General features: G+C 70.8%; 103 protein-coding genes and 1 tRNA gene (2 of these 104 cut by a window edge). 46 read left to right on the plus strand and 58 right to left on the minus strand.

Features of this window, described 5'->3' with window-relative positions; translation table 11 throughout:
* Positions 1-75, plus strand: the end of a protein-coding gene (fabG, locus tag ASF23_RS00980) for a 3-oxoacyl-ACP reductase FabG (RefSeq protein ID WP_055947699.1). It extends 639 nt beyond the left edge of the window; only the last 75 of its 714 coding nucleotides appear in the window; the start codon falls outside the window, past its left edge; its stop codon occupies positions 73-75.
* On the opposite strand, the gene serB is transcribed toward fabG, so the two are convergent.
* Together serB and ASF23_RS00990 are read right to left on the minus strand one after the other, a co-directional pair.
* A complete protein-coding gene (gene serB / locus ASF23_RS00985) occupies positions 72-737 on the minus strand; it encodes a phosphoserine phosphatase SerB (RefSeq protein ID WP_055947702.1) in 666 nt (221 codons plus the stop codon). The genes fabG and serB overlap by 4 nt on opposite strands.
* 184 nt (positions 738-921) lie before the next feature.
* Positions 922-2,163 carry a glucose-1-phosphate adenylyltransferase gene (locus tag ASF23_RS00990; RefSeq protein ID WP_055947705.1) on the minus strand — a complete coding sequence of 414 codons (1,242 nt, stop codon included), beginning with the start codon at positions 2,161-2,163 and terminating at the stop codon, positions 922-924.
* 46 nt (positions 2,164-2,209) lie between these two features.
* Between ASF23_RS00990 and glgA the strand changes: the two genes are divergently transcribed.
* From glgA to ASF23_RS01005, 3 genes are all read left to right on the plus strand, one after another.
* Positions 2,210-3,406 carry a glycogen synthase gene (gene glgA, locus ASF23_RS00995; RefSeq protein ID WP_055947708.1) on the plus strand — a complete coding sequence of 399 codons (1,197 nt, stop codon included), beginning with the start codon at positions 2,210-2,212 and terminating at the stop codon, positions 3,404-3,406.
* Between the two features lie 176 nt (positions 3,407-3,582).
* Positions 3,583-4,365 carry an ABC transporter ATP-binding protein gene (locus ASF23_RS01000; protein WP_055947712.1) on the plus strand — a complete coding sequence of 261 codons (783 nt, stop codon included), beginning with the start codon at positions 3,583-3,585 and terminating at the stop codon, positions 4,363-4,365.
* 134 nt (positions 4,366-4,499) lie between these two features.
* Entirely contained in the window at positions 4,500-4,748 is a 249-nt protein-coding gene (locus ASF23_RS01005) for a type B 50S ribosomal protein L31 (RefSeq protein WP_055947715.1), read from the plus strand.
* Between the two features lie 168 nt (positions 4,749-4,916).
* Here the strand turns inward: ASF23_RS01005 and ASF23_RS01010 are convergent, their stop codons facing one another.
* Together ASF23_RS01010 and treS are read right to left on the minus strand one after the other, a co-directional pair.
* Positions 4,917-5,615: a 3'-5' exonuclease gene (locus ASF23_RS01010; protein WP_055949006.1), complete on the minus strand. Its 699-nt coding sequence runs from the start codon at positions 5,613-5,615 to the stop codon at positions 4,917-4,919.
* A 293-nt stretch (positions 5,616-5,908) separates the two neighbouring features.
* Positions 5,909-7,660 (minus strand): maltose alpha-D-glucosyltransferase, encoded by a 1,752-nt coding sequence (treS, locus tag ASF23_RS01015; protein ID WP_055947719.1) that lies wholly within the window; start codon positions 7,658-7,660, stop codon positions 5,909-5,911.
* 207 nt (positions 7,661-7,867) lie between these two features.
* Between treS and ASF23_RS01020 the strand changes: the two genes are divergently transcribed.
* Both ASF23_RS01020 and ASF23_RS01025 read left to right on the plus strand, forming a co-directional pair.
* A complete protein-coding gene (locus ASF23_RS01020; protein ID WP_055949008.1) occupies positions 7,868-8,794 on the plus strand; it encodes an alpha/beta fold hydrolase in 927 nt (308 codons plus the stop codon).
* A complete protein-coding gene (locus ASF23_RS01025; RefSeq protein ID WP_055947720.1) occupies positions 8,791-9,891 on the plus strand; it encodes a glycosyltransferase family 4 protein in 1,101 nt (366 codons plus the stop codon). Before ASF23_RS01020 ends, ASF23_RS01025 begins: the two co-directional genes overlap by 4 nt.
* A gap of 88 nt (positions 9,892-9,979) precedes the next feature.
* On the opposite strand, the gene ASF23_RS01030 is transcribed toward ASF23_RS01025, so the two are convergent.
* From ASF23_RS01030 to ASF23_RS01040, 3 genes are all read right to left on the minus strand, one after another.
* A complete protein-coding gene (locus tag ASF23_RS01030) occupies positions 9,980-10,816 on the minus strand; it encodes a hypothetical protein (RefSeq protein WP_055947723.1) in 837 nt (278 codons plus the stop codon).
* Between the two features lie 143 nt (positions 10,817-10,959).
* The gene (locus ASF23_RS01035; protein ID WP_055949011.1) at positions 10,960-11,616 is read right to left on the minus strand and encodes a histidine phosphatase family protein; all 657 of its coding nucleotides are present in this window, start codon (positions 11,614-11,616) and stop codon (positions 10,960-10,962) included.
* Positions 11,617-11,744: 128 nt separating this feature from the next.
* Positions 11,745-12,662, minus strand: coding sequence for a Sir2 family NAD-dependent protein deacetylase (locus tag ASF23_RS01040; RefSeq protein ID WP_082473674.1), 918 nt, complete (start codon positions 12,660-12,662; stop codon positions 11,745-11,747).
* Between the two features lie 73 nt (positions 12,663-12,735).
* Here ASF23_RS01040 and ASF23_RS01045 point away from each other — a divergent pair, with 73 nt between their 5' ends.
* The 3 genes from ASF23_RS01045 to ASF23_RS01055 all read left to right on the plus strand — a co-directional run bounded on the left by ASF23_RS01045 (position 12,736) and on the right by ASF23_RS01055 (position 15,910).
* Positions 12,736-13,548 (plus strand): TrmH family RNA methyltransferase, encoded by an 813-nt coding sequence (locus tag ASF23_RS01045; protein WP_055947726.1) that lies wholly within the window; start codon positions 12,736-12,738, stop codon positions 13,546-13,548.
* A 179-nt stretch (positions 13,549-13,727) separates the two neighbouring features.
* Complete coding sequence (locus tag ASF23_RS01050) at positions 13,728-14,603, plus strand: Abi family protein (RefSeq protein ID WP_235510761.1); 876 nt, start codon at positions 13,728-13,730, stop codon at positions 14,601-14,603.
* A 74-nt stretch (positions 14,604-14,677) separates the two neighbouring features.
* A complete protein-coding gene (locus ASF23_RS01055; RefSeq protein WP_055947731.1) occupies positions 14,678-15,910 on the plus strand; it encodes a D-alanyl-D-alanine carboxypeptidase family protein in 1,233 nt (410 codons plus the stop codon).
* Positions 15,911-16,050: 140 nt separating this feature from the next.
* On the opposite strand, the gene ASF23_RS01060 is transcribed toward ASF23_RS01055, so the two are convergent.
* Positions 16,051-16,845 carry an SGNH/GDSL hydrolase family protein gene (locus ASF23_RS01060; RefSeq protein ID WP_055947734.1) on the minus strand — a complete coding sequence of 265 codons (795 nt, stop codon included), beginning with the start codon at positions 16,843-16,845 and terminating at the stop codon, positions 16,051-16,053.
* A gap of 23 nt (positions 16,846-16,868) precedes the next feature.
* On the opposite strand from ASF23_RS01060, the gene ASF23_RS01065 reads away from it, so the two are divergent.
* From ASF23_RS01065 to ASF23_RS01095, 7 genes are all read left to right on the plus strand, one after another.
* Complete coding sequence (locus tag ASF23_RS01065) at positions 16,869-18,047, plus strand: acyl-CoA dehydrogenase family protein (protein ID WP_055947737.1); 1,179 nt, start codon at positions 16,869-16,871, stop codon at positions 18,045-18,047.
* A 47-nt stretch (positions 18,048-18,094) separates the two neighbouring features.
* A complete protein-coding gene (locus tag ASF23_RS01070) occupies positions 18,095-20,545 on the plus strand; it encodes an FUSC family protein (protein WP_055947740.1) in 2,451 nt (816 codons plus the stop codon).
* A gap of 120 nt (positions 20,546-20,665) precedes the next feature.
* On the plus strand, positions 20,666-21,952 hold the full coding sequence (dinB, locus tag ASF23_RS01075; protein ID WP_055947742.1) for a DNA polymerase IV: 1,287 nt from the start codon (positions 20,666-20,668) through the stop codon (positions 21,950-21,952).
* Positions 21,953-21,978: 26 nt separating this feature from the next.
* Positions 21,979-23,937, plus strand: coding sequence for a DEAD/DEAH box helicase (locus tag ASF23_RS01080; protein WP_082473676.1), 1,959 nt, complete (start codon positions 21,979-21,981; stop codon positions 23,935-23,937).
* 64 nt (positions 23,938-24,001) lie between these two features.
* Positions 24,002-24,205, plus strand: a complete 204-nt coding sequence (locus ASF23_RS01085; protein ID WP_055947745.1) for a hypothetical protein — start codon at positions 24,002-24,004, stop codon at positions 24,203-24,205.
* A gap of 111 nt (positions 24,206-24,316) precedes the next feature.
* Entirely contained in the window at positions 24,317-25,645 is a 1,329-nt protein-coding gene (locus ASF23_RS01090; protein ID WP_055947748.1) for an NAD(P)/FAD-dependent oxidoreductase, read from the plus strand.
* Positions 25,646-25,856: 211 nt separating this feature from the next.
* Complete coding sequence (locus ASF23_RS01095) at positions 25,857-27,227, plus strand: carbohydrate-binding protein (protein WP_162236667.1); 1,371 nt, start codon at positions 25,857-25,859, stop codon at positions 27,225-27,227.
* A 166-nt stretch (positions 27,228-27,393) separates the two neighbouring features.
* Here ASF23_RS01095 and ASF23_RS01100 read toward each other — a convergent pair.
* Positions 27,394-27,479: transfer RNA gene (locus ASF23_RS01100), tRNA-Leu, on the minus strand.
* A 173-nt stretch (positions 27,480-27,652) separates the two neighbouring features.
* Between ASF23_RS01100 and ASF23_RS01105 the strand changes: the two genes are divergently transcribed.
* The 3 genes from ASF23_RS01105 (at position 27,653) to mshC (ending at position 31,120) form a co-directional block, all read left to right on the plus strand.
* Positions 27,653-28,954, plus strand: a complete 1,302-nt coding sequence (locus tag ASF23_RS01105) for a M20/M25/M40 family metallo-hydrolase (RefSeq protein ID WP_055949019.1) — start codon at positions 27,653-27,655, stop codon at positions 28,952-28,954.
* Positions 28,955-29,021: 67 nt separating this feature from the next.
* Positions 29,022-29,861 (plus strand): undecaprenyl-diphosphate phosphatase, encoded by an 840-nt coding sequence (locus tag ASF23_RS01110; RefSeq protein ID WP_055947751.1) that lies wholly within the window; start codon positions 29,022-29,024, stop codon positions 29,859-29,861.
* Positions 29,858-31,120: a cysteine--1-D-myo-inosityl 2-amino-2-deoxy-alpha-D-glucopyranoside ligase gene (mshC, locus tag ASF23_RS01115; protein ID WP_055947754.1), complete on the plus strand. Its 1,263-nt coding sequence runs from the start codon at positions 29,858-29,860 to the stop codon at positions 31,118-31,120. The genes ASF23_RS01110 and mshC overlap by 4 nt, the downstream gene beginning before the upstream one ends.
* A gap of 190 nt (positions 31,121-31,310) precedes the next feature.
* On the opposite strand, the gene ASF23_RS01120 is transcribed toward mshC, so the two are convergent.
* Positions 31,311-32,243 (minus strand): proteasome assembly chaperone family protein, encoded by a 933-nt coding sequence (locus ASF23_RS01120; RefSeq protein ID WP_055947756.1) that lies wholly within the window; start codon positions 32,241-32,243, stop codon positions 31,311-31,313.
* Positions 32,244-32,397: 154 nt separating this feature from the next.
* Here ASF23_RS01120 and ASF23_RS01125 point away from each other — a divergent pair, with 154 nt between their 5' ends.
* The 8 genes from ASF23_RS01125 to lnt all read left to right on the plus strand — a co-directional run bounded on the left by ASF23_RS01125 (position 32,398) and on the right by lnt (position 42,488).
* Entirely contained in the window at positions 32,398-33,153 is a 756-nt protein-coding gene (locus ASF23_RS01125; RefSeq protein ID WP_235510732.1) for an HAD family hydrolase, read from the plus strand.
* A complete protein-coding gene (locus tag ASF23_RS01130) occupies positions 33,150-34,184 on the plus strand; it encodes a tRNA (adenine-N1)-methyltransferase (RefSeq protein ID WP_055947758.1) in 1,035 nt (344 codons plus the stop codon). Before ASF23_RS01125 ends, ASF23_RS01130 begins: the two co-directional genes overlap by 4 nt.
* 46 nt (positions 34,185-34,230) lie before the next feature.
* Entirely contained in the window at positions 34,231-35,139 is a 909-nt protein-coding gene (locus ASF23_RS01135; RefSeq protein ID WP_055947760.1) for a hypothetical protein, read from the plus strand.
* 96 nt (positions 35,140-35,235) lie between these two features.
* Positions 35,236-36,399, plus strand: coding sequence for a helix-turn-helix transcriptional regulator (locus ASF23_RS01140; RefSeq protein WP_082473679.1), 1,164 nt, complete (start codon positions 35,236-35,238; stop codon positions 36,397-36,399).
* On the plus strand, positions 36,392-37,369 hold the full coding sequence (locus ASF23_RS01145; RefSeq protein ID WP_055947762.1) for a helix-turn-helix transcriptional regulator: 978 nt from the start codon (positions 36,392-36,394) through the stop codon (positions 37,367-37,369). The genes ASF23_RS01140 and ASF23_RS01145 overlap by 8 nt, the downstream gene beginning before the upstream one ends.
* Before the next feature lie 100 nt (positions 37,370-37,469).
* Complete coding sequence (tatC, locus tag ASF23_RS01150) at positions 37,470-38,225, plus strand: twin-arginine translocase subunit TatC (RefSeq protein WP_055947763.1); 756 nt, start codon at positions 37,470-37,472, stop codon at positions 38,223-38,225.
* Positions 38,222-40,741 (plus strand): DEAD/DEAH box helicase, encoded by a 2,520-nt coding sequence (locus ASF23_RS01155; protein WP_055947766.1) that lies wholly within the window; start codon positions 38,222-38,224, stop codon positions 40,739-40,741. Before tatC ends, ASF23_RS01155 begins: the two co-directional genes overlap by 4 nt.
* Positions 40,742-40,748: 7 nt before the next feature.
* Positions 40,749-42,488: an apolipoprotein N-acyltransferase gene (lnt, locus tag ASF23_RS01160; RefSeq protein WP_082473680.1), complete on the plus strand. Its 1,740-nt coding sequence runs from the start codon at positions 40,749-40,751 to the stop codon at positions 42,486-42,488.
* A gap of 61 nt (positions 42,489-42,549) precedes the next feature.
* Here lnt and ASF23_RS01165 read toward each other — a convergent pair whose 3' ends face one another.
* From ASF23_RS01165 to ASF23_RS01175, 3 genes are all read right to left on the minus strand, one after another.
* Entirely contained in the window at positions 42,550-42,915 is a 366-nt protein-coding gene (locus ASF23_RS01165) for an RNA polymerase-binding protein RbpA (protein ID WP_055947769.1), read from the minus strand.
* Between the two features lie 375 nt (positions 42,916-43,290).
* A complete protein-coding gene (locus ASF23_RS01170; RefSeq protein ID WP_082473681.1) occupies positions 43,291-44,562 on the minus strand; it encodes an SPFH domain-containing protein in 1,272 nt (423 codons plus the stop codon).
* On the minus strand, positions 44,559-45,050 hold the full coding sequence (locus ASF23_RS01175) for an NfeD family protein (RefSeq protein ID WP_055947772.1): 492 nt from the start codon (positions 45,048-45,050) through the stop codon (positions 44,559-44,561). Before ASF23_RS01175 ends, ASF23_RS01170 begins: the two co-directional genes overlap by 4 nt.
* A gap of 224 nt (positions 45,051-45,274) precedes the next feature.
* Between ASF23_RS01175 and ASF23_RS01180 the strand changes: the two genes are divergently transcribed.
* Together ASF23_RS01180 and ASF23_RS01185 are read left to right on the plus strand one after the other, a co-directional pair.
* Entirely contained in the window at positions 45,275-46,045 is a 771-nt protein-coding gene (locus ASF23_RS01180) for an SDR family oxidoreductase (RefSeq protein ID WP_055947775.1), read from the plus strand.
* A 55-nt stretch (positions 46,046-46,100) separates the two neighbouring features.
* A complete protein-coding gene (locus ASF23_RS01185; RefSeq protein WP_055947778.1) occupies positions 46,101-46,562 on the plus strand; it encodes an NUDIX hydrolase in 462 nt (153 codons plus the stop codon).
* A 136-nt stretch (positions 46,563-46,698) separates the two neighbouring features.
* Here the strand turns inward: ASF23_RS01185 and ASF23_RS01190 are convergent, their stop codons facing one another.
* The 8 genes from ASF23_RS01190 to dhaK form a co-directional block, all read right to left on the minus strand.
* Positions 46,699-47,094 carry a VOC family protein gene (locus ASF23_RS01190; protein WP_055947781.1) on the minus strand — a complete coding sequence of 132 codons (396 nt, stop codon included), beginning with the start codon at positions 47,092-47,094 and terminating at the stop codon, positions 46,699-46,701.
* 162 nt (positions 47,095-47,256) lie between these two features.
* A complete protein-coding gene (locus ASF23_RS01195; protein WP_055947784.1) occupies positions 47,257-50,721 on the minus strand; it encodes an SdrD B-like domain-containing protein in 3,465 nt (1,154 codons plus the stop codon).
* 683 nt (positions 50,722-51,404) lie between these two features.
* The gene (locus tag ASF23_RS01200) at positions 51,405-51,659 is read right to left on the minus strand and encodes a hypothetical protein (RefSeq protein ID WP_055947787.1); all 255 of its coding nucleotides are present in this window, start codon (positions 51,657-51,659) and stop codon (positions 51,405-51,407) included.
* 112 nt (positions 51,660-51,771) lie between these two features.
* A complete protein-coding gene (locus ASF23_RS01205) occupies positions 51,772-53,229 on the minus strand; it encodes a fibronectin type III domain-containing protein (RefSeq protein WP_055947789.1) in 1,458 nt (485 codons plus the stop codon).
* Between the two features lie 179 nt (positions 53,230-53,408).
* Complete coding sequence (locus tag ASF23_RS18075) at positions 53,409-53,549, minus strand: hypothetical protein (RefSeq protein WP_156364031.1); 141 nt, start codon at positions 53,547-53,549, stop codon at positions 53,409-53,411.
* 169 nt (positions 53,550-53,718) lie between these two features.
* Positions 53,719-54,456, minus strand: coding sequence for a dihydroxyacetone kinase phosphoryl donor subunit DhaM (gene dhaM / locus ASF23_RS01210; protein ID WP_055947792.1), 738 nt, complete (start codon positions 54,454-54,456; stop codon positions 53,719-53,721).
* Positions 54,453-55,097, minus strand: coding sequence for a dihydroxyacetone kinase subunit DhaL (dhaL, locus tag ASF23_RS01215; RefSeq protein WP_055947795.1), 645 nt, complete (start codon positions 55,095-55,097; stop codon positions 54,453-54,455). Before dhaL ends, dhaM begins: the two co-directional genes overlap by 4 nt.
* 46 nt (positions 55,098-55,143) lie before the next feature.
* Positions 55,144-56,145 carry a dihydroxyacetone kinase subunit DhaK gene (gene dhaK / locus ASF23_RS01220; RefSeq protein WP_055947798.1) on the minus strand — a complete coding sequence of 334 codons (1,002 nt, stop codon included), beginning with the start codon at positions 56,143-56,145 and terminating at the stop codon, positions 55,144-55,146.
* Positions 56,146-56,495: 350 nt separating this feature from the next.
* Here dhaK and ASF23_RS01225 point away from each other — a divergent pair, with 350 nt between their 5' ends.
* Together ASF23_RS01225 and glpK are read left to right on the plus strand one after the other, a co-directional pair.
* Positions 56,496-57,218: an MIP/aquaporin family protein gene (locus tag ASF23_RS01225; protein ID WP_082473684.1), complete on the plus strand. Its 723-nt coding sequence runs from the start codon at positions 56,496-56,498 to the stop codon at positions 57,216-57,218.
* Positions 57,219-57,283: 65 nt separating this feature from the next.
* Complete coding sequence (gene glpK / locus ASF23_RS01230) at positions 57,284-58,795, plus strand: glycerol kinase GlpK (protein ID WP_055947801.1); 1,512 nt, start codon at positions 57,284-57,286, stop codon at positions 58,793-58,795.
* Between the two features lie 270 nt (positions 58,796-59,065).
* Here glpK and trpD read toward each other — a convergent pair whose 3' ends face one another.
* Positions 59,066-60,124, minus strand: coding sequence for an anthranilate phosphoribosyltransferase (gene trpD, locus ASF23_RS01235; RefSeq protein WP_055947804.1), 1,059 nt, complete (start codon positions 60,122-60,124; stop codon positions 59,066-59,068).
* Positions 60,125-60,194: 70 nt separating this feature from the next.
* On the opposite strand from trpD, the gene ctaE reads away from it, so the two are divergent.
* The 5 genes from ctaE (at position 60,195) to ASF23_RS01260 (ending at position 65,666) form a co-directional block, all read left to right on the plus strand.
* Positions 60,195-60,833: an aa3-type cytochrome oxidase subunit III gene (ctaE, locus tag ASF23_RS01240; RefSeq protein ID WP_055947806.1), complete on the plus strand. Its 639-nt coding sequence runs from the start codon at positions 60,195-60,197 to the stop codon at positions 60,831-60,833.
* A 22-nt stretch (positions 60,834-60,855) separates the two neighbouring features.
* Positions 60,856-61,683: a cytochrome bc1 complex diheme cytochrome c subunit gene (qcrC, locus tag ASF23_RS01245; protein WP_055947809.1), complete on the plus strand. Its 828-nt coding sequence runs from the start codon at positions 60,856-60,858 to the stop codon at positions 61,681-61,683.
* Positions 61,684-61,716: 33 nt separating this feature from the next.
* Positions 61,717-62,781 (plus strand): cytochrome bc1 complex Rieske iron-sulfur subunit, encoded by a 1,065-nt coding sequence (gene qcrA / locus ASF23_RS01250; protein WP_055947812.1) that lies wholly within the window; start codon positions 61,717-61,719, stop codon positions 62,779-62,781.
* Positions 62,781-64,490: a cytochrome bc1 complex cytochrome b subunit gene (gene qcrB, locus ASF23_RS01255; protein WP_055947815.1), complete on the plus strand. Its 1,710-nt coding sequence runs from the start codon at positions 62,781-62,783 to the stop codon at positions 64,488-64,490. Before qcrA ends, qcrB begins: the two co-directional genes overlap by 1 nt.
* 204 nt (positions 64,491-64,694) lie before the next feature.
* Complete coding sequence (locus tag ASF23_RS01260) at positions 64,695-65,666, plus strand: phosphodiesterase (RefSeq protein WP_055947818.1); 972 nt, start codon at positions 64,695-64,697, stop codon at positions 65,664-65,666.
* A 186-nt stretch (positions 65,667-65,852) separates the two neighbouring features.
* On the opposite strand, the gene ASF23_RS01265 is transcribed toward ASF23_RS01260, so the two are convergent.
* The 4 genes from ASF23_RS01265 to ASF23_RS01280 all read right to left on the minus strand — a co-directional run bounded on the left by ASF23_RS01265 (position 65,853) and on the right by ASF23_RS01280 (position 70,286).
* Entirely contained in the window at positions 65,853-67,403 is a 1,551-nt protein-coding gene (locus ASF23_RS01265; RefSeq protein ID WP_055947821.1) for a stealth conserved region 3 domain-containing protein, read from the minus strand.
* A gap of 138 nt (positions 67,404-67,541) precedes the next feature.
* Complete coding sequence (locus ASF23_RS01270) at positions 67,542-67,859, minus strand: DUF6804 family protein (protein ID WP_055947824.1); 318 nt, start codon at positions 67,857-67,859, stop codon at positions 67,542-67,544.
* Positions 67,860-68,008: 149 nt separating this feature from the next.
* On the minus strand, positions 68,009-68,611 hold the full coding sequence (locus ASF23_RS01275) for a GDSL-type esterase/lipase family protein (RefSeq protein WP_055947827.1): 603 nt from the start codon (positions 68,609-68,611) through the stop codon (positions 68,009-68,011).
* 151 nt (positions 68,612-68,762) lie between these two features.
* Positions 68,763-70,286 carry an SDR family oxidoreductase gene (locus ASF23_RS01280; RefSeq protein WP_082473685.1) on the minus strand — a complete coding sequence of 508 codons (1,524 nt, stop codon included), beginning with the start codon at positions 70,284-70,286 and terminating at the stop codon, positions 68,763-68,765.
* A 25-nt stretch (positions 70,287-70,311) separates the two neighbouring features.
* Between ASF23_RS01280 and deoC the strand changes: the two genes are divergently transcribed.
* The 3 genes from deoC (at position 70,312) to ASF23_RS01295 (ending at position 73,065) form a co-directional block, all read left to right on the plus strand.
* The gene (gene deoC, locus ASF23_RS01285; RefSeq protein WP_442854995.1) at positions 70,312-71,088 is read left to right on the plus strand and encodes a deoxyribose-phosphate aldolase; all 777 of its coding nucleotides are present in this window, start codon (positions 70,312-70,314) and stop codon (positions 71,086-71,088) included.
* An 86-nt stretch (positions 71,089-71,174) separates the two neighbouring features.
* Positions 71,175-72,176 carry an ROK family protein gene (locus tag ASF23_RS01290; RefSeq protein ID WP_082473687.1) on the plus strand — a complete coding sequence of 334 codons (1,002 nt, stop codon included), beginning with the start codon at positions 71,175-71,177 and terminating at the stop codon, positions 72,174-72,176.
* A 103-nt stretch (positions 72,177-72,279) separates the two neighbouring features.
* On the plus strand, positions 72,280-73,065 hold the full coding sequence (locus ASF23_RS01295; RefSeq protein WP_055947831.1) for a hypothetical protein: 786 nt from the start codon (positions 72,280-72,282) through the stop codon (positions 73,063-73,065).
* Between the two features lie 59 nt (positions 73,066-73,124).
* Here ASF23_RS01295 and ASF23_RS01300 read toward each other — a convergent pair whose 3' ends face one another.
* From ASF23_RS01300 to ASF23_RS01385, 18 genes are all read right to left on the minus strand, one after another.
* Positions 73,125-75,455, minus strand: a complete 2,331-nt coding sequence (locus ASF23_RS01300; protein ID WP_235510733.1) for a RelA/SpoT family protein — start codon at positions 75,453-75,455, stop codon at positions 73,125-73,127.
* Positions 75,456-75,500: 45 nt separating this feature from the next.
* A complete protein-coding gene (locus ASF23_RS01305; RefSeq protein ID WP_200919276.1) occupies positions 75,501-75,851 on the minus strand; it encodes a rhodanese-like domain-containing protein in 351 nt (116 codons plus the stop codon).
* A gap of 32 nt (positions 75,852-75,883) precedes the next feature.
* Positions 75,884-76,882, minus strand: coding sequence for a protein translocase subunit SecF (secF, locus tag ASF23_RS01310; RefSeq protein WP_055947834.1), 999 nt, complete (start codon positions 76,880-76,882; stop codon positions 75,884-75,886).
* On the minus strand, positions 76,882-78,639 hold the full coding sequence (gene secD / locus ASF23_RS01315) for a protein translocase subunit SecD (RefSeq protein ID WP_055947837.1): 1,758 nt from the start codon (positions 78,637-78,639) through the stop codon (positions 76,882-76,884). The genes secF and secD overlap by 1 nt, the downstream gene beginning before the upstream one ends.
* Before the next feature lie 117 nt (positions 78,640-78,756).
* Positions 78,757-79,173 carry a preprotein translocase subunit YajC gene (locus ASF23_RS01320; protein ID WP_055947839.1) on the minus strand — a complete coding sequence of 139 codons (417 nt, stop codon included), beginning with the start codon at positions 79,171-79,173 and terminating at the stop codon, positions 78,757-78,759.
* A 123-nt stretch (positions 79,174-79,296) separates the two neighbouring features.
* Positions 79,297-80,403 carry a Holliday junction branch migration DNA helicase RuvB gene (ruvB, locus tag ASF23_RS01325; RefSeq protein ID WP_055947842.1) on the minus strand — a complete coding sequence of 369 codons (1,107 nt, stop codon included), beginning with the start codon at positions 80,401-80,403 and terminating at the stop codon, positions 79,297-79,299.
* The gene (gene ruvA, locus ASF23_RS01330; protein WP_082473688.1) at positions 80,400-81,074 is read right to left on the minus strand and encodes a Holliday junction branch migration protein RuvA; all 675 of its coding nucleotides are present in this window, start codon (positions 81,072-81,074) and stop codon (positions 80,400-80,402) included. The genes ruvB and ruvA overlap by 4 nt, the downstream gene beginning before the upstream one ends.
* Positions 81,071-81,664: a crossover junction endodeoxyribonuclease RuvC gene (ruvC, locus tag ASF23_RS01335; RefSeq protein ID WP_055947846.1), complete on the minus strand. Its 594-nt coding sequence runs from the start codon at positions 81,662-81,664 to the stop codon at positions 81,071-81,073. Before ruvC ends, ruvA begins: the two co-directional genes overlap by 4 nt.
* A 23-nt stretch (positions 81,665-81,687) precedes the next feature.
* Complete coding sequence (locus ASF23_RS01340; protein ID WP_055947849.1) at positions 81,688-82,455, minus strand: YebC/PmpR family DNA-binding transcriptional regulator; 768 nt, start codon at positions 82,453-82,455, stop codon at positions 81,688-81,690.
* 229 nt (positions 82,456-82,684) lie between these two features.
* Positions 82,685-83,296, minus strand: a complete 612-nt coding sequence (gene pdxT / locus ASF23_RS01345; RefSeq protein WP_082473689.1) for a pyridoxal 5'-phosphate synthase glutaminase subunit PdxT — start codon at positions 83,294-83,296, stop codon at positions 82,685-82,687.
* Positions 83,293-84,210, minus strand: coding sequence for a pyridoxal 5'-phosphate synthase lyase subunit PdxS (gene pdxS, locus ASF23_RS01350; RefSeq protein WP_055947852.1), 918 nt, complete (start codon positions 84,208-84,210; stop codon positions 83,293-83,295). Before pdxS ends, pdxT begins: the two co-directional genes overlap by 4 nt.
* 74 nt (positions 84,211-84,284) lie before the next feature.
* Positions 84,285-84,827: an HIT family protein gene (locus ASF23_RS01355; RefSeq protein ID WP_442854996.1), complete on the minus strand. Its 543-nt coding sequence runs from the start codon at positions 84,825-84,827 to the stop codon at positions 84,285-84,287.
* Between the two features lies 1 nt (position 84,828).
* On the minus strand, positions 84,829-86,796 hold the full coding sequence (gene thrS, locus ASF23_RS01360) for a threonine--tRNA ligase (RefSeq protein WP_055949042.1): 1,968 nt from the start codon (positions 86,794-86,796) through the stop codon (positions 84,829-84,831).
* Between the two features lie 150 nt (positions 86,797-86,946).
* On the minus strand, positions 86,947-87,501 hold the full coding sequence (locus tag ASF23_RS01365) for an adenine phosphoribosyltransferase (RefSeq protein ID WP_055947856.1): 555 nt from the start codon (positions 87,499-87,501) through the stop codon (positions 86,947-86,949).
* A 207-nt stretch (positions 87,502-87,708) separates the two neighbouring features.
* Complete coding sequence (locus ASF23_RS01370) at positions 87,709-87,969, minus strand: hypothetical protein (protein WP_055947859.1); 261 nt, start codon at positions 87,967-87,969, stop codon at positions 87,709-87,711.
* Between the two features lie 770 nt (positions 87,970-88,739).
* Positions 88,740-91,412, minus strand: coding sequence for an ATP-dependent Clp protease ATP-binding subunit (locus tag ASF23_RS01375; RefSeq protein ID WP_055947863.1), 2,673 nt, complete (start codon positions 91,410-91,412; stop codon positions 88,740-88,742).
* A 134-nt stretch (positions 91,413-91,546) separates the two neighbouring features.
* Positions 91,547-92,032, minus strand: a complete 486-nt coding sequence (gene ybaK / locus ASF23_RS01380) for a Cys-tRNA(Pro) deacylase (protein ID WP_055947866.1) — start codon at positions 92,030-92,032, stop codon at positions 91,547-91,549.
* Positions 92,033-92,112: 80 nt separating this feature from the next.
* Complete coding sequence (locus tag ASF23_RS01385; protein ID WP_055947869.1) at positions 92,113-92,406, minus strand: hypothetical protein; 294 nt, start codon at positions 92,404-92,406, stop codon at positions 92,113-92,115.
* A gap of 61 nt (positions 92,407-92,467) precedes the next feature.
* Here ASF23_RS01385 and ASF23_RS01390 point away from each other — a divergent pair, with 61 nt between their 5' ends.
* Positions 92,468-93,337: a hypothetical protein gene (locus ASF23_RS01390; protein ID WP_055947872.1), complete on the plus strand. Its 870-nt coding sequence runs from the start codon at positions 92,468-92,470 to the stop codon at positions 93,335-93,337.
* A gap of 25 nt (positions 93,338-93,362) precedes the next feature.
* Complete coding sequence (locus tag ASF23_RS01395; protein ID WP_055947875.1) at positions 93,363-94,217, plus strand: UbiA family prenyltransferase; 855 nt, start codon at positions 93,363-93,365, stop codon at positions 94,215-94,217.
* A 27-nt stretch (positions 94,218-94,244) separates the two neighbouring features.
* On the opposite strand, the gene ASF23_RS01400 is transcribed toward ASF23_RS01395, so the two are convergent.
* Positions 94,245-95,465, minus strand: coding sequence for an FAD-dependent oxidoreductase (locus tag ASF23_RS01400; RefSeq protein WP_055947878.1), 1,221 nt, complete (start codon positions 95,463-95,465; stop codon positions 94,245-94,247).
* Between the two features lie 320 nt (positions 95,466-95,785).
* Here ASF23_RS01400 and ASF23_RS01405 point away from each other — a divergent pair, with 320 nt between their 5' ends.
* Positions 95,786-97,174 carry an MFS transporter gene (locus tag ASF23_RS01405; protein WP_162236669.1) on the plus strand — a complete coding sequence of 463 codons (1,389 nt, stop codon included), beginning with the start codon at positions 95,786-95,788 and terminating at the stop codon, positions 97,172-97,174.
* Between the two features lie 179 nt (positions 97,175-97,353).
* Here the strand turns inward: ASF23_RS01405 and ASF23_RS01410 are convergent, their stop codons facing one another.
* The 5 genes from ASF23_RS01410 to ASF23_RS01430 all read right to left on the minus strand — a co-directional run bounded on the left by ASF23_RS01410 (position 97,354) and on the right by ASF23_RS01430 (position 103,065).
* Positions 97,354-99,585 (minus strand): MSCRAMM family protein, encoded by a 2,232-nt coding sequence (locus ASF23_RS01410; protein WP_162236671.1) that lies wholly within the window; start codon positions 99,583-99,585, stop codon positions 97,354-97,356.
* A gap of 152 nt (positions 99,586-99,737) precedes the next feature.
* Positions 99,738-100,343 carry an NUDIX domain-containing protein gene (locus ASF23_RS01415; protein WP_326998984.1) on the minus strand — a complete coding sequence of 202 codons (606 nt, stop codon included), beginning with the start codon at positions 100,341-100,343 and terminating at the stop codon, positions 99,738-99,740.
* A gap of 25 nt (positions 100,344-100,368) precedes the next feature.
* A complete protein-coding gene (locus ASF23_RS01420) occupies positions 100,369-101,319 on the minus strand; it encodes an SGNH/GDSL hydrolase family protein (RefSeq protein ID WP_055947886.1) in 951 nt (316 codons plus the stop codon).
* Between the two features lie 197 nt (positions 101,320-101,516).
* Complete coding sequence (locus ASF23_RS01425; RefSeq protein ID WP_055947889.1) at positions 101,517-101,873, minus strand: PRC-barrel domain-containing protein; 357 nt, start codon at positions 101,871-101,873, stop codon at positions 101,517-101,519.
* Between the two features lie 154 nt (positions 101,874-102,027).
* Positions 102,028-103,065, minus strand: a complete 1,038-nt coding sequence (locus ASF23_RS01430; RefSeq protein ID WP_055947892.1) for a glycoside hydrolase family 16 protein — start codon at positions 103,063-103,065, stop codon at positions 102,028-102,030.
* Positions 103,066-103,251: 186 nt separating this feature from the next.
* Between ASF23_RS01430 and ASF23_RS01435 the strand changes: the two genes are divergently transcribed.
* Positions 103,252-104,967: an ABC1 kinase family protein gene (locus tag ASF23_RS01435; protein ID WP_055947895.1), complete on the plus strand. Its 1,716-nt coding sequence runs from the start codon at positions 103,252-103,254 to the stop codon at positions 104,965-104,967.
* A gap of 132 nt (positions 104,968-105,099) precedes the next feature.
* On the opposite strand, the gene ASF23_RS01440 is transcribed toward ASF23_RS01435, so the two are convergent.
* The 3 genes from ASF23_RS01440 to ASF23_RS17645 all read right to left on the minus strand — a co-directional run bounded on the left by ASF23_RS01440 (position 105,100) and on the right by ASF23_RS17645 (position 108,169).
* The gene (locus ASF23_RS01440; RefSeq protein WP_055949048.1) at positions 105,100-106,986 is read right to left on the minus strand and encodes a glycoside hydrolase family 2 protein; all 1,887 of its coding nucleotides are present in this window, start codon (positions 106,984-106,986) and stop codon (positions 105,100-105,102) included.
* Positions 106,987-107,048: 62 nt separating this feature from the next.
* The gene (locus ASF23_RS01445; protein ID WP_055947898.1) at positions 107,049-107,984 is read right to left on the minus strand and encodes an alpha/beta hydrolase; all 936 of its coding nucleotides are present in this window, start codon (positions 107,982-107,984) and stop codon (positions 107,049-107,051) included.
* Positions 107,985-108,007: 23 nt separating this feature from the next.
* A complete protein-coding gene (locus ASF23_RS17645) occupies positions 108,008-108,169 on the minus strand; it encodes a YqaE/Pmp3 family membrane protein (RefSeq protein ID WP_082473694.1) in 162 nt (53 codons plus the stop codon).
* A gap of 143 nt (positions 108,170-108,312) precedes the next feature.
* Here ASF23_RS17645 and ASF23_RS01450 point away from each other — a divergent pair, with 143 nt between their 5' ends.
* Positions 108,313-109,254, plus strand: a complete 942-nt coding sequence (locus ASF23_RS01450; protein WP_055947901.1) for a phosphotransferase family protein — start codon at positions 108,313-108,315, stop codon at positions 109,252-109,254.
* Between the two features lie 97 nt (positions 109,255-109,351).
* Positions 109,352-110,443, plus strand: a complete 1,092-nt coding sequence (locus tag ASF23_RS01455; protein WP_055949051.1) for a LacI family DNA-binding transcriptional regulator — start codon at positions 109,352-109,354, stop codon at positions 110,441-110,443.
* Here the strand turns inward: ASF23_RS01455 and ASF23_RS01460 are convergent.
* From ASF23_RS01460 to ASF23_RS01480, 5 genes are read right to left on the minus strand one after another with little or no spacing between them, the layout of a single operon-like run.
* On the minus strand, positions 110,418-110,993 hold the full coding sequence (locus ASF23_RS01460) for a hypothetical protein (RefSeq protein WP_055947904.1): 576 nt from the start codon (positions 110,991-110,993) through the stop codon (positions 110,418-110,420). The two genes, ASF23_RS01455 and ASF23_RS01460, sit on opposite strands and share 26 nt — an antisense overlap.
* A complete protein-coding gene (locus tag ASF23_RS01465) occupies positions 110,990-112,315 on the minus strand; it encodes a DUF58 domain-containing protein (RefSeq protein ID WP_055947906.1) in 1,326 nt (441 codons plus the stop codon). The genes ASF23_RS01460 and ASF23_RS01465 overlap by 4 nt, the downstream gene beginning before the upstream one ends.
* Positions 112,312-113,328 (minus strand): AAA family ATPase, encoded by a 1,017-nt coding sequence (locus ASF23_RS01470; protein WP_055949055.1) that lies wholly within the window; start codon positions 113,326-113,328, stop codon positions 112,312-112,314. Before ASF23_RS01470 ends, ASF23_RS01465 begins: the two co-directional genes overlap by 4 nt.
* Before the next feature lie 41 nt (positions 113,329-113,369).
* Positions 113,370-113,951: a hypothetical protein gene (locus ASF23_RS01475; protein WP_156364033.1), complete on the minus strand. Its 582-nt coding sequence runs from the start codon at positions 113,949-113,951 to the stop codon at positions 113,370-113,372.
* Entirely contained in the window at positions 113,948-114,706 is a 759-nt protein-coding gene (locus ASF23_RS01480) for a DUF4129 domain-containing protein (RefSeq protein ID WP_055947914.1), read from the minus strand. Before ASF23_RS01480 ends, ASF23_RS01475 begins: the two co-directional genes overlap by 4 nt.
* A gap of 138 nt (positions 114,707-114,844) precedes the next feature.
* Between ASF23_RS01480 and ASF23_RS01485 the strand changes: the two genes are divergently transcribed.
* On the plus strand, positions 114,845-115,343 hold the 5' end (the start) of the coding sequence (locus tag ASF23_RS01485; RefSeq protein ID WP_055947916.1) for a DEAD/DEAH box helicase. Its footprint extends 1,292 nt past the window's final position; 499 of the gene's 1,791 nt are visible here — the first part of the coding sequence; it begins with the start codon at positions 114,845-114,847; the stop codon falls past the right edge of the window.

Here is a 115,343-nt window from a genome sequence, read left to right on the forward strand (position 1 = left end):
CTGGCCTCCGACGACGCGGGGTACATCTCCGGCGCGATCGTGCCCGTCGACGGCGGCGTCGGGATGGGCAACTAGGCTCCGGCGCGGCCGAGGCGCTCCCGGAGCGACAGCCCCAGGCACGCCAGCACCGGGGCGAGGTCACGCCGGTCGACCACCAGGTCGGCTGTGGCCCTGACCTTCGGTTTGGCGTCGAACGCCACCGAGAGCGCCGCCTCGCGCATCATCTCGAGGTCGTTCGCGCCGTCGCCGATCGCGATGGTGTGGAGCGAGGAGACACCGTCCTCGACGGCCCACTCGCGGAGTGCGGCGGCCTTGGCATGGGCGTCCACGACGGGCCCGAGCACGCGGCCGGTCAGCGCGCCGTCGAGGATCTCGAGACGGTTCGCCCGGCAGTGGTCGAGACCGAGTTCGGCGGCGAAGGGGTCGAGCACCTCGTGGAAGCCGCCGGACACGACGCCGACCGTGCCGCCGATCGAGTGCACACCGTCGACCAGTGCGGCTGCGCCCGTCGTGAGCCGGACCGCACTCTGGACGGTCCGGAACGTGGCGGCGGAGACTCCGGCGAGCGTCGCGACACGCTGTCGGAGCGAGTCCACGAAGTCGATGTCACCGTGCATCGCCCGCTCGGTGACCCTGGCGACCTCCTCGCGGGTCCCCGCCGCGTCCGCGAGCAGCTCGATCACCTCGTCCTCGAGCAGCGTGGAGTCGGCATCGAGGACGACGAGGAAGCGTGGCACGCGACCAGGCTACTGGCCGGCGCCACGGGGCCGGCGCCGGGTGACGCCGCGTTGCGGACTGGAGGCGCGCCCAGCGTCACCCGCGTCGGCAACGCGGGTCGTCCCTCCAGTCCGCAGCCGTGTCGACGGTCCGGCGGACCGGGCTCGGCACGTCGTGCCGAGCGCAGTCTGGCGGACCAGCGGGTCAGGCGTCGACGCGGACGCCCTTGCCGACGACGGTGATCCCGGAATCGGTGACGGTGAAGCCGCGGGCGATGTCGGCCTCGCGGTCGACCCCGACGCGGGCACCCGCCGCGATGACGACGTCCTTGTCGAGGATCGCCCGGTTCACGACCGAGTTGGGCCCGACGTGCGCGCGCTCGAACACCACGGAGTCGGTGACCCGCGCCCCGGACTCGATCGTGCACCACGGTCCGACGACGCTCCGTTCCAGGTGCGCTCCGGAGAGGAGACACCCGAGGGACACGAGCGAGTCGATCGTGGTGCCGGTGTCGCCCGTGGCGTCACGCACGAACTTGGCCGGCGGCGAGTTGATCTGCTGCGTGAAGATCGGCCAGTCGACGTTGTAGAGGTTGAAGATCGGGAGCGCCGAGATGAGGTCCTGGTGGGCCTCGTAGAACGAGTCGATCGTCCCGACGTCACGCCAGTAGTACTTGTCGCGGTCGGTGGAACCCGGGACCTCGTTGCGGTTCAGGTCGTAGACGCCGGCGTCACCGCGGTTCACGAAGTCCGGGATGATGTCGCCGCCCATGTCGTGGTTCGACGACTCGACCTGTCCGTCACGGAGCACCGCGTCGATGAGGGCGTCAGCGTTGAAGACGTAGTTGCCCATCGACGCGAGGACCTCGTGGGGGGAGTCCGGCAGGCCGGTGGCGTCCTTCGGCTTCTCGAGGAAGGCCTCGATGCGCGTGGGGTCGTCGTCGTCGACCTTGATGACGCCGAACTGGTCGGCGAGGGAGATCGGCTGCCGGATCGCCGCGACGGTGGCACTCCGGCCGGACGCGATGTGCGCGTCGACCATCTGGGAGAAGTCCATCCGGTAGACGTGGTCGGCGCCGACCACGACGACGATGTCGGGTCGCTCGTCGCGGAGCAGGTTGAGACTCTGCAGGATCGCGTCGGCCGAACCGGCGAACCAGCGCTTGCCGAGTCGCTGCTGCGCCGGGACCGACGCGACGTAGGAGCCGAGCAGCCCCTCCATGCGCCAGGTCTGCGACACGTGGCGGTCGAGGCTGTGGGACTTGTACTGCGTGAGCACCACGATCCGGCTGAGGCCGGAGTTCACGAGGTTGCTCAGAGCGAAGTCGACGAGGCGGAAGTTCCCGCCGAAGGGCACGGCGGGCTTGGCGCGGTCGGCGGTCAGCGGCATGAGGCGCTTCCCTTCGCCCCCTGCGAGGACGATGCCGAATATCTTCTTCGATGGCATGCACCAACAGTAGGCGTCCGCGCCGGGTTCCCGTTACGTTGTACCGGTGCGAGTCGATCTGCTGACGAAGGAGTTCCCCCCGGAGATCTACGGGGGTGCGGGTGTCCACGTGGCCGAACTGACCGCGGCGCTCCGCTCCGGCACCGACACGGACGTGCGCGTCCGGGCGTTCGGCGCCGACCGCGCGGAGCCCGGTGTCGACTCCTACCGGGCACCCGCGGGCCTCGAGCACGCGAACGGTGCCGTCGCGACGCTCGCGACCGACGTCCAGATGGTCCCGGACATCGAGGGCACGGACATCGTGCACTCGCACACCTGGTACGCGAACGCCGCCGGTCGCCTCGCCCAGATCACCTACGACGTCCCGCACGTCGTCACCGCGCACAGCCTCGAGCCGCTCCGCCCCTGGAAGGCCGAGCAGCTCGGTGGGGGCTACCGGCTCTCGAGCTGGATCGAGCGTGAGGCGTTCGAACACGCCGACGCCGTGGTCGCGGTGTCGAAGGGCATGGCGCGGGACATCCAGCGCTCCTACCCGTCGATCACCGACGACCGTATGCACGTCGTGTACAACGGCATCGACCTCGACGCGTGGCAGCGGACCGTCGACCCGGACGTCGTCCGCGAGCTGGGCATCGACCCGGACCGCCCCACCGTCGTGTTCGTCGGCCGGATCACCCGGCAGAAGGGGCTGCCCTACCTGCTCCGCGCGCTCGACACGCTGCCCGCGGACGTGCAGGTCGTGCTGTGCGCCGGTGCCCCGGACACGCCGGAGATCATGTCCGAGGTCACCGCACTCGTCGAGGACCTCCGCACCCGCCGTTCGGGCGTCGTCTGGATCGACCGGATGCTCGGCCACGACGAGATCGTCCGGGTGCTCTCGGCCGCGACGGTGTTCGTGTGCCCGTCGGTGTACGAGCCGCTCGGGATCGTCAACCTCGAGGCCATGGCGTGCGGACTGCCGGTCGTCGGCACCGACACCGGGGGCATCCCCGAGGTCGTCGCGGACGGGCTCACGGGGCGCATCGTCCCGATCGAGCAGGTGCAGGACGGCACCGGCACGCCCGTCGACCCGGAGAAGTTCGTGGCGGACCTCGGCGCGACCCTCCGCGAGGTGCTGGCGGACCCGGCGCTCGCGTCGCTCATGGGGCGCGCCGGCCGCATGCGGGTCGAGTCCGAGTTCACCTGGGCCGCGATCGCGACCGAGACCCGCGCGGTCTACGACGCGGTGCTCGCCGGCCGCTGAGCCACGCTCCGGCGCAGGCCTGACCATCGGACTGGCGCAGGCCTGACCACCGGACTGGCGCAGGCCTGAGCACCGGACTGGAGGCGCGGTGCGCGCCCGCCACGTGCGTTCCGGTCCCCGCTCTCGGGTGCGCATGTCGGGCCTCCAGTCCGGGACGGTTCGCGTAGGCTGGCGACATGCCCTTGGTAGTGCGCTTGGAAGACGTGTCGGTCGTTCGGAACGGGGTCTCGATCCTCGACGAGGTCTCCTGGCAGGTGCAGGACGCCGAACGCTGGGTCGTGCTCGGTGCCAACGGCGCCGGCAAGACCACGCTGCTCCAGGTCGCCGGGGCACAGACCTTCCCGACGTCCGGCAAGGTCGACGTGCTGGGCGTCGAGCTCGGTGACGCCGACCTGTTCGACCTCCGACCGCGGATCGGTTTCGCCTCGACGGCCCTCGCGCGCCGCATCCCGGTCACCGAGAAGGTGCTCGACGTCGTGCTCACCGCCGCCTACGCCGTCACCGGACGGTGGAACGAGGAGTACGACGACATCGACGTGCGCCGGGCGCAGCGGGTGCTCGAGGAGTGGGGCCTCGGCGCGTTCAGCGACCGGACGTTCGGCGAGCTGAGCGACGGCGAGCAGAAGCGCGTCCAGATCGCTCGTGCCGTGATGACCGACCCGGAGATCCTGTTCCTCGACGAGCCCGCCGCGTCGCTCGACCTCGGCGCCCGCGAGAGCCTCGTACGCACCCTCGGTGGGTACGCATCGAGCGAGGACGCGCCGGCGATCGTCGTGGTGACGCACCACGTCGAGGAGATCCCGACCGGGTTCACCCACGCGCTCATCCTGTCCGACGGCACCGTCCACTCGGCGGGGCCGATCGGCGAGGTCGTCACGAGCGAGGTCCTGTCCGAGGCGTTCGGCCTCGAGCTCGTCGTCACCGAGGACAGCGGGCGGTTCTCCGCTCGGGCCGCCTGACACACCCGCTTCCGCAACTGGGGTTTGCCCGCTCGTTCTGGTAACGTAGACGGCTGGCGCACGCCGTAGTTTTCTGCGCTCTGGTCTCCGGAGCGTTCTCCGATCCACCGCATCGACCATCACGAGGAATTCCCATGAAGACCGCAACCCACCCCGAGTACAACGCCATCGTGTTCCGCGACCTGGCCTCCGGTGAGACCTTCCTGACGCGCTCGACCGCGACCAGCGACAAGACCATCGAGCTCGACGGTGCGACCTACCCGGTCATCGACGTCGAGATCTCCAGCGCATCGCACCCGTTCTACACGGGCAAGCAGCGCATCCTCGACTCCGCCGGTCGCGTCGAGAAGTTCAACAACCGGTACAAGGGCTTCAGCAAGTAACTTGCGGGACGAGAACGGGCGACCTCCCTCGGGAGGCCGCCCGTTCTTCATGTCGGGGACATGTCGCGCGTGCCCATGTCGACCGGTTGAGAAGTGCGTATCTGTCGAGTGCCGGACCCGACCCGACAGATAGGCACTTCTCGACCGCCGCGCGGGGAAGCAGTGCCGTCAGGCGTCGTTGCGGTGCGGCCAGCGCCCGTCGGCCGTGAACTGCGGGTTCTTCGCCCGGCGCATGTACTCCTGGAACGACGTCGCCTGGTCCGAGCACCAGCCGACCTGCAGGCGATGGAGCTCCTCGGCGCTGATGCCGAGCTGATCCGGGAACTTGCCGGCGATGGCCTGGGCGACCCGCCCCGCGGCGATCGCGTCGGCGCCGGCATCGTGCGCGTCGGTGAGTGCGACACCGTAGAGCTCCGACGCGGCCTCGAGCGTCCGCTTGCCCTTGCGATACGTGTCCACGGCCTTGTCGATCACGAGCGGGTCGATGATGTTCCCGATGACAGGGGATGCGAGGCCGTGTCGCTTCGCCTCGCGGTCGAGGACCGTCAGGTCGTACGGTGCGTTGTAGATCACCAGGGGGACGCCGCGTGCGAAGACCGCCTCGACCGCCGCGATGACCTCTGCCACGACCTCGCCTGCCGGTCGACCCTCGGCCTGTGCCCGCTCCGTGGTGATCCCGTGCACCGCGGCGGCCTGCTCCGGGATGGGCACGCCGGGGTCGGCGATCCACTCGCCGTGCGCGATGCTCGCACCCGTCATGTCGATCAGGCCGACGTGCGCGCTGACGATCCTGGCGGTCTCGACGTCGATCCCCGTGGTCTCGAGGTCGAACACGCCGAGCGCATGCCACCACGGGCGATCGGTCAGGCGCTGACCGGGGACGTCGGGAGCGGGTGCGGTGCCGATGGGGGAGCTGGTCACCCCGGCAGGCTACCGGGGACCGGCGACATACCGGACGCGACGTGCGCGGACCTGGTGATCCGTGCCTCCCGTCCGCGCACGCGGGGCCGAGACGGCACAGACGAGACCCCCCGGCTGTCGAGAGGTCGCATGTGCGACCCCTCGACCACGCCGCCCAGCCGAGCGGGACCCTGCCGAGCGGGACCCTGCCGATCGCGACCCGGCCACCCTGCCCGGACGACCCGCCCCGGCCGTCGGCGTCAGGCCGACGGCGCAGCCGGGACGCTCGCCGCCGTGACCTCGGGCGTCCGTCGACGGCCCACGTGCAGCCAGTAGAACGCCTGCGTCCCGAGCGTCAGCGTGACCGCCCCGTCCTCGTCGAAGGACGGGAACTCACCACCGCCGAACAGGTCGAAGAGCGGCCGCCCGGCGTACTGCGGCGCGCTGATCGTGACGGAGGTCGGGTTGTGCGCGAACGAGAACACGCAGACGATGTCCTCGGCGGAGTCACCGAACTGGGTCCCGGATCCCTCGTACGACCGCGCGAAGGACAGCACGGCGTCGTTGGAGGCGTCGAGCACCTGCAGCGAGCCGAGCCCGAACGTCGGGTGGGCCTTCCGGACGTGGATGACGTTCCGCACCCAGTGCAGCAGGGAGCGGGACTGGGCGAGCTGCGACTCGACGTTGACGAGGTTGTAGTTGTAGACGAGGGACTGCACGACGGGCAGGTAGAGCTTGCCCGGGTCCGCGGTCGAGAACCCGGCGTTCCGGTCGGGCGTCCACTGCATCGGTGTGCGCGAGGAGTCACGGTCCGGCAGCCAGATGTTGTCACCCATGCCGATCTCGTCCCCGTAGTACAGGAACGGCGAGCCGCCGAGCGAGAACAGCAGCGCGTGCACGAGCTCGAGCTCGGCGCGGGAGTTGTCGAGCAGCGGTGCGAGTCGACGCCGGATGCCGATGTTCGAGCGCATCCGCGGGTCGTACGCGTACCAGCCGTACATCGCCTGCCGGTACTCCTCGGACACCATCTCGAGCGTCAGCTCGTCGTGGTTGCGGAGGAACACACCCCAGGCGGCAGACGCCGGGACCTCGGTGGTCTCGGACATGATCCGCTTCAGCTCGCCGGCGTTCTGCGCGCGCAGGGAGTAGTAGATGCGGGGCATGACCGGGAAGTCGAACGCCATGTGGCACTCGGGCTCGTCGTCGGTGCCGAAGAACGCCGCGGTCTCGCGGGGCCACTGGTTCGCCTCGGCGATCAGGACGCGCCCCGGGTACTCCTCGTCGACCAGGGCGCGCAGGGTCTTCACGAACTCGTGGGTCGCCGGCTCACCCTCGCCGTTGCCCTCCTCGGTCTCGAAGAGGTACGGGATCGCGTCGAGCCGCAGCCCGTCGACACCCATGTCGAGCCAGTGCCGGACGACCTCGAAGATGGCCTCCTGCACGGCCGGGTTCTCGAAGTTCAGGTCGGGCTGGTGCGAGAAGAACCGGTGGAAGAAGAACTGCCGCCGCACCGGGTCGAACGTCCAGTTCGACTCCTCGGTGTCGACGAAGATGATCCGGATGTTCGAGTACTCCTCGTCGGTGTCCCGCCAGACGTAGAAGTCGCCGTAGGGCCCGTCCGGGTCCTCGCGGGACTGCTGGAACCAGTCGTGCTGGTCCGAGGTGTGGTTGATCACCATGTCGATGACGATGCGCATGTTCCGCTCGTGCGCCTTCGTCACGAGGTCACGGAACTCGTCGAGTGTCCCGAACTCGGGGAGGATCCCCTTGTAGTCCGAGATGTCGTACCCGCCGTCACGGAGCGGTGACGTGAAGAACGGCGGGAGCCAGAGGGCGTCCACGCCGAGCCACTGCAGGTAGTCGAGGCGCTGGATGAGTCCGGAGAGGTCACCCGTTCCGTCGCCGTTCGAGTCCGCGAACGACCGGATCATGCACTCGTAGAAGACCGATCGCTTGTACCAGAGGGGATCGAGTGTCAGGCCGGGCGTCTGGATGGGTGCAGTGAAGGTCACCGTGCTCCTCGGGGCTCGCGTCGCGGAGGCGGACCGGCAGTGGTCCGAGAGGACCAGCGTAGGCCGACGTGACGGGCGATGTCCGCCGACGAGCCGGTGGGCGGGTCCGTCCGGCCCGCGACCCGCGACCGGCGTCGCTCGCGGCGACACGGACTGGAGGCACGGCGCGGCACCGCCCCGCCGCCCCCGATCCGTAGACTGACCGGGATGCGCGCCCCGATCGTCTCCCCGTATGCAGCCCTCGTCGCCCGGACGCCGGTGGAGCACCACTCCGTGGCCGTCGACGGTCGCACGACCCACTACTGGGTCTACGGCCCGACCGACGCGGGGACCACGATCCTCGCGGTGCACGGGTTCCGGGGCGACCACCACGGGCTCGAGTCGGTCGCGGTGCAGTTCGACGACGTGCGGACGATCGTCCCCGACCTGCCGGGGTTCGGCATCTCCGACCCGCTGCCGACGTCGGACCTCGACGCCTACGTCCGGTGGCTGCACGGGTTCCATGCAGCGCTCGGCCTCGATCGGACGGCCGTCGTGCTCGGGCACTCGTTCGGCAGCATCGTCACGGCTGCGACCGTCGCGGATGGGCTCGACACCGTCCGGCTCGTCCTCGTCAACCCGATCGCGGCACCGGCGCTCAAGGGTCCCCGAGCGATCGGGACCGGCGTGGCGATCGCCTACTACCGGCTCGGGGCGTGGCTCCCGAAGGCGCTCGGGCTCGGGCTGCTCCGCAACCGTGGCATCGTCCGGGCGATGAGCCTCGCGATGCTCAAGTCCCGGGAGCCGCGACTCCGCCGATGGGTGCACGACCAGCACGATCGGTACTTCTCCGCCTTCGCGAACCGCCGGGTCGTGCTCGAGGCCTTCCGCGCCTCGGTCACACACGACGTCTCCGAGTTCGCCGACCGGATCACCGTCCCGGTCCTCATGATCGCCGCGGAGCGTGACGACATCACCGCCGTCCCGGAACAGCGGTCCCTCGCCGCGCGTCTGATGGCGAACGGCACCGAAACGACGCTCGTCGTGATCCCCGGGGTGGGGCACCTGGTGCACTACGAGACGCCGGCCGCCGCGGCGGACGCGATCCGTGCCTCCAGTCCGTTCCGCGACGCGACCGGGGGAGCGGACTCGTGACCGGACGGCTCCGGATCGGCATCGACTGCCGGTACCTGCGGATCGAGAGGCACGACGGCATCAGCCGGTTCACGGCGTCGATCGTGGAACACCTCCCGCGCCGGCACGACTACGTGCTGCTCGTGAGCGATGACCGCCAGCGTGTCTGGCTGCCGGACGACCTCCCGGTCGAGCGGATCTCGGCACCCACGAGTGCCCTCGAGCCGTTCGTCGCCCGGCAGGTGAACCGACTCGACCTCGACGCGGTGTTCTCGCCGATGCAGACGATGGGTGCGCGTGGCCGGCACTACGCCCTCGTGCTGACGCTGCACGACCTCATCTACTACCGCAACCGCACGCCCCCGCGGGACCTCGCGTGGCCGATCCGGCTCGGCTGGCGGGCGTTCCACCTGGCGTGGTTCCCGCAGCGCGCGCTGTTGAACGGGGCCGACGGCGTCGTCACGGTGAGCGAGACCACGCGGGCGCTCATCGCCGAGCACCACCTGACCAGGCGGCCGGTGACGGTGGCGTACAACGCGTCGACGCCCGTGGAGCCCCGTGACCCGGACGGAGGACGCGACCGCACGCTCGTGTACATGGGGTCGTTCATGCCGTACAAGAACGTCGAGACGCTCGTGCGGGCGATCCCCCTGCTGCGTGACGGCACCGGCGCCGACTGGACGCTGCACTGCATGTCGCGCGTGTCGGAGGCCGACCGCGCACGCCTGACCGCACTCGCCCCGGTCGGTGCGGTCGTGTTCCACGACGGCGCCTCGGACGAGGAGTACCAGGCCGTCCTCCGGCGCGCCACCGCGCTCGTCACCGCGTCGCACGACGAGGGGTTCGGCATCCCGCTCGTCGAGGCGATGGGCGTCGGCACGCCGGTCGCGGTGAGCGACATCCCGATCTTCCGCGAGATCGGCGGCGACGTCGCGGAGTACTTCGATCCGTCCTCACCGGCGGCCGTGGCTGCGGCGGTCCACCGACTGGAGGCCCGGTGGCCGTCCGCCAGCCGGGCGTCGGTCCCCGAGGCGCGCCGGTTCGACTGGGCCGACTCCGCCGAACGGGTCCTCGAGGCGGTCGAGGCCGCCGTCGCAGCGCGTCGGCGACAACGCTGACGGCTGTCGTCACGGTGCTTCTCCGACAGCGCTGAGGGCTGTCGTCGCGGTGCTTCACCGACAGCGCTGAGGGCTGTCGGAGGCGTGGTCAGGCGCCCGCGCGGGTGACCTCGACCGCTGCATCCGGGAGCGCCGCGTGCACCGCGTTGGTGACGTCGTTCGTGACCGTCGCGAGCTGTTCGTCGCCGGCGGTGGTCGTGACCTCGACACGCTGGTGCGCCGCGGTGTCCTCGATCGAGCCCTTCTCCGGCACCTGCCACGAGACCGTCACGGCGTCCACCCCGCCCATGGCCGCGAGCTGCTGGCCGACCGCGAGTCGCTGCGTGGAGAGCGCGTCATCGCGGGACACCCCGACGCGGAGGTCCCCGAACTGCGCCTCGGCGAGCACCTGCACCCCCTGACCGGACTCGGTGCCGGCCGCCGCGCTGAGCGAGCGGACGAGGGCAGCCTGGTCCTGGTCGGCCATCCCGGTGTCGGCGCGTACGAGCGCGATGACGTCGTACCCCGTGAAGATCTCGGTCTGTCGTTGGTCGAGGTCCTCGGCCGTGTCGACACCCGGCAGCGCGGTCGCACGGTCCTCGAAGCGTTGGAGCGCGGCCCCCGGCTGCGGGAAGAGGCCGCCGATGCCGTTCTGCACCGACTGCAGCGTCAGCGACAGCGTGGTCACGACGACGATCGCCGCGACGACGACGATGCCGAACGTCAGGAGCACGTTCCGCCAGACCTGCCGTGCGGTCCGCGGTGCGACGACGTGGGGGTCGAGCCCGAACTCACGGTCGAGGGCCTCGTCCTCGTCCATCGGCTCGTCGTCGTCAGCGGGCCGGACGCCATCCGCCGGACCCGATCGGTCCACCGGCGCCGCGTCGAACCCGAGTGATCGCAGGTCGGCCTCGTCGGCCCGATCGGATCGCTCTTCCCGCACCATGCACCCCGCCCCAGTTCCCCGTCGCGACGCGCCGGTGGCTCGACGCTAGACCGCCCGGACCCGCCGCGCATCACCCTTCGGGAGGAGTGTGTCCGAACCGCAACACCCCGCGGTGCGGGACACCGTCGACGGCCCCGGGACCGTCACTCCCCGTCGGGGTCGTGGCCGCCGCGTTCGAGGGGGTTCTGGTACGCGAACTCGTACCGGCCGGGTGCCTCGGAAGAGTCCTCGATCGGGTCGTCGAAGCGCACCAGTTCCGAGGTGAACCGCTCCGGGTCCCAGCGGAAGGAGTGCACGGACCCGTTGCGGATCGGCGTGGTGTGTGACTCCGCCGTGCCCGGAGACAGCTCGTTCACCACCGAGCGGATGACCGCGCCGTGGGTGGCGACGACGACGCTCCCGCCGTCGAACCGCACCGCGATCGCCCCCAGGGTCTCGAGGGCTCGGGCGACCACGGCCTTCCGCGACTCTCGCCCGGGGATGACGTCGTCCGGGAACGTCGCACGGATGTCCTGGTCCGTCAGGCCCTCGGCATCGCCGTACGCCCGCTCAACGAGTCCGTCGTCCGTGGTCGGCGCCGGGAGACCGAGCCGCGCGGCGATGATCGCCCCCGTCTCGAGCGCCCGCGACAACGGCGAGGCGACCACGGCGTCGAACGACCTGCGCGCGAGCAGCTCGGCGGTGTCGGAGGCCTGCCGCCGACCGGTGTCGTTGAGCGGCACGTCCGTCGAGCCCTGGATGCGTCGCTGCCGGTTCCAGTCCGTCTCGCCGTGCCGGACGAGGTACAGGAGGGTCGTCATGCGCACCATCCTCGCAGGCCGTGCGCCGGTCCGTGGGCGCTGCACCGTGCCTCCAGTCCGCTCGCCCTGCGGATCTCCGCTCGTCCTGCAGCTCAGGGTCGTCCTGCAGCTCAGGGTCGTCCTGCAGCTCAGGGGACGAGGCGCTCCGCGAGCGTCACGAGGGTCTCGGTCGTCCCGGCGTGCAGCGTCAGCGCGGCGCGACGATCGCTCCGGGTCGCCCCGCGGTTCACGATCGCGACGGGCTTCTTCCGGCGCGCAGCGTGGTCCACGAGCCGGACGCCCGAGTTCACCACGAGCGAGGACCCCACGACGAGCAGCGCGTCGGCACCGGCGACGATCGAGACGGCCTCACGGAACTTCTCCGCCGGGACGAACTCGCCGAAGAACACGACGTCGGGCTTCAGCATCCCGCCGCACACCGAGCAGGACGGGACGACGAACCGCTCGACGTCCGCGACCTCGACGTCGCCGTCCGGAGCCAGCGTGACGGACCCCGGCTCGTCCACCCAGGCGTTCTCGCGGTCCAGGGTCTGCTCGAGGTCAGCACGGGAGAAGGCCTGACCGCAGTCCAGGCAGACCACGCGGTCCATCGAGCCGTGGATCTCGACGACGCGCCGGGATCCGGACCGGAGGTGCAGGCCGTCGACGTTCTGGGTGACGACGCCGCTCACGACGCCGGCGTCCTCGAGTGTGGCGAGTGCCCGGTGCCCGGCGTTCGGTGCCGCTGCCGAGAACGTCCGCCATCCGAGGTGGCTCCCGGCCCAGTAGCGCTGGCGTTTCGCCGGGTCGGAGCGGAACTCCTGGAAGGTCATCGGGGTCCGCGGGACGGATCCGGCGCCGCGGTAGTCCGGGATCCCCGAGTCGGTGCTGAGCCCGGCACCGGAGAGCACGGCGACCCGCTTGCCACGGAGGAGGTCGACGAGGGCGCCCAGGTCGGTGACGTTGCCCGGTGCCGCGCCGTCCTGCTGGCCCGCGCCGTCCTGCTGGCCCGCGCCGTCCTGCTGGCCCGCGCCGTCCTGCTGGCCATCTGCGCTCACGGTGTCCATCGCTTCCACGCTACCCTCAACAGCCGGGCACCCGACGCCCTTCCCGCACCCCTCGCGTCAGGAGACACCACCCGTGGAGATCGTCCGCATCGACACCCTCGACGACCCACGGCTCGCCGACTACGCGAAGCTCACCGACGTGGCGCTGCGTCGGGTCACCGAGCCCGAGGGCGGCCTCTACATCGCCGAGTCGAACACCGTCATCGAGCGCGCCGTCGCCGCCGGACACGTCCCGCGGAGCATCCTCGTGCAGGAGAAGTGGGTGTCGTCGGTCCTGCCGCTCGTGGCAGAGCACCCGGGTCCGGTGTTCGTCGGTCCGGACGCGCTCATGGAGGAGCTGACGGGGTTCCACATGCACCGGGGGGCCCTCGCCGCGATGCACCGCCCGGAGCTGCCGAGCGTGGCGTCCGTCGTCGAGGGTGCGCGGCTCGTCGTCGTCCTCGAGGACATCGTCGACCACACCAACGTCGGCGCCGTGTTCCGGTCGGTCGCGGGGCTCGGTGCGGACGCGGTGCTCGTCTCCCCGCGCTGCGCGGACCCGCTGTACCGCCGGAGCGTCCGCGTCAGCATGGGCACCGTCCTGCAGGTCCCGTGGACCCGGATCGGGCCGTGGGACACCGCCGCAGCCGAGCTCCGGGCGCTCGGGTTCCACCTGGCGGCCATGGCGCTGACCGACGAGTCGGTCGCGCTCGACGAGTTCGCCGCGGCGGTACCCGAGCGCGTCGCGCTCGTGATGGGGACGGAGGGCCAGGGGCTCAGCCGGGAGGCCGTGGTCGCCGCCGACACGGTCGTCCGGATCCCGATGCACCACGGTGTCGACTCGCTGAACGTCGCCGCCGCGAGTGCCGTGGGCCTCTGGGCGGTCGGGCACGCGCAGCGCGCCTGACCCTCCGGGCAACCTTGCCAGCGCTCGTGACGCGATTTCCGCTGCGGAGGCCGGATCCGCTACCGTGATGGTGATCGACCCCCTCCCAAGCCTCTCCCGGAAGCTCAAATGGGAGGGGCCTTCTTCGTTTTCGGGGGGACTGCATTGCTGTGGACCACAGGATGAAGCCGAGCTTGTCCGTGTCGGAACAGATCGCGCTGCTCGCCAGCAGAGGGCTGATCGTCGATGACGTTCCGGTGGCGCGTGACTTCCTCAGGGTGAACAACTACTACCGGTTTTCCGGGTACGCGCGGCCGTTCCAGAACGCGCCACATCTCGGTGACGACAGCTTCCGCCTCGGCACGACCTTTCATCAGGTGAGCGATGTGTACGACGCTGACGACAGACTTCGGTCGTCGCTCGTCCAGTCCCTCACGAGGGTCGAGCTGATGTTGCGGACGCACTTCGCCCGCGTGGTCGCAGATGACCACGGTCCGTACCGCAGCTTCCTCGAGCAGCGTTTCTACACGGACGTGGGGCCCGGCGAACCCACCGCTGCGGGGTGCGTCCGCGACGTGCTGCGGAGCAGGGACCGTCACATCCTCCGCCATCGCGACCTGGACGCGGGCGCAGCCGGCCTGGCGCGGCTCCCGGTCTGGTCGGCGGTCGAGGCATGGTCGTTCGGGACGCTGTCGAAAGCGATCGAGCGTGGCGCGGGAGGGACCTTGGCGGATGACGTCGCGGCAAGTGCCGGGGTCGCCAAGGCTGGGTTCGCGTCCCGGATCCGCACCCTGGTCTACCTGCGGAACCGATGTGCTCACCACGGCCGTCTCTGGCACCATTCGGTACTCGATGCCGGACCGACGCCCAACAACGTCCGGAGCAAGGCGAAGCGTTCGGTGGGGCAGTTCGAACCGCGTTCTGTGATCGATGTCGTCGCCTCGCTGGACGACTTCGTGGTCCGGAGCGGCGCAGGCTCCGCGGTACTCGGAGCGATCGTCGAGCGGCACGCGCAGGGCACGCTGTTCTGGGACGGGCTCGTCCGGCCACAGGGTTCTCGAGACCACACGGCCTGACGACCGGACGGCTCCACCATCACGCGGGCGAGCCTGAGGTCGGCACACGGAGCGACACCTTAGGCTCGGGTCCCGTGCCACGCGTCGTCCACCGCCCTCGCCGTTCCGCCGTCCGACCGACGGTCCTGACGATCGCGGTGGTGCTCGTCCTCGCGATCGCGTACCTCGTCGCCGCGGCCGTCGTGCCGTTCACCCCGGCGAGCGCCGCGAAGACCACCTACTCCGCCCCGACCGCGTCGGTGCCCGACCTGACGTTCCCGGCGTACGGCGCCACGGCGGTGCAGGCCCCGGGGTTCGCCGACAGCCTGCAGACGAGCGGCGACACGAAGCCCCGGTCGATCGCGAGCATCTCGAAGGTCGTGACGGCCCTCGTCGTGCTCGACCAGCACCCGCTCACGACGACCTCCGACGGCCCGACGATCACGTTCGACCAGCAGCAGCACGACCTCTACGCCACGTACCTCGCGCAGGACGGCGAGGTCGCCCAGATGCCGGTCGGCCTGCAGCTGACCGAGAAGCAGGCGTTCCAGGTGATGCTGATGAAGTCCGCGAACAACTACGCCGGGGCACTCGCGCTCTGGGCGTTCGGGTCGATCGACAAGTACAAGGCCGCTGCTGCGACGTGGCTCAGTGCCCACGACCTGCACGACACGACGATCAACGAGCCGACCGGCCTCGACGCCGGGAACACCTCGACGGCCACGGATCTCGTGCACCTCGGCGAGCTCGCGATCGCGAACCCGGTGGTGTCCCAGATCGTCGGCACGAAGAGCGTCGCGATCCCCACCGTGGGGCAGATCGAGAACTCGAACAAGCTCCTCGGCATGGACGGCGTCGACGGCATCAAGACGGGCACGCTCGACGAGGCCGGTGCCTGCCTGCTGTTCGCGGCGACCTACCAGCGGGGCGGCCAGGACGTCACGGTCGTCGGTGCGATGCTCGGCGGGGCGACCCACGACGCGCTCGACACGGACGTCCAGGCCCTGTTGCACAGTGTCGCCGACAACTTCCACACCGTGACCCTGACGAACGCCGGGCAGTCCTTCGGGTCCTACTCGACACCGTGGAAGGACTCGGCGGACGCGGTCGCGAAGTCCGCGAGCACCGTGCTCGTGTGGGGTCGGACGACGGTCGCCGCCAAGGCGTCCCTGCACACCCTGACGTTCGGGTCCCGAGGCGAGCGGGTCGGGACCGTCCGGTTCACGATCGAGCACCACGCCCCGGTCACGGTGCCCCTCGTCCTCGACCGAGCGATCGACGACCCGGGCATCTGGTGGAAGTGGACGAACCCCTTCCAGGGCTCCTGAGCGGGGCCTGCCGGATGCGGGTGGGCTGATCGTTCTGCCCGGAAACCGACTGATTCGCACGCGGAACGCCGCCAATCGGTCGGTTTCCACGGAAAGCGACATCGCCTGGACGCGCGCCACGGGCCGCGCGGACCCGCGTGCTACGGCGTGTCGGACCGGTTGTCCACCACGGCGTCGAGCTCCGGACGCTTCGGGGTGACCCCGTCTCCGGACGAGGTGTGCCGGATGCGCCGGACCACCCACGGGACGAGGTACTCGCGGGCCCATCCGAGGTCCTCCGCCCTGGCCTCGCGCCACGGGCGGGCGGCCAGGGGCTCGGGGAACTCCGGGCGGACGCCGTGCTCGACCCCGAGGGTGTCGAGCACGGCGGCGGCGATCGTCGCGTGCCCCATGGGGGAGTGGTGCAGCCGGTCAGGCGCCCACATCCGCGGGTCACGGAGCACGCGGAGCGCCCACATGTCCGCGACGAGGGCGCCGTGCTTCAGGGCGATGGCGTGCAGGTTCTCGTTGTAGATCGCCGTCCGGCCGCGGACGAGTCCGAGCACCGGCGTCATGCCGACGTCCGGTCCCGTGAACAGCACAACCGTCGCGCCGTCCTGCCGGAGCCGCCCGATGAGCCCGTCGAACCGCTCGGCGATCTCGTCGGGGTCGCTGCCGGGGCGGATGATGTCGTTGCCGCCGGCAGAGACGGTGATGAGGTCGGGGTGCAGCGACAGCGCGTGCTCGGCCTGCTCGTCGATGATCTGCTGCAGGAGCCGGCCCCGGATCGCGGTGTTGGCGTACGCGAAGTCCTCGGTCTGGTGCGCGAGGACCTCGGCGACGCGGTCCGCCCAGCCGCGGAACCCGCCGGGCGCACCGGGGTCCGGGTCGCCCAGGCCCTCGGTGAACGAGTCACCGATCGCGACGTACCTGGTCCAGGGATGACGTGTCGACACACTGCGCAAATTAGTCTCGTCCCATGACGGACACCAAACCGGCGTGGGACATCGACGAGGACCTGCTCGCCCGGATCGCCGAGCGGGCCCCGGTCTACGACCGCGACGACCGCTTCTGCCAGGAGGACCTCGACGAGCTCCGCCAGGCGGGGTACCTCCGCCTCGGGGCGCCGGAACGGACTGGAGGGACGGGGCTCGGTCTCCTCGACACCGTCCGGATCCAGGAGCGGTTGGCCACCGCCGCCCCGGCGACCGCACTCGCGCTCGGCATGCACCAGGTGTGGGTGCAGGCGGCGCGCGCCGTCCGTCGACGCGGCGGGTCGTTCCTCCAGCCCGTCGAGGAGGCGGCCGGTCGTGACCTGCTGCTCGCGTTCGGCGTGAGCGAGCCCGGCAACGACCGGGTGCTGTTCGACTCGTCGACGGCCGCGGAGCCGGACGGCGACGGTGGCTACCGGTTCACCGGCACCAAGGTGTTCACCTCGCTCTCCCCGGCGTGGGACGTGATGAGCGTGTTCGGGCGCGACGACTCCGACGCGGACGCGCCGGTGCTCGTGCACGGCTTCGTCCTGCGGGACGACGCCGGACACCGCTCCCTCGACGACTGGGACACGCTCGGCATGCGGGCGACGCAGAGCCGCACGACGATCCTCGAGGGCGTGCACGTGCCCGCGGACCGGATCGTCCGGAAGCTGCCCGTCGGTCCGAGCCCGGACGTCCTGGTGTTCGGGATCTTCGCGGCGTTCGAGCTGCTGATCGCGGCGGTGTACGTCGGCATCGCGTCCAGAGCGGTCGAGCTCGCGGTGTCCGGGCTCCGCGGTCGGACGGCGTTCGACGGGACGCCGCGGACGGACGACCCCGACGTCCGACGTGCCCTGGCGGACATGCAGGGGGCCGTCGACGCGGTCCGGCTGCAGGTCGGGGCGCTGGCGCGCGACGTCGACGAGCTCGTCGACCACGGCGCGCGGTGGTTCCCGCTGCTGGTCGGCACGAAGGCCAGGACGGTCGACACCGCCGCGCACGTGGTGGACGAGGCGATGCGGGTCGTCGGCGGCGGGTCGTACCGGGCGGGTGGGGAACTCGCGCGGTTGGCTCGGGACGTCCGCGCCGGGCAGTACCACCCGTCGTCGCGGGACTCGGCTGCGCGGACGATCGCGGCGTCGCTGCTCGGACCGCCTGGTGCCGGGCACACGACGACCGGGTAGTTCCGGACCGGTACGATGTCGTCCGAGGAAGGCGAGGCCGACACCCGGTGACGACGACGACGGACAACGACCGCACGACCGGGCCGGCCGACCAGCACGGGGCACCGCGACGAACTCCCGACATCGTGCGACGCGCCTGGGTCCGGGTGCTCATGCTCGACCTCGGGCTGGTCAAGACCGAGACCGCACTCCGGACGCTGTTCTCCGTCCCCGCGGGCATGGGCCTCGGGTACCTCATCGCCGTGTCCGTGGGACTGCCGGGCATCCTCGGTCTGCTCATCGGCGCCATGCCCGCGTTCATCAGCTGTCTCGTGGTCGTCGATGCGAGTGCGTGGCGCGTCGCCGGGCGGACGGGTGCGCTCGTGGTCCCCTTCGTCGCGTCGCTCTCCTCGAGCATCGCGCTGCACCGGTTCCGGGTCCTCGAGCTCGTCCTCATCGTCGGCCTGCTGTTCCTGCAGTTCGCCGCAGCCGGCTGGGGCAAGTGGGCGCACGACGCCGCCGTCGTGCTTTTCGCCGGGTACCTGTGCGGGCTCCTGACGCCGGTGCCCGAGACGAGCGTGGTGGGCCTCGCGCTGATCGGTGCCGCCTCGCTCGCGGCGACGATCGTCGTCCGCACCGTCGCGTTCCGGCCGGCGCCGTACCGCTCGCTCCTCCGCACCCGACGGGCGTTCGTCGGCTGGGCGAGCACCGTGCTCGTGGCCGCCGAGGCCCTGCTCGCCGCCGAGGGTCCCGGCACCGCCGACCGTCGGGCCTCGCAGCACGCCCGACGTCGACTCCGGCGCAGGCTCGGCCGGCTGCAGGAGGTCGCACTGTCGGCCGACGGCATGCTCGCGGCGACCGGCTCGGGCACCGCCGGCGAGGCCGCGGAGACGCTGCACCGCCTGCTGTTCGACACGCACCTCGCGGTCGACGGCCTCGGTCGGACCGCCGAGTCACTCGTCGCCACGGGTGCGCCGGGAGACGTCCGAGCGATCGTCCGCGAGGCCCTGCAGACCGTCATCGCGGGCGGTGGCGCGCTCGGCGACGACGCTGCGAGGACGCTGCTCGCCCGGTACCGCGTCACCCCCGCCGGACACCAGGGGCTCGCCGGCCCGACGCACGTCGTGCACCGTGCCGCGTGGCAGTTGGCCGACCTCGCCGCGACGACCGCGACGTGGCGCAGACTCCGGGACGAACTGCCGCGCGACGGCTCCGGCGTGCCGTTCAGCAGCCCGGTCGTGCTCGTCGGGGGACGCCCGTCCGGCGCGGTCCCCGTGCTCGAGGACGCTCTCGAGGGCGGTGGGCTCAGCGGCCCGTGGCGTCGGCTGCACATCTCGGCCTCGATCCGCACGGGCATCCAGGCCGCCGTCGCCGTGGCGATCGTCGAGCCGCTCGCCCTCGCGCTGAGCGGCCAGCGCTTCTACTGGGGCGTGATCGGCGCGATGATCGTGTTCGCGGGCACGAACTCGACGCACGACCGGATCCGCAAGGGACTGCACCGCGGACTCGGGACGGTGCTCGGCGGCGCCATCGGCATCGGGCTCGTCGACCTCCTGGGGACGACCCACCCGGCGACGACGATCGTCGTCGTGGTCGTCGCCCTCGCCATCGGCATGTACGGCTTCGGCGGCGTCTACTCGGTCTGGGTGACGTGCCTCGTCGTCGTGCTCTGCCAGGTCTACGCGTACTCGGGCTCGTTCAGCGACGCACTCATCCCACTGCGCCTCGCCGAGAACCTGCTCGGGGCCGCCGTCGCCATCCTCGTCAGCGTGCTCGTGTTCCCCGTCGCGACGGGGGCGATGCACCGGAGTGCGGTGCGTCGGCAGCTCGCGGCCGCGCGGGCGTTCGTGCTCGAGGCCGGTGGCGGACCGGACACCGCTGGCGGCCTCCGTCCCGCGTCGCGCGCGCTCGACGCCGCGACCTACCAGCTCGACGCGGTGACGAAGCCGATGGTGCGGGTCCCGACCGGCGGCGGAACGCGCGGCGACGCGATGACCGGTGCGAGCCTCCGGTCCGTCGCGGTGTTCGCTCGAGAGCTCGCCGGTCGAGCCGGCCAGACCGGAACCGACGCCGCCGTCGCTGACGCCGCTGTCGCTGACGCCGCTGTCGCTGACGCCGCCGTCGCTGACGCTGACGCTGCGGACGTCGCGCGTGCGATGGCCGACGTCGCCGGGGTGCTCGCGACCTCGATCGACGCGCTGTCCGGCGCGGTCGGCGCGGTGGGCGCGCGACGGGTGGGTGGCGGCCGCCACGAGCGTGCCGGGGCACGCGCCGACGACGTGTGGACCCGCGTCGGCATGCGGATCGAGGAGATCGACGCGATGCTCCCCGACGACGCCAGCGGCCCCGAGTGGGTCCGGGACCGTCTCCACTGCCTCGGTCGCGTCGACGATGCGCTCGCGCTCCTCGCCGAGCGTGTCGGGCTCCCCGTCACCGGCGTCGCGGCATCCGGTGCGACGCCGTCGGCACGGGTCCGGCGTGCGGAGCGACTCGTCGCGCGGCGGTTCGCCGACCGCTGAGCCGGCGGGGCGACCCGGACCGGGACCCGGACCCGGACCCGGCAGGGTGCTGCGCATCGGGGTGGTGCACCTCGATGTCGGCGGCGCGTGTGACGATGGTCCTCCGACGGAAGGGGCCGGGTGAGCAAGCAGGACGGCAGCACGCGTCTGGTGAACGACGCGCCGAGCGACGACGTCACCGCGACGGTGCTCCACGTGGACATGGACGCCTTCTTCGCCTCCGTGGAGCTCCTGGACCGCCCTGACCTCGTCGGCCGCCCGGTGATCGTCGGGCACGACTCGGACCGTTCCGTGGTGACCGCGGCGACGTACGAGGCCCGCAAGTACGGCATCAACTCGGCCATGCCGATGGCGATCGCCCGACGCCGCTGCCCGCACGCGGTGATCGTCGAGCCGCACTTCGAGAAGTACACGGCCAAGTCCCGCGCCGTGATGGAGATCTTCGACCGCTTCACCCCGGTGGTGGAACGGCTCGGGATCGACGAGGCGTTCCTCGACGTCGCGGGTGCGCTCCGGATGCACGGCACCCCGTGGAACGTCGGCCGGATGATCCGGCAGACAGTCCTCGCCGAGACCGGGCTGCACTGCTCGGTGGGCGCCGCGGCGACCAAGTTCGTCGCGAAGCTCGCCTCGAGCCGGGCGAAGCCGGACGGTCTGCTCGTCGTCCCCGCCGCGGACACGATCGCGTTCCTGCACCCCCAGCCGGTCTCCGGGCTCTGGGGCGTCGGCGGGAAGACGCAGGAGATGCTCGAGCGCCGGGGGATCCGCACCATCGGTGACCTCGCGAACACCCCCGTGGCCTCGCTCGTCGGTGCGCTCGGTCCGGCCGGGGGCAGCAAGCTGTTCGAACTCGCGTGGGGTCGCGACCCGCGCCACGTCGAGACCGGCACCCGCGAGAAGTCCGTGGGGCACGAGGTCACGTTCGGTGTGGACGTCACCGACCGCGACGAACTCGCCCGCGAGCTCCTGCGCCTCGCGGACAAGGTCGCAGCACGCATGCGGGCGGCGTCCGTGCAGGCCAGGACGATCGCCATCAAGGTCCGGTACACCGACTTCACGACGCTGACGCGTTCCCGCACCCTCGCGGAGCCCACCGACGTCGCGCGCCGCATCCACAAGGAGGCCGTGGAGCTGTACGACGTGCTGCACCGGCCCGGGCAGCGGATCCGGCTCATCGGCGTCCGCGGCGAGAACCTCGTGCCGGCCGGCGACAGCAACGCGCTCTGGGACGACGACGCGCCGTGGCGGGACACCGAGACGACGGTCGATGCGGTCACGGCGCGGTTCGGCGCTGGCATGCTCCGGCCCGCCTCGCTGGTGCGGGGGAGTGCGGCACGACCCGACCTCGGGGGTGCTCCGGACGGCGGCTCCCGTGTCCCGCACGCTCGCCAGGACGGCGGGTCGTGACGGCCGAGCGGGTAGAATCTCGTCCAGTGAGCGCAGCGGAGTGGAACGGGGACGGACGCCGAGACGGCGACCCGCAGGGAACCCTCTTCGACGCGGACGGCGGCCCGGATGACGGCCGCCACGGTGGCGGTGCGGGCGAGAGTCCCGAGCAGGTCCGCGACCGGGCGGAAGCGGCAGCCGAGGCCGAAGTCGCCGGGAACAACGCCGCGCTCCACCTCACGCCGGCGTTCCCCGACCGAGCAGCGTGGGGCACGGCGTCGAAGCTCCGCGCATGGCAGGTCGAGGCCCTGACGCGGTACTTCGAGACCGAGCCCAGGGACTTCCTCGCGGCGGCCACCCCGGGCGCCGGCAAGACGACGTTCGCGCTCCGCCTGGCGACCGAGCTCCTCGCCAGGAACACCATCGACCGCATCACGGTCGTCGCGCCGACCGAACACCTGAAGCGGCAGTGGGCCGACGCCGCGGACCGCGTCGGGATCCGCCTCGACCCGATGTTCAAGAACGGCGACGGCACCTTCGGACGCCACTACCAGGGTGTCGCGATCACGTACGCGCAGGTCGGCATGAACCCGGAGGTGCACCGTCGCATCACCGAGGGCGGCCGCACGCTCGTGATCCTCGACGAGGTGCACCACGGCGGCGACGCCCTGACCTGGGGTGACGGCATCCGCGAGTCGTTCCAGAAGGCCACCAGGCGCCTCTCCCTGAGCGGGACGCCGTTCCGCTCGGACACCGCGCCGATCCCGTTCGTGCAGTACGCACCGGACGAGCAGGGCATCCGGACCTCGATCTCGGACTACAACTACGGCTACGGGCGTGCCCTCAAGGACGGCGTCGTCCGCCCGGTGCTCTTCATGGCCTACGCCGGACAGATGCGCTGGAAGACCCGGATGGGCGACGAGATGTCCGCCTCGCTCGGGGAGCAGGTCACGAAGGACATCACGGCGCAGGCCTGGCGGACCGCCCTGGCACCGGACGGCGAGTGGATGACGGCGGTGCTCCGTGCCGCGGACACCCGGCTGACCGAGGTCCGTCGCGGGGTGCCGGACGCGGGTGGTCTGGTCATCGCGACCGACACCACGACCGCGCGGGCCTACGCCAGGATCCTGCAGCAGATCACGGGGGAGCGCCCGACGGTGGTGCTCTCCGACGAGGCAGCCGGGTCGAGCCGGATCGGTGCCTTCGCGGCGGACGAGTCGCGGTGGATGGTCGCCGTCCGCATGGTGTCCGAGGGCGTCGACGTCCCACGGCTCTGCGTCGGCGTGTACGCCACCAGCGCGAGCACCCCGCTGTTCTTCGCCCAGGTGATCGGCCGTTTCGTGCGGGCCCGTCGTCGCGGGGAGACGGCGTCGGTGTTCCTGCCGAGCGTCCCCGGTCTGATGGCACTCGCGGCGAGCCTGGAGCTCGAGCGGGACCACGCGCTCGACCGCCCGAAGGACAGCGACGACGGCCTGTACAACCCGGAAGACGCGCTGGTCGCCGAGGCCAACCGCGAGGAGAAGGCGTCCGACTCACTGCTCGACCTGCAGCCGTTCGAGGCCCTGGACTCGCAGGCATCGTTCGACCGTGTGCTCTACGACGGCGGTGAGTACGGCGACGGCGGTGAGATCGGGAGCCTCGAGGAGCTCGACTTCATCGGCATCCCGGGGCTCCTGGAGCCAGACCAGGTGCGCGACCTCCTCCGGCAGCGGCAGGCGACCCAGGCCAAGCGCGGCAAGGGTCGACCCGGTGGACCCGGGGGCAAGGACGGCACGCCGAAGGCCCAGGCCGACGAGAACCGCCCGCTCTACATGACCATCAAGGAGCAGCGGTCCGAGCTGCATCGCCTCGTGTCGATCTGGTCGCGACACGCGAACGAGCCGCACGGGTCGATCCACGCCGAGCTCCGTCGGGTCAGCGGCGGGCCGGCCGTCGCGCAGGCGAGCACCGAGCAGATCCAGAAGCGCATCGACATCCTCCGGTCCCGTATCGGCAACCGACGATGAGCGCGTGCCGACGATCACTGCGTGCCGACGATGACCGGCGACCGACGATGACCGGCGACCGACGATGATCGAGACCGTCGACGACACGACGTGGTTCGTCAAGCGGTCGGCCGACGCGTCCCCGGAGGCGATCATCGACCGGTTCGGCGGTGGGTTCCGACTGCGGCGGTTCTCCCTGGCGGAGTCACGCCGGACGCAGCACGGGGTGTTCGTGTCCGCCGACGCAGCCGAGACCGCGTGGTGGCGACTGCGGCAGAAGGCTCGCTGAGCCAGCTCCGGACACGTGATCCGTGCCTCCCGGCCTTCGGATCTCCTGCCGAGTGCCGGAACCGCCCGGCAAATGGTGACCCAGCGTCGGAATCTGGCGTAGACCAGGAGCATGGCTGACTCCATCCCCCACGTCCTCGTCCTCGGCGGCGGTTCCGCCGGCTACACCACCGTGCTGCACCTCCAGAAGCAGGCGACCACGGTGCCGATGCGCATCACGCTCGTGGACGCGAACACGTACTTCACCTACCTGCCCTTCCTGCCGGAGGTGGCTGGCGGGCACATCAGCCCGCGCGACGTGACCGTGGAGCTCCGGAAGGCCCTGAAGAAGACCCGGGTCATCCAGGGCAAGGTCACGGGTGTCGACTCGAAGGCCAAGACGGTCGCCGTGTCGACCGCCGGTGGTGACGACCGCACGCTCGGGTACGACCAGCTCGTGGTCGCCGTCGGTTCGGTGACCCGGGTGTTCAAGACGCCGGGTCTCGTCGAGAACGCCGTCGGCTTCAAGACCGTCGAAGAGGCCGCGTTCGTCCGCTCGAAGCTCCTCGACAACATCGCCAAGGCCGCCGCGACCCGCGACGAGGAAGAGCGCCGCAAGCTCCTCACCAGCATCTTCATCGGCGGTGGTTACACGGGCGTGGAGGCGATCGGCGAGCTGTTCGACGTGTCGCAGGCCGCCATCGCGTCGTACCCGTCGCTCGCCGGCGAGCAGCCTCGCTGGGTGCTCATCGACGCGCTCGACCGCGTCGCGCCGGAGGTCGGCCCGGAGCTGTCGAAGTGGACCCTCGAGGCCCTGCGCGCCCGTGGCATCGACGTCCGCCTGAAGACCACGATGCCGAGCTGCGAGGGCGGAGTCGTCAAGCTCAGCGACGGCGACGAGTTCGGTGCCGGGCTCATCGTCTGGACGGCCGGTGTCAAGCCGAACCCGCTCCTCGACGCCACCGACCTGCCGCGCGGGCCGAAGGGACACCTGGCCGCGAACGCGAAGCTCCAGGTCGAGGCCGAGGACACCCACGAGGTCGTCGAGGGCGTCTGGGGACTCGGCGACGTCGCGCAGGTCCCCGACCTGACGGCCGAGAAGCAGCCGGCGTACTACCCGCCGAACGCCCAGAACGCGGTGCGGCAGGCGGTCACGGTCGCGAACAACATCGTCGCGACGATCACCGGCGGCTCGATCGAGGAGTACCGCCACGTGTCGATCGGCACGGTGGCGTCGTACGGCGTCGGAAAGGGTGCTGCGAACATCAAGGGCATCAAGATGACCAACCTGCTCGCCTGGTTCGCCCACCGCGCCTACCACGTGTACGCGATGCCGACGCTGAACCGCAAGGTCCGCATCGTGCTCGGATGGGTCACCGGAGCGGTGTCGGGTCGCGACTCGACGTCCCTCATCAAGGAGACGAACCCGCGTTCCGCGTTCGAGGACGCCGCCGCGAGCTGACCCTCGGGTCGCTTCCGCGACCGTTCGGACGGGAGGCACGGTGCCAGCTGGCACCGTGCCTCCCGTCTGTCTGCGGGCGCCTTGCGGAATGGTCCGTCGAAATGCCGACAGGTGGATCCGCCCGAGTCGGGGTATGAATAACCAAGAAGGTTGCGAAATACCCACCAGGTCGGAGCAACGACGCTCCGGACCTCGACGAGGAGGATCCATCTTGACCATCTCACCACGCACCACCGCGACGAGGATCGGCGTGCTCGCATCGCTCGTCGGTGCCGTCATCGGCACGTCCCTGATCACCACCGCACCCGCCACGGCCGCGACGACGTGCGCGACCGCCTGGAGTGCCGGCACGGCCTACACCGGCGGCTCGACCGCGAGCGAGAACGGCACGAACTACACCGCGAACTGGTGGACGCAGGGCGACGACCCGGCGACCCACTCGGGCGCGACGGGCAGCGGAGCGCCCTGGACCTCGGCGGGGACCTGCACCGGCGGCACGACCGGCGGGGGTACGGGCGGCGGCGGGACCGGAACCGGCGGGGGAGGGACCGGCACCGGGGGAGGGACCGGCACCGGGGGAGGGACCGGCACCGGGGGAGGGACCGGCACCGGGGGAGGGACCGGCACCGGAGCGGCGACGGGCACGCTGTTCTCCCCGTACAAGGACATCACGACGAGCCTCAACTGGAACACGAACGTCATCCAGACGGCGATCACCGGCACCACCATCCCGGTCGTCGGCGGGTCGAACAGCCTCGTCGCGTCGAAGGTGCCGAACCTCGGCGCGATCTCCCTGGCGTTCGCGACCGGCACCTGCGGCAGCGAGAACTGGGGCGGGGTCGCGGGGGATGCCTTCGCGAAGGCGAACGTCCCGTCGCTCGACGCCGCCGGGCTGAACTACATCGTGTCGACGGGTGGTGCGGCGGGGTCGTTCAAGTGCGGGTCCGGGGCAGCACTGAACAGCTTCATCGCGCGGTACGCGTCTCCGCACCTCGTCGGGATCGACTTCGACATCGAGACCGGCCAGTCCGCCTCCGACATCGCGTCGCTCGTGAACGCCGCCGCGTCGGCGCAGAGCACCTACCCGAAGCTCCGGTTCTCGTTCACGCTGGCGACCCTCGCGGCGTCGGACGGCTCGTACGGCGGCCTCAACTCCACGGGTGACACCGTCGTCAAGGCGATCAAGGCGTCGTCACTGTCGAACTACACGATCAACCTCATGACGATGGACTTCGGCGGCGCGTCGCCGTCGGCCTGCGTCGTGTCGAACGGTGCCTGCGACATGGGTGCCTCGAGCGTGCAGGCGGCGAAGAACCTGCAGCACACCTACGGCACGCCCTACACCAAGATCGAGATCACCCCGATGGTCGGCGTGAACGACGTCTCGAGCAACGTGTTCACGCTCGCGGACGCCGACACGGTGTCGTCCTTCGCCGCGGCGAACAAGCTCGCGGGTGTGCACTACTGGTCGCTCGACCGTGACACGCCGTGCGCGCAGACGACGGCATCGCCGACCTGCAGCTCGACGTCGAACGCGGCGCTGGCCTTCACGAAGCGGTTCCTGACGGACCTCGGCAAGTAGCAGCGCTGTGAGAAGTGCCCATCTGTCGTCTGGCGCGAGCCACCCGACAGATGGGCACTTCTCGAACCCGCGCCCCCGGCGGGTGTCGCCCTGAGCGGAGCGATGGCGGCGCACGCCGCATGAGCACATGGAAAAAGGCCCACCCAAAGGGTGGGCCTTTTTCCAGTGTCCGAGGGGGGACTTGAACCCCCACGCCCTAATACGGGCACTAGCACCTCAAGCTAGCGCGTCTACCATTTCCGCCACCCGGACAGGGTGCTGGCCGCCCATCTCGCGAAGTTCCGGATTTCTCCGGCTTGGCTGCCGAGGAATGACATTAGCACGGTTCGAAGGCCGCCCCGAACACGGTCACGCATCCCGGGCGCGCCGCTCGGGACGGGGCCGGTAGCGTTGCTCCCATGACGTCCGATGCGCCCGAAGCGACCATGCCGGAGCCCGAGCTGGAGGCCACCGCGCGCATCGCCAGTGAACTCATCCGGTTCGACACGTCGAACTTCGGCGAGGGCCGGTCGAACGGCGAGGCCGACGCCGCGGAGTACGTCGAGGCGAAGCTCCGCGCACTCGGCCTCGTCCCGCAGATGTTCGAGTCGGAGCCCGGCCGCGTCAGCGTCGTCGCGCGCGTGGCGGGTCGGAACCTCGACAAGCCCGCACTGGTCGTGCACGGACACACCGACGTGGTCCCGGCCGACCCCGCGAACTGGACGGTCGACCCGTTCGGTGGTGAGATCCGCGACGGTCTCCTCTGGGGTCGCGGAGCAGTCGACATGAAGAACATGGACGCGATGATGCTCACCGCCCTCGGCGACGTGATCGCCGAGCACGGTGCACCGGAGCGCGACCTGGTCATCGGGTTCTTCGCGGACGAAGAGGCCGGCGGCGTCCTCGGTGCACACCACGTCGTCACCGAGCACCCGGAGGTGTTCGACGGCGCGACCGAGGCGATCAGCGAGGTCGGCGGGTACTCGATCACCCTCGGCGACCGGCGCGCGTACCTGCTGCAGACGGGTGAGAAGGCGCTGATGTGGCTGAAGATCGTGGCGACCGGCACCGCGGGGCACGGCTCGCACGTCCTCCGGGACAACGCCGTGACGAAGGTCGCCAGAGCGGTCGCGCGCGTCGGCAGCCAGGAGTGGCCCGTCCGCCTGTCGGGCACGACGACCGCGATGGTCTCCGAGATCGCGCGGTTCCTCGGCGTCGACCCGGAGCGGACGAGTCCGGACGAGGTCGCCCTCGCCACCGGATCTGCCTCGCGGTTCATCCACGCGGCACTGCACACGACCGCGAACCCGACCATGCTGCAGGCCGGGTACAAGCACAACGTCATCCCCGACTCCGCCGAGGCGTTCATCGACGTCCGGTGCCTGCCCGGTGACGAAGAGGCCGTGCTCGCGGAGCTGCGGGAACTCGCTGGTGACGACGTCGAGCTCGTGATGAGCCATCGGGACGTCGGACTCGAGACGGACTTCTCCGGCCCCCTCGTCGACGCGGTGAAGGACGTCCTCGGGCGTCACGACCCCGGGGCCCCGGTGCTCCCGTACCTGCTCTCCGGCGGCACGGACAACAAGGCACTCTCGACACTCGGCATCGCCGGGTACGGGTTCGTGCCGCTGCAGCTGCCGGCCGACATCGACTTCCCGGCGATGTTCCACGGCGTCGACGAGCGGGTGCCGCTCAGCTCGCTCGCCTTCGGCCGACGGGTCCTCGGCGACCTGCTCGCGACCTACTGACCGTCTATCCTGGCGTGTCGGCATCGCGCCGGCGACCGTTCCCCCTGCCCCGGCGTTAGGACTCCGCGTGCACTTCCTCGAGGCCCTCTTCCTCGGACTCGTCCAGGGACTCACCGAGTTCCTCCCCGTCTCGTCGAGCGCGCACCTGCGCATCGTCGGGCTGTTCCTCCCCGATGCGAAGGACCCCGGCGCAGCGTTCACCGCGATCACCCAGCTCGGGACCGAGACCGCCGTCCTCATCTACTTCTGGCGCGACATCACGCGGATCGTCGGGCGGTGGTTCCGATCGCTCCGACCGTCGGGTGCGAACGGCGTCCCGCGGAACGACCCCGATGCCAGGCTCGGATGGCTCGTCATCATCGGGACGATCCCGATCGGCATCGTCGGGTTCCTGCTCCAGGACGTCATCACCACCACGTTCCGGTCGCTGTGGATCGTCGCGATCGTGCTCATCGTGTTCGGGATCGTGCTCGGCGTGATCGACCGACTCGGCCGCAAGGAGCTCCGCATCGACCAGATGACGTTCGGCAGCGGCATCGCCGTCGGGCTCGCGCAGGTCCTGGCGCTCGTCCCGGGCGTCTCCCGTTCGGGCGCGACGGTGAGCATGGGCATGGCGCTCGGCTACACCCGCGAGGCCGCGAGCCGCTTCGCGTTCCTCCTCGCCGTCCCCGCGGTGTTCATCTCCGGGCTCTTCGAGCTGGTCACGAGCCTCGACGAGCCGAACCCGGTGTTCTCGCTCGCGGAGACCGGTGCGGCGACGCTCGTGGCCTTCGTGGTCGGGTTCGTCGTCATCGCCGCGTTCATGAACTACATCGCGAAGCGGAGCTTCATGCCGTTCGTCGTCTACCGGGTCCTGCTCGGTATCCTGCTCATCGTGCTGCTCTCCCTTGGCGTGGTCTCCGCATGAGGAGCTGGCCCACACCCGACCTCCCCGACGTCCCCGGCAACGGCCCGCGTCCGCGCGTGCACGACACCGCGACCGGACACCCGATCGACCCGACGACGGGTGACGACCGCGCGACCCTCTACGTCTGCGGGATCACCCCGTACGACGCGACGCATCTCGGCCACGCCGCGACCTACCTGGCGTTCGACACGCTCGGTCGTGCATGGCGCGACGCCGGCCTCGACGTCGCGTACGCCCAGAACGCCACCGACGTCGACGACCCGCTCCTCGAGCGCGCGACCGCCACGGGTGTCGACTGGCGCGACCTCGCCGAGTCGCAGATCGAGCTGTTCCGCCGGGACATGGAGGCTCTCCGGATCATCCCGCCGGAGTCGTACGTCGCCGTGACGGAGGAGGTCGAGCGCATCGCGGAGGCGGTGGCGCACCTCGAGCGGTCCGGCCACGGCTACCGCGTCGCGACCGAGGACTCGATCGAGGGCGCCGGCGACGACGTCTACTTCGACGTCCAGCGGGCGAACGAACACTGGACCCTCGGCGACGAGAGCCGCCTGGACCGCGAGACGATGCTCGCGCTCTCGGCCGAGCGCGGGGGCGACCCGGACCGCGCCGGCAAGCGCGACCCCCTCGACCCGCTGCTCTGGCGGGCCGCCCGTGCCGGTGAGCCCGCGTGGCAGACCGTGGTCGGCGAAGGACGCCCCGGCTGGCACATCGAGTGCAGCGTCATCGCGGGCGACCGCCTCGGCGCGCCGGTCAGCGTGCAGGGCGGTGGCAGCGACCTCGTCTTCCCGCACCACGAGATGAGTGCGGGACACACCGCAGCACTCGCCCACGCTCCGCTCGCGAACGCCTACGTGCACACCGGGATGATCGCCTACCAGGGCACGAAGATCTCGAAGTCGCTCGGGAACCTCGTCACGGTCCGGGGCCTGCTCGACGACGGCGCCGACCCGCGGGCGATCCGTCTCGCGCTGCTCTCGCACCGGTACTCCGACGACTGGGAGTGGTTCGACACCGAGCTCGAGAGTGCCGTCCGCCGCCTCGCGACGTGGGACGCGTGGGCGTCGGTCGCGGACGCACCCGTCGACACGCCCGACACGGATGCCGCGGCGACCATCGCGCGGCTCCGGGAGCGCGTCGCTGACGATCTCGACACGCCCGGGGCCGTCGCGGTCGTCGACAGCGCGGTCGCGGCCGGGGTGCACTGCACGCCGACGCTCGTCGACGCCGTCGACGCCCTGCTCGGCGTCCGCATCGGCTGACTCGCGCCCGTCGGACGGGCGCGAGTCGCGCCTCCCGTCAGTGTCGGACTGGAGGCGCGGCTGCGGTGACCCAGCCTGCGCGAGTCCGCAAAACGCCACGTTGGCCGTGTCTCGCAGAGGTATTTCCCTGCGAGACGCGGCCAACCTCGTGTTTTGCGGGACCGGGAACGGGGCCGGGAACCGGGGCCGGCTACGCCGCCGGCGGCCGCCACGGACCCTCGCCCGCGGCACCGGGCCCCGGACCGTCCTTGCCGTCGCGCTTCCGGAGGTACTGCTCGAACTCCTGCGCGATCGCCTCGCCACTCGCCTCGGGGGAGTCGACCGTGTCCCGGGCCTGCTCGAGCTGCGTGATGTAGCCCGCCATGTCCTCGTCGTCGGCCGCGAGGGCGTCGATGCCGTCCTCCCAGGTGGAGGCCTCGTCGAGGAGCGACCCGCGGGGCACCGTGACGTCGGTGAGCTCCTCGATCTTGTCGAGGAGTGCGAGCGTGGCCTTCGGCGACGGGGCGTTGTGCACGTAGTGTGGCACGGACGCCCAGAGCGACAGCGTCGGGAGACCGGCGTGCTCCATCGCGTCGGAGAGCACGCTGAGGATCCCGACGGGCCCCTCGTACGAGGACTTGTCGACCTCGAACGTGGCGCGGACCGACGCGTTCTCGCTCGAGACGAAGACCGAGATCGGGCGGGTGTGCGGCACGTCGGCGAGCATGGCGCCGACGAAGACGATGGCGTCGATCGCATGCACGTCGACGAGGTCGATGATCTCCGCGGTGAACCCCCGCCAGGTCCGCGACGGCTCCGGCCCGACGAGCACGTAGACCTCGCGCGACCGTGTCTCGCCCGCGGCACCGACGACCGGGGCGATCGCACCGGCGCCGGCCACCGGACCGTGCAGCACGATCCGCGGCCACTTGATGACCCGGTTGCCCTCGTCGTCGGCGCCGACGTCGGGCCGGTTGAACTGGTAGTCGACGTACCGCTCGCCCTCGAGCTCGCGCAGCTCGGTGAGCTCGAGCGCCTCGACGATGCGCCGCGCCAACCCGCTCGCGGCTTCTCCGGCGTCGTTCCAGCCCTCGAACGCCACGACGAGCAGTCGTCCGTCGCTGAAGGGGGAATGCTGTGGCACGGGGGAGACTCCTCCGGTCGGTGCGCCACGTGGCCCGCGGCTCGAACACCCAGAATAGGACCTCCGCCGCGCGCGGTGGACCGGGCCGGTAGACTCGCTGCCCGTGACTTCGCAACCGCCGGCAGCCCCGTCAACGCCCGAGAGCATCCCCGCCGTGGCCCTTCCGGCCGCGGTGCTGTGGGACATGGACGGCACCCTCGTCGACACCGAGCCGATCTGGCAGCGTTCGCAGGTCGAGCTTACCGCCGCGCACGGCGCGCACTGGACCCACGAGGACGGCATGGCGCTCGTCGGGAGCGGTCTCGAGCGGTCCGGCGAGATCCTCCGCGACCGCGGGGTGGACATGGAGGTCGAGGAGATCATCCAGTGGATGACCTCCTACGTCATCGAGCACATGGGTGCGGACATGCCGTGGCGCCCGGGGGCCCGCGAACTCGTCGAGGAGCTGCACGACCGTGGCATCCCGACGGCGCTGGTGACGATGTCCCGCCGGCGGATGGCGCTCGAGGCCGCCGAGTCCCTCGGCGCGCGGGGCTTCCGCGTCGTGGTCGCGGGTGACGACGTCGTGAACCCCAAGCCCCACCCCGAGGCCTACCTTGCTGCCGCGACCGCGCTCGGGGTCGCCCCGGAGGACTGCATCGCCATCGAGGACTCGCCGACCGGACTCACCGCCGCGGCGGCGTCCGGTGCGGTCACGATCGGCGTCGAGCACGTGGTCCCACTGGACGGCGCTCCGGGCGACGTGCACCTCACGACCCTGGCGGGCGTGGACGTCGACCGTCTGGTCGCGCTCGCAGCGTCGGCGCGGTCCGGCGACGGTCGGACGGGAGGCACGGCGCGGGTCGTCGACGCCACCCACGCCGACCGCACCGAGGGCACCGAGACCGCGGCCACCGAGGCCGGACGATGAGCGCGGCGCCCACCGGGGCCCCGCTCCGCGGCCCGTTCCGCTCCGGTGACCGGGTGCAGCTCACCGGTCCGAAGGGCAAGCTCGTCACGGTCTCGCTCCTGCCCGGCGGCGAGTACCACACCCACCGCGGCGTGCTCCGACACGACGACGTGATCGGCCGCGACGACGGCTCGATCATCACCGCGACGACCGGCGACGAGTACCTCGCCCTCCGCCCGCTCCTCAACGACTACGTCATGTCGATGCCGCGCGGTGCCGCGATCGTCTACCCGAAGGACGCCGCGCAGATCGTGGCGTTCGCGGACATCTTCCCCGGTGCCCGCGTGGTCGAGGCCGGCGTCGGCTCGGGAGCGCTGTCGCTGTTCCTGCTGCGCGCGATCGGGACCGAGGGCGTCCTGCAGTCGTTCGAGCGGCGCGACGAGTTCGCCGACATCGCCCGGTCGAACGTCGCCACGTTCCTCGGCACCGTGCCGGAGAACTGGACGGTCACCGTCGGGGACCTCACCGAGACGCTGCCGACCGAGGCCGAGGACGGCAGCGTCGACCGTGTCGTGCTCGACATGCTCGCGCCGTGGGAGTGTGTCGACGTCGCCGCGGACGCGCTCGTGCCCGGCGGTCTGATCGTCTGCTACGTCGCCACCGCCACGCAGCTGTCCCGGGTGTGCGAGGCGATCCGCGACACCGGCCGCTACACCGACCCCGACCCGAGCGAGACCCTGGTCCGTGGATGGCACGTCGAGGGCCTCGCGGTGCGTCCGGACCACCGCATGGTCGGCCACACCGGCTTCCTCGTGACCGCACGTCGGCTCGCGGACGGCGCGGTGCTCCCGAACCTGAAGCGTCGTCGGGCGAAGACCGAGTTCGCGGACGAGGACGTCGAGCTCTGGACCCCCGGTGCCGTCGGCGACCGGTCGACGAGCGACACGAAGCTCCGGAAGGTCGCCCGGCAGGCTGCGGCGCAGGCCCGGCGGGTCGCCGACGCCGAAGCGGTGCCCGGGGTCTCGTCCGACGCTCCAGACTCCGAGCACTAGGCTCGTCCGAGTGTCTCACCCCCGTCAGCTGTGGAAGAGAGGGTCCGTGCGCACCATCCCCGCACTCCTGGTCACCGTCGGTCTCGTCGCGTCGCTCACCGCGTGCGCATCGGGTACCCCGTCCGCTCGCGGATGCGATGCGCCGACGCCCGGTGCCGCGTCCGATGCGGTCAGCGCGACCGGTTCCCTCGGCAGCAGGCCGAAGGCCGATGTGCCGTCGCCCCTCACCACGGACCGGACGCAGGTGTCGGTCCTGAAGCAGGGGACCGGCCGCGTGCTCGGCGACGGGTCGCCCGCCGTGATCGAGTACTCGGTCTACGACGGCGCGACGGGCAAGTCCGTGCAGACGAGCGGGTACACGGGCAGTTCTGCCCCCGTGACCGTCGGGTCGAAGAACGCCGGTGCACTCGGCGAGGCGCTCGAGTGCGCCCGGGTCGGCGACCGACTCGCCATCGTGCTGACCAAGCAGGCGCTCCAGTCCGGTGCCGCCACCTCGAAGAAGCAGCAGGACGCCGCAGTGATCATCGCGGACGTCGTCGACGGGTTCCCCGCGCGCGCCACCGGTCGTCCGCTCGTCGGCCCGGACGACATGCCTGCCGTGGTCCTCGCTCCGAACGGCGCCCCCGGCATCACCGTCCCCTCGACCGCCGCGCCGACGCACGACTCGACGCACCTGCTCCGCAAGGGGTCCGGCAGGGAGCTCACCGCGAAGGACACCGCGGTCGTCAAGTACACGGCCGTCAACTGGGGCGCCAACTCGAGCGTCGCCGGGTCGAGCTGGACCGACGGTTCCGGCGCGGTGACGGTGCCCCTCGCGAAGGGTGGCCAGGTCGCGACGTCGATCACCTCGGCGCTCACCGGGACGCACGTCGGTGACCAGGTCCTCGCGATCGTGAACCAGCAGGGCACCACGTACGCGTACGTCTTCGACGTGCTCGGCACCATGCCGCGCTGACCCCCCTCTCAGGCCCGCCGCGCGGCACCGGGCCGACTGTCCACACGGTCGCCGTCGGCTGCTCGAAGCACCCGCAGACTGCCGTAGGATCGGGCTGTGCCAGCGACCCGTGTGCCCCGTGTCCCGGCGGAGGAACGGCTGTTCAGCCTGGTGCTCGCGCTGCTCTCCACAGAGACGGGTCTCACCAAGTCGGAGATCCTCGCCAACGTCCAGGGCTACCGGCAGCGGTACGAGACCGGGGGCGACAACGCGTCCCTCGAGCGGCAGTTCGAGCGTGACAAGGACGACGTCCGTGAGCTCGGCATCCCGCTCGAGACCATCGAGACACCGGGCGCGAGCGGCAACAACCAGACGCTCCGGTACCGGATCCCGAAGGGTGAGTACGACCTCCCCGAGGACGTCCGGTTCACCCCGGACGAGTCGGCGCTGCTGTCCCTGGCGGCGATGGCCTGGCGCGAGGGAGCGCTGTCCGTCGAGTCGCGTCGCGCGCTCCTGAAGATCCGCTCCGTCGGCGGTTCCGGCGCCCACGGTGACGAGTCGGTCGCCGACACCGTCCCCGACGCGAGTGCGGTCGAGGCGTACGCGCCGCGGCTCCGTGCCCGGGACGTCGCCTTCGAGCCGCTCCGTGCCGCGCTCGACCGTGCCGCGGCGGTCCGCTTCGACTACATCACGCCCGGCGAGCACGCACCGCGTCGTCGCGAGGTCGCACCGCTCGCGCTGGTGCAGCACGGCGGGCGATGGATGCTGGCCGCGAACGAGTTCTCGAGCGGCGGCACCAAGAACTACCTGCTCTCGCGCATCGTCGGCCACGTGTCGTCGTTCCAGGCCGGTGAGCACGAGCCGAGCCCGGGGGCGGGGGAGCGCGCCCTCGCCGAGCTCGACCGGGTGTGGGCCGAGCGCACCGCCACGATCGAGGTCCAGCCGGGATCGGACGCCGAGCGGCGCCTCACCAGGCGTCGCGACACGACCACCGACGGCGCCGGACGCCTGCTGCTGCACTTCGTCGACCCGCAGATCCTCGGCGAGGAGCTCGCGGCGTACGGACCGGAGGTCCGTGTGCTCGAGCCCGCGGCCATCCGCGAGCACGTCGTCGCCAGGCTCCGGGGGCTCGTCGACGACCACACGGACGACCGGACGGGTGCGGCGGACGGACGCCGTGCCTCCAGTCCGGTCGCCGGACGCGCCGCAGCCGGACGTGCCGCAGGCGGACATGCCGCAGCCGGAAGTGCCGCAGGCGGAACGGAGCACGCCCATGGCTGAGCAGCCGCTGCAGGCCCAGGACAAACTCGCCTTCCTGCTGTCCCTCGTGCCCTACCTCATCGAACGCGAGCGGGTCTCCGTGGCCGAGGCCGCACGGCACTTCGGTGTGCCGCCGGCACGGATCCGTCGGGCGGTCGAGCTCATCGCGGTGTCCGGCATCCCCGGCGAGACGATGCAGTACCAGCACGGGGACCTGTTCGACATCGCCTGGGACGACCTCGACCAGAACGACATGATCGTCCTGACCAACCTCGTGGCGATCGACGACTCACCGCGGTTGTCGGCCCGTGAGGCCTCGGCGCTCATCGCCGGCCTGCAGTACCTGTCCGCGCTGCCGGAAGCCGGAGACCCCGATGCGATCCGTGCGCTCATGGCGAAGCTCTCGCGCGGTGCCGGGGGAGCGTCGAGCAACGTCGCCGTGGGTCGCGACGCCCACGACGCCTCGCTCGCGGTCGTCCGACGAGCGATGGCGACCAGGAGCGGGCTCCTGTTCGAGTACGCCGGACCACGGGCTCGCCGGGCCGAGCGGCGCGTCGATCCGCTCCGCGTGGAGTCGATCGACGCCGACTGGTACCTCCGCGCGTGGGACCTCGACCGGACGGCGCTCCGGACCTTCCGCCTCGACCGGATGTCGGCCGCGCGGGTCGACGACCGGCCGGCGGGCTCGCACGACGGCCTCGAGATCCCGGACACGCTGTTCCAGCGCACGGGCGACGACGTCATCGTGACGGTCGAGCTCGACTCCTCGTCCCTCCCGCTCGTGGCCGACTACCTCGCCGACACGGCCGATGCACCCGACACCGAGCACCGCGTGCGCATCCGGCTCGCGGCGAAGGGCTTCGACGGCGTCGTCCGGCTCGTCGCCGGGCTCCCGGGGCGTGCCGTGGTGATCGATCCGCCGGCCGCGCGGGACGCCGTCCGGGAATTCGCCGCGTCTGCCCTCGCCGCGTCGGACGCTGACGTAAGCTGACGGCATGGCCTCGACGACCGCGCGTGGGCGCCAGACGGGACCGGGATCAGGACGACCTGGTTCCGGGCGATCACGTTCTGGCAGTGACGCCGAGGGACGGATGTCACTCGGGCAGCACCTGATCGAGCTCCGTAAACGCCTGTTCCGTGCGGTCATCGCGATCGCGGTCCTGGCCATCGCCGGCTGGTTCGTCACGCCGTTCGTGCTGGACGCCCTCCGCGAGCCGGTCACGCAGCTCGCGTCGAACGGCGGCGGACACACCGCCGAGCTCAACTTCCCGGTGATCTCGGGGGCGTTCGACCTCCGACTGCAGATCGCGATCACCATCGGCATCGTGGTGTCGAGCCCCGTGTGGCTCTACCAGATCTGGGCCTTCATCGTGCCGGCGCTCGTCCGCAAGGAGAAGCTCTACCTCGTCGGGTTCTTCGGCACGGCGATCCCGCTGTTCCTCGCCGGGTGCTGGTTCGGCTGGTACGTGCTGCCGCACATCGTCGGGATCCTCGGGAGCTTCGTCTCCAACCAGGACACCTCGATCGTCGACGCGAAGGCCTACTACGACTTCGTCATCAAGCTCGTGCTGGCGGTCGGCATCGCGTTCGTGCTCCCGGTGTTCCTCGTCCTGCTGAACTTCGTCGGCGTGCTCTCCGCCAAGTCGATCATCGGCTCGTGGCGCATCGCCATCATCTGCATCCTCATCTTCACCGCGCTGGTCACCCCGTCCGCGGACGTCGCATCGATGTTCCTGCTCGCGGTCCCGATGGTGGTCCTGTACATCGGCGCCTGCGCGGTCACGTGGCTGCACGACCGACGCGCCGCCAAGCGCCAGGCGCTGCTCGACGCCGAGTACGACCTGTGACGGAGACCGACCTCTCGCCGGCTGCACGCTTCGCCGCGGCCGCGACTCGCTCCCGATCGCGGAACCTCGAGCTCTTCCGCGAGGAGCTCCGGTTCGATCTCGATGCGTTCCAGACGGCGTCGTGCGTCTCGCTCGACGCCGGGCGGAGCGTCCTCGTCGCCGCGCCGACCGGAGCCGGCAAGACCGTCGTGGCGGAGTTCGCGATCTGGATGGCGATGCGGCAGCCGTCGGCGAAGGTGTTCTACACCACCCCGATGAAGGCGCTCAGCAACCAGAAGTTCGCGGAGCTGGTCGATGCGTACGGCGAGAGCGAGGTGGGGCTGCTCACCGGTGACACCAATGTCAACCCCCGCGGCCGCGTCGTGGTGATGACGACCGAGGTCCTCCGGAACATGCTCTACGCGGACTCCGACCTGCTCGACGACCTCGCCTACGTCGTCCTCGACGAGGTCCACTACCTCGCCGACCGGTTCCGCGGTCCGGTGTGGGAGGAAGTGATCCTCCACCTGCCGAGCGAGGTCCGGCTCGTGTCGCTCTCCGCCACGGTGTCGAACGCCGAGGAGTTCGGCGACTGGCTGCAGACCGTCCGCGGTGACACCGACGTAATCGTGTCCGAGGACCGCCCCGTGCCGCTCGAGCAGCACGTGCTCGTCGGCTCGAAGGTCGTCGACCTGTTCGACTCGTCCGGTGCCGCGGCCACGAACCGGGTGAACCCGGAGCTCATGCGGCTCGTCGGAGGGACGCGCGGCGGGGATCGCCGCGGCGCCGGCGGCAGGGGCGGCGGTGGTCGAGGCGGCGGCCGCGGTCGTGGTTCATGGGACAACCGGGGTCCGCGGCAGGAGCGCATGCACCGCGAGGGCATCGTGAAGATGCTCGACGAGCGGATGTTGCTCCCCGCCATCTTCTTCGTGTTCAGCCGGAACGGATGCGACCAGGGCGTCCGACACGTGCTCCGCTCCGGACTCTCGCTGACCACCGCGGACGAACGTCGCGAGATCCGCGAGACGGCCGAGTACCACTGCCGCACGCTCCACGACGAGGACCTCGCGGTGCTCGGGTACTGGGAGTGGCTCGAGGGCCTCGAGCGCGGTGTCGCGGCACACCACGCCGGCCTCCTGCCCGCGTTCAAGGAGGTCGTCGAGGACCTCTTCCAGCGGAAGCTCGTCAAGGTGGTCTTCGCGACCGAGACCCTGGCGCTCGGTGTCAACATGCCGGCCCGGAGCGTCGTGCTCGAGAAGCTCGAGAAGTTCAACGGCGAGGCCCGTGTGCCGATCACGCCGGGGGAGTACACCCAGATCACCGGGCGCGCCGGACGCCGTGGCATCGACGTCGAAGGACACTCGGTCGTCCAGTGGGCGGACGGGCTCGAGCCGCAGTCGGTCGCGTCACTGGCGTCGCGGCGCACCTACCCGCTCAACTCGTCGTTCAAGCCGACCTACAACATGGCGGTGAACCTCATCGAGCAGTTCGGCCGTGAGCGGACCCGCGAGATCCTCGAGACGTCGTTCGCCCAGTTCCAGGCCGACCGCTCCGTCGTCGACCTCGCCAGGAAGGCCAGGTCGCAGCAGCAGTCGCTCGACGGCTACCGCGAGTCGATGCAGTGCCACCTCGGCGACTTCACCGAGTACGCGGCCCTCCGTCGTGAGCTCTCCGACCTCGAGCGCTCCACCGTCCCCGGCGGCCGTGAGTCGTCGCACGGCGCCCGGCAAGAGCGCCAGTCCTCGATCACGGACGTCCGACGTCGGATGCAGAAGCATCCATGCCACGCCTGCCCGGACCGCGAAGCGCACGCCAGGTGGGCCGAGCGCTGGTACCGACTCTCCCGCACCACCGACCAGCTCCTGAACCAGATCCGCTCGCGGACGGGTGCGGTCGCGATCGTGTTCGACCGGGTGACCGACGTCCTGCTCGAACTCGGGTACCTGACGCGCGCGCCACTCGACACCGCCGAGGGCACCACCTCCCCGAAGCCCGGTTCGGAGTCGATCGGCTCGCAGCGCGGCGAGGTCCGCGTCGCTGCCGGTGGCCGTCGACTCCAGCGGATCTACGGTGACCGCGACCTGCTCGTGGCCGAGTGCCTCGAAGCCGGTGTCTGGGACGAGCTCACCGCCCCGCAGCTCGCCGCGATGGCCGCCACGATCGTGTACCAGCCCCGCCGCGAGGACGCGCCCGGCACCGAGCACGCGCTTCCGCGGGGAGCGTTCCGTCCAGCTCTCGAACGCACGACCGACATCTGGTCGCGTCTCGACGACATCGAACGCGACGCCCGGCTCTCCGGCTCCCTGCCACCGTCCGCCGGCATCGCACTCGGGATGTTCCGCTGGGCGTCCGGCTCCGCCCTCGACGACGTCCTGCGCACGCTCGACCTCGCTGCGGGTGACTTCGTCCGCTGGTCCAAGCAGGTCATCGACCTGCTCGACCAGATCCGCGGCGCCGGGGACCCCGGCATCGCTGCGACGGCAGGCCGCGCCGCCGACGCCGTCCGGCGCGGCATCGTCGCCTACGCGGCGGTGTGAGTCCGGCATGACCGTGCAGCACGACGCGACCCGGGTCGCGCCCACCGCGACGAGCCTGCGGGACGCGCACCGTTCCTCCCGTCCGTCCCGCTGGTCCGGTCGGGCCGGTGGCCGGCCATCGGACGGGAGGCACGACCTCCCCGTCCGCGTCCGCTCGGACCTCCGCCTCCCGCTCCGGGTCGCCTACCCGCTCGCGATCGTCGCGGGACTGATGTTCGACCTCGCGTTCCCGTCGGCGGGCATCTGGGTCCTCGCGTTCCCCGCGATCGGCATCATGCTCGTCACCGTCACGGGTCAGCGGGGCTGGGCGGCGTTCGGTCTCGGGTACGTGGCGGGTGCGTCGTTCTTCCTGGTCGACCTCGACTGGGCCGCCAGGTACCTCGGGCCGGTGCCGTGGCTCGCACTGGCACTCCTCGAAGCGGTGTTCTTCGCGATCGGTGGGCTGCTGTTCTCGCTCGCCTACCGGTGGGTGCCCCGCGCATGGCCGACGGTCGCCGGACGCGTCTGGCTCACGCCCGCCGTGGTCGCCGCGCTCTGGACGGGCCGCGAATGGTTCGGCGGCAACTACCCGTACGGCGGCTTCTCGTGGGGACGCGTCGGACTGAGCCAGTCACAGAGCCCCTTCACACCGCTCGTCGCGTGGGTCGGCGTCCTCGGGCTGACGTTCATCGTCGTGTTCGTGGTGGCGGTCGTCCTCGCCCTCGTGCTCGAGTCCGGCATCCGCCCGTTCACCAGGGTGGGCACCGCGGTCGTGCTCGTCGCGCTCGTGCTCCTCGTCCCCGCGTGGCCAGCCACCACCGACGGCACGGTCCGCGTGGAGAGCGTCCAGGGCAACGGACCGGCCGGCTACTTCGACCGCGCGCAGCCCGGCGAGGTGCTCTCGTCGCAGCTCGCAGCCACCGACGTCGACGCCAAGGGCGTGGACATGGTCGTCTGGCCAGAGGCATCGGCCGAGTTCGACCCCAGGACGAACCCGACGATCGCCGACGATCTCGACGCCGTGGTGCAGCGGGTCGGTGCGCCGCTCGTCGCCGGCGCCATCACCGAGACACCCTCGGGGTTGCTCCACAACACGTCGTTCGTCTGGACGACGCGTGGCTGGACGGGGTCCTACGACAAGAAGCACCCGGTGCCGTTCGGTGAGTACGTGCCCGATCGGTGGTTCTGGTCGAAGCTCGCGCCGTCCCTGATCGGGCTCATCGGCCGCGACTACACGCCGGGGACGAAGCCGAACACGGTCAGTGTCAGCGGGGTGCGGGCCGGGCTCGCGATCTGCTTCGACATCGTCGACGACCGGCTCGTCGACGAGATGATGGACGACCCACGAGGGGCCGCGCAGGTGATCCTCGCGCAGACCAACAACGCGGACTTCGACGGGACCGACGAGAACCTCCAGCAGCTGGAGATCGCCAGGATGCGGGCGATCGAGACCGGCCGGTCGCTCGTGAACATCTCCACCGTGGGGGCCTCTGCGGTGATCTCCCCGACCGGACGGACGATCGACTCCGTCAAGGCCTACACAGCGACGTCGATGATCACCGACGTGCCGCTCGGGACGTCGACCACGCCGGCGACCGTCATCGGGTCCGGCCTCACGACGATCATCGTCATCGGCGGGGTGCTCATCCTGCTGGCAGCGGCTCCCTGGGGCCGGGCATCGTCGGACCGGGCATCGTCAGGTCGGGCATCGTCAGGTCGGGCATCGTCGGACCGGGCATTGTCGGGTCGTCGTCGTCGTCGCCCCTAGGGAACGACGAAACGGCCGCCCCGTGGGACGGCCGTTCGGTGGTTCTCGATCAGGTCCGACGTCAGGCGCCGACCTTCTCCGTTCCTCGACGTGCTCGGAGCACGGTCAGACGCTCTTCGAGCAGTTCCTCGAGTTCCTCGCGAGACCGCCGCTCGAGCAGCATGTCCCAGTGGGTCCTCGGTGTCTTGACGTCCTCGCTCGCGACCTCGACCGGGATGCCGTCGTCCCCGAGGAGACGACCCTCCAGACCGGACCGCGGTGAGGACCACGTCGGCGGGATCTCGGCGTCCGCGGCGAAGACCACATCGAACGTCGTTCCAGAGTCCGTCAGGTAGACGGCCCTCGTGCGGTCCGAGAACTCGACGCCCTCTTCGCTCTGGAGGCTCTGGCTCCCCAGCCGCATACCGCGGAGACTGCGATCAGCCATGGTGTGACTCCTCTCGCATCGCTTGCCTGGTTGACAACCGGAACAGCGGGCGGATTGTTTCCTCCGCCGCGCATTCCCAGTCGGTTCTCAGTCGCTTCGTCGAGCGAAGCGTTCGAACCACGTGCAGCCGGATGGTGCGTCGGCCGCGTGTGGTCTAGTTGTTCGGAGCGGGGGAGCCGATCGACGGCTCCACCGGTTGTTCCTGGCGAGCGTACCGACGACGACTCCGAGTTGCCCGTACCGGTGCGGCCGTCGGGTCAGTTCGGATCGGGCCAGGTGCGGTCGGGGAGGGTCGGGTCCACGCACGTCACCCCCGACGACGGACACGCCCGCACCGACAGTGGTCGGTACGGGCGTGTCGTGGTGCATCCGGGCTCAGGCGCCGCGAGTCTCCGGAGCGTCGGGCTCGTCGCCTGCTGCCATGTCTGCCGCTGCCGGACTCGACGTGGTGCGGGGGAGCGGCACGCCGAGCTTCTCGTCGAGGCTCCGATCGGACTCCGCGAGGCGGGCATCGAGGCTCGCATCGGACGCTGCGAGGCCGCCACCGGGCGAGGTCGTCGTCGTGTCGGCGAGGCTCTTGTTCGCGAGCTCCGAGATGCGGTCGATCAGACTCGGACCGGCTGCTGCTGCGGCAGCGGCAGCTCCTGCAGGAGCACCGGCCGTCGTTCCACCGGCCCCGGCTGCCGCGGCGCCAGCCCCGGCAGCCGCAGCGCCGGCCCCACCGGTCGCACCTGCCGAGCCAGCGCCCGGCATCATGCTCGGGCCGGCCGTGAAGCCACGTGCGATGCCGGAGAGCGCCTCGGTGAACTCGCTCGGGATCATCCAGAGCTTGTTCGCCGTGCCCTCGGCCAGCTTCGGCAGGGTCTGCAGGTACTGGTAGGAGAGCAGCTTGTCGTCCGGGTCGCCGGCGTGGATCGCCCCGAACACGGTGGCGATGGCCTGGGCTTCACCCTCCGCCTCGAGGACGCGGGCCTTCGCATCACCCTCTGCGCGGAGGATCGAGGACTGACGCTGTCCCTCTGCCTCGAGGATCTGCGACTGCTTGGTGCCCTCCGCCTGGAGGATCGCGGCACGACGGCTCCGCTCGGCTCGCATCTGCTGCTCCATGGAGTCCTGGATGGAGAGGGGCGGATCGATCGCCTTGAGCTCGACACGACCGACGCGGATGCCCCACTTGCCGGTGGCTTCGTCGAGCACGATGCGGAGCTGACCGTTGATGTTGTCGCGGCTCGTCAGCGCCTGCTCGAGGTTCAGCCCACCGACGACGTTGCGGAGCGTGGTCGTGGTGAGCTGCTCGACCGCACCGAGGTAGTTCGCGATCTCGTACGTCGCGGCGCGCGCGTCCGTCACCTGGAAGTAGACGACCGTGTCGATCGAGACGACGAGGTTGTCCTCGGTGATCACCGGCTGCGGGGGGAAGGACACGACCTGCTCGCGCATGTCGAGCAGCGGCCGCAGTCGGTCGATGAACGGCACCAGGATGTTGAGGCCGGGGGTGAGGGTCTTGTGGTACTTGCCGAGGCGCTCGACGACCCCGGCCGTGGCCTGCGGGACGATGCGGATCGCCTTGGCGAGGACGACGATCACGAAGATCACCACCACGAGGACGAGAGCGATGAGGACGATGGTCCCGATCGACGGGGTCATGAGTGTGTCCTTTCAGTGGTGCGGACGACGGCGGTTGAGCCGTCGATCGCGGTCACGATCACACCAGTGCCGAGTGGCGGTGTGTGATCGACGGGGGAGTCCGGGAACGACTCGTCGGCGGTGATCCGGGCGCTCCACGTCTCTCCGTTGGCCAGGCGGACCTGTCCGGGGGCGGAGGAGGTGAAGGCGACGGCGACCTGGCCGCGCATGCCGATGAGTCCTTCGATGTTGGTCCGGTGCGGATCGGCGTTCCGCCCGAGGATCTTCAGGAGACGTGGTCTGACGAGGGACAGCAGCAACAGCGACACCGCCGCGGCGATGATCACCGCCGCCCACCACGGTGCTCCGACCAGCGCGGCGACGAGGCCGCCCGCTGCGCCCACCGCGAGCATCAGGAAGATGAAGTCGAGCGTGAAGATCTCGACGACGATCAGCAGCAGCACGAGGGCGATCCACACGATCACCCATGCCCATTCGATCCCGGTCATGTGACGCTCCCCTCGCCGGTCGCAGCACAACCGTTGTGCGGCATCGACCGGTGCGTAAAACATATCAATGCACACCGACACGTGCGGTTCTCCACAGGTGATGCCCGGTTCCGTGCTCGGACAGCACGGGCGCTAGGCTCGATGCCGATCATCCGTGCAGAGCGTCCTCGCACCACCGCGAGACCGCACCCAACGACTTCCGGCAACACGAGGAGACTGAACCCGTGAGCAACCCCCTGGCACCCGACTCCCTCGCCGGCAAGCGCGTCCTCGTCACCGGCTCGTCGCGCGGCATCGGCGCCGACACGCTCGGGTACTTCGCCGAGGCCGGGGCACGCGTCGTCGTGAACTACCGCAACAAGGCGCGACGCGCGGAGCAGATCGTCGAGCGGATCACCGCTGCCGGGGGAGCGGCCCTCGCCGTCGGCGCCGACCTCACGGACCACGACTCCGTGCAGGGCATGATCGACACGATCGTTGGCGAATGGGGTGGCCTCGACATCCTGGTGTTGAACGCCTCCGGCGGCATGGAGTCCGGCATGGGGGACGACTACGCGCTCCGCCTGAACCGCGACGCCCAGGTCGACCTCCTGACGACCGCCCTGCCGCACATGGCGCCCGGATCCCGGGTCGTCTTCGTCACGAGTCACCAGGCGCACTTCGTCGAGACCGCCGAGACCCTCCCGGAGTACGTGCCGGTGGCCAAGAGCAAGCGCGCCGGCGAGCTCGCCCTCCGCGAGCAGATCCCCGCGCTCGACGAGGCCGGCGTGGAGTTCGTCGTCGTCTCGGGCGACATGATCGAGGGCACCATCACCGCGACGCTGCTCGAGCGGATCAACCCCGGCGCCATCTCGGACCGTCGCGAGTCGGTCGGCAAGCTCTACAACGTCGCGGAGTTCGCCGCGGAGGTCGCCGCCGCCGCGCTCGAGCCGATCCCGGAGGACCACACCAAGCTCGTCGGTGACGTCAGCGAGTTCGTCGGCACCGCGAGCTGACCGTCGGACGCGACCCGCGCCTCCAGACCGTGACCGTCGGAAGGACCCACCCGTCGTGACCGCCGCACCCGGCCTCCGCCGCACCTCCAGGATCCTGCTGCTCGACCCGCAGGGTCGGGTCTTCCTGATGGACACGACCATGCCGTCGAGCGACGGGTTCCACCGATGGATCACCCCCGGTGGCGGCGTCGACCCGGGGGAGTCCCACGCCGAGGCGGCCGTGCGCGAGCTCCGCGAGGAGACCGGCATCGTCATCACGGACCCGGGAGCACCGGTGCACTCGCGCGACTTCGTCGTCGAATGGGACGAGGCGGACCACGATCGCGGACACGCCGAGTTCTACGTCGTGCGGACAGACGGGTTCACGCTGTCGGACGCCGAATGGACCGACGATGAGCGGGTCGACATCCTGGCGTCCCGCTGGTGGACCGCGGACGAGCTCGATGCGGGCACCGAACCGTTCGACCCGCCGGAGCTGGCCGATCTCATCCGGCGGTTCGGCCGCACGGAGGCCTGAGGACACCACCGTGGGGCGACACCACCGTGGGGCGACACCACCGTGGGGCGACACCAGCGTGGGGCGACACCACCGTGGGGCGACACCAGCGTGCGGTGACATCAGCGTGCGCAGACCGCCGGCGTCCCGTACCCCGTCAGTCGCGCGGAGACAGGACGCAGAACTCGTTGCCCTCGGGGTCCTGCAGCACGACCCACGTCGCATCGGACCTCTGACCGACGTCGGCGAGCCGAGCGCCTCGGTCGAGCAGCCCCTGCACCTGCACTGCTCGGTCGTCATGCGGTTCCGGCGCGAGGTCGATGTGCAGGCGGTTCTTGACGGATCTGCCCTCCGGCACCGGAACGAAGACCATGCCAGGTCCCTGCTCCTGAAGCGGGATGTTCCGGGACGCGTCGAGAGCATGCTGCGGCACGATGACGACCTCGTCGTCAGCCTCGTACACGATCCGCCAGTCGAGCGTCTCCGCCCACCAGCGGGCCTGGGCGGCGACGTCCTGACAGTCGACGACGATCGTGTACCAGCGAAGGCTCATGCCGTCATCCTCCCGCGTCAATGCTCCATCGACAACGGTCCTGTCCAGCGCTCCCGGCTCCTCCGAGGCTCCTCGGGTCCGAGTGCGACGGCGGTTGCGCAGATCGCGCTGGGCCACGCAGGAGGGGCGGGGCGATTCCGCCCCGCCCCTCCTCGTGTGTCCTCAGTCCCGCCGGGCACGGTGTCGCAAGCACGCTCGCGCTGCGAACGCCGCACCGAGGAACAGCATCACCCCTCCGATGACGCCGATGGTGGCGATGTCCGCCCCGGTGAAGGCGAGGACGGTACGCGGGGTCCCTCCGCCGCGCGAGCCCGGGGTCTCCTGACCCGTGGTGCTCAACTCCTCCGACTCGGTGATGACGGGATCGGGCTCGGTGATGACGGGATCGATCGACACCGGGAGGACGCCGGCGTCGACGGTGAGGTCACTGGTGACTCCGTCGAGCCTCCCCTCGTCGGTCGACGTCGCCACGAGCCGCACGGCCTTCGTCCTGCCGTCGGGAGCTGCGTCCGAGTCGATGGTCCGGTCATCGCCGACCTCGGCCGCGGTGAAGGAGCGACCCTCCGGTGCGGAGAACGTCAGCACGTAGGAGCCGGGCCGCAAGCCACCGAAGCCGTAGGTCCCTGAGCCATCGGTCCTGGTCGTGCGGTGCACATGGGTGCCGCGGTCGTCCTCACCGGCGATGGCGATGGCAACGCCCCGGATCCCGTCCTCGTGCTCGTCCTGCAGGCCGTTGCCGTTCGCGTCCTCCCAGACGCGGTCACCGATCGAACCGGCGACGGTCGTGATCTTCGCGGCGTTCGACAGCACGGGCAGGGCGAGGTTCGAGGCGCGAAGGCCGAATCGGTTGACGTGGACGTCGCCGGCGACGGCACCGACCGTCGACATGGCGACCTGGTGGGTGATGGTCTGCCCGACGGCGATCCCGGCAGCACGCTCGATGCGGAATGCCGTGACGTCCGCGAGGTCGGACGGACAGTCGACTGTGCCGAGGTCAGCATCGGAGCACCAGGTGGTCGAGCCGCCCGCCTGGTTCGATGCGGCGTTCCCGTCGCGATCGACGTCCGCCGGCTCTGTGTCGGTGTACCGGACGATCTCGCCGGCTTCAGCGTCGACCACGATGGGTGCCGCGAGCCGAGCCTGGCCGGAGTGGTCGGTGCCGAGCTCGTCGCCGTTGTGGGGCAGCACGTCGATGATGTCGGCGCCGGTGATGGCGGAGGAATCGGTGTTCGTGTACCCGAGCTCCCATCGGAGCTCATCGCCGGCGATGACGGTCGGCGCGACCGCTGTCTTGGTGACGCCGACACCTCCGGTGGTGACGACGTCGAGACTCCGGACAGCGTGGCGGTACCGTTCGGGCGACAGGTCGTCCGGCGCCGAGACGGTCACGTCGTTCGTGATCGGACCGGCCGGGCTGAGCAGGGACACATCGACCCGGTAGGTGATCGGATCGAGGACGACACCCGGTGTCGTGTCCGGCAGCACCCAGGTCAGCTGCTGGCGGGAGATGCCCTCCGCGTCGACGACGGTCTCGATGGTCGTCGGTGTGCGCGACGCCGAGTCGGGCCGGTACGTCGTGTGGGCGGGGAGCAGGTCGACCACGGTGACGTCCTCGGGCTTCGCGCCGGTCGTCGAGTTCGTCAACGTCGGGTACAGGCCGAATTCGACGCTGCCGCCCGAGACCGTGAACGAGGTCTTGTCCGGTGTGTCGGCAGCGGTGTGTCCGGGATCGATCACCTTCTTCGTCACGCGCGCGAGTGTACGGGTCTCGATCACCGAGTCCGCGAGACCGCCGGCCCCGAGGTCGGCGTCGTGGCTGTCGTGCACCCATGTACCGTCGCCGCTCGAGAGCTGGCCGAAGTCGAGCACTCGGGTTCCACTGGGTGCGGGAAGGACGCGCATGTAGCTGAACAGGTTCGCGCGGATGCCGCCCTTGATGCCGCCGACCGCACGGATCTTGCCGACCGCGGCCGGACCGCCGGGGACGTCCTCAGGGGAGGAGTACCAGGGGCCGTCGGTGTCGTCACAGGTCGCATCGCGGCCATCCGCCGGGTCCGAGAACGAGAACGCCGTGTACTCGATCCGCATCCCGGCGTCCCAGGAGAAGCCTGCGGCGTACCCGTTGTCACCGATCGGAGTGATGGTCTGGTGTCGGTTGTCGAACACGTCACAGGCGATGGCGCCCTCGTAGGGACTGGTCCCCGGGTTGACGATGCTCACCTGGCTCCGGACGACGCGGCCGGCGGTGACGTACGGGTCGCCTGACTTCGCCGAGCCGGGGGAGGTCGCGCCGGTGGCCTCGTCCGACACCTGCGTCAGGACCTTGAAACCGTCGGGACCGGCGAACGACGAGACGTTCCGGGTCGCCACGTTGTTCGTGAGGGGCTCTGAGCCGCCGGGGTAGTTCTGCGCACCGCTGGTGGACGTCGTCTGCAGCGGTGTGTACTCGTCGTGAGCGAGGAACGAGGAACCGACCGGGGGTTGCGGGATCCAGACGTCGATGTAGCCACTGACCACATAGGCCTTCGAGCCCCCCGCGATCGCACCGCCCGACGCGCTCGACGACGGGATGGTGGCCTTGGTGACGTCGGTACGCGCACCCGTGATCGACACCGCGACGGGCCCGCCGGGCGCGGTCTGTGAGCAGCTGATCGTTCCGCTGTCGAGGACGCTGTCGCTCGTGCCCCCGGAGCCGCCCGGGAGGTCCACGAAGTGCTGTGCGTCGTTCGCCCCGCACGCCGGCTCACCGTGGCGACCCCAGAGCAGAGCACCGGAGGTCGTGCCACCGGACATCCGGGAGACGTCGTCCGTGAAGGAGAAATTGCCGTCCGACCGCTCGAGGCCGAGCAACCCCTGGCCGGGCACGACCGGATCGAACGCCACGGCGATCGGGTAGCGCAGCACGATGCCGTCCGTGCCGTCCGGCCCGGCGACGTCGCCGAAGAGCTGCGAGTTCGAGACGTCCTTGCTGAGGTCGTACCGGGGGGCGGCGGAGACGGTCGTGATCGGAGAGGTCGCGAGCGCGGGAACGCCCGTGAGGTTGTCTGCCGTCGTGCGGCCGCTGATGGAGATCTCGTCCCCGTTGCGGCGTTCTCCGGAGACGTTCAACACGACCGGGGTCGCCTTGGCGTCGCCTTCGCGGATCGTTCCGAGATTGCAGGTGAGCACCTGTCCGACGATGCCGGAACCGGCTCCCACACACGGCGCCGGCAGCCCCGCCCACGACGTGCCATCCGGGGCTGTGACGGTGAAGGTCTCGTTCTCGGACGCCCCGCCGTTGGAGTTGACCGTCACGCCGTACGTGATCGAGTCGAACGTGCGGACCAGGCCGTTGGTGATGCTCGTGTCTCCGCCGGGTTGCTGTGTCGGCGTGAACGCACCGCTTCCGTCGGACGTCACGGTGATGGCCATCGCCACGGCGGCCCGGACGTCGGCACGCGACGTCGCGGCGTCCTCGGCGGCCGGAACGTCGGGCTCGGATGCATCCGACCCTGCTGCAGCCGCGACGGAGCCCGGGGGATCCGGCTGGTCGTCGTCGGCCACAGCGGGGGAGGAGGTGAGGGTGGCTGCGAGGACGGCGACGACGAGGGTGGTCGCGCCGAGATGCCTCAGTCGGGTGGGGGTCATGGCAGTCCTTCGGGGTGGGCATACGGAGCCAGCTCCCGTCCCAGGCGTGCACACGTGTCGGGGAGTCCAGCGCTGAAGATCAGCGATGCTGATCTGATCTTCAACATATCAATTCATGAGGACCGGCGTGCATATCGCAGGATTATCGTGAAAACATTTCTGTTCATATTCACGATGCGACATTCGACACCTCGAGCGTCCATCGACACCGCTCACCGTGGGCATGCGCGACTCATCACGGAGGTGACGTGGTGGCTCACCCGGGTGCCGTGGAGGCGTTGAGTGTGGAGATCGCGAGGTGACGAGATGTTCTACATTTGATCGTTGGAGTATTCAGAACACGCATCATGAGGATCATCCTGGCTGGAGTGCTGGTCGCGGCAAGCGTCACGACGATGCTCGGTGCGCAGTCGACATCGGCGCATGCCGACCCGGTCGGCGCTGCATGAGCTCGCGAAGGGTGGCCATCACCGGTCGACGGACCCGTCGACGGCGAATGGGGACCGAACAGCTACCGAGGGGCGACTTGGGCCCTGAACCGCGAGTTCTCGTTCCCGTCGGGGATCCATATGCGTGCGCCGATAATGCATATTATGTCAGCTCAGGGTTCGAGGACCCCGTGCCATCGGCCTGGAGGGACGGCGTGCGCCCGGCGCTGCGACTCCCCTCCGTGCCTGGCTGGTCTACCGGAGGTCCGGCGGGCCGGGATGCTTCGCGATGATGACGGCCCCGTAGATCCGAGACCAGACGTACGCGATGATCGCCACGCCGAGCGCGGCGACCCCGATCCCGCCGAGCACCGCGCTGTTCGCGTGGGTGCTCGTGTCGACCGTCAGCGCCACGAACCCGACCAGGGCCGCTCCGAACGCGATCATCTGGATGCGGAGTTTGACCCTGACCCGCTTCTGGTGCTTGGCAACCGCGATGATGTCCGACATCGATCTCCCCCACCCTCGACTCGACGCCCCCTGCGCCACAGCTCGATCGTAGCGGCACGCACCGGCATCGGTGCTCCCGGAGGTGCGGGGTGGTCCCGTCGCGCGTCTCGCGTCAGTTGACCATCAGGCCCGTGAACGTCGCGGGGTCGATCTGCGTGACCGCTCCCCCGGTCGCCGGAACCGCGTAGAGACCAGTCGTGGGCCCGGACGGGATGCTGACGAACACATCACCGTCCGCGTCGACGGCGCCGACGTTCCCGGACCGTGTGCTCGACCCGGCGATGCTCAGCCCGGAGATCGACACCGAGCTGGTGCTGCCGTCCGCGTGTCTCGTGAAGAGCTCCGGGACGGTGAGGTCCGCGACGCAGTGTCCCGAGGCTTCGGACGGGGCGGCACACCACGTGGCCGACTGCAGCAGCGAGAAGTCGCCTGCGGCGCTGACCGCTCCGGCGTCGATCGCCACCCGAGGTCCGATCGCGATGGACGTCGACGATCCGGCCGGGTACTCCTGCCAGCTCACCGCACCGCTCGCGCCGGCGCTGAACTCGTCGAAGTAGATGTTCCCCGCGGCATCTCCGGTCAGGGCGACGGCGCCGTTGCTGTAGGCATGCTCCCGGACGATCGCCGCAGAACCGTCAACGGGGTACGTCGTGATCGCGAGGTCGGCGGTGTCCGTGCGGGCAGCGGTCGTCACGGCACCGTCGGGAGCGACGAAGAACTGCGTGCCGCTCGCCGCGATCGGCCGGACGGACCCACCCTCGGCCGGGAGTTCGACGACGCTCTCGCCCTGGATGAAGAAGACGTCGCCGGCGGCATCGAGCTGGAGGCCACCGGTGATCGTGAGTCCGGACGCGACCGTGGTCGTGGTTCCGTCGGAGGCAGCCACACGGTGGATCGTCGTGCCACCGTCGGCGGGGACATAGACGTTGCCGGACCGGTCGACGTCGAAGCCAGCGCCGTCGGCCACGACCGTCGAGAAGCTGCCACCGTCGACTGGCCTCCGCACCACGTCGCCGTCGGCGGAGAGCGCGAACAGCCACTCGGACGCGGCGGGCGTCGGAGTCGGCGTAGGCGTAGGAGTCGGCGTGGGCGTGGGAGTCGGCGTCACCGGCGGGACCGACGTGCTCGCCGGTGTGTACCGCACGGTCGCGGCACGGCTCGATCCCCAGTGTCCGATCGACCGGATGGACACGCGGTACGCGACGCCGGCACGGAGCCGCCACAGAGCGTCGCTCGTCGCGCTCCCCCGCAGACGGTGCACGGTCGCGTGCCGGCCGTTCGTCGGCGTCGCGGCGAGCAGGTAGCCCCGGACCCCGGCGTGTCGAGCGGGCGCGTCCCACGACACGGTCGCGCTCGTCGCGCCGGTCTGGGTCACGGTGAGCGATCGCGGCACGGAGGACCCGCTGGCCGGCGACGACACCGGGCTCACTTGAGCTGCGGACGCGACGCCGGCCGAGCCGCCGAGTGCGACGGCACCAGAGAGGAGCGCACCGGCGGTGAGCAGCGCGAGTCCGCGACGGCGGGGAGCGCGACCGGGGGCCGGGATGGACGAACGGGAGGCGCGGGGCACGGGAACTCCAGAGGCTGCGGCCCGTGGGGTGAGGACGGGCATTCGGGTGACGTACCCCCTCCGGGGGGCACATCACAACGCAACCACATCCGGGCATCCCGCGTCCAGTGTCACGCGGAGATCTGCGTGACCACCTCCCGACGTGCGGACTCCCGCCGGAACTCGTCCGGGGGCCTCCGTCAGACGGCGGGTGCCGACCCGTCGCCGAGCTCCCCAGCGAAGTCCTCGGACACCTCGCCGAGGAGTGCCTCGCGCACCTCGCGCTCGTCGAGGTGCTGCTGGAGGACGTCGCGCTTCGCGGACCGAGAGGTGTTCGACATGATGACTCCGTACCTGGTTGGAGCGTCGAGCCGACCGGGCCACGAGTGGTTGGTCCGCTCGCCCGGCTGCTCCCCCAGTGAGGCTGGGTGCCGAGATTCTCCACCGGGACCGCGTATCGCACAAGCCCCGATCCGCGAAGGCTCCGCCCGACTCAGCAGCCGACGACGATCAGTCCTCGCCGAAGCCCGACCGGACGAGTTCGACGAGGGCATCGACTGCGTCCTGGGCATCGGCACCCGTCGCCGTGATCGAGAGCACGGCACCCTGTGGCAGGGCGAGCGCCATGATCGCGAGGAGGCTCTTGGCGTCGACGTCGTTGACCCGGACCGTCGCCCGGAACCGAGCCGCGGTCCGGACGAAGTCCGCCGCGGGGCGGGCGTGCAGCCCGCTCTCGTTGACGAGTGCGACCGAGGCGGTCACGGCACCGGCATCCGGGACGCTGTCGGGCCGCACCGCGTCGTCGTCGATCGGTGCCTGCGGGACGTCAGCCGCGCCTCCCGTCCGCTCGTGCGGATCGATGTCCGCACCACCGGCAGCCGTCGCGGCCGCGGCGACCACGTCCTCGATGCCTCCTCCGGTCTGCGCGGCGACCGCCCCGGCGACCGTCCCCTCCACCAGCGGCGCGTGCGAGACGACGACACGGGCCCGTTCGGCATCGTCGAGGAAGTCGAGTGCCGTGTCGGCCGTCAGGTACGCCGAACCGAGGTCGCAGAGCACGATGACGCCGTCCGTGTCGGACAGTGCCGTGATCCCCTCGGTGATCGCCTCGAACGAGGTCCCGATGCTGCCGTCGTCGGTTCCCCCGGCAGCGACGAACCGGACGTCCGGGGCCATCTGACGGGCGAGCTCGACGACGCCCTCGGCGATCTTCGCGCTGTGTGAGACGACGAGGATCCCGACGCTCACGCGGTGCCCGAGGTGGTTCCCGCGGCGTCGACCGCTGCCCGGAGGATGAGCGCGACGGACTGGGCGCCCGGATCGCGGTGGCCGACGGCGCGCTCACCGAGGTAGCTCGCGCGACCCTTCCTGGCGACGAGTGGTTCGGTGGCCTCGGCACCGGCGGCGGCGGCGTCCGCGGCGAGTTCCAGGACCTGCTCCGGCGTGGCGTCACTCGCGGCGGCGGCTGCGTCGACGGCCGCGGTCCACGCGTCGACCATCGTCTTGTCACCGGGTTCGGCCTTGCCCCGGGACACCACGCCGTCGCGCGCTGCGACGAGGATCGCCGCCACACCCGCGGCGTCGAGGGAGTCCTGGTCGCCGACGGCCTGCGCCGCCCTCAGGTACGCGGTGCCGAACAGCGGTCCGGACGCACCGCCGACGGTCGAGATCAGCTTCGTGGCGACGAGCTTGAACACCGCTCCCGGACTGTCGAACGACCCCTGGTCGTCGACCGCTGCGAGGACCGCCTGGAACCCGCGGTCCATGTTCTCGCCGTGGTCGCCGTCGCCGATCTCGCGGTCGAGCGCGACGAGCTCCGCCCGGTGCTCGCGGATGGTCGCCGCGGTCCGGCGGACCCATTCGACCGCCCAGTCGGTGTCGAGTGCCATGTCGTTCCTCTCTCGTGCACCGGAGTGCGCAGACGTGTCCGCGAGGTCAGCGTCCCCAGCGGAGCGCCGGTGTCTCCACCGGCGCGTCCCAGAGGGTGGTGAGGTCGTCGTCGAGCACCGTGACGGTGAGCGAGAACCCCTGCATCTCCAGCGATGTGACGTAGTTGCCGACCAAACTACGCGAGAGCTCCAACCCGCGGTCCGCCAGGATCTCGGCGGCGCGCCGGAACACGATGTAGAGCTCGGACAGCGGCGTGCCGCCCATCCCGTTCACGAGCAGCAGGACCCGCGACCCGGCCGGTGCGTCGAGGTCGGCGAGGATCGGCTCGATGACCCGGTCGACGAGTTCGTCCGCGGGCGCCATCGCGATCTTCTCGCGGCCGGGCTCACCGTGGATGCCGACACCGAGTTCGACCTCGTCGTCGGCCAGCGAGAAGCTCGGCTCCCCCGCGTGCGGGACGGTGCACGGTGCGAGCGCCAGTCCCATCGACCTCGTGACGTCGACAGCGTGTCGTGCCACCGCGGCGACGGCGGACAGGTCGTCGCCGCGTTCGGCTGCGGCTCCGGCGCACTTCTCGACCACGAGCGTGCCTGCCACGCCGCGGCGACCGGCCGTGTAGAGCGAGTCCTGCACCGCGACGTCGTCGTCGACGAGCACCGACTCGACCCGGATGTCGTCCATGCCGGCGAGTTCGGCGGCGGTCTCGAAGTTCAGGACGTCGCCCGTGTAGTTCTTCACGATGTAGAGGACTCCCGCTCCCCCGTCGACGGCCTTCGTGGTGTCGACGATCGGGTCGGGGGTCGGCGACGTGAACATCGGACCCGGGACGGCGGCGTCGAGCATCCCGTGACCGATGAACCCCGCGTGCAGCGGTTCGTGCCCGCTCCCCCCGCCACTGACGATCGCCACCTTCCCGGCGACCGGGGCGTCGATGCGCCGGAGGTGGATCGGGACCTCCTGCAGGACGACCTGTCGCGCATGAGCGATCGCGAACCCGCGAACCGTTTCGTCGACCACCTGACGCGGGTCGTTGATGAGCTTCTTCATGCGGGACCTCCAGCGGGACCTCGACGATCGACGGCGGGCGGAGGGTTCCGTCGGCACCGCCAGAACTGCGCTCAACCTACCATCGCGGTCCGCGCAGCGAGCCGGTCGGACCGGTCCGGTGCCGACGGATGGGACCGTTCGTGCACGAACGTGCAGCCGCGCAGCGCAGTCGTTCCGAACGGGGTCGGGGCAAGCCGAGCATCGACTGTGCACGTTTGTGCAAATGTCCGCTCGTCGCCGCGCCAGCCATCGTGTCCGGCGAATTCCCAGCACTATGCTCGGGCCATTCACTCAACGGGGAGTGGCGGGAACTCGACCGCTCTCCTCCTCACAGCAACAGGAGGTCATCGATGGACGACATCGGGATCAGGTTCGTGTCCGAGCTCGTCGGGACGGCGATGCTCATCATCCTCGGTGGTGGTGTCGTGGCGAACGTCGCCCTCACCAAGACCAAGGGCTTCGGCGCCGGCACCCTCATGGTGACGTTCGGTTGGGCGATGGGTGTGTTCGTCGGTGTGCTCGTGTCCTACAAGTCCGGGGCGCACCTCAACCCCGCCGTGAGCCTCGCGCAGTTCATGCTCGGCAACATCACGTTCGTGGCGATGCTCGTCTACTGGCTCGCCCAGATGATCGGCGCAATCATCGGTGCCGCCATCGTGTGGCTCGCCTACAAGCAGCACTTCGACGACGAGCCGGACCCCGCTGCCAAGCTCGGCGTCTTCTCGACCGGCCCGGCGATCCGCTCCTACGGCTGGAACCTCGTCACCGAGATCATCGGCACCTTCGTCCTCGTCTTCGCGATCATCGCCCTGACCAACGGCAAGGCCCCCGCCGAGCTCGGACCGCTCCCCGTCGCGTTCATCGTGCTCGCGATCGGTGTCAGCCTCGGCGGCCCGACCGGCTACGCGATCAACCCGGCCCGTGACCTCGGCCCCCGTATCGCGCACGCCATCCTCCCGATCAAGGGCAAGGGCTCGAACGACTGGTCCTACGCATGGGTCCCGGTCGTCGGCCCGCTCATCGGTGGCGCGATCGCGGCCCTGCTGTCCGGTCCGCTGCTCCCCCTCGTCTGACACCCATCCCACCGACCCGGGCGGCCTGATCGCCCGTGGTCAACGAACACCCCTAAGGAGCACCAATGGCCGACTACATCGTCGCCATCGACCAGGGCACGACCTCCACCCGCGCCATCGTCTTCGACCACTCCGGTTCGATCGTCTCGACCGGACAGAAGGAGCACGAGCAGATCTTCCCGCGTGCCGGCTGGGTCGAGCACGACCCCGCCGAGATCTGGGACAACACCCGCGAGGTCATCGGGCAGGCGCTGTCCCGTGCCGACATCACCCGCCACGACGTCGCGGCGGTCGGCATCACGAACCAGCGCGAGACCGCGGTGGTCTGGGACCGGACGACCGGCAAGGCGGTCTACAACGCGATCGTCTGGCAGGACACCCGCACGCAGAGCATCGTCGACAAGCTCGCCGACGGCGACACCGACCGCTACAAGTCGATCGTCGGCCTCCCGCTCGCGACCTACTTCGCCGGCACGAAGATCATGTGGATCCTCGAGAACGTCGAGGGTGCCCGCGAGAAGGCCGAGGCGGGCGACCTGCTGTTCGGCACGACCGACACGTGGGTCCTCTGGAACCTCACCGGCGGTGTCGACGGCGGCGTCCACAAGACCGACGTGACGAACGCGTCCCGCACGCTCTTCATGGACCTCGAGACGCTCCAGTGGCGCGAGGACATCCTCGCCGACTTCGGCGTCCCGAAGTCGATGCTGCCGGAGATCGTCTCCTCCTCCGAGATCTACGGGCACGTCGAGTCCTCGAACCTGCTCCGCGAGGTCCCGATCGCGGGCATCCTCGGCGACCAGCAGGCCGCGACCTTCGGCCAGGCGGCGTTCGACACCGGCGAGTCGAAGAACACCTACGGCACCGGCAACTTCCTGATCTTCAACACCGGCGAGGAGATCGTCCGCTCCGAGAACGGTCTGTTGACCACGGTCGGGTACAAGCTCGGCGACCAGCCGACGCACTACGCGCTCGAGGGCTCCATCGCGGTCACGGGGTCGCTCATCCAGTGGCTCCGCGACAACCTCGGGCTCATCGGCAGCGCCCCGGAGGTCGAGACGCTCGCGAAGACCGTCGAGGACAACGGCGGCGTGTACTTCGTCCCGGCGTTCTCCGGGCTCTTCGCGCCGTACTGGCGTCCGGATGCCCGTGGCGCGATCGTCGGCCTCACGCGGTACGTCAACAAGGGGCACATCGCGCGTGCGGCCCTCGAGGCGACCGCGCTGCAGACCCGCGAGGTCCTCGACGCCGTGAACGCCGACTCCGGGGTCGACCTCACGGAGCTCAAGGTGGACGGCGGCATGACCGCCAACAGCGAGCTCATGCAGTTCCAGGCGGACATCCTGAACGTCCCGGTCGTCCGACCCGTCGTCGCGGAGACCACGGCACTCGGTGCCGCGTACGCCGCCGGGCTCGCCGTCGGGTTCTGGGCGAACCTCGACGAGCTCCGCGCGAACTGGCAGGAGGACAAGCGCTGGGAGCCGTCGATGGACGCCGCCGAGCGCGACCGCACCATGCGTCTCTGGAAGAAGGCCGTCACGAAGACCTTCGACTGGGTCGACGAAGACGTCAACTGACGCTCTGAGCACGCAGAAGGGCCCCGACCGGACGGTCGGGGCCCTTCTGCGTCGGAGCGAGCCTGCGGCGGCCGGGAGGCACGTCACGCGACGGTCGCGGAGGTCGCGATCCGTGCCTCCCGGCCTGGTGCGCGGCCGGTTGGTGCGCGCGCTCGGTTGGCACGTTCGGCTCGTGCCCGCGTTCGGCTCGTGTCCGCGTTCGGCTCGTGAGCGCTTCCGGGGCGACACGTGTCGCGCAGCGCGACACGCCCGCGCTCTGTGAGAGGCGGTTCAGGCTGCGGCGGGCGACACGCCCACCCACTCGGCGAGTTTCCGTTCCGCCGCGCCGGAGTCGACGGCCTGGGCCGCGATCGCGAGGGCCGCGCGGAACCGGTGCAGGAGCGGACGGGAGGCCTCGGTCGGGTCCTCGGCGAGGCGGAACGCCACGAGACCGGCGGCCGCGTTCAGCAGCACGATGTCACGGACCGGGCCGGTCTCCCCCGCGAGCACGCGTCGGACGACCGCGGCGTTGTGCGCCGGTTCCCCACCCAGCAGGTCCTCGGTGCGCGATCTGGCGATCCCGAGGTCCCGCGGGTCGAGGTCGTGCTCGGTGACGGATCCGCCGGACACCTCCCAGATGTGGCTGTGGCCCGTCGTCGTCAGCTCGTCGAGTCCGTCGTCGCCCCGGAAGACGAGTGCGGTCGCCCCGCGCGTCTGGAACACGCCGGTGATGATCGGCACCAGCGCGAGCTGGGCCACGCCGACGGCGTTCGCCTCGCACCGCGCCGGGTTCACCAGGGGGCCCAGGAAGTTGAACACCGTCGGGACGCCGATCTCGCGACGGACAGGACCGGCGTGCGCGAACCCGGGGTGGAAGGCACTCGCGAAGGCGAAGGTGAGGCCGACGCGGCGGAAGGTCTCGGCCACGGTCGCCGCGTCCATCGTGAGGTCCAGCCCCAGCGCCGCGAGGACGTCGGAACTCCCCGACTTGGAGCTCGAGGCCCGGTTGCCGTGCTTGACGACCGGCACGCCCGTCGCGGCGATGACGATCGCGGCCATGGTCGAGACGTTCACCGTGCCGACCACGTCCCCGCCGGTCCCGACGATGTCGAGCGCCATCGGATCGACGTCCAGCGGCACCGCCGACTCGAGGATCGCGTCGCGGAACCCGACGACCTCGTTCACCGTCTCGCCCTTGGCCCGGAGTGCGATGAGGAACGCCGCGATCTGGGCGTCCGTCGCATGCCCACCGATGATGCGCTCCATGGCCCATGACGACTCACTGATCGACAGATCGGTGCCCGCCATGAGCGCGCCGATCGTGGAGGGCCAGGTCTGGGGATCGGACATGACTCGATCGTAGTGATTCGGGAGGACCCGCCAGTTCGCCACGAAAACACTGTCGGTGGTTTCGGCCATAATGGACCTTGTGACAAGCACCCCTCTCTCAAGACCCGTCAGCGGAACGGTCCTCAACCGGCCGAACCCCGTCGCCGTGGGCACCATCGTGTGGCTGGGCAGCGAGGTCATGTTCTTCGCCGGCCTGTTCGCGATCTACTTCACGCTGCGGAGCACGTCGCCCAAGCTCTGGGCCACCGAGGCGGCGCACCTCGACGTCCCCTACGCGGCGGTCAACACGATCGTCCTCGTGCTGTCGAGCTTCGCGTGCCAGTTCGCAGTGTTCGCCGCCGAGCGCTTCCAGGTGCACCGCACCAGCTGGAAGCCGGTCGACTGGGGCATGACCGAGTGGTTCTTCGTCACGTACTGCATGGGCGCCGTGTTCGTCTGCGGACAGGTGTTCGAGTACGCCAACCTCTGGCACGAGGGCGTCACCCTCCAGTCCAGCGCTTGGGGCTCCGCCTTCTTCTTCACCACGGGCTTCCACGGTCTGCACGTGACCGGCGGGCTCATCGCCTTCCTGCTCACCCTCGGCCGCGGGTTCGCAGCGAAGAACTTCGGTCACAAGGAAGCGACCACCGCAATCGTCGTGTCGTACTACTGGCACTTCGTCGACGTCGTGTGGATCGGCCTCTTCGCCGTCATCTACCTTCTCAAGTAGGAATCGGACACCCACGAACCGCATGTTCACTCGAACCAAGACCGAGCGCTCCGGCGCCGCCAAGAAGGGTCGCCGTTCACCGATGGCGACCGTCTCCCTGATCGTCGTCGGGCTGATGACGACCGGTGGTGCGTACGCACTGTTCTCCTCCTCCGCCACCGCCGACACGTCGCAGTCGAGCACCGTCGCCGCGTCGAGCCAGTCCAAGGTGAACGAGGGCCAGAAGCTCTTCGCCTCGAACTGCGCCACCTGCCACGGCCTCAGCGCGCAGGGCACCAAGGAGGGTCCGTCCCTCATCGGTGTCGGTGCAGCGTCGGTCGACTTCCAGGTCGGGACCGGCCGTATGCCGCTCGCGCAGAGCGGCCCCCAGGCCGAGGAGAAGCCGTCGCAGTTCACGGACGCCCAGGTGTCCGAGCTGTCGGCCTACGTCGCGTCGCTCGCCCCGGGTCCCGGCATCCCCTCGGAGAAGCTCGCCTCCGGCGGCGGTGACACCGCGGCCGGTGCAGAGCTCTTCCGCGTGAACTGTGCCATGTGCCACAACGTCGCCGGTGCCGGCGGTGCCCTCACCGAGGGCAAGTACGCCCCGAACCTCCACTCGGTGTCCGGCAAGCACATCTACGAGGCCATGCTCACCGGCCCGCAGAACATGCCGGTGTTCAACGACCTGAACATCACGCCGAAGCAGAAGGCGGAGATCATCAGCTACCTGAAGTACATCCAGGACAACAAGTCCCCCGGTGGCTTCGCGCTCGGTGACCTCGGTCCGGTCTCCGAAGGCCTGTTCATCTGGATCTTCGGGCTGGGAGCGGTCGTCGCGATGACCGTCTGGCTCACCGCGAAGTCCAACTGATCGTCCGTGTCGCACGACACTGAAGGGAACACCATGGCAGAGCACGACGACGAGGCAGTGACCTCGTCCTCGGCTGTCGAGAAGCACGGCATGACTGTCCCCTCGGGCACGGCCGTCCTGCCGGCCGAGCCGTTCGAGAACCCCGGTGAGCCACCGCACCGTCCGCGGCGCACCGACGTCGACCCGAAGAAGGAGCGGCTGGCCGAGCGCCAGGTCGCGACGTTCTTCTACATCTCGATCGTCGGCAGCGTCCTGTCGATCGCCGCGTACATCGCGTTCCCGATCGACAGCTCGGACTTCAGCACTGTCCGCAGCGCGAACCTGTTCCTCGGCCTCTCGATCGCCCTCGCGCTCCTGGCGCTCGGCATCGGTGCCGTCTACTGGTCCAAGTCGCTCGTCGTCGACCGCGAGATCTCCGAGGAGCGCCACTCCACGCGCGGCTCCGACGCCACCCGCTCCAAGGCCGTCGAGGCCTTCCGGCTCGCAGACAAGGAGTCCGGCTTCAACCGTCGGTCCCTCATCCGCAACAGCCTCATCGGCGCACTGGTCGCCTTCCCGCTGCCCGGGATCATCCTGGTCCGCGACCTGGCACCCGCGGCCGACCCGAACGAACTCCTCCGTCACACCATGTGGCGGAAGGGGACCCGGCTCACGAAGGACCCGACCGGCCTGCCGATCAAGGCGTCCGACGTCACGCAGGGTTCCGTCTTCCACGTGATCCCGGACGGGCTCCTCGACAAGGAGGACAAGCTCGAGGAGAAGGCCAAGGCCGCGGTGCTCCTCATGCGTCTCGACCCCGGTGACCTCCACCCCGCGAAGGGCCAGGAGAACTGGTCCTACCAGGGCATCGTGGCATACTCCAAGATCTGCACCCATGTCGGGTGTCCGGTCGCGCTCTACGAGCAGCAGACGCACCACCTGCTGTGCCCCTGCCACCAGTCCACCTTCGACGTCGCGAACAACTGCGAGGTCATCTTCGGACCGGCCAGCCGCCCCCTTCCGCAACTTCCCATCTCGATCGACTCCGATGGATACCTGGTCGCCCAGAGCGACTTCCACGAGCCGGTCGGCCCGAGCTTCTGGGAGCGAGAGCGCTGATGACCACCACAGCACCGCGGACGACCACCGAACCGCGGACCACCCCCGCGACACCGCCACAGGGCGCTCCCACAAAGGGATCGCGTCTCGTCGGTGCCGCCGCCAACTACATCGACGAGCGCACGAGCATCTCCGGTCTGGTCAAGGAGGTCGGTCGCAAGATCTTCCCCGACCACTGGAGCTTCATGCTCGGCGAGGTCGCGCTGTACTCCTTCGTCGTGATCCTCCTCTCGGGGACCTTCCTGACGTTCTTCTACCAGGCGTCGATGGCCGAGGTCACCTACGACGGTGCGTTCGTGCCGCTCAAGGGCGTGGAGATGAGCGTGGCGATGCAGTCGTCGCTGAACATCTCCTTCGACATCCGCGGCGGGCTCTTCGTCCGGCAGATCCACCACTGGGCAGCGTTGCTGTTCATCGCGGCCATCGGTCTGCACATGCTGCGCATCTACTTCACCGGTGCGTTCCGGAAGCCGCGTGAGCTCAACTGGTTCATCGGCTTCGTCCTCTTCATCCTCGCGATGGCCGAGGGCTTCACGGGGTACTCGCTCCCCGACGACCTGCTCTCGGGCAACGGTCTCCGCATCATCGTCGGCATGGTCGAGGGTGTCCCGGTGATCGGCGTCTGGATCACGTACCTGCTGTTCGGTGGTGAGTTCCCCGGCACCGCTGTCATCGGCAGGCTCTACACGCTCCACATCCTGCTGCTGCCGGCGATCCTCGTGGCGATGCTCGGCATCCACCTCGTGCTCATCGTCATCAACAAGCACACGCAGTGGGCTGGCCCGGGCAAGACGAACGAGAACGTCGTCGGTGTCCCGATCCTCCCGGCGTTCGCGGCGAAGGCCGGTGGCTTCTTCTTCGTGGTCGCGGGCATCCTCGCGCTCATCGCCTCGATGTTCACGATCAACCCGATCTGGAACTACGGTCCCTACGACCCGTCACCGGTGTCCGCGGGAACGCAGCCGGACTGGTACATCGGGTTCGCCGACGGTGCACTACGACTGGTGCCACCGCACTGGGAGTTCATCATCTGGGGCGACTACACGCTCTCGATGAACATCCTGGCGCCGATCATCGTCCTGATGCTCCTGCTCGGCGGGGTCGCCTTCTACCCCTTCATCGAGGGCTGGGTGACGGGCGACAAGCGCGAGCACCACATCCTCGACCGTCCGCGCAACGCTCCGACCCGGACGGCGATCGGAGCCGCGGGTGTCACGCTGTACGCCGGTCTCTGGGCAGCGGCCTCGTCCGACCTCATCGCGACGCACTTCCTCGTGTCGATCGACCAGGTCATCCACGTGATCCAGGCGATCGTCGTGCTCGGCCCGTTCGTCGCCTTCTGGATCACGAAGCGCGTGTGTCTCGCACTCCAGAAGAAGGACCGCGAGATCGTGCTGCACGGCTACGAGTCCGGGCGCATCGTGCGACTCCCCCACGGGGAGTACATCGAGGTGCACGAGCAGCTCGACGAGTACGAGCGGTGGCGTCTGCTGCAGTTCAACGACTACAAGCCGCTCATGCTGCAGCCGAACAGCCGTGGCAAGATCAGCCCCTTCGAGAAGGTCCGAGCGGGCGCGTCGAAGTTCTTCTTCGAAGACCGCATCACCCCGGTCTCCATGGCGGAGCTCGAGGCCGCGCACAGTGCGCACCACGGCCCCGAGGTCGGTGCCGGTCACGACACCGCCCCGCAGGTCGGAGCCGGGCACTAGATCGCAGTCGCGATCTGCACAGGAACCCCCGTCACCATCGGTGACGGGGGTTCCTCGCGTTCACCGGATGGTCACCACCCGTTCCGGACGGGAGGCGCGACACACCCTCCCAGTACGGGTCACGTTCACGTGACGGTGCTGGAATGTCTCCAAGCGGTGTGGCAGGGTTGTGCGCGCTGATTTCGTCAAGCGAATGTGAGAACCATGGACTCCCGGACGGCTGAGCATCCTCGGCCGAACCACTTCCTGCTCCACCTCAGCGACACACACCTGATCGAAGCCGACGCCGACCTCTATGGTGACGTCGACTCAGCAGCGCGGCTCCAGCAGATCATCGCGGAGATCGAGGCCTCGGGCGCTCGACCCGAGGCGATGGTCGTCACCGGAGACATCGCCGACAAAGGTGAACGGGGTGCGTACGACCGGATCCGCCGGATCGTCGAACCCGCCGCGGAGCGCATCGGTGCCCAGGTCATCTGGGCGATGGGCAACCACGACGAGCGCGGCGCCTTCCGCGAACGGCTGTTCGGGCTCCAGGCCACGGACCGCCCCGTCGACTTCGTCTACGACGTCAACGGCCTGCGGGTCATCACCCTGGACACGACCGTCCCCGGGCATCACTACGGCGAGGTCACGGCCGATCAGCTCGACTGGCTGACCGAGGAGCTCTCCACCTTCGCGCCACACGGGACCATCCTCGCGATGCACCACCCGCCAGTGCCGAGCGTGCAGGACCTCGCGGTGCTCGTGGAGCTCCGTGGCCAACAGGCACTCGCGGAGGCGATCGAGGGCAGCGACATCCGCGGCATCATCGCCGGACACCTGCACTACTCGACGAACGCGATGTTCGCCGGGATCCCCGTCTCGGTCGCCAGCGCCACCTGCTACACGCAGGACCTCAACGAGTTCGCGGGCGGGACCCGTGGCCAGGACGGTGCGCAGGCGTTCAACCTCGTGCACGTCTACGGTGACACGATCGTGCACTCTGTCGTCCCGATCGGGCACTACGCGACCGTGGGCGAAGAGGTCCCGGCTGGCCTCGTCGCAGACCGTCTCGCAGCCGCCGGCGTCCGTATCCCCGACCCGCTCGAACCGGCGCCCGTCACCGCGAGCATCCCGGTGTTCGACGACGAGGCCCTGGCCGCCGAGGCAGAGCGGGTGCGTCGGCGCGCCTGAGGTCCGAGCCGTGTTGCGGCTCGGGCACCAGGCCGTTTCCGGCCGAAGCGACGAGATCCGGCGAAGTCTCGCCGGATCTCGTCGCTGTGCGGGGAAAGCGCGGTGGGTGGGGCGGGCGTGGCTGGGTTCCGGCGCCCTCGTCGCAGGCTCCTCAGGGGAAGTACCGCGCGACGCTTCGCGTCGCCCCTAGCTCGGCACTTCCCACGGCGCGGGGAAGGGGAAGTACTTCTCGAGGAAGTCCGTCACACGCGCCGTCCGCTCGTCGTCGGACACCTCGGGGAAGCTGCCGTCGTTCAGGCAGAAGAAGTCCGCGTTGCGTCGGCGCAGCAGGTCGGAGAGCGACTGCAGCCCGGCGACCATCGTCGTGTCGATGTAGTCGACCACGGCGTTCTCCTGCACGATCGCCCGCCCGGTCATCAGTGCGTAGTAGTGGTACAGCGAGTTGGTGACCGAGATGTTGTCCGCGGCCCGGAACCGCGACGCCGCCGTCTTGGCGAACTCCGCCGCGAACTCGTGCTCCATCTCCGACAGGACGCTGGCGCGCAGCGGAGTCGCCGCGTGCTCGAGGTGCCTCGTGGTCACCGCACCGAACCGCTGCTGCAGGAGCTGACGGTTCACCCGTGCCGAGTTCTCGAACCCGCTGCGCTCCTGGCTGTTCCGACCGAGTCCGATCCGCGTCGTGGAGAGGATGAACTTGGAGATCGACCCCGGTGAGAAGAACATCGACGGGTCGACGAGTCGTCCGAAGAACATGTCGTCGTTCGAGTAGATGAAGTGCTCGCTGATGCCCGGGATGTGGTGCAGCTGCGACTCGACGGCCTGCGAGTTGTGGGTCGGCAGGACGGATGGATCCGCGAAGAACTCCTCGCTCCGGACCACCCGCACCTTCGGGTGGTCGGCGAGCCACGCCGGCGTCGGCGAGTCCGTCGCGATGTAGATCTGTCGGATCCATGGTGCGAACGTGTGGACGGATCGGAGGGCGTACTTCAGCTCGTCGATCTGGCGGAACCGGGCGGGGGCGTCGTCGCCCTCCCCCAGGACCGCACCGGCCTGCTGCGCCTGGCGGGCACGCTGGTACTCGATGGCGTTGCCGTCCACCCACGAGAACACGATGTCGATCGGGAACGTGATGTCCGAGACGTGGTCGTCGAACATGTGCTCGACGGTGCGCCAGGTGCGTCCGTACCGGTCGACGTCCGCCTGCACGTACTCGGCCAGGGGCAGGCTCCGCCGCATCATGGCGTTCTCCACCGGTGCGAGCACGTCGGTGTCGGTGACCCGCCAGAACTCGAGCTGGACGGCGGTCGATGCGCCGTAGCGAAGTCGACCGAGCGGCTCCAAGCGAGGCCGGAACACGCGGAGGACGTCACGACCCGGCGCACCGAAGCCGTCGTCCGCGACGAGTACGGCCGGCTCCCCGGGGGGCTTCGCGTAGAACGGCTCGTTCGCGCTGGCGTCCATGAGCGCGCTCTCGGCACGGCCCCGGTCGCGTTCGTCGATGGCGATGACCGGACGAGGGTCGTTGCCCCGGATGAGCAGGTGTTCCACGTCGGCGGTGGTCAGCACGTCGTCGAGGAACAGGAGGTCCTCGATCATCGACTGCTGCGGGGTCAGATGTCCGTTGATGAGGGTGAGGCGGCCCTTCCGCACGACGACGTCCGGCCGGTCGAGACCTCCGGACGACGGTCGAGGGTTCAGCAAGGGACTCTCGGTCACCGGACGCGTCTCGTTCGCCATCCATGCCCTTCGTCGTCAGGGTCGGGCACTGCCCGACGCGATACCGGCCCTGATCAGGACCGACGTTCGAATACTACCTGGCAGGACGCGCCACAGCGCACGGGGCCCTGATCGATCGACCGCGACGCCGTTCCGACGTCAGACGCCCTCTCGAGGGACCTTCACGAGGATGCCGACGGCGATGAACGCGGCGGCCGCGACGACCTGCAGCGCCGCCCAGACCTGTCCAGGGATCGGGATCTGGAGCACCGGGTTCCAGAGCACCACGATCGCCGCGGTGATCCCGACGGAGAGCCAGGACCGCCCGCGGACCGCGAACACCAGGACGATCAGTGCGAGCACCGTGACGCCCCACCGGACGAACACGAACGGCCCGGAGTCGACGAGCACGATGCACGCGAGGAGCACCACGGCCGCGAGCAACCCGGGCGCGAGTGCGGGCCGAGTGAACGGCACCCCGGACCCGCCGCCACGACCGGCAGCACCAGCACCGCCACGGCTGTCAGCACCAGCACCGCCACGACCCCCATCGGAGCCCCCGGCCGGCCGGCCTCCCCCACCGGCCCTCGTCGAGCCGATCGGCGGCCGGTCAGGTCGGCGGGCCATCAGTTCGCGAGCTCGCCCAGGTCGATGATGTTGATCGGCCGCGACATCGGCGGCTGCTCGCGGAGCCGCTCGAGCGCTGGCACCAGTTCGGCGACGTAGGCGTCGTACCCGGCTTCAGTCAGGTGCAGGCCGTCCTCGGTGAAGCGATCCGCGAGGTGGCCGTCCTCGGCCAGGGCGGGCCAGAGATCGAGGAACTGCGCGTGGCAGGTGGCGACGAACTGCCGGAGGTGCCGGTTCGCCTCCTCGATGCGCGCGGAGAACACCGCCTGGCGCGGCAGGATCGAGACGAGGAGCAGACGGACACCCGGCAGGTCACGACGCAGGTCCACCAGGATCGTCTCCGCGGTCCGCACGACGTGCTCCACGCTCTTCTTCTCGTTGCCGAAGTCGTTCGTGCCGATGAGCAGGACGATCGCCTCCGGTGCGAGACGCACCACCTCGTCGAGACGCGCGAGCACGCCGTCGGTGGTGTCTCCCCCGATGCCGAGGTTCACGACGTGGTCCCCGGGGAACCGCGCCTCCCAGTCGCCCTGCTCGGTGATGCTGTCGCCGAGGAACACCATGGGTGCCGTCTCGGTGCTGCCGTTCGCGGTGTCGGTCATGACCGCCTCCTCGTGTCGGGGTCCATTCTGTCGGTGTCGGGGTGCCAGCGCGAGCCGGTACCGGACGGGAGGCACGGTGCAGCGCCGCCCCGATCCTCCAGTCCGACCATCGGTCGCGTCCGCAGCCGGACGATGTCCGGCATCACCGGAGTCAGGACGCGGCCGGCTCGTGCGCCCGCGGCGCCGTTCCGCGCGACCCGTCCTGGTGCGCGTCGTCCCGACCCTCTCCGCGCTCGGCGCGGGCGGTGATCCGCTCGACCATGCCCGGGAAGATCACGCCGTGGAACGGCAGGATCGACCACCAGTAGAGACGACCGGCGAGGCCACGCGGGATCCAGATCGCCCGCTGGTGGTAGACGGACCCGCCCGCGGCCGGCTCGACGGACATCTCCAGCCAGGCTTGACCGGGAGCCTTGAACTCGGCACGGAGCCGGAGGAAGTGTCCGCGGTCGAGCCGTTCGACCCGCCACCAGTCGAGCACGTCGCCGTTCTCGAGCCGGTCGGCGCTCCGCCGTCCGCGCCGCAGCCCGACCCCGCCCGCGAGACGGTCCATCCAGCCGCGGAGCGCCCATGCCAGCGGGAGGGAGTACCAGCCGTTGTCACCGCCGATCGACTCGATGACGCGCCAGACCTCCTCGGCCGGTGCCGACGTCTCGCGGGTGCGCTCGTCGACGTTCACGATGCGTCCGGCCCAGTCCGGGTCACTCGGCAGCGGGTCGCTCGGCGCACCGGCGATGCTCGCACCCCGCCAGCTCGTCTCGACCTCGCCGGACGCGTCGCGCTCGAGTGCGAGCCGGACGGCCTTCCGGTAGGGCAAGAGGCCCTCTGCGGGCTTCGGGACGACGTCGTCGATGTCGTGCTCACGCTGGATGCACTCGTACTGCAGGGATGCGATGATCGGCGTGGCGAGGGCCCGCGGGATCGGTGTCACGAGGTTCACCCACTGCGAGGCGAGCCACGGCGTGAGCACCGGGAGCGACGAGATCGGGCGCTGCTTCAGACCGGCCTCGAGCGCGTAGCCGTTCATCATCTGGCCGTAGCGGAGCACGTCCGGCCCGCCGATGTCGAACGTGCGGTTCACCGAGGCCGGCGCGTCGAGCGCCCCGATCAGGTAGTGGAGGACGTCGCGGACGGCGATCGGCTGGATCCGGTTGCGGACCCACTTCGGGGCGGGCATCCACGGCAGGACGTCGGTGAGGTGCCGGATCATCTCGAACGAGGTGCTCCCGGACCCGATCACGACACCCGCCTGGAGAGCGACGGTCGGCACGCCGGACTCGATGAGGATCCGTCCGACCTCGGCCCGCGAGGTCAGGTGCTTGCTCGTCGCACCGTCCGGGTGCAGTCCGCCGAGGTAGACGAACCGCGCCACGCCAGCGTCCTTCGCCGCGGCCGCCATCGTCTGGGCCGCCTGCCGCTCGGTCTCCTCGAAGTCGCCCCGACTGCCCATGCTGTGCGCCAGGTAGTACACCGCGTCGACGTCGGCAACGGCCCGACGGACCGCATCGGCGTCGAGGAGGTCACCCGCGACCACCTCGACCCGGTCGTGCCACGGCACGTCGTCGAGCTTCTGGGGGGATCGCGCGAGGACACGGACGTCGTGCCCGGCGTCGACGAGACGCGGGGCGAGACGGCCGCCGATGTATCCGGTGGCACCGGTGACGAGGACACGCATGCGCCGCACGGTACGCTCGGATGCTGTGGACAACGCACCGTTCCCCGAAGCCCGATCCGACGCCGCGAGCACGCCCGCGGTGGTCGCCGTCGCGACCGCCGACGACGTCCGACGACTCATCGACCACGCGATCCTGAAACCCGAACTGACGCGGGCCGACGTCGACGCGCAGCTCGACGAGGCGGCCGCGCACCGCGTGTTCAGCGTGTGCGTCCGTCCGTCCGACGTCGCCCACGCGGTGTCGCGCCTCGCCGGCACCGACGTCGCAGTCGGCACCGTCCTCGGCTTCCCGCACGGCACGACGACGACGAGCACGAAGGTCGCCGAAGCGATGCAGGCGATCACCGACGGCGCATCCGAACTCGACATGGTCCAGAACATCGGCGCGGCGCGCTCGGGCGCCTGGGACGTCGTCGAGGCGGACGTCCGTGCCGTGGTGCAGGCCGCGGGCGACCTCGTCGTCAAGGTGATCCTCGAGACCGCGTTCCTGACCGAGGACGAGATCGTCACCGCGTCGCGAGCCGCCCAGCGCGCCGGCGCCGCGTTCGTGAAGACCTCGACCGGGTTCGCCGGCGGTGGTGCGACCGCGGCGCACATCGCGCTCATGCGCACGACGGTCGGACCGGACACCGGCGTCAAGGCCTCCGGTGGCGTCCGCGGTCTCGACGCCCTGCTCGAGATGGTCGCCGCTGGTGCCGACCGGATCGGCACCAGCGCGTCCGCCCGGATCCTCGACGAGTTCGCGCACCGCGCGGCGACCGGCGCGGACTCCGGCACCGGCGACGACACGTCGTCGTACTGACACCCCTTCCTTCCCCCGGCAGCGCGGACGCGCGCGCGTCCGCGCACTCCAGCCCGCTCGACCGACCAACGCATCGGAGCGTCCCCATGGCATCGACCCCGGAACCCATCCCGTCCACGGCCACCGTGTCGTCCGTGTCGCCCGGGACCGCCATCGCCCTCGCCGTGGACCTCGGCGGCACGAAGGTCGAGGCAGCGCTCGTCACCGACGAGGGCGTCGTCCTGGCCGACTCGCGGTTCCGGACGCCGACCGGTCCCGACAAGACGTCGGACGAGCTCCAGGCAGCGGTGGACGACGTCGTCACGCGCGCACTGGCGACGGTGCCGGCCGGGATCGCTCTCGCGGGGGTGGGCATCGGGTCCGCGGGGCCGATCAACGAAGAGCACGGCTGGGTCTCGCCGCTCAACATGCCCGTGTGGCGCGACCACCCGCTCCGCGACCGGGTCGCCGCGCTCGTCGACGCCACCGTGCCGGGCGACGTCCCCGTGACGCTCCGGATGGACGGGCTCTGCATCACCCTCGCCGAGCACTGGGTCGGTGCCGCGCAGGGACACGACCACGTGATGGGGATGATCATCTCCACCGGCGTCGGTGGCGGACTGATCCTGCACGGGCGCACGGTGAGCGGGCCGACGGGCAACGCCGGCCACATCGGGCACGTCGAGTGCGGCGGGTTCGACGACCACTGCGCGTGCGGCGGGACCGGCTGCCTCGAGGCGATCGCCAGCGGTCCGAAGACGGTCGCGTGGGCACGGAAGCAGGGGTTCAGCGGCGCGACCGGCGAGGAGCTCTCCGCCGCGTACGCCGCCGGTGACCCGACCGCGCGTGCCGCCGTCGAGCGCAGCGGGCGCGCACTCGGGCAGGCCATCGCCGCAGCCACGAGCCTCGTCGACCTCGAGGTCGTCGCGATCGGCGGCGGGTTCTCGCACGTCAGCCCGGACCTCTTCGCGTTCGCCAGGGCCGCGGTCGCGGAGCGCGCGGAGTTCGGGTTCGTGACGAAGGTCCGGATCGTGCCGACCGGGTTGTCGCAGGACGGCCCGCTCATCGGCGCGGCGGCGCTCGTGCACCGCGCTGACGTCCTGCGCTGACGTCCCGCGCCGACGTCCAGCGCTGACACGGGGCTCGGCCGCGTTCTCCACAGGGGCGGGCTCCAGGAACGCGTCGGTCGTGCCGACCTGTCACGATCGACCGGTGCGAAGCGGACTGGAGGAACCCCACTCGTCCGCCCCGCACGCTCGCCCGATCGGTGGTGGCGTCCCGGACGGCCTCCCCGCGGAGGAACTGCAGGCGGCGGTGCTCGACGGTGAGCTCTTCCGGGTCGGCGACATGTTCGCGTCGATCGCGGTGGCCGACGACGCCGTGCTCCGTGCCAGGGGGTTCCTGACCACGCTGGCGCACCTCGGGTACGCCCCGCGCGGGCTCGACCTCGGACAGGAGCTGGAGCCGACACGCGGACCCGCGACCGGGCAGGCGGCCGGGCAGGCCACCGGGCAGGCAACCGGGCCGCCTGCCTGGCCCGCTGCTCCTCTCGTCGCGGAACGGCTCTCGGCGGCGTGGATCTGGGGCGCGACGTCCCGACCGCCAGTGCTGCACACCGCCTGCGCTCCCGCGGGGGCTCGCCGCCGGGGGCCGTTCTCGGGGGTCGTCGTGCGCGAGACACGACTCGGCCCGGACGACGTGATCGTGCTCGGGGACCGCGATGGTGCGGACCACGGGGTCGGTGTCACGAGCCCGGTCCGCACCGCGCTCGACCTGCTCCGCGATCGCTCGGGCTTCGGTGCCGTCGAACACGCCGCCGTCCGAGGACTGCTGGACGGCTCTGTGCAGCCCTCAGCGGGCGCTGGGGGCCATGACGGGGGTGTGGTGGGTGGCGACGTGCTCGCGGTGCGCCGATCGCTCGAGGCGACCACGGGCCTCCCGTACGGCCGGCAGGCGCTGCGCCGGCTCGCGGCGGTCGTTGCGTCCCTGGGACCCTGACACCTCGGCAGCCCGCGTGCGCGCGACAGCGCCGGCCGGCACCGATGCGACATCGCGGTTCAGCCCGCGCTGACCCGGTACACGTCGTAGACCGCGTCGATCCGACGAACCGCGTTGAGCACCCGGTCGAGGTGGGTCGTGTCACCCATCTCGAAGACGAACCGCGAGAGCGCCAGTCGGTCGTTCGAGGTCGACACCGTCGCGGACAGGATGTTGACGTGGTGCTCCGAGAGGACGCGCGTCACGTCGCTCAGCAGTCCGGACCGATCGAGCGCCTCGATCTGGATCTGGACGAGGAACACGCTCTTCGACGACGGCGCCCACTCGACCTCGATCATGCGATCGGGTTCCTGCATGAGCGACTGGACGTTCGTGCACGTGGCCTGGTGGACCGAGACGCCCTGCCCGCGGGTGATGAACCCGACGATCTGGTCGCCCGGGACCGGCGTGCAGCACTTGGCCAACTTGACGAGGATGTCCGGCGCGCCGCGAACCAGGACGCCGCTGTCGGAGCTCCGGAGCGCGCGACTCGAGACCCGTGACGGGAACGAGAACTCCGGCTCGTCCGTCTCGGTGTCGGTCTGCACACTCGCCAGGATCTTCTCGATGACGGACTGCGTGGACACGTGTCCCTCGCCGATCGCCGCGTAGAGGGCCGAGACGTCCTCGTACCGCAGGTTCGACGCGATCTCCGCGATGGAGTCCTGGCTCATCAGGCGCTGGAGCGGGAGGTTCTGCTTGCGCATCGCTCGGGCGATCGCGTCACGACCCTGCTCGATGGCCTCCTCGCGACGCTCCTTGGTGAACCACTGCTTGATCTTGTTGCGGGCACGGGGACTCCGCACGAACGCGAGCCAGTCCTGACTCGGGCCGGAGTCCGGGTTCTTCGAGGTGAAGATCTCGACGACGTCCCCGCTCGACAGCTCGCTCTCGAGGGGGACGAGGCGGCCGTTCACCTTGGCGCCCATCGTCCGGTGCCCGATCTCGGTGTGCACGGCGTACGCGAAGTCCACCGGGGTGGCCCCGGCGGGGAGGCCGATGACCTTGCCCTGCGGGGTGAAGACGTACGTCTCCTTCGCACCGATCTCGTACCGCAGGGAGTCGAGGAACTCGGTCGGGTCGGACGTCTCGGCCTGCCAGTCGGTGATGTGCGCGAGCCAGGCCATGTCGGTGTCGGACGACGGTGCCGCCTCGACGGTGCCGTTCATCCGCTGCTTGTACTTCCAGTGCGCCGCGACGCCGAACTCGGCGCGCTGGTGCATCTCGTACGTTCGGATCTGGATCTCGACCGCACGGCCCTGCGGACCGAGGACCGTCGTGTGGAGCGACTGGTAGAGGTTGAACTTCGGGGTGGCGATGTAGTCCTTGAAGCGACCGGGCAGCGGCGTCCACCGTGCGTGCACCGATCCCAGGACCGCGTAGCAGTCACGCACCGTGGGCACGAGCACCCGGATGCCGACGAGGTCGTAGATCTCGTCGAACTCGCGACCTCGGACGATCATCTTCTGGTAGATCGAGTAGTACTGCTTCGGCCGACCCATCACGTCGCCGCGGATCTTGGAGGACTTGAGGTCCCGCTTGACCGCGCCGATGACGTTCTGGACGAACTGCTCGCGCTTCGGGGTGCGCTCCTTGACGAGGCTGTCGATCTCGACGTAGAGCTTCGGGTGCAACACCGCGAACGACAGGTCCTCGAGCTCCAGCTTGATCATCTGGATCCCGAGCCGGTGCGCGAGGGGCGCGTAGATCTCGAGCGTCTCCTTCGCCTTGCGCGTCGCGGAGGCGGACTCCACGAACCCCCAGGTGCGCGCGTTGTGGAGACGATCCGCGAGCTTGATGACGAGGACGCGGATGTCCTTCGACATCGCGACGACCATCTTCCGGACCGTCTCGGCCTGGGCGCTGTCGCCGTACTTCAACTTGTCGAGCTTGGTGACGCCGTCGACGAGCATCGCGATCTCGTCGCCGAAGTCACTCCGGAGCTCGTCGAGCGTGTACTCGGTGTCCTCGACGGTGTCGTGCAGGAGTGCGGCTGCGATCGTGATCGCCCCGATGCCGAGGTCGGCGAGGATCTGCGCGACCGCGACCGGGTGCGTGATGTACGGCTCGCCGGACTTGCGCTTCTGGCCGTCGTGCGCGCGTTCGGCGGTCGTGTACGCGCGCTCGATGAGCGTGACGTCCGCCTTCGGGTGGTGGGTCCGTACCGTGCGGATCAGCGTGTCGACGGCACCGGCCGGCTGGGCCCGCGAGAACAGGCGGGGCAGGAGGGCGCGGAGCGAACCGATGGAGCCCGTCGTGTTGCTGCCGCCGGGAGCACTCCCCGGGCGGAGCGGTGACTGCGGCGGAACCGCGGCGGACTCGTCGGGCGTCGACTCACGCGTGTCCGTCATGCTCCACCTCTCGCCGTACGATCAGGTCAGACTACGCGCGAGCGCTCAGGCTTCCGAATCCGGTTCGCCGACGGCGTCCGTGGCGCTCCCGGTGACGACCGCTCCCCCGGCTGCCTGCCACGCGACCATGCCGCCGGCCACGCTCACGGCCGGGACACCGGATCGCTCGAGCGACTCGGCGACGATGCCGGACCGGCGGCCGGAGTGGCAGACGATGATCGCGGGATCGTCGTCGTCGGCGTCGACCTCGGTCCACCGTTCCTGCAGGGCGGACATCGGGAGGAACGACGCCTCGGGAGCGTGCCCGCCGTCCCACTCGTCCTGCTCACGCACGTCGATGAGTCGCGACCCGGCCGCGACGCGACGGAGTGCCTCGGTGATGTCGATCTCCTGCACGATGCTGCTCCCTCTTGCTCGGGTGGCGTCGGTCAGACCGCGTCGACCGGCTCCTTGGCCGACTTGGCCTGGACCTTCTTCGCGTCGGACTTCTTGATGCGGTCCTCGCCCTCGCGGAGGTGGGCGTACAGCGGACTCGCGATGAAGATCGTCGAGTAGGTCCCGACGATGATCCCGATGAACAGCGCGAGCGAGATGTCCCGCAGCGTTCCGGCACCGAGCACGTACGAGCCGATGAAGAGGATGGCGGCGACGGGCAGGAGCGCCACCACGGAGGTGTTGATCGACCGGACCAGCGTCTGGTTCACCGCGAGGTTGACCGACTGGGCGAAGGTGCGGCGCGAGCCGTCCTGGTCGTGCGAGGTGTTCTCGCGGACCTTGTCGAACACCACGACGGTGTCGTAGAGCGAGTACCCGAGGATCGTCAGGAAGCCGATCACCGCGGCGGGCGTGACCTCGAACCCGACGATCCCGTACACGCCGGCCGTCAGGATGAGGTCGTGGAGGAGCGCCACCATCGCGGCGAGCGACATCTTCCAGGTGCGGAAGTAGATCGTCATGAACACGGCGGCGAGGACGAGGAAGATCACCAGGCCGCGGATCGACTGGTTGAGGACGTCGGCCCCCCAGGTCGCACCGATGAAGGACGATGCGACACGGGACTCCGGCACGTCGTACGCCTTGGCGAGGGCCGTCGCCACGTCGTCGTTCTGCGTCGTGGTCAGCTGCGACGTCTGCACCCGGATCGAGTCGGTCCCGAGCTGCGAGACGCGGGGGATGACGTCGGACACGACGCCCTCCACGGCGTTCGTGGCCTTCGTCTGGTCGAGGCTCGTGGTCTTGGAGATCGTGAACTCGGACCCACCCGTGAACTCGATCCCGAGGTGGAACCCGCCCCGGAGGAACGGCACGAGTGCGGACAGGACGATGCACGCGATCGCGATCGAGTACCACAGGCGTCGGCGTCCGACGATGTCGTAGGAGCGCTTGCCCGTGTAGAGGTCGCTGCCGAACTGGCTGAAGCTGGCCATCAGCTGTCCTTCCCGTCGGTGCCGCGACCAGTCTCAGCGCCGGCGTCGGTGGTGTCCTTGCCCGCGAGGGCCTTGCGTTCGGCGATCGTCTGACGACGCTCGGCCTCACGCGCGCTCTTCTGGCGCTTGCCGTCGACGACCGGCGCCCTGAACTGGGATCTCCCCCGGTACACCGCGCCGAGCGCTGTCGGATCGAGCCCGCTGAACTTGTGCCCCTCGCCGAAGAACTTGGTCCTGGCGATGAGCTGGAGCATCGGGTGGGTGAACAGTGTGACGACGATGATGTCGATGATCGTCGTGAGCAGCAGCGTCAGCGCGAAGCCCTTGACGTCGCTGACCGCCAGGATGTACAGCGTGACGGCGGCGAGGAAGTTCACCGAGTCCGACGCGAAGATCGTCCGGAGTGCACGCTTCCACCCGGCCTCCACGGCGCTCTCCAGGCCCCGCCCGTCGCGCAGTTCGTCGCGGATGCGCTCGAAGTAGACGATGAAGGAGTCCGCCGTGATGCCGATCGCCACGATGAGCCCGGCGACACCCGCCAGGGACAACCGGTAGTCGATCCGCCAGGACATCACTGCGATCACGAGGTAGGTGAGCGTCGCGGCGACGCCGAGGGACAGCACGGTCACGAACGCGAGCGCCCGGTACTGGATCACCGAGTAGATGACGACGAGGATGAGACCGATCAGGCCGGCGATGAGCCCGCCGAGCAGCTGGGCCGACCCGAGCGTCGCGGAGATGTTCTCCTTCGACTGGACCGTGAAGTTGATCGGCAGCGCGCCGAACTTCAGCTGGTCGGCGAGGGTCTTGGCGGAGTCGGCGGTGAACGACCCGGTGATCTGGGCCTTGCCGTTCGTGATCGCCGAGTTCGTGGACGGTGCCGTGATCACGTTGCCGTCGAGCACGATCGCGAACTGGTTCTGCGGCGCCTGGAGCGCGACGAGCCGCGACGTCACCGTGCGGAAGTCCTTGGTGCCGTCGCCGTTGAACGTCAGGTTGACGGCCCACTCACCGGTCGAGACGCCCTGGGAGTTCGTCGCGATGCCGGACGTGGCGTTGCTGATGTCCGCGCCGAGGACCTCGACCGGGCCGAGGAGGTACTTGCTCGTGCCGTCCTGGTCGCACGTCACGAGGGGCTTGCTGTCGGGCGCGTCGGTGACGTCGTCCGGGGCGGCGCAGCTGTAGTTCGTGTACAGGTCGGCCAGCCGCGGGGAGACCTGGTTCAGGTCGCTGCCGCTCGTCGGTTTGACGCTCGGCGTGGCTGCCAGCGACGCGGGCGGTGTGTACGGCGCGGCGGACTTGGTGGCGTTCGAGCCCTTGCCGCCGACGGCGGTGTTGGTCGCGGCCTCGGTGGTCAGCACCGGGCGGAACGTCAGCTTCGCGGCGGCCTCGATGCGCGCGATCGTCTCCTTGTCGGGCTTGCCCGGGATGGAGACGACGATGTTGTTGCCGCCCTGCGTGTTGATCTCCGACTCAGACACGCCCGTCGCGTCGATGCGCTGCCGGATGATGTTCACGGCCTGGTTGAGCTGGTCGGAGTTGACGTTCGACCCGCCCGTGTTCTTCGCCGCGAGGGTGATCTGCGTGCCGCCCTGGAGGTCGAGCGCGAGTTCGGGGACCCAGCTGGCGCCCTTCGCCCACGTCGCCTTGTTCGCGAGGATCGTCGCGGTCCCGTTCAGCGCCGCGAGTGCGGCGATGATGATGACCAACCAGGTGAGGGAGCGAAGCGCCTTCTTGACGGGTGTCGTTCGTGCCACCGGTGCGTCTCGTCTTTCTGTACGGGCCCATGCGCGCGGTCGCGCCGGGTTCGAAGGGGTGCCCTCGGGGGGCGGGTGACGTCAGACGTCACCCGGGCATGGATGGGTGTCGGTGTCTCAGCGCTCGTCGAATCGGCGGTCGTCGGTGCGCTTGGTGTCCTCGTCGATCTGGTCGACGCGCTCCCCGTAGACCGGCTCGCCGTTCAGCTCCATGCTCGGCGCCGTCGTGTCCTCGGTGGTCGAGGCCGACGTGTCGACGTCGGTGGTCTCGTCGTCCACGACGCGCGAGAGCGTCTGGCGGTGGACGGTGATGACGGTGCCCGGAGCGACCTCGACGTCGGCGGTGACCTTCTCGTCGTTCACCGACACCAGGGTGCCGTAGATCCCGAAGGACAGCATCACGCGAGCACCGGGGACCATCTTGGTCGCGAGCTCAGCCTGCTGCGTCTTGCGCTTGCGGCTGTTCCGGAACATGAGGAACACGAGCCCCACGAGGAGGACCAGCATGATGATGGTCGTCGGGTTGAACTGCATGAGGTGAAGCCTTCCAGAGTGCTCGAAACGGGCGGGAGCAGTCTAGGGCACCCGCCTGTGAGTCGCGGAGCGCCCGGGGCGCGCCACCGAATCGGTCGGGAGGCACGGGCTCGGTCCCGCGGGTCAGCCGTCGGCCTCGAACAACCCGGGTTGCGCAGTGGTCGCGCCGAGACCGGTCCGGCCGGGTGCCGACTGGCCGGGTGCCGACTGGCCGGGTGCCGCCTGGCCGGGCGCCGACTGACCGGGGGTGAGGCCCATGTGCTGCCACGCGAGGGGTGTCGCGACCCGGCCCCGCGGTGTCCTCGTCACGAGGCCGACCCGCACGAGGAACGGCTCGACGACCGACTCGATGGTCTCGCTCTCCTCGCCCACGGAGACCGCGAGGGTGTTCAGGCCGACCGGGCCGCCGTCGAACCGCGTGAGCAGGATGTCGAGCACGGCGCGGTCGAGTCGGTCGAGGCCGAGGTCGTCGACGTCGTAGAGGTCGAGCGCGCCCCGGACCGCGGCGAGCCCGTCGTCTCCCCCGTGCACCAGGGCGAAGTCCCGCACGCGGCGGAGCAGGCGGTTCGCGATGCGGGGTGTGCCGCGGGAGCGCCCGGCGATCTCGCGGAGCGCGGTGCGGTCGATACCGAGGTCGAGGAGGCCTGCGGCGCGCACGAGCACCTGCTCGAGTTCGTCGTGCTCGTAGAACTCCAGGTGCGCCGTGAACCCGAAGCGGTCGCGCAGGGGGTTCGGCAGGAGACCGGACCTGGTGGTCGCGCCGACCAGGGTGAACGGCGCGAGGTCGAGCGGGATGCTCGTCGCACCCGCACCCTTGCCGACCATGATGTCGATCCGGAAGTCCTCCATCGCGAGGTAGAGCATCTCCTCCGCCGACCGCGCCATCCGGTGGATCTCGTCGATGAAGAGGACCTCGCCGGGCACGAGGGAGGACAGCACCGCCGCGAGGTCGCCCGCGTGCTGGATGGCCGGACCACTCGACATCCGCAGCGGCCGGTCCGACTCGTACGCGACGATCATCGCGAGGGTCGTCTTTCCGAGGCCCGGGGGGCCGGCGAGGAGGATGTGGTCGGGCGTCCGGTCCTGCATCGCAGCGGCCTTGAGGAGGAGCTCGAGCTGCCCGCGCACCTTGCGTTGGCCGACGAACTCGGCGAGCGACTTCGGGCGCATGGCCCCCTCGAACGCGAGCTCCGCGTCCGACTCCGCGCCGGCCGACGTGATGCCGCTCACCGCGCACCGCCCGGCACACGGGGCGACGTCGCACGGGGCGACGTCGACCTGGGCGACGTGGAGTGCTGTGCGGCGGCGGGGTTGAGTGTGCCGAGCGCTGCACGGAGGAGCGCCTGCGTGCCCATCGACTCCACGCCGGGTTCGTTGTGGATCGTGGCCTCGACCGCGATGCGCGCGGCGTCCTCGCGCCATCCGAGCCCCACGAGCGCCGTGACGACGTCCTCGGAGGCGGGGTGCGCCGTGACCGGTGCGACGACGTGTTCGGTCACGACCGCCGTGACCTTGCCGGCGAGCTGCACCGTGATGAGCTTGGCCGTCTTCGGGCCGATGCCGCTCACCTTGCGGAAGGCTGCGTCGTCGTCGTCCGTCACCGCGCGGGCGACCTGGGCCGGGCTCATCGCGGCGAGCACGCCGAGCGCCGACTTCGGACCGACCCCCGACACGCTCCGCAGCAGGTCGAACACCTCGAGCGCCTCGGTCGTCTCGAACCCGAAGAGCGAGAAGTCGTCCTCGCGCACGATGAGCGCGGTCCGGACGAACACGTCGGCGCCGTGGCGGACGGACAGCGCGTGCTGCGGGGTCACGGTCACGGCGTACCCGACGCCGCCGACCTCGAGCACCAGCCGTGATCCGGCGACGTCGATGCAGGTCCCACGGAGGCTCGCGATCATGTCCCGAGCCTACGGGCCGCCGACGACGCAGCCGTGCCGACAGACCGCTCCGCATCACGCCAGGCGCGCTGTGCGGGGGTGAGTCCCCCGGCTCCCGACGCGCCTGCGACGGGCGTGCCGCGCCTCCAGGCATGGCAGATCGCCAGGGCGAGCGCGTCGGACGCGTCCGCCGGCTTCGGTGCCTCGGCGAGGCCGAGCACACGCGCGACCATCGTCGCGACCTGCTTCTTGTCGGCGTTGCCGTAGCCGCTGATGGCGGCCTTGACCTCGGACGGTGTGTGCAGCGCGACCGGGATGTCCCGCGACGCGGCAGCGTGCAGTGCGAGCCCAGCGGCCTGGGCGGTGCCCATCACCGTCCGGACGTTCGCCTGCGCGAACACGCGCTCCACCGCCACGGCGTCCGGACCGAACTCGTCGATCGCAGCACCGATGCCGGCGGCGATCCGGACGAGGCGCTGCTCGAGCGGCATGTCCGACGGCGTCCTGATCACCGTGACGTGCACGAGGGATGCCCGACGGTTCGCCGCGACCTCGACGACACCGACACCGCACCGGGTCAGACCGGGGTCGATGCCGAGGACGCGGATCACAGCGTCACCGTCGGCACGGGGTGCTACTCCTCGTCGTCGGCGTCGAGTTCCGCCTGCACGTCCGAGGGGATCGAGAAGTTCGAGTAGACGTTCTGCACGTCGTCGCTGTCCTCGAGCGCGTCGATGAGCTTGAAGACCTTGCGGGCGGTCTCGGCGTCGATGTCGATCTTGAGCCCGGGGACGAACTCGGCATCGGCGGAGTCGTAGTCGATCCCGGCGTCCTGGAGCGCCGTCCGTGCCGCGACGAGGTCGGTCGCCTCGGTGATGATCTCGAACCCGCCGCCCTGGTCGGTCACCTCTTCGGCACCGGCGTCGAGCACGGCACCGAGGACGTCGTCCTCGGTCAGCCCGTCGACCTTGGCGACCGAGATGACGCCCTTGCGGGAGAAGTTGTACGCGACGCTCCCGGGGTCGCCCATCGTGCCGCCGTTCCGGGTCATCGTGATCCGGACCTCGGCCGCAGCGCGGTTCTTGTTCTCGGTGAGGCACTCGATCAGCATCGCGACACCGTTGGGGCCGTAGCCCTCGTACATGATGGTCTGGTAGTCGATGGACTCGCCGGTGAGCCCAGCGCCGCGCTTGACGGCACGGTCGATGTTGTCGTTCGGGACCGAGGTCTTCTTGGCCTTCTGCACGGCGTCGACGAGCGTCGGGTTGCCCGACATGTCGGCACCGCCCATCTTGGCGGCGACCTCGATGTTCTTGATGAGCTTGGCGAACGACTTGGCACGGCGGCCGTCGATGACGGCCTTCTTGTGCTTGGTCGTCGCCCACTTGGAATGCCCGGACACGGTTCTCCTACGGTTGGTGAAAGTTCCCGACCATCCTACGGCCGGGAGGCACGTGGCGGCGTCGCGCCGCGCCTCCCGTCCGCCTCGGTGCGCGTCCGGCGACGTGACGCTTCGAGGGGAAAGCGACCGATCCACGCGCTGTTTCCCGGTGTCCTGTCGCTTTCCGGGGAAAGCGACAGGCGCGACCGGGCTCAGCACGGCGACGGGCCGACCGTGGGTGGGGTGCGCGTCAGGCGGTGGCGACGAGGGCGAGGAACCGGCGGTGGAAGCGGTCCTCGCCGCTGACCTCGGGGTGGAACGCGCTCGCGATGACGTTGTCCTGCTGCACGGCCACCGCGCGGCCGTCCGGGAGCGCCCCGAGCGTCACGACCCCAGGACCCTGGCTCTCGACCACCGGCGCGCGAATGAAGACCGCGTGCACGGGCCGCTCGCCGAGCTCGGGCATCGGGATGTCGATCTCGAAGGAGTCGTTCTGCGTCCCGAAGGCATTCCGCGTGACGGTCGTGTCGAGGACGTCGAGGGTCTGCTGTCCCGCGATCGCGTTCGTGAGCCGCGACGAGAGCATGATCATGCCGGCGCAGGTTCCGTAGGTCGGAAGTCCGCCCCGGATTGCCTCGGCCAGCGGATCGGCGAGCCCGAACATGCGTCCGAGCTTGTCCATCACGCTCGACTCACCGCCGGGGATCACGACCCCGTGCAGTCCGCCGAGTTCCTCGGGGCGTCGAAGCGGGACGACGTCCGCGCCGAGCGCCGTGAGCGAGGCGATGTGCTCGCGGAAGTCCCCCTGGAGTGCGACCACGCCGATGCGGGGCCGTGCTCCCGAGGGCGCACCGATGGTCACCAGCCGCGCTCGGCCAGACGGTGCGGGGCCGGGACGTCGGCGACGTTGATGCCGACCATCGCCTCGCCGAGGCCGCGCGAGGCGTCCGCGACGACCTTCGGGTCGTCGGAGAACGTCACGGCCTTGACGATCGCAGCGGCGCGCTTGGCCGGGTCGCCTGACTTGAAGATCCCGGAGCCGACGAACACGCCGTCCGCGCCGAGCTGCATCATCATGGCCGCGTCGGCCGGGGTCGCGACACCGCCCGCGGTGAAGAGGACGACGGGGAGCGTGCCCGTGGCCGCGACCTCGCGCACGATGTCGATCGGCGCCTGGAGCTCCTTGGCGGCGACGTAGAGCTCGTCGTCGGCCAGGTTCCGGAGCGACGCGATCTCCTTGTTGATGGTGCGGATGTGCTTCGTCGCCTCGGAGACGTCGCCGGTGCCGGCCTCGCCCTTCGAGCGGATCATCGCGGCGCCCTCGGTGATGCGACGGAGCGCCTCGCCGAGGTTCGTCGCACCGCAGACGAACGGGGTCGTGAACTTCCACTTGTCGATGTGGTTGACGTAGTCCGCCGGGCTCAGGACCTCGGACTCGTCGATGTAGTCGACACCGAGCTCCTGCAGGATCTGCGCCTCGACGAAGTGACCGATGCGGGCCTTCGCCATGACGGGGATCGACACCGCGGCGATGATGTCCTCGATCATCGACGGGTCGGACATGCGTGCGACACCGCCCTGCGCACGGATGTCGGCGGGGACACGCTCGAGTGCCATGACCGCGGTCGCGCCGGCGTCCTCGGCGATCTTCGCCTGCTCGACGTCGATCACGTCCATGATCACGCCGCCCTTGAGCATCTCGGCGAGGCCGCGCTTGACGCGGTCGGAGCCGGTGATGGAGGTGCCAGGGGTCGGGTTCGCAGTGCTGTCGCTCATGATGAACCCATCCTAGATGCCCCGACCCCGCGGTTCACGCCCGGCGGTCAGGGCATCGAGGCGCGCGCGTCGGATCAGGTCGGCCAGGCGTCGGCGACGAGCTGGCGGGTCTCACCGAGGAGCTGTGTGATCGCCTTGGTCCGGGCGATGATCGGGAAGAAGTTCGCGTCGGACTCCCACCGCGGGACGACGTGCTGGTGCAGGTGACCAGCGACGCCGGCACCGGCCACCTGGCCCTGGTTCATCCCGATGTTGAACCCGTCGCAGTGCGCCACCTGCCGGAGCACGCCCATCGCCGTCTGCGTCAGCGTGGCGATCTCGACGGTCTCCTCCGGGGTCGCCTCGTCGTACAGCGGGACGTGACGGTACGGGCAGACGAGCAGGTGGCCGTTGTTGTACGGGTAGAGGTTCAGCAGGGCGTACGCGTGTTCGCCGCGCGCAACGACGAGGGTCTCCTCGTCCGGGTGCGCCGGCGCCTCACAGAACGGACAGTCGTCCTTGTGGCCACGGCCGTCCCCGGCGCGTCCGGCGTCGATGTAGACCGCGCGGTGCGGCGTCCACAGTCGCTGGAACGCGTCGGGGACACCGACGAGGTGGTCTGCGGAGTCGGACTCCACGTCAGACCTGGACCCGGTCCTCGATCGCCGTGACGATGCGTTCGATCGCATCGGCGACCGGCACGTTGTTGTCCTGCGAGCCGTCGCGGAACCGGAAGCTCACGGCACCCTGCTGACGGTCGTCGTCGCCGGCGATGAGCTGGAACGGGACCTTCTGCTTGGTGTGCGTCCGGATCTTCTTCTGCATGCGGTCGTCGGAGTGGTCGACCTCCGCACGCACGCCGCGGGCACGGAGCTGGGCGATCACGCCGTCGAGGTACTCGGCGTACTCCTCTGCCACGGGGATGCCGACGACCTGCACCGGCGAGAGCCACACCGGGAACGCACCCGCGTAGTGCTCGGTGAGCACACCGAAGAACCGTTCGATGGTGCCGAAGAGGGCACGGTGGATCATGACCGGACGCTGACGGGAGCCGTCCGCCGCCGCGTACTCGAGCTCGAACCGCTCGGGCAGGTTGAAGTCGAGCTGCACGGTCGACATCTGCCAGGTCCGTCCGATCGCGTCCCGGGCCTGCACCGAGATCTTGGGACCGTAGAACGCCGCCCCGCCGGGATCGGGGACGAGGTCGAGCCCGGACTCCGCGGCGACCTCGGCGAGGGTGTTCGTCGCTTCGTCCCACACGTCGTCGTCGCCGACGTATTTCTCGGGGTCCTTGGTCGAGAGCTCGAGGTAGAAGTCCGTGAGTCCGTAGTCGCGGAGGAGCGAGAGCACGAAGTTCAGCGTCGTGGTCAGCTCGTCCTTCATCTTCTCCTTGGTGGTGAAGATGTGGGCGTCGTCCTGGGTCATGCCCCGGACGCGGGTGAGGCCGTGGATGACGCCGGACTTCTCGTTGCGGTAGACCGTGCCGAACTCGAAGAGCCGGAGGGGCAGATCGCGGTAGGAGCGCGGCTGCGACCGGTACACGAGGATGTGCATCGGGCAGTTCATCGGCTTGAGGTAGTAGTCCGCGCCCTGTCGCGTGATCTCGCCCTCGTCGTTGCGGGCCTCGTCGAGGTGCATCGCCGGGAACATGCCGTCCTTGTACCAGCCCAGGTGGCCGGAGATCTCGAACAGGTTCGCCTTGGTGATGTGCGGGGTGTTGACGAAGGAGTAGCTCTCTTGCTCGTGGCGCTTCCGCGAGTAGTCCTCCATCTCGCGGCGGATGATCCCGCCCTTGGGGTGGAAGATCGCGAGGCCGGAGCCGATCTCGTCGGGGAACGAGAAGAGGTCGAGCTCCGCACCGAGCTTGCGGTGGTCGCGCTTGGCGGCTTCCTCGAGGCGTTCGAGGTGCGCGCGGAGCTGGTCCTTGTCCGGCCACGCGGTGCCGTAGATGCGCTGGAGCTGCGGGTTCTTCTCGGAGCCGCGCCAGTAGGCAGCCGCGACGCGCATGAGCTTCGAGGCGTTGCCGATGATCCGCGTGTGCGGCAGGTGCGGCCCGCGGCAGAGGTCCTGCCAGATGACGTCGCCGGTCTTGGGATCGGTGTTGGCGTAGACCGTGAGCTCGCCCGCGCCGACCTCGACGCTCTCACCCGACTCGCCGTCGGCAGCAGCACCCTTGAGCCCGATGAGCTCCTGCTTGTACGGCTCCCCCGCCATGAGCTCGCGGGCTTCGTCGTCGGACACGACACGGCGGACGAACCGCTGCCCCTGCTTGATGATGCGGTCCATGCCCTTCTCGACGGCCTTGAGGTCGTCGAGGGTGAACGGCTCCGCGACGTCGAAGTCGTAGTAGTAGCCGTCGGTGATGGGCGGGCCGATGCCGAGCTTGGCCTCGGGGTTGATCGTCTGCACGGCCTGGGCGAGCACGTGCGCCGCGGAGTGCCGGAGGATGTCGAGCCCGTCCTGCTCGGCGAGGGTCACCGGGTCGACGACCTGGCCGGACTCCACCGACGCCGCGAGGTCCTTGAGGACGCCGTCGACGCGGATCGCGATGACCGATCGCTCTCCGTCGAACAGCTCGGTGCCCGTCGTGGTCGTCGTCGCGGTCACGGTCGCGGGGCCGGTGGGCTCGTGGGCGGCGGATGCGGGTGCGACGGTGTCGGTCACGATGGTGGAACTCCCTGGCTCGGTTGGTCCGACAACTGTACCGGCGTGCGGGTCCAGAGGCGGCGCGGGACGAGGACCTGTGGAGAACTGCGGTCAGGCCGGTGCGGACCCGAGCGTGTGGACCGTGAGGCGCGGTTCCAACCGGGCCCGTCCCTCCAGTCCGTCGAGCTCGAGCAGCGCACTGAAGCCGACGGCGGTGTACCCGGCACGCTCGAGCAGGGTGAGCGTCGCCTCGGACGTGCCTCCCGTGGCGAGTACGTCGTCGACGATGAGGACGCGGGACCCCGCGGGCATCTGCCCCGGCCGGATCTCGACGGCGGCCTCGCCGTACTCGAGCGCGTAGGCCTCGGACAGCACGTCGCCGGGGAGCTTGCCGGCCTTCCGGACCGTCAGGACCCCGACCCCGCGCTGCGCGGCGATGCCACCGGCGAGGGCGAACCCGCGCGCCTCGATGCCCGCGACGGCGTCGAACTCGGGGAACGGCTCGGCGAGGGCGGCGCAGACGGCGGAGAACGCCTCGGCGTCGGCGAAGACCGGTGTGACGTCGCGGAACATGATCCCGGGCTTCGGGAAGTCGGGGACGACGGCCGTCAGTCGCTGGACGAGGGCGCTCGCGGACGCGGGACCGTCGGGGAGGGGTTGGCTCATGCTCCTACGGTACGGGCGCGCGGGGCCGCGTCCGGACCGGGCACGGACGGCGGACGGTCGGGAGGCGCGGTGCGAGCACGCGGGGCGGACGGTCGGGAGGCGCGGTGCGAGCACGCGGGGCGGACGGTCGGGAGGCGCGGTGCGAGCACGCGGGGACCGTCCGGTCTCGGGACGGGACCGGACGATCCCCGCATGGTCGGGGTGCGCTCATCGCCAGAACATCCGCGCCTCGGTCAGGCGCTGTTCCGCCCTCCGGCGTTCCTCGGCGAGCTGCAGCGCGAGGCGCCGGTACTCGTCGTGCGAGCGCTCGGGCCGCACGCGGCGTGTCCGACGGCTCCAGACGACGAGCGCGAGCCCGACCCGGAGGGCGATCCGGTCCGGGAGCGACACGCGCCGCGGTGTCGGTCGGTGCGGGGTGGTGACCAGCCGATCGGCGACGTGCCGTTCGGCGGTTCTCGTGGGTGACATGGTGATCGTCCTTCTCGTGGATGCGCCGGCGGACGGCGCGACGAACAACGCCTCGGACAGGCGCTGAGAATGCATCCAGGTACTGAGAATGCATCGGGAATGGGCGCGACGAAGCGCCGTGGAGAATGCACGGAAATGCATCTGGGAATTCGCGCGGCCGCGCTCGGGGACACCTGCTCCGACGGATGCACCGCTCACGAGCGTCTCCGCGCAGCAACCGATCAGGACTGCAACTGATCACGACTGCAACTGGTCAGCACAGCAGCGATCAGCACAGCGGCTGATCAGCACAGCGGCTCGGCACAGCGGCAGCTCGGCAGAGCGCCTGATCAGCAGAGCACTCGCGGACAGTGAGCGGCTGGGATCAACCAGCAGCTCCCCGAACTGCGACTCCTCGACCAGGCACCGACACGACCGCAGTCCTGCGGCAGTGTCCGAGCAACGTGGTCCGGTCAGCTACCGCCGACGGAGCGATCCGCCGACGCGGAAGCCGAACGCAACACGCAGGGAACTGCCCTGGACGCGGATGTGTGCACCCGTGATCGGCGCTGCTCCGAACGGAGTTGGAATCATCGAGTTCATCATCATGGTCGGCCTCCTTTCATGCGACGCGGCGGTTGTTGTGAACGCACACTATCGGGCGGTTCGCGCAGAATGCAAGTGCATTCCCCAAATTGCATCGCGGAACTCCCCGACGGGTGTCCGTGCACGGAAGAAGGCCCCCGCGACGGAACCGTCGAAGGGGCCTTCCGGCGTCATGCGTGGCGGAGCTACACGAGCAGCGCCGGGTGCGAGACAGTCGCCACCAGTGCGTCGTCCGCGACGGAGATCTCCACGACGTCACCGGCGGAGGTGGCCGAGGCGACGACGAGGTCCGCGATCCGGTCCTCGACCTCGCGCTGGACGACTCGGCGGAGCGGCCGGGCACCGTACTCCGGCTCGTACCCGTGGTCGACGATCCAGTCCACCGCGCCGTCGGAGATCGTCAGCGCGACGTCCTGGGCGGCGAGGCGCAGCCGGGTGTCGTCGAGCAGCAGTCCGACGATCGTCCGGAGCTGGGCCCGGTCGAGCTTCCGGAACAGCACGATCTCGTCGATCCGGTTGAGGAACTCCGGCCGCATCGACTCTCGGAGCCGACCCATCACGCGGTTCCGCAGGTCGGACTCGGTGAACCCGCCGTCCGCGGCCGCGGAGAACCCGAGGGCTCCGGACCGCGACGCCAGGAACTCGGACCCGAGGTTCGACGTCATGATCACGACGGTGTTCCGGAAGTCGACCGTCCGACCCTGGCCGTCGGTCAGGTGCCCGTCGTCGAGGACCTGCAGGAGCAGGTTGAACACGTCGGGGTGGGCCTTCTCGATCTCGTCGAGCAGGATCACCGAGTACGGGTTCCGGCGGACGCGCTCGGTCAGCTGCCCGGCCTCGTCGTACCCGACGTACCCGGGAGGGGCGCCGACGAGCCGCGAGACGGTGTGCCGCTCCCCGAACTCGCTCATGTCGAAGCGCAGCATGGCCGACTCGTCACCGAACAGAGACGACGCGAGGGTCTTCGCGAGCTCGGTCTTGCCGACCCCCGTCGGTCCGAGGAACAGGAAGCTGCCGACGGGCCGACGCGGGTCGCCCATGCCGGAGCGTGACCGCCGGACGGCCTTGGCGATCGCGGTGACCGCGTCGTCCTGGCCGACGACCCTGCCGTGCAGCTCGGACTCGAGCGCGGCGAGCCGCGTCCTGTCGTCGGCGGAGAGCCTGGCGGCGGGGATGCCGGTCGAGCGCGAGACCATCTCGGCGATGTCCGCCTCGGTGATCACGACGTCGGGCTCGGCGGCGGTCGTCGGTCCCGCACCGGACTGCCGGGAGGCACGGCTGGCGTCGGTCCGGTCCGTCACGCCGGACGATGCGGAGCCGGCCACCACCGCGACGGACGGCGACGTGGCGGACGCGATCCGCGCCTCCAGTCCGTCGATCCGGTCCCGGATGCCGGAGGCGTCCTCGTAGCGTTCCGCAGCCACGGCCGCGTCCTTCTCGACCTGCAGTCCGACGACCTCGGCGCGGAGTGCGTCGACGTCCTCCGAACCGCTCAGTGCGAGCCGGCGTCGGGCACCGGCCTGGTCGATGAGGTCGATCGCCTTGTCGGGCAGGAACCGGTCGGCGACGTAGCGGTGCGACATCTCGACGGCGGCACGGATGGCACCCTCGGAGTAGGTGACCCCGTGGTGCTCCTCGTACCGCGGGGCGAGCCCGGCGAGGATCTGCACGGCGTCGGACACGCTCGGCTCCGCGACCTGCACCGGCTGGAACCGACGCTCGAGCGCGGCGTCCTTCTCGATCCGGCGGTACTCGCTGAGCGTGGTCGCACCGACGAGGTGCAGGTCACCGCGGGCCAAGCGGGGCTTCAGGATGTTGCCGGCGTCCATCGAGCCGCCGTCACCGCCCCCGCCCGCGCCGACCACGGTGTGCAGCTCGTCGACGAACACGATGAGCTCATCGCGGTGTGCGGCGATCTCGTCCATGGCGTTCGTGAGGCGCTCCTCGAAGTCGCCGCGGTACTTCGTGCCGGACAGCATCGCGGCGAGGTCGAGCGAGACGACACGGCGACCGCGGAGCAGCGCCGGGACGTCACCGTCGGCGATGCGCTGCGCGAGCCCCGCGACGATCGCGGTCTTGCCGACGCCGGGTTCGCCGATGAGGACGGGGTTGTTCTTGGTGCGGCGGAGCAGGATCTCGACCGTCTGCTCGATCTCGGCGGTGCGCCCGATCACCGGGTCGATGCCGCCCTCGCGGGCGAGGGCGGTGAGGTCGGTCCCGAACCGGTCGAGCGTCGGGGTGTCCGACTCCGACGCGGTGTCGAGCTCGGTCCCGGGAGCGGGTCGACCCTCCTGGGCCGCGCGGGCCGCGTCCTGGGCGTACGCCTGCATCGTCTCCGGGGTGACCCCTGCGGCTGCGAGGAGCTGCCCGGCGACGGTGTCCTGCTCGACGACGAGCGCGAAGAACACGTGCTCGGGGTCGACGTACGTCGAGCCGAAGGCACGGGCGGACTGCGTCGCGTCGAGCAGGACGCGCTGCGCCGACGGGGTGAGGGCCGGGCGGGCGACGGGACGGGCCCCGGAGGAGGACTCCGGCAGACGGTCCTCGATCGTCTCCGCGAAGGCGTCGGGATCGACACCGGCGGCGCGGACGACGGCGGCGAACGGGTCGCTCGTCACGAGCACGCGGAGCAGGTGCAGCGCATCGAGCTCGTGGTCCCCGCGGCCGACGGCGTACTCGGCCGTCGCCCGGAGCACCTCGTGCGTGCGACGGCTCAACAGTCGAGCGATGTCGACGGGCCGGCCGAACGGCACACGGCGCTGCTCCTCAGCGGCGCCGGCGTTCGCCAGCAGGCGTGCGAGGAACGCGTCGAAGGACGACGGCTCGCCGGTGTTGCTCTGATCGGTGTTGTCGGGCAAGGGGACCTCCTGTGGAACATGAGTGCCTACGACTCATGTAACGCAGTGGTGGGCGGTCCATTCCCGGATGCCGTGCGAACTTGCGTCGAGGTGACTCAAGTCCATGAAACGAACCCTCGGCCGGGCGACGAGTGTCAGTCCCGGGCGATGGGCATCGTCGAGCCCGTCGTGATCCCGAGGAGGTCCGCCGGGGCGATCTCGATGTCGAACCCGCGGCGACCGCCACTGACGAAGATCGTCGGGTACGACGACGCCGACTCGTCCACGACGGTCCGCAACACGGTCCGCTGGCCGATCGGGCTGATGCCGCCGACGACGTAGCCGGTCCGTCGTTCCGCGAGTTCCGGCGCCGCGAGAGTCGCCTTCTTCCCGCCGACCATCGCTGCGATGCGCTTCAGGTCGAGCCGTCCCGCCACCGGGACCACCGCGACCACGAGCTCGTCGTCCACCTGCACGACGAGGGTCTTGAACACCTGCGCCTCGCGGAGACCGAGTGCGGCCGCTGCCTCCTCGCCGAAGTTCGTGGCGGTGTCGCGGTGCTCGTAGACGTGCGGCGTGTACGGGATGCCCGCCCGGTCGAGCGCGACCGTGGCCGGTGTCGACGGGGACGATGCGGTCATGGTGCGATCCTGCCGGTCCTGGATGCCCCCGCGGGGAGGGCGCGCGGGCATCCGGGACCTCGGACCGACCTGCGTGCGGCTCAGCCCTCCTGCTGCGGCCCGTCGTGCTCGGGGTCGTACTCGGTGCCGCGGCCCTGCTCGTCCTCGGGGAGCGGGTTCCCCGGCTCGGCCGACACCCCGCCGGCGTTCGTGGCGACGTAGTCCCGTTCGCCGGACATCGCGTCGTGGCTGACCGGCCTGGTGAGGTCCCCGCCGAGGACCGTGTCGTCGACCTGGTCCTGCTGCGAACCCTCCTGCTGCGAACCCTCCTGCCGGGGCGCTGCCGTGCTGCGGGGCGGACGGGGCTTGGGCTGGGGCTGTTCGACGTCGGACATCGTCCCTGCCTACACCGACGCCCGTTCCGAAGGACAGAATGAGCGAGGACAAAGGAGCAGCATGCCGGCCGATGACGACGGGACCTTGGGCACGGCTGAGCGCGCTCGCCTCGAGGCCGTCGCCTACGGCGCCGACTCGACACCCGAGGACGCGGCCGCCGCACGTGCGGCGCTCGCCGGCTCGGACGGTTCGCGGACGCGCCAGTCGGACCGGACGCGCCAACCGGACCGGACGCACCCGCGGGACCGGACGCGCCCGCCGGACCGAGCGGACCAGGCCGATCGACCCGGCCAGGCCCATCGAGCCGGTCAGCCCGATCAGCCGGCCGGTCGTGATCCCCTCGACGATGCGGCCCCCACGAGCACCACGCCCGAGCCCGAGCCCGTCGGCGGGCAGGGATCCCGTGTGCCGCCGGTCGTCCGCGGTGTGCTCCGGCGCGTCCGCGACCGTCGGACGCTGATCGGTGCGGCGCTCGTGGTGACCGTCGTCGCGGCGTTCGGCATCGGGGTCGGTGTCGGGTCGCTCGGGGGCCAGGACCAGCGGGCCGCCGCCGCGAGTGCGAGTGCGGCCGCAGCGGGATCGGTCACGCTCGGGGAGTACCTCGCGGCGCCGCAGACCTTCGCGGACCAACTGCCCGGCCAGATCATCGCGCCGGTCCGTCTGCACTCGACGCGGCTCGTCTTCACGAACCGATCGCTCTCGGCGGACGACTCGCAGACGCCGTGGGACGTGTACGCCGCGATCGGGAACGACGACGACGTGGTCTGTCTCATCGCCACGGCCGACGGACGCACGAGCAGCCAGTCGTGCTTCGCCCGGCAGGAGGCGCTCAGCGGGACCGTGGTGCTCGTCGCGCAGTCGGCGAGCGGGATCCTGGCGGTCCGGGTGTCAGCCGGCGTCGTCAGCGGACGGGTCGCGCCGACCCCGTGAGGCGGCGCGGTCGTAGGGTGAGGCGATGACCTCCCGGCTGCGACTCCTCGCGGCGTCCTCGCACCCGGGCCCCACCGTCGTCGTGACGGTGCTGGTGATCGTGCTGAGCGCAGCGCTCGGACACTCCCCCGGCCGGACTGCGGGCATCGCAGCGGTGGTGCTCGTCGGGCAGCTCTCGATCGGCCTCGCGAACGACTGGCTCGACGCCGATCGGGACCGCGCCGTCGGCAGGTCGGACAAGCCGGTCGCCCGTGGTCTGATCCCGGTGGAGACCGTGCGGACCGCTGCGCTCGTGTGCGCCGCGGTCACCGTGGTCGCGTCGTTCGCGTTCGGGCCCGCCGCGGGGATCGCGCACGTGGTGCTCGTCGGGTCCGGGTGGGCCTACGACGTCGTCCTCAAACGCACCGTCGTCTCGGTGCTGCCCTTCGTGGTGAGCTTCGGGCTGCTGCCGGCGGTCGCGACGCTCGCCGGGCCGGTCCCCGCGCTCCCGGCGACCTGGGCGCTCGTGACGGGGGCGGTGTTCGGCGTCGCGATCCACTTCACGAACGTGCTCCCCGACCTCGCCGACGACCGGGAGACCGGGATCGTCGGGCTGCCCCACCGCCTCGGACGTCGACCGACCGGGGTCGTCGCGTTCGCGGCGCTCGCGGTCGCCGCGGGTGCCGTGCTGCTCGGACAGACCTCGGGGCAGGAGGGAGTGCACGGCGGTGGCGCGGTGCTCGCGGTCACGGGCGCGGTCGTGACCTGGCTGCTCGCCGCCGTCGGGACGTGGACGGTGCTGACACGACCGCCGACCCGCGTGCTCTTCCGGCTCGTCATGGTGGCGTCGCTGGTGCTCGTGGTGCAGCTGGCGTTCTCCGGGTCGAGGCTGATCGGCTGACGCGGTGGACCCGGCGGGGCCACCCGGTCAGACGAAGCGCATCGCGTAGACGTTCGCCAGGAGACGGCCACCGGGGGGTGCGAGTACCACGCGGAGCAGTGCCTCACGCGCGGGCAGGAGCCGCGCGGACGTCGGTCGGCCGAGGGCCATGTTCCACTCCGCCTGACGAGCGGCGACCCGGGCCCGCCGGAGCTGCCGACCCTGGAACGCGGCGAGCTCGCGGACCGGCACCGTCCCTCCCGTCCGGACGGCAGCGATCAGCAGCGGGACCAGCGCGACCGCGTCCAGCCAGCCGAGGTTCATCCCCTGCCCGCCGATCGGGCTGATCTCGTGCGCGGCGTCCCCGACGAGCACGACCCGGTCGGTCACCGACCGGCGGACGATCCGGCGGTGCACCCGGAACGCGCTCGTCATCGTGGCGGTCGTGGGGTCCGGCTCGACCCCGGTGCGGTGGGCGACGATGCCCGCCAGGGTCGTCGCCGGCGCGGAGTCGCTGACCAGGTCCGGCGTCCAGGCGACGAAGCGGCGCACCCCGTCCGGCAGCGGGAACGACTCGACGACCCCGGCCGCACCGACGTCAACGACCGCCGCACGGTCCGCGCCCGTCGGGGTCGGCGTCGGATCGTGGAAGTCGCCCATCAGGTACGTGTCCGGGTAGGTGCGCCCGTCCGCCGGGACACCGAGCATCGTCCGGATCGCACTCCTGGCTCCGTCGGCGGCCACGACGAAGCGGGCCTCGACCACCTCGACCCCCTCGACCTCATCGACCACCGGGTCACCGGTCGTCGACGGCGACGGCGTCGTCGTCGTCGGCGTCGTCGTCACCACGACCCGGTCGCCTCGCTGCGCGATCCCGGACACCGTCCGCCCGACCCGGAGCGCCCCCGGCGCGATCGCGAGCAGACGTGCCCGGAGGACCGCCTCCGTCCGGTGCTGCTCGAGCGCCGCGACGAACGGCCAGCGCGGCGACGCAGCCGCGAACGAGAGCGTGCCGAGGGTCCGGCCCCGGCTCGTGGCGACACCACGCGCGACCCGGACCGCGGTCCGCAGGACCGGCTCGGCGGCGTCGACGAGCGCGAGCGCGTCGAGCCCCGGCGGGTGCATCCCGATCGCTCGAGAGCGCGTCGGCGGGTGTCCCCGCCGCTCGACGACCAGCACGTCGAGGCCGTCCTGCGCCAGCATCGCGCCGACGAGGAGCCCCACCGCGCCACCACCGACGACGAGCACGTCCACGCTCTTCACCGGCATTCCCGGAGCCTATGCCCTGCCGATGGGCACCGCCGCGCCGTTCCAACGATGGAGCGCTCCCAAACACCTCGATATTTCACAGCAGACACCCCGTTCGAGAGGTTGCGGCACCCCCGGGGGTGCGTGTCAGACTGGATGGAGCGCCCTCGCCGTGGAGTGGCTGGTTCATCCATCCCCGGGGCTTCCGAGCCTCGTCCCCGAGTCCGATCCACAGGCCCGAGTCCGATCCACACGCGAGCGCGTGCCGGCACCGACCCCGTCGATGCACGGTGTCGCGCGACGTCCCCGATCGTGCTCCGCCATGCCCGAGGAGGTCCGCAGTGTCCAGTTCCACCATGTCCAACCCGGTCGTGCACCCGCACACGCGGCCGATCACGCTCACCACGAACTCGATCGTCGGCATCGCCGTGCTCGGACTCGCGACGTTCTTCGCCATCACGACGGAGCTGATGCCCGTCGGACTCCTCGGCCCGATGAGCACGGACCTCGGTGTCAGCGAGTCCACCATGGGCATCGTCGTGACGGTCTACGCGGCCGCGGTGGCGATCCTCGCACTCCCCCTGACCTCCGCCACGGCGCGGATGCCCCGCAAGACCATCCTCGTCGCCACGCTCGTCGGCTACACGGTGTCGAACCTGATCATCGCGTTCGCACCGAACTTCGCCGTGGTGTGCGCGGGCCGGGTCGTCGGCGGTGTCGCCCACGCGCTGTTCTTCTCCGTCGCCTCCGCCTACGCCACGCGCATCGTGCCGCCCCGACTCGCCGGTCGGGCGATCGCGTTCGTCTACTCGGGCAGCTCGCTCGGCTTCGTCATCGGCGTCCCCGTCGCGACGAGTGTCGGTGAGCACGTGGGATGGCGGCTCGCGGTCGGTGGCGTCGCCGTGTGCGCGGCGCTCCTCGCTCTCGTCGCGGTGGTCTTCCTGCCGTCCGTGCACGGCGCGTCGTCCCCGCACATCGGGTCGCCCAGGGCCTGGGCCAGGACGGGGCTGCTCGCCGTCGTCGTGGCGGACCTCCTGCTCTTCGCCGGCCACTACGTCGTCTACACGTACGTCGGTCCCTACGCGATCGATGCCGGTCTCGGTTCCGGCATGGTGAGCGGCGCGCTCCTGGTCCTCGGGGCCACGGGCGTCATCGGGCTCTGGCTCGCCGGGATGTTCGTCGACCGAGCGCCGCGGCAGACGCTCATGGTCGCCGTCGCGGTGATGGCCACCGCGTTCGTGGCGCTGCCGTTCGTCCACGGGTCGCTCGTCGGCACGATGATCGTGGCCGGCGTCTGGATCGCCGCGAACGGCACGACGGGGACGCTGTTCATGGCCGCCGCGATCCGTGCCGGCGGGGTCAGCCCGGACATCGCCGGCGCGCTCGTGAACGGTGCGTCGAACATCGGGATCGCGGGCGGGGCGTTCGTCGGCTCGCAGGTCATCGGACTGTCCGGCCTCCAGGCGCTGCCCGTCGCGGCAGCGGTGATCGTCCTCGGCTCGCTCGGCGTCGTCGTCGGGGCGCGGCGGGGCTTCCCGGTCGCCGGCCACACCCAGCCGACGCTGTCGACCACCTCGATGGAGGTCGTCACCTCCTCGCTCGCGGTCGTCACGACATCTGTACCGACCATCACCCGCGGCATCCGGACGCTCACCGGGTCGGTCGCCACCGTCACCGGTTCGGTCGCCACCGCCACGGGGTCGCATCGCACGCACCGGGCCCGCGGGTAGCGCTCCCCGCGGGTGGGGACTGCGCTCCGGCAGACGCACGCGCACGGTCCAGTGAGCGCTGGCGACGGGGCTCGGCGCAGCAGCAGACAGACGGACTGGAGGCCCGGTGCCGGTCGCAGGGACCGGCACCGGGCCTCCGGTGCGGACGTCGGGACACCGCTCGCGCGGGCGGACCGGCGTCAGTCGTGCAGCTGGTCCCGCTGCCGCCGCGAGCGGACCGCGCGGGACACCAGGAACACGATGCCCATCAGGACGAGCAGCCCGCCGCCGACGAGGACCGGCACCGGGTTCGAGCCGGTGAAGGCGAGCAGCCCTCCGGGCTCCTGCGTCACACCCGGGGTCTGACCGGTCGGTGTCGGGGTGGTCGGGGTCGGCGTGGCCGTCACCGCGGCGACGACGAACGCGATCGGGGTCCCGCTGCCGGACGCCGGGGTGGTGACGCTCTGGGCGCCCGCCCCGGCCGTGGTGACGCGGTAGTCCGTGGACGGCGCCAGACCCTCGAGCACGAAGGTGCCGTCGGACCCGGTCGTCGCCGTGACCGCGTCACCGTCGGCCGCGTCGACCGGGGTCGCAGTGACGGGCTGGTCCGCCACCGGCGCCCCGGCAGAGTCGGTCACCGTCCCCGGCTGGGACACGGTGGCGACCGGTGTCGTGAACGCGAAGTCGACACCCGTCACGTCTGCGGCCGTGGCGTCGGCGGTCTTCGTCGCCGGACCGGTCGCGCCGGTCGGCGGGGTCACCCGGACGGTGTAGCTCGCCTGCGACTGGTCGGCGAACGCGTAGGTGCCGTCGGCCGCCGTGGTCGTCGTGGCGACGACCGCGCCGTCGGTGTCCAGCAGGTCGACGGTCAGGTCCGGGGCCGCCACACCGTCGAGCTGCACGGTGCCGGAGACGGTCCGGTCCGCGGGAGCGAGGACCGGCGCCGCCGTGAACGCGAACGGCACGGCGACGTCCCCCACGGTCGCGTCGGCGGGCAGCGTCGTCGGCTCGGTGGACCCGTCCGGCCGGTTGACGACGCGGACCTGGTAGGTGCCGCGTGGGACGGCGGGGAACGCGTACGTGCCGTCGACCGCGGTGACGGTGGTGGCGATGACCGCTCCGGTACCGTCGAGCAGCTCGACCGGCGTGCTCGCGACCCCGGTGCCGTTCAGCTGCACCGATCCGGAGACCACCGCGGTCTCGACCGCCGCAGGCTGTACCTCGATGGCGGGTGCGGTGGTCGGGACGCCCGCCGCGCCGGTCGTCACCGTCACGGGAGTGCCGCCGTCGACGGAGACCGCGACGTCGGATTCCGGCGGCAGGTCGGACACGACGTAGACGCCGTCCGAGTTCGTGGTGGTGTCGACCGGGGCGCTCCCCGGGGGTGTCACGGTGACGGGCAGGTCGGCGATCGGGGCACCGGCGTCGTCCACCACGGTGCCGATGATCGACGTGGTGGCGGGCGGCGAGGTGAACGGGAAGTGCACCCGGGCGTCACCCGCGCCGAGGGACGCCGTTCCGGGCGAGACCTGCTCCGGGTCCGCGACACCGGGCGGAGCTGTCACGGCCACCCGGTACCCGTCGATGCGCACGAGCTCGGGGAACGAGTAGGTGCCGTCCGCTCCGGTCGTGGTGGTGTAGACGGTGCCGCGCGGCGCGGTGGCCGAGACCGTCGCCCCGGCGATCGGAGCACCGTCGAGGGTCGCCTTTCCGGTGATCGCCGCGGTGGAGTCGGCGAACCAGGTCTGGTACACGGGGAACCCGGAGCGACGCTCGAACGAGATCGTCAGCGTCGACAGCGGCACGTTCGGGCTGAACCACGCGGTCGCGCCGGAGGTGTCCGCCGCGGCGGTGTTGCCCGTGAGCGTGCTCGTCGCCGGGTCCCACGTGGGGGTGTCCGAACCCGGGGTCGGGTCCGCGGTCGTCTTCGGGCAGGACCAGCCGCCGGTGGTCACCGTGGAGCAGGAGTTGTAGGTGCTCTGGAACCCGAGCGCCGCAGCGGGCACCGCGGCACCGTTGGCGTCGGTCGCGGTGATCGTGGCACGGTCGGCGTCGACGTCCCCGAGGACGAAGGACCAGCCGCCACCGGGCGTCGGGTCGGCGAAGGTGTAGGTGGTCACGGACGGCGCTCCGGCACGGTCGGCGAGCGGCCGTTGGTTGATGTAGCTCTGGCCCTTCGAGGTGCCGTACACCGCGCCCGGGCCGGTCCCCGCGCTCTGCCAGGTCGACGCCCCGCTGATCACCTGGGTCTGCCGGGAGTTCGACGTGAAGGTCGTCTCCGGGAACCCCGGGAGCGACATCGAACCGGCGTAGTCGGTGTTCGTACCGGTGACTTCGAACGCCCCCCAGTGTTCGGTCGTCTCGGCCTGTGCCCCGGTCGCGCCACCGAGGGCGAGAGCGCCCCCGAGCGCGAGCGTGGTGAGTGCTGTCATCGCGGTCCGCAGACGCCGCATCCTGACTCCTGTGCTGATCGGCCGAGCCCCTGACGACCCCGCGGGTGAGCAGACGGCGCCCCTGCAGCGCTGCCCTACCGCCCACACTACCGATCCCGCTGTCCGGCGCACAGAGGGCGCCGGGATCGGCGTCAGGGCTCGCGGTCGGCTCGGGCTGCGTCGTCCGCGAGCAGCGCCACGAGTGCGTCGAGCGCGGCGACCTGGCCGGCCACCACGAGCGCGCGGGCATCGTGCAACGGGACCCAGCGCGCGTCGTCGACCTCGGGGAAGTCCACGAACCGCCCGGACCCCCGTGGGAGCTCCAGCGCGAACGTCGCACTCCGGACACGCTCCACCTCGAGCGCCGACGCCGCCGCGAACACCACCACCCGCTTGCCGGACGACTGGCGGAACGTCCCGAGCTCGCGGTACGACACATCGGGCGCCGGAACGCCGATCTCCTCGGCGAACTCGCGGGTGGCCGCGACGAACGCGTCCTCCTCGCTGCCGTCCGGCAGGGTCTCGAGCTCCCCCTTCGGGATCGACCACGCGCGCGGGCGCGAGCGCCAGAACGGACCGCCCATGTGGGCGATGAAGACGTCGAGGGCCGTGCCGTCTCGGCCGTCGTCGGACGTGACCGGACCGTCGGAGGCGGGGCGTGCCTCCCGTCCGTCGGCGGCCGCGCCGTTCCGGTACAGCAGCAGGCCTGCGCTCGTCACCACGGCGTGCTCGCGCTCGCGCTCGCGGGGCGCTCGCAACAGGTCCTCGTCATGACGCGCTCCGTCACCGCGTGGCGAGGAGCGCGACGACCGCGGCGGTCCGCTTCGTCAGGTACGCGACGCCGGCTGCGTTCGGGTGCAGTGCGCCCGGCTCGAGGTCGACCTCGCGCATGCCCGTGGACGCGGACAGGGTGACACCGGCGACGAGCGCGCGCTTCGTGGCGCACGCGCTCCGGGCCTCCGTCGTGGTGAACGTCGAGACGTAGGTGGCACCGGCGTCGGTCGCCGCGGCCTCGGTGACGGCGTCGAGTCGCGCCTGCACCCCGTTCAGGTACGCCGTGTCCGTCGTGGTGAACGGGAAGGAGTCGCTCGGGAAATCGCCGGCGATGCTCGCGGCGTCGAGCGCCGAGCGGAAACACCCGTGCTTCGGCGTGTTCGCACGGTCCGGGAAGATCGCCGGGTAGCCCACCACGACGACCTCGGCGTCCGGAGCCCGCTTGGTGATCGCCCGGAGCGCCCGGACGATCCCCCTCGACACCGGCCCGTCGATCTTCGCCGCGAGGGTGTCCACGCCGTCGCGGACGAGGGTCGACCGGCAGTTCGCCGCATCACGGCCGGAGAACACCGGGCCCGTCGCGGACAGCGCCAGGCACGCCGACGCCGTGCCGAAGAGGTCGGCGTCGTTCCCACCGATCGAGATGGTCACGAGCCGGGTGTCCGGACCGAGCGCTCGGATCTGCGGCGGCGCACCGGCCTGCGATCGGGACACGACGTTCGCGGTGGTGGCCCCGGCGCAGGAGACGTCGGTGAGGTCGAGGTCGAAGCGCTTCGCGAGGCGGTGCGGGTAGTCGTCGGCGGACTGCCCGCACGCGGCGACCGGCAGCTTCGTCTGCTTCGGCAGGCCGTAGCCGGCGGCGTAGGAGTCGCCGAGGGCCACGTACTCCGAACCGACGGGGAGCCGAGCGCGGCTCGTCCCGACTGCCCGGGTGGTGTCGGCGGCAGCGCTCGCGGGCACAGCTGAGGTCAGGAGCAGTGCGACCGTCGTCAGCGCGATGGTGACGACGAAGAGGGCACGACGGAGCAGAGCGGGTCCTTCCGGAGGTGTCGGGAGGACGATTCTAGCGCTGCAGGGCCGACGCGCCCTCGCTCGGTGCCGGGCGGGCCGGCGCGGTGCGGGCCGGTGCGGTGCGGGCCGGCGCGGTGCGGTGCGGGTCAGCGACGACCGAGTCGGCGCTCTCCCCCGCTGCCCGTGCGGTACTCGAGGCCGTAGTGCTGGAAGAGCTCGGGCTCGAGCGAGGCGTCGAGCTCACCGTCGGTGGGGATCGACGGCGCGTCCTTGATCAGCTTCTTGTCCGCGATCACCTTGAGGTGCTTCGGCGTGACGACCGATCCCGCGAGCGGGACGAACACCAGCCGCGAGCGACCGATGATCCCGATGGTGACCGACGCGAAGGCCGGATCACTCGTCGCGGTGTCGAAGTAGATGCTCTCGAGCGTGCCGACCTTGTCGTCGGACTCGTCGACCACGGGCGACCCGATCCAGTCGCGGATGTTCTCTGCTTCGAACACGGCTGTTCCTCCCACCGGGCGGTCAGGGCCGCATCGGTACACCCGACCGTATCGGCCGGAGGTCCCGCGCGCTCAGTTCGAGGCCGGAGGTCCCGCGCGTTCAGTTCGAGGCCGGAGGTCCCGCGCGCTCAGTTCGAGGCCGGAGGTCCCGCGCTCAGTTCCAGATCGAGATCCAGTCGATGTCGACGTGCCCGGACGTCGACGTCGGGACGGTGCCCTGGCCGATGAACGTCTCTGCCTGCAGCGTCACCCGCATCGGCTTCGTCGGCACGGCGTTCGGCACCGAGGCGACGAGCGCGCCGTCCCAGTAGAACCGCACCGCCGTCCTGTCCCACTCGGTGGTCGCGACGTGCCAGTCTGCCTGCGTGGTCGCGGCGAACTGCTGCGTCGACGGCATGAAGGTCATGGCGCCGTTCGAGTAGGACCCGGGCACCGCGCTGACCGGACGGACCTTGCCGCCGAGGTCACCCTCGGGCCAGTCGATCTCGCCCTCGTTCCAGTTGTCGCTCGACGGCCAGAACATCCCGACGAACTTGTAGCCCTTCGCGACGTCGGTCTTGTACCGGATCGACACCCGCCCCGTCGTGTGCGCGGCGTACCCGTCGGGCATGATCGTCGAGACGAGGGGCTGGTTGTTCTCCGAGTGCAGGAAGAAGTCGAGGCTGCCATCGGACACACTGAGCACCTTGTTCGGCGCGTAGAGCCCCTGCCCGCTCGTGTCCCGCTGTCCGTCGTAGGCCTTGATCGTCGGGTAGGTCGAGAGCACCGAGCCGAGCGGGGCGTTCTTCGTGAAGTCCTCGGCGTACGACTGCACCCAGGTGCGACCGTTCGCCGTGACGCTGCCGACCGGCATCGCGGTCAATGGACTCGTCCCGACGCCGGACCCGGACGTGGGAGCTGCGGTCGGCGATGCGGACGCGGTCGGCGAGGCCGTCGCGGTCGGGGACGCCGGCACGGTCGGCGTGGCCGAGGCGGTCGGCGTGGCGGACGGTGTCGGGAGCGACGTCGGGAGCGTGCCGTCGAGGTTGGCCCAGACCGGGTCGACCCGGACGACGTCGGCGCTGCTCGTGACCCCCAGCGCGGAGGTGTCGGCGGTCGCGCTGCCGGTCCCGAGCGACACGGCGAGCCACACCGCGCCGAGGACGACCGGCGCGACGACGACTGCGACCCTCCGTGAGCGTTTGACGACCACGATGAACTCCTGAACCCCCGTGCGATCTGCACGTTTCCCTGGCGTCAAGAACACCAGGTGCCCTGTCCCCCGGCATCCCCCACTGCGAGTGCCCCCGGTCCGAGGCACACCGTGATCCGGGGTTCTCAGCGTCCCCGGACGCCCCGCTCGCAGCCGCCTCCCGGACGTCCGGACCAGACTGAGGAAGTGCCCGCTGCCCGAGCTGCCTCCCTCCCGAAGATCGGTGACTTCGTCGCAGACGGCGCACCGGCCGACGCCGGTTCGCTCCGCGCCAGGGGCCGGCGGTTCGCCGAACTCCTCCGCATCGCCCGGCGGCACGGGCTGCTCCCGTTCCGGAAGCTCGACTTCACCAGGGACCCGGCGACGAGCGAGCTCCGTGCACGGCAGGCAGAGGGGCTCCGACGTGGGCTCGAGGAGGCCGGCGGCGCGTTCGTGAAGATCGGGCAGCTCCTCTCCACGCGTGACGACCTGCTCCCCGACGAGTGGATGACGGCTCTCGCGCACCTGCAGCGGAACGTCGCTCCCGCGTCGTGGGACTCGGTCGAGGCGCTGTTGGTCACCGATCTCGGTGCACCGATCCACGAGGTGTTCCGGACCTTCGACGTCGAACCGGTCGCTGCCGCGTCGATCGCGCAGGTGCACCGCGCGACGCTCCGCGACGGACAGAGCGTCGCGGTCAAGATCCAGCGGCCGGGGATCGTCGCGGTCGTCAAGCGGGACGTCGACATCGCGCTCCGCGTCACACGCTTCCTCGCCAGGACGTCCCCGCAGGCCCGTCGCCTCGGTGTCGAGGACGTCGCGGCGCAGTACGCGGACGACCTCGTCCGCCAGGTCGACTTCCGGCTCGAGGCGGTCAACCTCGCTGCCCTCCGCTCGACACAGGCGAAGAGCCCGAGGGCCGATGAGCTCCGCCTCCCGGAGCTCCACGAGTCGCTGTCGACCGGACGCGTGCTCGTCATGGAGTACGTCGAGGGCGAGACGCTGAGCGCCGTCCGGCAGAACCGCAGCGCACCCGCGGGCCTCGAGGCGACGATGCGCACGATCCTCCGGGCGTTCATCCGGCAGGTCGTGTTCGACGGCGTCTTCCACGCCGACCTGCACCCGGGCAACATCCTGCTCACCGACGACGGCCGTCCCGCGCTCGTGGACTTCGGGTCGGTCGGCCGGCTCGACATGAGCCTCCGCGAGACGGTCCAGGAGCTCCTGATCGCGTACCTGCAGTCCGACACCAGGCGGATCGCGGACTCGGTGCTCATGATGGCGCCACTCCCCGACCCGAACCAGGAACCGGGGTTCCGGCGGGATCTCGCCACGTTCGTGACGTACCACCTCGGCCCGGGGTCGCGCGTCGGGATCGACACCGTGGACGCCGCGGTGGAGGTCTTCGCGCAGTACGGCATGGCCGTTCCGGCGGACTTCGTGGCTGCCGGTCGGGCGTTCGCGATCCTCGACGGCACCCTCCGGTCGCTCGTACCGGAGTTCGACCTGCTCGAGGAGTCGAAAGCGCTCGCCGGGGAACAGGCGGGCGACCAGCTCACCGTGAAGAACGTCCGTGACCTCGTCCTCCGCGAGGTCCTCGGTGTCCTCCCCGGCATCCGACGACTCCCCCGCCGGATCGACCGGATCGGCGAGGCACTCGAGTCGGGCACGCTCAACGTCAACGTCCGGCTGCTCGCGGACCGGCGGGACCGGCGACTGCTCGTCGGGATCGTCCGACAGGTGCTCCTCGGTGCGGTCGGGGCCGGGTTCGGCGTGCTCGCGCTCGTCTACCTCGCGATGCCGCAGCCCGAGCCGCGCGGTGCGATCGGCACGGCGACGGTCGGCGTCGTGCTCATGATCGCCGCGGTGGTCGCGCTCGGCGCCGCGGTCGTCGACGTGGTACGGACGCGCTCGCGGAGCTGAGCCCGCCATCCGCACCGGACAGTGCGGACGGGAGGAACGCCACGCGTGGACCGCACCAGGTGCGGTCCGACGTGTGGTCGGCCCGTGCCTCCCGTCCGTCACCGGATGCCGGCGGACCGCCGGCCCGCGCGCTCAGTCGCGCTGCTCGTAGGCCGCCGGTGTGACCTGCACCGCCCGGACGCGCTCCAGGTCGAACTTCGGGTTCCGGTCGAAGTCGTAGATGCCGTTCTCCTCCTGGAACACGTCGGTGAGCTGCGTGTAGCAGTACCCGAACATGTCCGGGTTCTCGAGGAGCACCCGGGTGAGGCCCTCGAAGCGGGCGTGCCACTCCTCCACCCCGGCGACCCGCTGACCGTAGCCCCACGAGGTCTCGCGGTTCGGGTCGTCCGACTCCTCCTGTGCCCGCGCGGCGTTCCACCAGATCCCGCCGTACTCCGAGACGAAGTAGGGCTGCCCGATGTACGGGTACGAGATCGGGTTCGCGTGGTCCTCGGTCGGGAAGTGCTCGTCGTTCGTGTACGGCCGACCGTCCGCGAGCCCGGCCTGCTCCGTCCGGAACGCCGCCGGGTCCTGCTCGTACGAGTGCGAGTCGTAGACGTCGACGTCGCGGACCCGGTGGGAGTACCCGGAGGCGTCGATGACCGGTCGGGTCGGGTCGGCGGCCTTCGTCGCGAGGTACATGCCGAGCGTCACGTCGTCGAGCAGCGTGACACTGTCGTGGAGCGCCTGGTGCGTCTCGTTCATCGGGCACCAGCCGATGATCGACGGGTGGTTGCGGTCGCGGCGCAGCACCTCGAGCCACTCGGTGATGAACGACGCCGTCGGCTCCTGGTTGTGTCCGACGGGGCCGCGGCCGGAGACGCCCCAGTCGCCGAACTCGCCCCAGACCAGGTAGCCCATCCGGTCGGCGTGGTGGTAGAAGCGTTCCTCGAACACCTTCTGGTGGAGGCGTGCGCCGTTGAATCCCGCCGCCATCGAGAGCTCGATGTCGCGCTGGAGTGCGGCGTCGTCGGGCGAGGTCATCAGGGTGTCCGGCCAGTACCCCTGGTCGAGCACGAGACGCTGGAACACCGGCTCACCGTTGATGAGGATGCGGTTGCCGTCGATCGCGACGGAGCGGAGGCCGGCGTAGGAGACGACCTCGTCGACGGGGGCGTCGGGGTCCGCGGGGTCGACCAGGCGGACGGTCAGGTCGTAGAGGTGCGGGTCCTCCGGCGACCAGAGGCGCACCCGGTCCTCGGGGATCGACAGCGTCAGGCGTGGCGCGAGGTCGTCCGCCGCGATCCGGCGGGTCACCACCTCGCCGGTGGCGTCGGAGAGCGTCGCCTCGACCTGGAGGCCGGCGGTGCGATGGGAGAGGTCGGCCGTGACCAGGAAGCTCGAGTCCGCACGCTGCGGCACGACATCGAGCGCGCGGATGTGCGCCCTGGGCACCGGCTCGAGCCAGACGGACTGCCAGATACCGGTCGTCCGCGTGTAGTTGCACCCGGTGTTCTCGAACCAGGTCGCCTGCTTGCCACGGGCCTGCGGCTCGGTCGGGGTGTCCCTCGCCCGGACGACGATCGTCGCCTCGGTGCCGGGGGTGACGACGCCCGCGAGCGACGCGGTGAACGAGCTGAACCCGCCGCGGTGCCGGGCGACCTCGACGTCGTCGACCCACACGGTGGCGTCGTGGTCGACCGCGCCGAAGTGCAGGAGGACGTCGCGCCCGGCCCAGTCCGCCGGGATCTGCACCGTGCGGCGGTACCAGACGGCGTGCAGGAAGTCGGTGTCCTCCACGCCGGACGCCTTCGACTCGGGGGCGAACGGCACGAGGATCTCCCCCGCGAGCTCGCGGGTGCGGAGGCCACGCTCGAGGCCGGAGTCCCCGCGGTCGATCTCGAACTGCCAGGTCCCGTTGAGGGTGAGCCAGTCGGGACGGACCAGCTGCGGGCGCGGGTGCTCGGGCTTCGGGACGGTGGGGGTGGTGCTGGTGCTGGTGCTGGTGGGGGTGGTGCTGGTCGGGGTGGGCTGCGTCATCGCGTCCTCTTCGTCGGGTGCCGGACGTTCGTGCATCGATGCACGAACGGCGTCCGACGACGCTACCGAGGCCTCCGCGTCGGTGCAAGGAGATGCTCGATCGCGCTGGCCGTGACGTGGTCCGGCATCTCGTGACCACCGTCGAACATGTCCGCGGTGAGCACGCCCGGTCGGAAGGCGTCGAGGGCCACGCGGACGCCGTCGAGCGGGAAGAGCCGGTCGTCCCGACCCGCCGCGACGAACACGGGCTGGTCGATCGCCGCAGCGATGAGCGGGACATCCCCGGCTGCCGCCAGTCCCGGCACGAACCACGCCGGGTTGTGCGCGATCCTGGCCGTCTCGAACGATGCCAGTGTCCCGAGTCCGCAGCTCACGACACCGCGGGTGAGTCGGTCGTCCACGGCCAGGGCGAACAGTGCGACCTGCCCGCCGAGCGAGTGCCCGATGATCCCGAGCTCCGCGAAGCCGGTGCCGGTGCCGGTGCCGGTGCCGGTGCCGGTGCCGGTGCCGATCGTCCACGACGTCACCGTGGCGATGTCGAGCGTGTGCTTCGCCTGCAGACTGCTGCCGTCCGCCACGCGGTGGAACGCGTCGAGTCGTTCGTCGGCAGCCGGGTCGTCTGACCAGTCCCGGCGGCGCTCCTCGAACCCGACGAGGTCCGGCATCACGACCCGCGCACCCCGCCGAGCGAGCGCGACGCCGGACGCCAGCGCGGGGTCGCCGGCCAGTCCGGCCGGCTCGCTCTTGCCGATCCCGAAGTCGTCCGCGTGCTGGTGCACGGCGATGACGTCGATGCCGACCTGCTCGTCCGGAGTGAGCACCAGGCACGGGACGGTGTCCCCGTCGACCGTGTCGAGCTCGATGCGGTTCCACCGGATCCCGTCAGCCGACCGGAGGTGTTCGCTGCGGACGGCGCGCGGCTCGAGCGATGCGGGCGACGGCAGCGCGAGGAGTTCGAGGAGCCGCCCCCGTGCGTCCTCTCCGGCGACCGGCGCCATCTCCGGCAGGTCCGGAGCTCGGATCAGTCCTTGACGATCCGGTAGATGCCGTAGATCACGCCGGGGATGTGCCCGAGCAGCTGGAGCAGGAACGCCCAGAGCACGTGGATGCTGAGGCCCTCGTTCAGCAGCACGGCGATGAACGGGAAGAAGAAGCAGAGGACGATGAGCAGTGTCTTGCGCATGGTGGTGACTCTCTCGTTGCGGTCGGACCGACATGTTCTCACGCGGGCACGGACACCGTCCGCGGTCGGCGCCAGGCGGCCAGGCGGAGCATGCCGGCCACGAGCCCGCGACGCTGGATCCAGATGCAGGTAGCGTGACGGGGATGACCGGGTCGGAGGGCTTGACTGCAGCCGTCCGTGCGTTGAACGCAGACGGATCGGGATGGGTCCTGGGCGAACGTCTCGCCGGCGGCGTCCAGTCCGGTGCGTGGCGTCTCGATGGACCGGGTGGCTCGACCGCCGTCCTGAAGGTCGCGCAGACGGCCGACTGGTCCGCCCAGGTCCTCCGCGCTGCCGAAGCGGTCCGAGCGGTCCGGAGAGGCGGCTACCCGACACCCGACTGGCTCGCCACAGGGACGACGGCGAGCGGACTCGCCTACCAGGTGCAGGACTTCGTGCCCGGCCGGTCGATCGAGGTCGTCGACAGATCGTGCGCAGAAGCGTTGGTCCAGGTCATCGAGCAGCAGCACGGGCTCGATCCGGACCCGGATCGATGCTGGAACGACCACCTGGCCGTCGAACGTCGACGTGGAATCGACCGATTCCGAGCTGCGACAGACATCGGCGGTGGTTCTGGATCGGCCCTGATCGACCGATGCCGGGAACTGGCCGTCGAGGCCGAGCAGGTCGACTGGCCCCGCCGCGACATGGTGCACGGAGACTTCCGACCCGCCAACGTCCTCGTGGACCGGTCGGGCATCCCAGGGGACGTCACGGTCACCGCTGTTGTCGACATCGAGGCGATCGGGAGCGGCACGCGTGCGTTCGACTACGCCACCCTGCTCACAGCACCACGGATCGAACCCGACGCATTCGAGCTGATCGTCCGTGCCGGCTCTGCCTCCGCGCCCGTCGAGGTCTTCCGGGCATGTGTCTCCCACGTCTTCCTCGATCTCGTCCGGTTCATCGCTCGTGTTCCTGGCGTCGCGGACTCGGACCGGGACCGGGAGAGACGCCGGGTGGACACCATTCGGCAACTGGCCGCTCGCGCCGACCGCATCGCGACCGCGACGTCACCGGGAACGATCCGGGTGTCGTCGTGCTGATCGTCGTCTCTGGCGAAAGCCTCGTCGCGTGAACGCGTCCGAGCTGACCCGGCCCTCCGGCATCGGCGCGGGCACCCCACCCCGGTACGGTGTCCGCATGACGACACGACGCGCGGTGGCGGAGGCAGCGGGTGTGTCCGTCCGCACCGTCAGCAACGTCGTGACCGGCCACCACTACGTCGCCGACGACACCCGCGCCCGGGTGCTCCGTGCGATCGACGACCTCGGCTACCGACCGAGCGAGCTGGCCAGGAACCTCCGGCGCGGCCGCTCCGGGCTCCTCGGCCTCGTGCTCCCCGACCTCGACACCCCCTACTTCGCCGAGCTCACCCGCGCCTTCGTCGAGGAGGGCGCTCGCCGTGGGGTCACCGTCGTGATCGACCAGACCGACGGCGACCTCGCGCGGGAGCGGCAGCTCATCGACCGCCTCGGACCGGGGTCGGTGTTCGACGGACTCATCGTCGAGGCACTCGCCCTGCACGGCGACGACCTCGCGGACCTCGGCCCCGACCGTCCGCTGGTGTTCCTCGGCGAGAACGTGCTCGCCGGCCACGACCACGTCATGATCGACAACCGTCTGGCCGCGCGCGAGGCCGTCGAGCACCTCATCGCCGGCGGACGCCGGCGGATCGCCGCGATCGGTGCGCAGGCCGACCCCGGTGCTGGGCACCGGGGTCCCGGGACGGACGTGGCCGCCGGTGCGAGCACGTTCCGTCTCGACGGGTACCGGGACGCACTGGAGGCCGCGGGTGGCGTCGTCGACGAGACGCTCGTCGAGCAAGTGCCCGGGTTCCGTCGAGCGGACGGTGCCGCGGCGATGGCCCGGCTCCTCGACAGCGCGGATCCCCCGGACGCCGTGTTCTGCTTCTCCGACCCCCTGGCACTCGGCGCACTGCGGACCCTCCTCACCCGGGGCGTCGCCGTGCCGGACGACGTCGCCCTCGTCGGGTTCGACGACGTCGAGGACGGTCGGTACGCGACGCCCTCCCTCACGAGCATCAGCCCCGACAAGCGAGCGATCGCACGGCGCGCGCTCGACCTCGCCCTGGCGAAGATCGAGGGGCCGGAGGACGACGGCGAGTCGACCGCGTCGGGTTCGCGACGGGGCCGCGTCGTGCTCGCCCCACACCGCCTCGTCGTCCGTGAGAGCAGCGGTCCCGCGGTCACCGGTCCGTCGACGACGGCCTGAACACCGGCACGAGCAGCGAGACCGCCAGCCCGAGCAGGGCGATGCCACCGACGATCCCGATCCACACGGCCGCCGAGCCGGAGCCGGGAGCGCCGACGACCGGCCCGCCGGAGAGGACCGTCACGAGGACCGCGACCACCTGCGCGAACGCGTCGACCGCCGCGAACCGCAGCGCCGGCCGCCGGAGGGCTCGGAGCTGGACGCGTGCACCCCTCGGGATCCACGCGGCCAGGAACGACACAGCGAGGACGAGGTGCGTCGTCCCGATGACCACGGCGACCTGCCACGGCCCGGGAGCGGAGTCGTTCACGGCCGCGACGGCGATCTGGACGACCACGAGCGCGGCGAACGGCCCGCGGGGGAACACCGCACCAGCGACGACGAGTGCGAATGCCAGCGCCAGCCAGCCGCCCGACCCGACCGCGACGAACGCACCACCCGCACCGGCGACGACCCCGAGCGCGGTGACGCTCCATCCGGGGACCGTCCGGCCGACCATCGGCGCACCCCGGCCGACGGCCCCGCGGGCGAGGCGCACCGGGTCCGTCACCGGGTCCGCCGCGGTCGGCTGAGGAGTCGGAGCGCCACGGCCGGGCCGCCCGCGTGCGGTGCGTCCCAGCGGATGACGTCCACACCCGCGGCTCGCATCGTCGCCAGGCGCTCCTCGCGCTCGAGTGCGACGAGCTGGAACGCGGCTCGGTCCTGCCGGTTCGCCGTGGACAGGTCCGTCCGCGGGAGGACGTCGACGGCGACGACCCGGTGTCCTCGCCCGGCCCACGAGACCGCCATCGTCGAGGCGGCGTCGTCCACGAAGGTCGATGCGACGACCACGAGCGATGCCGTCGGGACGAGCGGCTCCCGCACGCGCTCCGTGACGTCCCCGCGTGCTGCCGCCGTCGCGATCGTGGACCGCAGCCGATCGAGCTGCCGTGTGCCGCCGCGGGGCTCGACGGACCGCGCGGCACCGCTCAGTGAGCGGAACCCGACGCGGTCCCCAGCGCCGATGTACGCCGTGGCGAGCGACGTCGCACACTCACGTCCGAGGTCGAGCGACCGCGACCCGCCCGAGGCACGGTGCGTGCCGGACCACTCCGTGACGTCCGCTGCCAGGTCGTCCCGGTCGTCGAGCACGATCACCACGAGGGCGTCGGCGGTGGCGAGGGTCCGCCGCACGTAGAGCTCGCCCGGATGCTGCGCGCGCCGTGCCGTCCGCCGCCAGTCGATGCGTCGGAGTCGGTCGCCGGGGGTGAAGAGCGCCACGTCGCGGAACGCACCGCCCTCCCCCGGTGTCGTCGAGTCGTGGGCCCCGGTGATGCCGAGGACCCGGAGCGGGATCGGCAGGTCCTCGAGTCGGAGGTGCGGTGGTGGGACGACGGTGCCGGCGGTCGGACCCGCCGTCGGTGGGCTCACGTGGAGTCCTCCGTCCGCCATCGCGGACACGTGGACCCGCGCGATCTCCTGCGGACCCGAGTGCGTCACGGGGACCGTCCCGGCGAGGCGCTCGGCACTCCTCCGGTCGACGACCACACGGTGCCGCCGGTCGTCCGCGGTCACGACGGACAGTGCGACCGCCTCGACCGAGCTCGGCACGTCGACCCGGAGCCGGTAGGACACCCCCGCACCGGCGTCCGGCAGCCCCAGCGCGAGGCCGGAGCGCAGCTCCTCGGGGAGGGTCCGCCGACGCGCTCCGAGGGCGACCGTCCCGAACACCGGCAGGGCCACGAGCGCGAAGAGCGGACGGTGCGTCAGGAGCGCGAGTGCCGCCAGGAACGTCCCGGCGACGATCGCGAACGCGACCGTCGGCTGCAACACCCACCGCGTCGGTGCGGACGCGACCCGCTCGTCGACGTGGGGAGCGTCGTCGACGCTCACCGGGCCTCCCGTCCGACGTCGCCTGCGCGACCAACGCGTGCCCCCACGCCGTCGCGGTCCCTGCCGACCGTCGGTGGTCCAGCCACCTGCGCGACGGCCGAGCGGACGACCTCGGCGGGGTCCACGCCGTTCGCCCACGCCTGCGGAGTGAGGGAGATCCGGTGGGTGAGCACCGGGCCGGCCGCGGCCTTGACGTCCTCCGGGAGCACGAAGTCGCGGGCATCGAGGACCGCGCGGGCACGCGCCACGAGCATCAGCGCCTGCGCTCCCCGCGGGGAGGCGCCGACCTGCACGTCCCGGTGTGCGCGCGTCGCTCCGGCGAGGTCCACGCAGTACCGGGCGATGTCGGCGTCGACGTGCACGCGCTCGACCGCGGCCTGCATGCGGAGGAGCTGGCCGGCGGTGACGACGCCCGCCACGGTCGCCACCTCCGCGGCGCGGTCGACCCGGTTCATCAGCACCCGCTGCTCGTCCTCTGGGGACGGGTAGCCGACGGCGAGCCGGACCATGAACCGGTCGAGCTGCGCCTCGGGCAGGGCGTAGGTGCCCTCGTACTCGATCGGGTTGGCGGTGGCGATGACGTGGAAGGGCCTGGGGAGCGGGAACGCCTCGCCCTCGACGGTCACCTGGCCCTCGGCCATCGCCTCGAGGAGCGCGGACTGGGTCTTCGGCGGCGTGCGGTTGATCTCGTCGGCGAGGAACAGCCCGGTGAAGACCGGACCCGGCCGGAACACGAACTCGCTCGTCGCCGGGGCGAAGAGGAACGAGCCCGTGATGTCCGCCGGCAGGAGGTCCGGCGTGCACTGGAGTCGTCGGAAGTCGAGGCCGGACGCGGCGGCGAGGCTCCTGGCGGCGAGCGTCTTGCCGAGCCCCGGGACGTCCTCGAAGAGCACGTGACCGCCGGCGAGCAGCGTGGCGAGGGCCAGCTCGAGCGAGTCGCGCATGCCGACCACCGCGGTCCCGACGGCGTCGAGCACGGCACGGCCGAGGTCGGCGACCTCGGCGACGCTCATCGGGGGCTCGGCGGGTGGGTCCTGCGGTGTGCTGGTGTCGGTCACGGTTTCCTCTCGACGGTCCTGGCGGCGGTGCGGTCGGCGATCTGGGCGGTGGTGCGGTCAGTCGTGCCGGTAGAGGTGCGGTCGGCGGTCCCGGCGCTCGTGCTCCCGATCACCTCGACGGCGGTGAGCACTGCGGTGAACGAGCCGAGGTCGAGCTCCGGCCGCGTGGTGCGGGTCAGCACGTCGTACGGGCCGGCTCCGACGATCATGACGATCCGATCGCGGTCGAGCGGGTCGTCGAGGTCCAACCCGATCGCCGCGAGCCGCCGACGCGCCACAGCCCGGAGCCGGAGGATCACCCGCTCCGGCACCCCGCCCCGCGATCGGAGCGCCCACCCGAGCGACTGCACGTCCTTGCGCGCGCCGGGCGTGGACCGGACCGGCTCGACCGGCCACCCGAGCGGACCGTCCTCGCGGAGCGCGACGAACGTCACGCCGACCGCGATGACCGCGGCGACGACCATCAGCGCCTGCGGCACCGACAGCCCGAAGAACCAGAGCAGGCCGCCGACGACGACGCCGGTGACGACGACGCCGACGACCCGGCGTCCGTCGATCCCGTTCCGCACCCGGTTCACGGGCGGGCTCCCCCGGTCGCGCTCCACTGCAGGTCGAGCGTCCGGAGCGCCTCCCGCGCGCGCTCCACGTCCGCCGGGGACGCGACCACGCCGCCGAAACGCACCGATGCGTAGAGGCGCCGGAGCGTCTCGAGGGCGCCCGGGTCGACGTCGAGCCGTCGGAGTATCCGCGCGGTGAACTCGGTCGGGGTCTCGGCCGCGCCCCGACGGAAACCGGCGTCCTCCGCGGACTCCTGCAGGCCGAGCCACGCCTCGGTGATGGCGTCCGACGGTGTCCGAGCATCGTCGAGCACGCCGAGCGCTCGCCGGAGACCGCGTCGCATGGCGGCGGTGCCCTCGGTGAGCGAGGGCTCGGCGGGGTCGGCACCGACGCCCACGGACAGCCCGTCGACGAGGAGCGCAGGAGCGGGACCGCGGCGTCGCGCACGACGACGCAGGAGCCACACGACGAGGATCGCGATCACCCCGAGCACGAGGACCCCGGCGACGACGAGGAGCCACCTCAGGTCGAGGGTCCCGCCGGTGCCGGCGCCCAGCCGCTGCGGCGCGACGGTCGCGGACGGGGTGTCCGACGGCAGCGGTTCCGGACGGACGGTCTGCTGCGGCAGGTCCGGGGACCACCGCGGACCGGAGAACACCAGCGGTCTGCCGAGCGTCGCCCCGAGCACCACGACGACACCGAGCACGATCCCGACGGCTCCGGTCAGGACCCGCCGCAGACGGAACCCGTCCCCACGCTCGTCGTCGACCCGCATGCGAGCACGCTACCCCGCCGGAGTGCTCGCGCCGTCTCCGTGGCCGGCGGCCGCGCACTCCCCGCGCCCGCGAGTCCCGCGGGTCCCGCGAGGCACCCCGAGTACGCGCGAACGGCCCACACCCAGTACCGTTCTCCCATGAGCAACGACACGAACGCCCGAACCGAGGCGACCACGGACGAGGCCGACAGCGCCCCCGTGACCACCTTCACCGACCTCGGGCTGAGTGACGCCGTCCTCAAGGCCGTCAAGGACATCGGCTACGAGACCCCCTCGGCCATCCAGGCCGCCACCATCCCGACCCTGCTCGACGGCCGCGACGTCGTCGGCCTCGCCCAGACCGGCACCGGCAAGACGGCGGCGTTCGCGCTGCCGATCCTCTCCCGCCTCGACGTCAGCCAGAAGGCCCCGCAGGCACTCGTCCTCTCCCCCACCCGTGAGCTCGCGCTCCAGGTGTGCGAGGCGTTCGAGCAGTACGCGGCGCACATGCGCGGCGTGCACGTGCTCCCCGTCTACGGCGGCCAGGCCTACGGCGTCCAGCTGTCCGCCCTCCGCCGCGGCGTCCACGTCGTCGTCGGCACCCCCGGCCGGATCATGGACCACATCGCCAAGGGCACGCTCGACCTGTCCGAGCTCA

The sequence above is a fragment of the Curtobacterium sp. Leaf261 genome, from assembly GCF_001422205.1.
GTDB lineage: Bacteria > Actinomycetota > Actinomycetes > Actinomycetales > Microbacteriaceae > Curtobacterium.

What these genes read in the sequence shown, in the direction of transcription:
- ASF23_RS00990 (WP_055947705.1), bottom strand. Translation starts at nt 2,163, where the DNA reads ATGCCATCGAAGAAGATATTCGGCATCGTCCTCGCAGGGGGCGAAGGG.
- ASF23_RS01000 (WP_055947712.1), top strand. Translation starts at nt 3,583, where the DNA reads ATGCCCTTGGTAGTGCGCTTGGAAGACGTGTCGGTCGTTCGGAACGGG.
- ASF23_RS01005 (WP_055947715.1), top strand. Translation starts at nt 4,500, where the DNA reads ATGAAGACCGCAACCCACCCCGAGTACAACGCCATCGTGTTCCGCGAC.
- ASF23_RS01020 (WP_055949008.1), top strand. Translation starts at nt 7,868, where the DNA reads ATGCGCGCCCCGATCGTCTCCCCGTATGCAGCCCTCGTCGCCCGGACG.
- ASF23_RS01030 (WP_055947723.1), bottom strand. Translation starts at nt 10,816, where the DNA reads ATGGTGCGGGAAGAGCGATCCGATCGGGCCGACGAGGCCGACCTGCGA.
- ASF23_RS01035 (WP_055949011.1), bottom strand. Translation starts at nt 11,616, where the DNA reads ATGACGACCCTCCTGTACCTCGTCCGGCACGGCGAGACGGACTGGAAC.
- ASF23_RS01040 (WP_082473674.1), bottom strand. Translation starts at nt 12,662, where the DNA reads ATGGACACCGTGAGCGCAGATGGCCAGCAGGACGGCGCGGGCCAGCAG.
- ASF23_RS01065 (WP_055947737.1), top strand. Translation starts at nt 16,869, where the DNA reads ATGACGGACACCAAACCGGCGTGGGACATCGACGAGGACCTGCTCGCC.
- ASF23_RS01085 (WP_055947745.1), top strand. Translation starts at nt 24,002, where the DNA reads ATGATCGAGACCGTCGACGACACGACGTGGTTCGTCAAGCGGTCGGCC.
- ASF23_RS01090 (WP_055947748.1), top strand. Translation starts at nt 24,317, where the DNA reads ATGGCTGACTCCATCCCCCACGTCCTCGTCCTCGGCGGCGGTTCCGCC.
- ASF23_RS01105 (WP_055949019.1), top strand. Translation starts at nt 27,653, where the DNA reads ATGCCGGAGCCCGAGCTGGAGGCCACCGCGCGCATCGCCAGTGAACTC.
- mshC (WP_055947754.1), top strand. Translation starts at nt 29,858, where the DNA reads ATGAGGAGCTGGCCCACACCCGACCTCCCCGACGTCCCCGGCAACGGC.
- ASF23_RS01130 (WP_055947758.1), top strand. Translation starts at nt 33,150, where the DNA reads ATGAGCGCGGCGCCCACCGGGGCCCCGCTCCGCGGCCCGTTCCGCTCC.
- ASF23_RS01145 (WP_055947762.1), top strand. Translation starts at nt 36,392, where the DNA reads ATGGCTGAGCAGCCGCTGCAGGCCCAGGACAAACTCGCCTTCCTGCTG.
- tatC (WP_055947763.1), top strand. Translation starts at nt 37,470, where the DNA reads ATGTCACTCGGGCAGCACCTGATCGAGCTCCGTAAACGCCTGTTCCGT.
- lnt (WP_082473680.1), top strand. Translation starts at nt 40,749, where the DNA reads ATGACCGTGCAGCACGACGCGACCCGGGTCGCGCCCACCGCGACGAGC.
- ASF23_RS01165 (WP_055947769.1), bottom strand. Translation starts at nt 42,915, where the DNA reads ATGGCTGATCGCAGTCTCCGCGGTATGCGGCTGGGGAGCCAGAGCCTC.
- ASF23_RS01170 (WP_082473681.1), bottom strand. Translation starts at nt 44,562, where the DNA reads ATGACCCCGTCGATCGGGACCATCGTCCTCATCGCTCTCGTCCTCGTG.
- ASF23_RS01175 (WP_055947772.1), bottom strand. Translation starts at nt 45,050, where the DNA reads ATGACCGGGATCGAATGGGCATGGGTGATCGTGTGGATCGCCCTCGTG.
- ASF23_RS01190 (WP_055947781.1), bottom strand. Translation starts at nt 47,094, where the DNA reads ATGAGCCTTCGCTGGTACACGATCGTCGTCGACTGTCAGGACGTCGCC.
- ASF23_RS01195 (WP_055947784.1), bottom strand. Translation starts at nt 50,721, where the DNA reads ATGACCCCCACCCGACTGAGGCATCTCGGCGCGACCACCCTCGTCGTC.
- ASF23_RS01200 (WP_055947787.1), bottom strand. Translation starts at nt 51,659, where the DNA reads ATGTCGGACATCATCGCGGTTGCCAAGCACCAGAAGCGGGTCAGGGTC.
- ASF23_RS18075 (WP_156364031.1), bottom strand. Translation starts at nt 53,549, where the DNA reads ATGTCGAACACCTCTCGGTCCGCGAAGCGCGACGTCCTCCAGCAGCAC.
- dhaL (WP_055947795.1), bottom strand. Translation starts at nt 55,097, where the DNA reads ATGGCACTCGACACCGACTGGGCGGTCGAATGGGTCCGCCGGACCGCG.
- dhaK (WP_055947798.1), bottom strand. Translation starts at nt 56,145, where the DNA reads ATGAAGAAGCTCATCAACGACCCGCGTCAGGTGGTCGACGAAACGGTT.
- ASF23_RS01225 (WP_082473684.1), top strand. Translation starts at nt 56,496, where the DNA reads ATGGACGACATCGGGATCAGGTTCGTGTCCGAGCTCGTCGGGACGGCG.
- glpK (WP_055947801.1), top strand. Translation starts at nt 57,284, where the DNA reads ATGGCCGACTACATCGTCGCCATCGACCAGGGCACGACCTCCACCCGC.
- trpD (WP_055947804.1), bottom strand. Translation starts at nt 60,124, where the DNA reads ATGTCCGATCCCCAGACCTGGCCCTCCACGATCGGCGCGCTCATGGCG.
- ctaE (WP_055947806.1), top strand. Translation starts at nt 60,195, where the DNA reads ATGGACCTTGTGACAAGCACCCCTCTCTCAAGACCCGTCAGCGGAACG.
- qcrC (WP_055947809.1), top strand. Translation starts at nt 60,856, where the DNA reads ATGTTCACTCGAACCAAGACCGAGCGCTCCGGCGCCGCCAAGAAGGGT.
- qcrA (WP_055947812.1), top strand. Translation starts at nt 61,717, where the DNA reads ATGGCAGAGCACGACGACGAGGCAGTGACCTCGTCCTCGGCTGTCGAG.
- qcrB (WP_055947815.1), top strand. Translation starts at nt 62,781, where the DNA reads ATGACCACCACAGCACCGCGGACGACCACCGAACCGCGGACCACCCCC.
- ASF23_RS01260 (WP_055947818.1), top strand. Translation starts at nt 64,695, where the DNA reads ATGGACTCCCGGACGGCTGAGCATCCTCGGCCGAACCACTTCCTGCTC.
- ASF23_RS01265 (WP_055947821.1), bottom strand. Translation starts at nt 67,403, where the DNA reads ATGGCGAACGAGACGCGTCCGGTGACCGAGAGTCCCTTGCTGAACCCT.
- ASF23_RS01275 (WP_055947827.1), bottom strand. Translation starts at nt 68,611, where the DNA reads ATGACCGACACCGCGAACGGCAGCACCGAGACGGCACCCATGGTGTTC.
- ASF23_RS01280 (WP_082473685.1), bottom strand. Translation starts at nt 70,286, where the DNA reads ATGCGTGTCCTCGTCACCGGTGCCACCGGATACATCGGCGGCCGTCTC.
- ASF23_RS01290 (WP_082473687.1), top strand. Translation starts at nt 71,175, where the DNA reads ATGGCATCGACCCCGGAACCCATCCCGTCCACGGCCACCGTGTCGTCC.
- ASF23_RS01300 (WP_235510733.1), bottom strand. Translation starts at nt 75,455, where the DNA reads ATGACGGACACGCGTGAGTCGACGCCCGACGAGTCCGCCGCGGTTCCG.
- secF (WP_055947834.1), bottom strand. Translation starts at nt 76,882, where the DNA reads ATGGCCAGCTTCAGCCAGTTCGGCAGCGACCTCTACACGGGCAAGCGC.
- ASF23_RS01320 (WP_055947839.1), bottom strand. Translation starts at nt 79,173, where the DNA reads ATGCAGTTCAACCCGACGACCATCATCATGCTGGTCCTCCTCGTGGGG.
- ruvA (WP_082473688.1), bottom strand. Translation starts at nt 81,074, where the DNA reads ATGATCGCGAGCCTCCGTGGGACCTGCATCGACGTCGCCGGATCACGG.
- pdxS (WP_055947852.1), bottom strand. Translation starts at nt 84,210, where the DNA reads ATGAGCGACAGCACTGCGAACCCGACCCCTGGCACCTCCATCACCGGC.
- ASF23_RS01365 (WP_055947856.1), bottom strand. Translation starts at nt 87,501, where the DNA reads ATGAGCCAACCCCTCCCCGACGGTCCCGCGTCCGCGAGCGCCCTCGTC.
- ASF23_RS01370 (WP_055947859.1), bottom strand. Translation starts at nt 87,969, where the DNA reads ATGTCACCCACGAGAACCGCCGAACGGCACGTCGCCGATCGGCTGGTC.
- ybaK (WP_055947866.1), bottom strand. Translation starts at nt 92,032, where the DNA reads ATGACCGCATCGTCCCCGTCGACACCGGCCACGGTCGCGCTCGACCGG.
- ASF23_RS01385 (WP_055947869.1), bottom strand. Translation starts at nt 92,406, where the DNA reads ATGTCCGACGTCGAACAGCCCCAGCCCAAGCCCCGTCCGCCCCGCAGC.
- ASF23_RS01390 (WP_055947872.1), top strand. Translation starts at nt 92,468, where the DNA reads ATGCCGGCCGATGACGACGGGACCTTGGGCACGGCTGAGCGCGCTCGC.
- ASF23_RS01395 (WP_055947875.1), top strand. Translation starts at nt 93,363, where the DNA reads ATGACCTCCCGGCTGCGACTCCTCGCGGCGTCCTCGCACCCGGGCCCC.
- ASF23_RS01400 (WP_055947878.1), bottom strand. Translation starts at nt 95,465, where the DNA reads ATGCCGGTGAAGAGCGTGGACGTGCTCGTCGTCGGTGGTGGCGCGGTG.
- ASF23_RS01410 (WP_162236671.1), bottom strand. Translation starts at nt 99,585, where the DNA reads ATGACAGCACTCACCACGCTCGCGCTCGGGGGCGCTCTCGCCCTCGGT.
- ASF23_RS01440 (WP_055949048.1), bottom strand. Translation starts at nt 106,986, where the DNA reads ATGACGCAGCCCACCCCGACCAGCACCACCCCCACCAGCACCAGCACC.
- ASF23_RS01445 (WP_055947898.1), bottom strand. Translation starts at nt 107,984, where the DNA reads ATGGCGCCGGTCGCCGGAGAGGACGCACGGGGGCGGCTCCTCGAACTC.
- ASF23_RS17645 (WP_082473694.1), bottom strand. Translation starts at nt 108,169, where the DNA reads ATGCGCAAGACACTGCTCATCGTCCTCTGCTTCTTCTTCCCGTTCATC.
- ASF23_RS01450 (WP_055947901.1), top strand. Translation starts at nt 108,313, where the DNA reads ATGACCGGGTCGGAGGGCTTGACTGCAGCCGTCCGTGCGTTGAACGCA.
- ASF23_RS01455 (WP_055949051.1), top strand. Translation starts at nt 109,352, where the DNA reads ATGACGACACGACGCGCGGTGGCGGAGGCAGCGGGTGTGTCCGTCCGC.
- ASF23_RS01470 (WP_055949055.1), bottom strand. Translation starts at nt 113,328, where the DNA reads ATGAGCGTCGCCGAGGTCGCCGACCTCGGCCGTGCCGTGCTCGACGCC.
- ASF23_RS01480 (WP_055947914.1), bottom strand. Translation starts at nt 114,706, where the DNA reads ATGCGGGTCGACGACGAGCGTGGGGACGGGTTCCGTCTGCGGCGGGTC.